We start from the raw sequence: 114,387 nt of genomic DNA, 5'->3' as shown, positions 1-114,387 counted from the left end.
GACATCTGGCACGCGCCCTGGCGCCATAAGCTCGGCTATCTCTGGCGCGAACCCGGCTGGAGCCACGACGGCAGCCGCGAAACTAGCGCGACCATCCGCGCCCGCTGGGAGGATGCACGCGCGAAGAAGGCGGTCGACCAAGCGCCGGAGAGCCGGTAGCCTTCATCAACACGGACCGGGCGCACTAAGCGCCGGCGGAGAGGATCGGAAAGCTCATGCAGGAATTTGATGTCATCGTGGTCGGCGGCGGATCGGCCGGAAGCGCCGTTGCGGGACGCCTCAGCGAAGACCCCGCGCGCAGCGTCTGCCTGATCGAGGCGGGCGGCACCAATGACGATTGGCGCGTGAAGACACCGGGCATGATGCCCTTCCTGCCCGACAACACCAATTGGCATTATTCGACGATCCCGCAAAAGGGCCTCAATGGCCGCATGGGCCATCAGCCGCGCGGACGCGGGATGGGCGGCTCCTCCGCGATCAACGCCATGCTCTATATCCGCGGCAATTCCTGGGATTATGACAATTGGGCCGCCATGGGCTGCACCGGCTGGGCCTATGAAGACGTGCTGCCCTATTTCAAACGCAGCGAATCGAACGAGCGCGGCGGCAATGCCTTCCATGGCGGCGACGGGCCGCTGTCGGTTTCCGATCAGCATTCGGTGAACCCTGGCAGCAAGGCGTTCGTGGAAAGCGCGGCCCGGCTTCAGATGCCGCTGAACGAGGATTTCAATGGCGCGCGCCAGGCCGGCTTCGGCATCTACCAGACCACTACCAAGGGCGGCGAACGCTGGACGGCCTCCCGCGCCTATATCGATCCGGTGCGTTCGCGCGAAAACCTCCACGTCCTGACCGGAGCGCTAACCGAAAAACTGATCGTGGAGAACGGCCGCGTTACCGGCGTGCGCATCCAGCGCGGCGGCGAGACGCAAACCTTGCGCGCGCGCGGCGCGGTCGTGCTGTCCGCAGGCGCGTTCGGCAGCCCGCATATTTTGCAGCTGTCGGGCATCGGACCCGCAGAGCACCTGCGCTATCACAGCATCGATGTGGTGCTCGACAAGCCGTCGGTGGGCGAAAATCTGCAGGACCATATCGATTATGTGGCAAGCTTCGAGACGCGCTCGCGCGATTTCATCGGCGATTCGCTGACAGGGACGCTGAAGATGGCCCGCGCCATGGTGGAGCATCGCCTGCGCCGCACCGGCATCATGACCACGCCCTATGCCGAGGCCGGCGGCTTCTGGTCCGCCGATTCGGATGCCCCTGCCCCGCAGATCCAATATCATTTCGTCCCGGCGATGCTGGAAGATCACGGGCGTGAAAAGGTGAAGGGCCACGGATTTTCCTGCCATGCCTGCGTGCTGCGGCCTGAGAGCAAAGGCTCGGTTCGCCTCAAATCGAACGAGCCGGGCGATATGCCCGCCATCGATCCCGCTTTCCTTGAGGACGATCGCGACATCGCATTGCTGCGCGCAGGCGTGCGGCAAATGTACCGCATTTTCGAGACCACGCCGCTGGCCGAATATCAGATGCGCGATCGCCATCCGGTCGATCTCGATGACGACGACGCGCTGGACGAAATGCTGCGCGACCGCTCCGATACCGTCTACCACCCCGTCGGCAGCTGCGCGATGGGGCCGGACGACGCCGATGTGCTGACCCCACGCCTGAAGTTTCGCGGCCTCGAAGGGCTCTACATCGCCGACGCGTCGGTGATGCCGAAGATCGTCAGCGGCAACACCAACGCCCCCTCGATCATGATCGGTGAGCGCTGCGCGGACTTCCTGCGCGAGGATCTGCGCGGCTGAACCGATCAGACCTTGGCCCCTTCGATCGGCTGCGGCCTGCCCTCCCGGTCCACCGCGACCATGGTGAAGCGAGACGTGGCGGCGTGGCGGCGCTCGCCCGTAAGCAGGTTCTCGGCGAGCAGATCGACCCCGATCAGAATGGAACTGCGGCCGACCTCAAGGGGACGCGCCGCCAGCTCTACCATCTCGCCGGACCGGATTTGCGACGCGAAATCGATCCGGTCCGACGATGCCATGACGATGCTGGCCCGCGCACGGCGCGTCGCGGCGACGAAGGCCGCCTTGCCCATCATCTTGAGCGCATCGCCGCCATAGAGCGTGCCGTAATGGCTGGTCTGCTGCGGGAAGACGATGTCGACCATTCGCAGCGTCCCCTCGTCGACCGGGGCTGGGTCCTCGGGCAACGGCGGCAGGGGGAGCCTGCTATCCTCGCCTTTCATCGCCACCAGCGTGAAATGCCCGCGCGTGCACAGCCGCCGCTCGGCCGAGATCGGATCTTCGGCCACCAGCTCGACCGTTACGCCGAGCGAGCTTGTCCCGACGCGAACCACCCGGGCGCTCGCTTCGATCAGTTCGCCGATCCGCGCGGGAGCGGCGAAATCGATCTTTTCCGACGACGCGGTGACGAAAGGGGCCCGCCCGTGACGCGAGGCGGCGAGGAACGCGACCTTGTCCATATGCGCCAGTGCCACGCCGCCGAACAGCGTGCCGTGATGGTTGGCATCGGACGGAAAGATGGTGTCGATCAAGCGGATGACGTCGCCGCCGGTGTGTTCGCGATCGGCCATCGGCGGACAGCCGGGCGTTGTGGTGGTAAGGGTCATTCTTTCTTCATCCCCGAAGATGGCGGGCGGGGATGGGCCGGGCACCGGGCGCCGACGCGGCCATCGGCCAAAGGACCGAGGCTCGCACATGACGCACAAGCGACCAGACCGGACACCCCGCCGGTGGACGTTATGGCGTCGAAGGCAGGTCTCCTGGCTCACGGGTCGACACGGACGGTCCGTCTTCCCGGCGGACGATACCGCCAGTGACATCAATGGACCGCCGCTAACCGCTTACAGTTGCGGGGGCAGCGCCGGTTTTGCACCGGCTTCCCGTCTTAGCTCCGGCGCGACCACAGGGCCGACCGAAGAACCTTGACCATTTCGCTGTCGGCCATGCGGCCCGTCGCCGTCAAGGCTATGGAGATATGTTCCGCCGACGCCCCTTGCACCCGATCCGACTGCGCAAACGCGCGTTCGGTCAGAGCAACCGGATCAGCTTGTTCCGGCTCGTCGTGCCGCGGACCAGTTCCAGCGTCGAAGCGGAGCGCCCGAGCGCTTTGGCGAGCAATTTCAGAACGGCCCGATTGGCTTTGCCGTCCTCGGGCGGCGCGGTGGTTCGCACGGCCAAAACGCCGCCTTCCGCAGGCAATATGATCGCGTCGGCAGAAGCCCCGGGCGAGACGCGTATTTCCAATCCACCCTCGGCGTCGACCAGTGCGAGGATATCCCCCTTCGGCGGCATGGAGGGTTTCGGGCGGGCCATCAGCTTTTGCAAATGAATGCGAAGGGGATAAGCTCCTCGGCGCCTTCGTGGCGGCCGCATGTCCCGCCCGGACTCCGCGAATCGCGAGCCCGGGCGAGCATGACTACATTGCCATCGTTCGGCTGGTTAGAATTCGGACCAGTCGTCCTCATCGACCGCCAGCGCGGTGTTGCCCACGACCTGCGGCGCGGCAGCGGCGGGACGACGCGTCTGAAACTGCTGCTGAGGCTGAGACTGAGCCTTGTTTGCCGCCACCGGCAGGGCCCGCACATTGGCACCGTTCTTCTGCACCCGGAAGCGGCCGATCTGCTGCGACATATTCTGCACTTCTTCGGCAAGGCTGCGTGCCGCCGCCGTGGCCTGCTCCACCATGGCCGCGTTCTGCTGGGTGACGCCGTCCATTTCGCCGACGGCGGTGTTGATCTGCCGCAGACCGGTGGACTGCTGATCGGCGGCATCCGCGATTTCGGAGACGAGCCCGTCGACCTCGGCAATGCGCGCGATGATCGTTTCGAGCGCCTTGCCGGTCTCGCCGACCAGTTCCACGCCGTTTTCGACCTGGCTCGAGGACGCCGTGATCCGCGCCTTCACATCGGTCGCGGCCGCGGCCGACCGCTGGGCGAGCGCGCGCACTTCCGAGGCGACAACCGCAAAGCCCTGTCCGGCATCGCCCGCCCGCGCCGCTTCCACGCCCGCATTGAGCGCCAGCAAATTGGTCTGGAACGCGATGCCGTCGATCACCGAGATGATTTCGACGATCTCGTTCGATGTGCGTTCGATGCTGCCCATCGCCTCCACTGCACTGCGCACCGTCTCGCCGGAGCGTTCCGCTTCGTCTCGCGCGGTGCGCACGGCGCTGTTCGCGCTTTTCGATTTGGCCGCCGTGCTCGCGACGGTGCCGGTGATTTGCTCCAACGCCGCGGCGGTTTCTTCGAGCGATGCGGCCTGCTGCTCCGTCCGCAGCGAAAGATCGTCCGACGCCTGACGGATATCGCTGGCTCCGTCATTGATGCCGGTGGCTGCAAGCGTCAATTGAGACAAGGTGGTCCGCAGCGCTTCCGCCGTTTCGTTGAAGTCGGTCTTCAACTTTTCATAGGCTTCGGGAAAGTCGCCTTCCAGCTGATAGGTCAGATCGCCGCTCGCCAAGGCGGAAAGCCCCTCGCCAAGTGTTTCGGTGGCGTGTGACGCGGCAAGAGCTTTCTCCTGTTCTGCGTGGACCACTGCTTGACGGAAGGTTTCCACCGATCGTGCGATATCGCCGATCTCGTCCTGCTGATCGAGATGCGGAACCTGTGCGCTGCCCTTTTGCGCGGCCAGTCCGCGGATCGTATCGGCGAGCGCACGAACGGGAGCGATAACCTTGGAGGAGACGATCGAGAGCGAGATGACGAAAACGAGCAGCGCCAGCGCCACCAGGCCGATCGTCACATTCCGGCTCAGCAGAGCCGTCGCCGACGCGCCAGCGGCTGTCTTTTCTGCGTTTGCGATCTGCAGCGTAACCAGATCGCCCACCGTGCCGGACACCGGATCGATGCTCTGATACAATTTGTTTTCAACAAAGGAATCCAGCGCCTCCCTGTCTCCGCGCCGCAAGATCTGTTCGAGCTCCGCCACATTTGCGTCGGCCACGCGCATTTCGGCTTCGGCCTCTTCTGCGAGAAGCGCTTCTTCCCCTTCGATCTTGGTGGCCTTGTATCGGCGCCAGTTCGCATCGATCGCCTTGGCGCCAGCGCTTACGGTTTGGGCGGCTTCGGCAAAGCTGATCGTGCCGGCGTGGGCCTTGTGCGACGCATCGACGATATCGACCGCATATTTGTCGCCCACAATCTTCAGGTCGCTCATCGGTTCAACCTGATCCTTGAGGATCGATTGAAGCGCCACGCGTCCGTGGTTCATCTGCCAAAGCGACAGCACCGAAACGAACGTCGTAGCCATCGCCAGCGCAGCAAGACATGCGAAAAGCTTCTTCTTTAAAGTCATGGGATCTCCCTGAGAATCCGGGGGCTGATTCTTCAATTCGATCCGCATAGTTGCGCGGGCGTTAAGGTTATCCTTACAGGCCTGCTTCGCCATCCCGCCCATGCGCGCCGGACAGAGACTGCGCACTATAAGACGCGTCGCCCGGCGAATGCGGCCACGAGCAAGGTAGACGCAGAAGCGCCACGTACCAACGATGTTCGGAAAAACTGGAGCGGGCGAAGGGATTCGAACCCTCGACCCCAACCTTGGCAAGGTTGTGCTCTACCCCTGAGCTACGCCCGCTCTGGCGGCCGGAAGCGATACTTTCCGGCGGGTGGAGGCGGGCTGTTAGCAGCGCTTCGGACAGCCTGCAAGCCCTTTAGCCGTGAAATCGAACATCGGTTGCACTCAGACCCCGGGGGCTTGGCAAGCGCCCGTCGGTTCCCACATGATGCAGGAAGCACGCACCGCCATGCCGGTGCCCTGGAAATGAGCTGAAGAGGAAAGAGCGATTATGGCGAGCGCCGCGCTGACCACCGAAGAACAGAAGGCCGTGGACCAGTTCAGGAACGATGTGGTCGAGCCGTCGATGACGAAGCTCGTCATCCTCGATTTCTGGGCGGAATGGTGCGGACCGTGCAAGCAGCTGGGCCCCGTTCTGGAAAAGGTTGCCGCCGATTATGCGGATCGCGGCGTGAAGCTCGTGAAGATCGATGTCGATGCAAACAACTTCATTGCCTCGCAATTCCAGGTCCGCTCCATCCCCACCGTCTACGCCATCTTTCAAGGGCAGCCGGTCGCAAACCTCACCAATGCTCGCACCGAGGCGCAGCTTGCGCAGACGCTCGACCAGTTGCTCGAGCAATTGCCGATCGAGGGCGGTGCGGAGGATGGGGCCGAAGCGGCGAAGCCCGATTTCGCGCCGGTTCTTGAGGAAGCAGAGCGCCTGCTCGCGGCGGACGAGGCCGAGCAGGCCTATGGCACCTTCGCGTCTATCCTGCAGCAGGATCCCGAGCATGTGGAGGCGATCGGCGGCATGATCCGCGCGCTCGCCGCCGCCGAACGGACCGATGAGGCGCAGGGCCTGTTGTCCCAGCTGCCCGATGAGATGCAGGCCGATCCCGCGATCGAACGCGCCCGCGCTGCGCTGGCCATTGCCGCGGAAAAGCGTGATCCGGCCGAGCTGGAGGCGCTGCGCGCCAAGGTGGAGGCAGCGCCGGACGATCATGACGCGCGTCTCGAACTCGCCAATGCGGAAATGGCCGCGGGCAACCGCGATGCAGCAGCCGATCACCTGCTCCACATCATCCGCGTGGATCGTGAATGGAACGAGGGTGCCGCGCGCACCCGGCTGCTTGCCTTGTTCGAAACCGTGGGGCTGGAAGACCCTTGGACCGCGCAGACCCGCCGCCGTCTCTCGCAGATCCTGTTCAGCTGATGGCCCCTGCCCTTCCGCTTTCCGGCGAGACGCTGCGCTTTGCCATCTTCCCCCTGCCCGGGGCGCTTCTGTTTCCGGGCATGCACCTGCCGCTGCATATTTTTGAGGATCGCTACCGCGCGATGATCAGCGATGCGATGGCGCGGGACCGGCGCATCGGCATGATCCAGCCGCGCGGACCGGGTGAACCGGCACCGCTCTACGAAGTGGGCTGCCTGGGCCGGATCGAGCAGATCGAGGCGCATGATGATGGCCGCTACGATATCCTGCTGGGCGGGCTGAAGCGCTTCACCCTGATCGGGGAGGTGGAGAGCCCCACCCCCTTCCGCCGTGTCGAGGCGCAGCTGTGGGAAGAAAGCGAAGAGGAAGAAGTGCTCAGCAGCATCGAGCGCGCCTCGCTGGAAGGCGAAGCAAAGCGCTTCGCCGAATCGATGGATTACCAGGTCGATTGGGAATCGATCAGCCGTCTGGACGACTATTCGCTCGTCAACGGAGCGGCGCAGGTGGTGCCGTTCGATTCGGCGGCCAAGCAGGCGCTGCTGGAGGCCCGCGGCCTGTCAGAGCGCGCCAGCCTGATCGTGCAACTTCTGCAGTTCTTCGGCGCGCGCGACGGACCGACCGATCCCGCGACGCTGCAATAAACCTGAATAAGCCGCTGCGGTTTAGGCGAAGCTCGCCTTCAGCCCATCCACCACGAACTGCGTCGCCAGCGCGGCGAGGAGCACACCGAGAAGGCGGGTGATCACCGCCTCGATCTTGGCACCGAGGATGCGCATCAACGGTCCCGCCAGCAGCAAAGCGACAAGCGTCAGCAGCAGCACGGACGTCATCGCGACAAGGACGACCGCGGTCTCTTCGAAACCGTTGGAGCGCGCCATCAGCAGCATGATCGTGGCGATCGAGCCCGGCCCGGCGATCATCGGCAGCGCCATCGGGAAGACCGAGACGTCCTCCACCTCCGGCGTTTCCAGAATTTTCTCGGCGCGGTCTTCACGCCGTGTCTGGCGCTTCTCGAACACCATTTCGAGTGCGATGAGGAACAGCATGATGCCGCCCGCGACGCGAAATGCATCGAGGCTGATGCCGAGCGCGCCTAGCAGCTTTTCCCCGAACATGGCGAAGACCAGCAGGATCGCGAGCGAGACGACGATTGCGCGGATCGCCATCGCGCGGCGCTGCGCCGCGCTCGCGGCGCTGGTCAGGCTCGCGTAGATCGGTGCGCAGCCGGGCGGATCGATCACCACGAAAAAGGTGATGAAGGCGGAGACAAACAGTTCGACCATATCAGGCTCCATTCCCCTGCGGCGCGGCGACGCGGTCGTCGATCACCGTCTCGTACCCCGAACCCTGCCACAGATCGACGATGACCTGACGGCTGCCATCGGGCTGCACCATAGCGCGCCAGACGATCGTCCGGTCATCCGACCGGCCTTCGATGCTGTTTGCAGTCGGCGCGGCATTCTGTGTCACAGTGGGCACATCGCCGCGGCAATCACCGATGCGGGTGCGCACGAAATCGGGCTCGGGTCGCGGCGTGGTTAGCGTCGCCTCATGGGTCAGCACCCAGCCCCATTTACCGCTGCGCGTATAGGGACGGTGCCAGATGGTCGTATAATAACCGAAGCTGCCATCCAGACGCTGCATCGCGCCGGTGGTGGCGCCGGTGCGCCCGTCGCAGGACATGACGACTTCATGCGGCTGCCAGCGCATGGCCGCTGCCGGATCGGCGCGCCCGTTCAGCCAGTCCTGCGCCCGCACCAGCTGCGGCACGAACATGACCGCGTCGGCGGCGGCAAAATCGCGCAGCGCAGTCCACTGCCCGTCCTCCCGCGCGGCCTGGCTCAGCGCGATCTGCTCGGCGACGAGCGCGCTGGGACTGGCGGTGCGTTCGAGCTGTGAGCCGTCATAGCCGCGCAGCACGCGCTGGCCGTCCGGTGCCCGCTCGCCGCGCCGCGAACCGGGGCCGCTCGCGCAGGCGGCAAGCCCGGCCAGCAGCATCAGGGTCAGCGCGCGTTTCACAGCCCTTCGGGATCGCCCAGGCCGGCGCGGCGGTGCGCGGCCACCAGGGTGTTGCGGAGCAGACAGGCGATCGTCATCGGCCCGACGCCGCCGGGAACCGGCGTGATCGCGCCGACATGGTCCAGCGCCTCGGCGGTGGCAACATCGCCCACCAGCCGCGTCTTTCCCTCTTCGCTGCCGGGTACGCGGTTGATGCCGACATCGATCACGGTCGCGCCCGGCTTCAGCCAATTCCCGCGCACCATCTCCGCCCGGCCCACGCCGGCGACGACGATGTCTGCGCGGCGCACCACCGCCTCCAGATCGCGCGTGCGGCTATGCGCCATGGTAACGGTGCAATTTTCGCGCAGCAGCAGCTGGGCCATTGGCTTGCCGACGATGTTGGAGCGGCCGATGACCACGGCATCGAGTCCCGAAAGATCGCCCAGCCGGTCTCGCAGCAGCATCAGGCAACCGAGCGGGGTGCACGGCACCATCGCATCTTCGCCCACCGCCAGGCGGCCTGCGTTGACGACATGGAAGCCGTCGACATCCTTGTCCGGATCGATCGCGGCAATCACGGCCTTGTCATCGATATGATCGGGCAGGGGCAGCTGTACGAGGATACCGTCCACCGTCTCGTCCGCGTTAAGCCGCTGAACCAGGCCGATCAGCTCTTCCTGCGATACGTCGTCGTTCAGGCGGTGCTCGAAGCTTTCCATGCCCGCCTCGCGCGTCGCCTTGCCCTTGGAGCGGACATAGACGGCGCTGGCCGGGTCTTCCCCCACCAATACCACGGCGAGACCGGGCGCGCGGCCCGCATGGTCCCGAAACGCGGGCACGAGCGCGCCCACGCGCGCGCGCAGGTCAGCGGCAAAAGCCTTGCCGTCGATCAGGCGATCGGATGTCATGCGTCAAGCTCCGCTGGCAATGGAACTGGCGATGCCTTCGAGGATGATCATCAGCACGCGCAGTCCGAAGATCAGCACGATCGGCGAGAAGTCGATCATGCCCGTATCCGGCATGATCCGGCGGATCGGGCGCAGCACGGGGTCGAGGATCATATTCAGCGATTGATAGATCGCGGACACGAACTGGTTGGACATGCTGACCACGTTGAACGCGATCAGCAGGCTGAGGACGAACTGAACGATGACGACCGTGATCAGGATGCTGGAAAGCAGCCCGAGGATCTGGATTAGGATTCCCAAGAAGGTAAGCATGGCGACTCCGCTGGATTGCGCCCGCCACTAGGCGAGGCCCGCGGCGGCATCAACTGTTTTAGCGAGGTAAGACGCCTTGACGCGCCGTCAAGGCTGCGTCCGCAAACTCCGCGTTCGCAGGAGGCTCAATCGACGCGCTTCAGGTCTGCCGAATAGATATGCCAACGGAGCTGCTCGGCCGTCGCGCCCGGCACATCGTCCACGCGGCGCAAAATAACGGGTCCTTGCAGCTTGTAATTTCCGCCTGATTTCAGTGTGCCGGTGATGGTCGTCGGCGCGGTGTAATAGAGGCTGCCAGCCGCGCCCTCCATCCGGCCGTTCGGCATTGCGACGGTGATGGTGTCATAGGGCGCGAAGCTCTCGGCATATTGCTGCTGGCTCATGCCGCTGCGTTTTCCGTCCTCACCGAACTGCGCCCACGCCTTGGCGAACTGCTTCTGCTCCAGCGCGGTGCCCCAGAACAGCAGCACATTGCGCGCGCCTTTTTCGCCCTTTTCGGCTGCCGGTCCCAGCTCAGCGGGCGCCATATCGGCCGGACTGCTCGCCTCTTCGGCGGAGGATGCGGGCTGAGGCGTCGCTGCCGGTGAAGGTTGCGGGGTGGGCAGGGTTGCTGACGTCGGCATCTCCGCCGTCTGCGGCGTTTCCGAGGCATCCTTTGCGGGCTGCTCGACCGTCCCGGAATTGCACGCTGCGAGCATAAGGGGGGCAAGGAGGAAAATGGCGCGCACGGAAAAACTCCACATCAGAACATGCTTGCGCCATCAACCCATGCGCAGCGCACGATGTTCCCTCAGCCCGCCGCCTCGCTTAGCCGGATCAGCGTACCGGCACCGCGGCGGGTGAACATTTCGATCAGCATCGCATGCGGCACCCGACCGTCCAGGATGACAGCGGCGTCCACTCCGCCTTCGACTGCCTGCACGCAGGTTTCGAGCTTCGGAATCATGCCGCCCGAGATCACGCCCTGATCGGTCAGCTTTCCGATCTGCGACGGATTTAGATCGGTGAGCAACTGCTTATCCGCATCGAGAACGCCGGCAACATCCGTCAGAAGGAACAATCGCGCCGCCTCCAGCGCGCCGGCGATGGCGCCCGCCATGGTGTCCGCGTTGATATTGTAGCTATGGCCGTCTTCGCCCGCACCGATCGGCGCGATCACCGGGATCATGCCGGCACCGGTCAGTGTATCGACGATGGTACGATCGATCTTCGAAGGTTCACCCACGAAACCGAGATCGACCACCCGTTCGATATTGCTGTCGGGATCGCGCGTGGTGCGGGACAGCTTGGTTGCGGTAACGAGGTTTGCGTCTTTGCCGGACAGGCCCACCGCCTTGCCGCCCGCCGCGTTGATCCAGCCGACCAACTGCTTGTTGATCGCGCCGGACAGCACCATTTCGGCAATCTCCGCGGTCGCGGCATCGGTGACGCGCAAGCCATCGACGAACTCGCTCTCCACGCCGGTGCGTTTCAGCATCGCGCCGATCTGAGGGCCGCCGCCATGCACCACCACCGGATTGATGCCGACCGCCTTCAGCAGCACCACATCCTCGGCAAAGGCGCGCGCCAGATCGGCATCGCCCATCGCGTGGCCGCCATATTTCACCACGAAGGTACGGCCGGCATAGGCCTGCAAATAGGGCAGCGCCTCGGCCAGCGTTTCGGCCTTTTGCAGCATCGCGCGATCGTGCGTCATAGAAGAGGCTTTCCATCGAGCCAGCGGCCCAGCTTCACCGCGCCGACAATCAGAAACGGCACCACGACGATCGACAACGTCACCTTGGCCAGCATCTGGCCGAGCAGCAGCTCCCAGATGGGAAACACGCCGTAGAAAGCGATCGTGATGAATAGCAATGTGTCCACGATCTGGCTGAGCGCGCTGCCCACCGCGCCGCGGAAGGCCAGAAAGCGGCTGCCCTCTCGCCCTCGCAGGGCGCTGAAGATAGTGACGTTCAGGAATTGCGAGATGCCGTAGGCGATAATGCCGGCCACCATCAGCCGCGGGCTTTGCCCCAGGATCAGCTGAAAGCCTTCCAGCCGCGCCGGGTCCATATCCTTCGCAGCCGGGAGGCCGAGGACGAGCAGGATCAGCAGCATCGATCCGACGAGCGGCGCAAAGCCGATCAGGACGAGGCGGTTCGCCGCCTTGCGCCCGTGCAGTTCGGCCACCGCGCTGGACAGGACGACCAGCAGCAAAAAGCCGAAGATGCCCGCCTCCACGGCAAGCGGCCCCAGGGCCACCTGCTTGTTGCCCAGCACGCCGGACAGCACGGTCATGCCGCCGTAGAACAGCGCGAAGACGAACAGTGACAGCGGCATCAGCCGCGAACCGGCGGGTGTTTCCATGAAGCCGCTGCTAGCGGCAGAATGGCCGCGCCCGCAAGCGCGTCCTTGCGTTTATGTCACGAAACCGCAAAGACGGCGCACGGAGCGAAGCGGCGAAGGGGCCCCTCGAATCGATGCGCATATTCTATAGCCTGTGCGGGATCGCGCTGATCCTGCTCATCGCCTTTGCGCTGTCGTCCAACCGCCGCGCGATCCGTCTGCGCGTCGTGGGCGCCGCATTCGCATTGCAGGCCGGCTTTGCCGCGCTGGTGCTGTACGTACCGTGGGGCAATGACGTGCTGCAGTTCCTGGCGCGCGGCGTTTCCAACCTGCTGGGCTATGCGGAGGCGGGCACACAGTTCCTGTTCGGCCCGCTCGCCGCGCCGGAAATCGGCGGCAACAGCTTCGCCATCGCGGCGCTTCCGGTGATCATCTTCTTCGCCTCGCTGATTTCCGTGCTCTATTATCTGAAAGTGATGCAGTTCGTGATCCGCTGGATCGGCGGCGCGCTGGAACGCGTTACCGGCATCAGTAAGGTGGAAAGCCTGTGCGCGGCGGCGAACATCTTCGTCGGGCAGAGCGAATCGCCGCTCGTCATCCGCCCCTATCTCGCCAATCTTAGTCCGCAGCAGCTGTTCACGGTGATGAGCGTCGGCATGGCGGGCGTCGCCGGCACGATCCTCGCTGCTTACGCCGCCATGGGCATTCGCATCGACTATCTGCTCGCCGCCGCCTTTATGAGCGCGCCGGGCGGCATCTTGATGGCCAAGATGATGATGCCGGACGAGCTGAAGCCCAGCCACAAGCCGATGACGCTGCGCGATCCGCATCGCGAGAAATCGGAGCTGACCGACGGCACCGATCTGCCCCGCGGGCACCCCGATGCGGTCGCCACCACCACCGAAGTGGAAGCCGCGCCGATCGAGGAGGAGCGTGCGGAAAACATCATCATGGCCGCCAGCCAAGGCGCGCAGACGGGTGTGAAGCTGGCCGTGGCCGTGGGTGCCATGGTGCTTGCCTTCGTTGCACTCGTGGCGCTGGCGAACGGCATCCTCGGCGGAATCGGCGACTGGTTCGGCATTGCCGACCTCACCTTCCAGCGTATTATCGGCTATATCTTTTCGCCCATCATGTTCCTGATCGGCGTGCCGTGGGACGAGGCGATCCGCGCCGGCGGGCTGTTCGGCGAGAAAATCGTGCTGAACGAATTCGTCGCCTTCATCAGCCTGGGGAACGAGAGCGGGCTTTCCGCCCCCACCGTCGCCATCGTCACCTTCGCGCTGTGCGGCTTTGCCAATTTCAGCTCGATCGCGATCCAGATGGCGGTGACCGGCAGCCTTGCGCCGAACCAGCGACCTGTCATCGCGCGGCTGGGCATCAAGGCGCTGCTCGCCGGATCACTCAGCAATCTGATGAGCGCGGCGCTGGCAGGACTTTTCCTCGGCCTCGGCTAACCCATTTCGATGATATGATCGGCAAGGCGCTCGACCTCGCTGCGATCATGGCTGACGTAGAGGACCGGCAGTTTCAGATCGTCGCGTATGCGCTCGATCACCCGCATGATCTCCTCCCTGCGCGCGCCGTCCAGACTGGCGAGCGGTTCGTCCATCAGCAGGAAGCGCGGCGCGGACAACAGTGCCCGGCCGATCGCGACGCGCTGCGCCTCTCCGCCCGAAAGGCTGCGCGGCCAGCGGCCCAGCAGATGTTCGATCCCTAGAAATTCAATAGTCCGCTCGAAACTGATCCAGCGTTCGGGAACCGCGGTGAGTTTTTCGCCGTAACGCAGATTGGCCGCCACGCGCTTATGCGGAAACAGCCGCGCATCCTGAAAGACGTATCCGGCGCGCCGGCGCTCGGGCGGCAGATCGGTCGCCTCATCGAACAAGGTCTCACCCGCCACGACGATCCTCCCGTGCGACGGCTTCAGCAACCCGGCGACCATGTTCAGAACGCTCGATTTGCCCGCGCCGGAAGGGCCGAACAGTGCGGTGAGGCCGGGTCCGGTGGCGAAGCGCGCGGCCACGGTCCGGCCTTCGAACCGGCATGTGGCATCAACGTCAAAAGACATGGCCGCTCCGCTGTCCGCGTCGCGCAAGCGCTTCGGATGCGATCAGAGCGCCGAGCGACAGCGCGATCGAGATAAGCGCGAGCCGTAGTACCTCCGCCTCCGCGCCGGGCACCTGCAGCGCCGAATAGATGGCGAGCGGCAGCGTGCGCGTTTCGCCCGGAATATTGGAGACGAAGGTGATGGTCGCGCCAAACTCGCCGATCGAGCGGGCGAAACCGAGGATCGTGCCCGCCAAGATGCCTGGAAAGCACAGCGGCAGGCTGATCGTGAAAAAGGCGTGGATGCGTGAGGCACCCAGCGTGCGCGCGGCCCCCTCCAGCCGCCGGTCGATCTGTTCGATCGAGAGGCGAATCGCGCGGACCATCAGCGGCAGCGCCATCACGGCGGCGGCGATGGCCGCGCCCGTCCAACGGAAGATGACGGTGACGCCGAACCAGCTTTCCAGCCAGCGGCCCACCGGCCCATCCGCTCCGAATGCGATAAGCAGCAACCAGCCGATCACCACCGGCGGCAGTACCAGCGGCAGATGCACCAGCGCATCGAGCAGGAAACGGCCCGGAAATCGCCCGCGGGCGAGAACCCAGGCCAGCGCGAAGGCGGCCGGCAGCGTCGCGGCCATCGCGGTCAGGCTGACCTTGAGCGACAGCGCCACCACGCCCCATTCGGCTGCGCTCAGCATCAGGGCGCGGTAAAGCCGTAGCGGCGGAAGATTGCCTGCCCCTCTGGCGAAAGCAGAAAGCCGCGAAACGCAGCAGCATCTTTCGATCGAGAGCTGTTCAATTGCGCCAGCGGGTAGACGATCGGCGGATGCGAGGCGGCGGGAAAAGTTGCGACGACACGCACCTTGTCCGACGCGGCGGCATCGGTGCCGTAGACCACGCCCGCCGCCGCAGCCCCGCGCTCCACAAATGCCAGGGCAGCGCGCACATTCTCGGCGCGCACGATATCAGGGGAAACCGCATTCCACTGCCCGAGGCTCTCCAGCGCGGCCTTGCCATATTTCCCCGCGGGCACTGCGTCGGGATCTGCCATGGCGAGCTTGCCGTCCCCCAGCGCCAGCGACAGATCGCCGCCCGGACTCCAGGTAAGATCGCTGCTACGCGGGACGACCAGCACGATGCTGTTACCGACGAAATTCGCTCGGCTTGTCGGATCGATCAGGCCGCGTGCTTCGACATGGTTCATCCAGTCCCGATCGGCGGATAGGAACAGGTCCGCCGGTGCGCGCGCATCGATCTGCCGCGCGAGCGCGGACGTTGCGGCAAAGGAGAGCGTCGGCCTTGCATGCCCTTCAGCCGCCCACGCATCTGCCGCGGCCTCCAGCGATTCCTGAAGGCTTGAGGCGGCGAGGACGAGGGGCGGGCCGTCATCGATAGGGGCGCGCTCATTCGCTTCCTGTGGCGTGGGTTGCCCGCAAGCCGTGAGCAGGCCCAGCATCAGCAGCAGGCAAAAGGCCGCCACGGCGTATTTCCACGACGTGGCCATCATCACTCGACCTGCTGCCAACCGTCCGGCCCCTTCTCGCTATATATCGCCAGATACAGCAACACGGTGCGATGGAAAGGGTTCAATCCTCTTTGGCCAGCAGCGCTTGCAGGCGCGCGGCGGCTGCACCTTCGCCCAGCGCGGCCAGTTCCGTTTCAAGCGCACGGTAATGGGCCAGCACCTGCCGCCCCAGATCGGTAAGGCGCGCGCCCGAACGCCCACCGACCACCGTTTCGACCAGCGGCTCCTTCCAGCTTCGATTCATCACATCCACCAGCAGCCATCCGCGCCGATAGCTCATGCCAAGCTTGCGCGCGGCAGCGGAGATCGAGCCGGTTTCGGCGATCGCGTCCAGCAGATCCGCCTTGCCCGGCCCGATCGCGATCTCCTCGCCAAGATAAAGCTGCGCCTTGAGCTTGAGCTTCCGGGTCATGGGGGAAGCTTAGGACACCCAGCGCCCCCGCGCACCCCTCACCGTGCGACAGAACCCGTCAGCGCTTTGCCAACTTCCTCCGTGAAGCGATCGGGTTGATCGAACATGATAAAGTGGCGACTGTCGGCGACGGGCACAAACCGGGTATCCGGCAGGCTGGCATAGGCGCCTTCGAACAACACCTTCGCACGCGCCTCGGGCACATAGTCGTTCACAGCATAGAGCACCGTGACGGGAATGGTGATCCTGGCAATGTCGCCGCGCAGATCGCTCGTCATCAGGCGGTGCACCGCATCTGCCATCGCATCGCGATCGCTTTGCCTTGACCATTCCACGATCCGCTTCTGCCCCTCTTCCGATGCGGAAAGCATCGCCGCGGTGCGTGCTTGACCAGCCGCGAAGGTAGCCGCGTCCATGGCGCGCATCTGCGCCGCGAGCGCGTCTGCGGCGGGTTTCATTGCCGTGGGCGTGGCATTCGCGTTCATGATGAGCGAATAGAAGGGCAGTGCATCGACGACAATCAGCCGCGATAGAAGCGCCGAATGGCCGGACGCCACCTTCATTCCCACGAAACCACCGAGCGAATGGCCGATCAGCGCGGGTCGCTCCAGCCCCGCGCACGAAATATAGCGGACGATCTCATCCTCGGCCGTATCGATAGCGCCTGCCTGTTCGGCAGGCCGTCCCGCGAAACCCGCAAGCGTGATGCGATGAAAGCGAAACCGGTCTTTCAGTGCTTCGACCAACCCGTCGTAAGTTGCGGGTGAGGACGCCAGACCAGGCACGAGAATCACATCCGGTCCCGTACCTTCCACCGCGAAGCTCGGACAATTTTCCGCCGCTACCGGGGTGGCAAATAGAAGCGTCGCGACGACGGCGAGCGCACGATACATCATTTTCATTGTTCAGTTTCCTGTCGAGAAAATCTCTTCGATCGCCAGCTCAAACAGAGCCGCAATCTTGAAGGCCAGCGGGAGGGAGGGGTCGTAGCGGCCGGTTTCGATGGCGTTCACGCTCTGGCGTGAAATTTCCAGCCGCTCGGCCAGATCGCTCTGGGTCCAGTCCCGCTCGGCGCGCAGGACCTTGAGGCGGTTTTTCATTTCACATTGCCCCACGCACCGTGTGTCAGCCGGTTTACGCACGCGCCAAGGCCGAAGCCGCCGAACCAGAGGATCGCGACCCAGTACGCATCGACATGCGGTACCAGCTCGAAATTCTCGAGAAAGCCCCAGATCGTTGCGATCGACAGCGCGAAGCCGGTGCCGATCATCACCTGACGCACCATCAGCATGCGGATGAATTCGTCCTCGGTCTCGACGATCAGCATAGCGATCGCCCAGAAAGCGCCGATGATGGCAAGGCCGGGCAGAAGCGCCAACACCCAGGTGACCGGACCGCTGACCAGATCGCGTTCGATCAAATATTCCCCAGCAAACAGCGAGAGAAGGTAGATCGCCATCGCAGTCGATAGACGCCGCAGATAGCGGCGTGCCGGGGCTTTCGACGCGGCCACCGCTCAGGCGCCTCGGCGCAGAAGGCCGCAGCGCCGCGCGCGCGCCAACGAGGTGACCGCAAGTGCCGCGAAGGCGATGATCAGGGTTCGCCCCGCATCGCCGTCGATCCAGTTCATGCGCGCGAAGAAAGCGATGACAAGGATGGCGAGGCCCCAAGGCAAGGCAGATTTCCAGTTCGTCATGCGTAAAGCTCCATATCCATAAGGTATGGCTTGCTTTACATTCTGATCCGATGCCGTGTCAAGCGTCCTTTTCATTTTGACAAGGTCTCTTAGTCCCCGCTGAGCATTCGCGTCTCTGCGCTACCCGTAGACGACTTCCCATGTTGCGCCCGCCTCTCTATCTAGGCCGCAGTTTTCACCAGCGAGACGAGCCCCTTTTCCATGTCCGAGATGATCAAGATCACCCTGCCCGACGGTTCCGCGCGCGAAGTAGAGCGCGGGACTACGCCGGCGGACGTGGCCGCGGCAATCGGACCGGGGCTCGCCAAGGCGGCGATTGCGGCCAAGGTGAACGGAGAAATGCGCGACATCGGCCGTCCGATCGAGGAAGATGCGGAGCTCGCGCTCGTCACCAGCCGCGATGTCGATGAGGCGCTGGAGCTGGCGCGTCACGATTACGCGCATGTGCTGGCCGAGGCGGTGCAGAACCTGTTCCCCGGCACGCAGATCACCTTTGGTCCGGCGACCGACGACGGCTTTTATTACGACTTCGCCCCGCCTGCCGATCACGGCCAGTTCACCGAAGAGGATCTGCCGCGAATCGAAGAGGAGATGCGCCGCCTGATCGCCGCGGATACCCCGCTGGTGCGCGAAGTCTGGACCCGCCAGCAGTTGATCCAGTGGTTCGAGGATCATGGGGAGACGTTCAAGGCCGAGTGGGCCGGCGAGCTGCCCGAGGGCGAGGAACTGACGGTTTACCGGGCGGGCGACTGGCTCGATATGTGCCGCGGTCCGCATCTGGCGAGCACCGGCAAACTGGCGCCGGACGCGTTCAAGCTTACCCGCGTTTCGGGCGCCTATTGGCGCGGCGACCAGAAGAACGCCATGCTGAGCCGCATCTACGGCACGGGCTGGCTCGACCGGAAGCAGCTGAAACAGCATCTCATCCGCCTCGAGGAAGCGGCCAAGCGCGACCACCGCAAGCTGGGCCGCGAGATGGACCTGTTCCATCTGCAGGAAGAGGCGCATGGCAGCGTCTTCTGGCACCCCAAGGGCTATCGCATCTGGCGCGAGCTGGAGGCCTATATGCGCCGCGCCATGGACGGTGCGGGCTACCGCGAGATCAAGACCCCGCAGCTGATGGACGCGCGCCAGTGGGAGCAGTCCGGCCATTGGGGTAAATATCGCGAGAACATGTTCGTGATCCCCGATGAAGTGCCGAACACCGAGGACGAAGGCTCGCTGGTCAGCGACGATGCGCAGTGGATGGCATTGAAGCCCATGAACTGCCCGGCCCATGTGCTGGTCTTCAAGCAGGGCATCAAATCCTATCGCGATCTTCCGCTGCGCCTGGGCGAAATGGGCTGCTGCCATCGCAATGAGCCGCATGGCGCACTGCACGGCCTGATGCGCGTGCGCCAGTTCACGCAGGACGATGCGCACATCTTCTGCACCGAAGACCAGATCGTCGGCGAGGTCCGAAAATTCTGCGAGCTGGCCGACCGCGTCTACCGTGATTTCGGCTTCACCTATTCGATCAAGCTGGCGCTGCGCCCCGAACAGCGCTTCGGTTCGGACGCCGATTGGGACAAGGCCGAAGACGAGCTGCGCAACGCGGTTGTCGAGGCAGGCCTCGCCACCGAAGACTATGGCTGGGAAGAGCTGCCTGGCGAAGGCGCTTTCTATGCGCCCAAGCTGGAATGGCATCTGACCGATGCGATCGGGCGGACCTGGCAGGTCGGCACGATCCAGTCCGACCGCGTGCTGCCCGATCGTCTGGACGCCAGCTATATCGGCGAGGACGGCGAGAAGCATCGCCCGGTGATGCTCCACCGCGCCATCTTCGGCTCCTACGAGCGCTTCATCGGCATCCTGATCGAGCATTTTGCGGGCAAGCTGCCGACCTGGCTTGCCCCGGTGCAGGCGGTGGTCGCCACCATCGTGTCCGACGCGGACGATTATGCGAAAGATGTTGCCGAGAAACTGCGCGCTGCGGGACTGCGCGTGGAGACGGACCTGCGTAACGAAAAGATCAACTACAAGGTGCGCGAGCATTCGCTGGCAAAGGTTCCGAACCTGCTCGTCGTCGGCAAACGCGAGGCGGAGGAGGGCACGGTAGCCCTGCGCGTTCTGGGCAGCGACGAACATCAGAAGGTGCTGAGCCTGGACGATGTCATCGCGCGGCTCTCTGGCGAGGCGAAGGCACCAGATCTTAACTGACGAGTTGGATAGAGCGCGTCCTTGAAGGGCGCGCTCACCCGCCCCCTTTCGCAATCGCGCGAAGACCACTATATTAAACTGACCAACAGAATCTCAGGAGACCTTGCTATAGCTGCCCCCATGTCCCGGCGTTCGATGACGCCCCCGCCCAAGAGCGGACCGCGCTTCAACCAGTTTATCCAGTCGGACACCGTTCGCGTGATCGATGGCGAGGGCGAAAACCTCGGCGTCATGGATACGCGCGACGCAATCCGGGAAGCAGCCGCAGTAGGTCTCGATCTGGTCGAGGTCTCGCCCAATGCCGATCCGCCGGTCGCGAAGTTCCTGGACGTGGGCAAGTACAAGTACGAGGCCCAGAAAAAGGCCAACGCCCAGCGCAAGACGCAGAAGACGCAGGACATCAAAGAGATCAAGATGCGTCCGAACATCGATGAGCACGATTATCAGGTGAAGCTGAAGAACGTCGTCAAGTTCATCGACAATGGCGACAAGGTGAAGGTAACCATCCGCTTCCGCGGGCGCGAAATGGCCCATCAGGAACTCGGCATGGAGCTGCTCCAGAAATTGTCCGAGGACATGAAGGAAGCCGCCAAGATCGAGGCGATGCCCCGCATGGAAGGCCGTCAGATGCTCATGGTGATGAGCCCCAAATGAGCGATCGGCGCGGTTCAGAGGACCGCGCCGCCTTAGGGCGCTTCCGCCTTTATCTAAGCCTGCTCAGTGTGGCCGGGCTTATAAGCCTGGTTGGTTTGCCCGTCGAGACACTGGTGGGCGGCGAGCTGCCTGCGCCCATATGGGCGGTGCGGCTACTGATCCTGATCCAGCCGGCGGTCCTGCTCGCCGGCGCGCTTCTGCTGGGTTTCTGGCTTACCCCCAAACTCGGTCTAGACGCCCCGGCCATTCGGGCCGCTGCCGAGCGGCGACCGGTATTGCCGATCCTTTTGCGCCAGATCGGCCCGGCCGTTCTCGCCGCGCTCATCGTGGCGGCTATTCTTATTCTCTATCAAAATCTCGTCATGCCGCGCCTCGCTGGCGGCGAATTTGAAGGCTTGGCCGATTTCGCACCCCCGGCCTACACGCGCCTGCTTTATGGCGGCATTGCCGAGGAAGTGCTGACCCGATGGGGCCTCGTCAGCCTGTTCGCTTTTATCGGCCTGAAATTGACGCGGCGCGCCGGACCGCCCGGCAGGGCCGTCTTGTCCAGCGCCGTCCTGATCGCGGCACTGCTGTTTGCTCTCGGCCATCTTCCGATCTTGCTGGGCATGACAGGCGCGCCCCCCGCCTGGCTGGTCGCGACGGTCATAGCGGGCAATCTGGTGCCCGGACTGTTATTTGGATGGCTGTTCGTTTCGCGGGGGCTGGAAGCCGCCATGATGGCGCATGCCGGGGCTCACGCTCTGGCGATGCTGGGCGGCGCCTGACGAATCAAGCCGACGGCTTGGCCGAATAGACGCCCGGCCAGATCCTCTTCAGCGCGCTTACCTTCGGCGCATCCCAGCGAACGATGTAGGGGTGACCTGGGTTCTTCTTCGCGAAGTTCTGATGATATTCCTCAGCCATGTAAAATGGCTGAGCAGTCTCGATCTCGGTTGCGATCGGTCTGGAATAGACACCCGCCTTGTCGAGCTGCGCGATATAGGTCTTGGCCACGCGAAGCTGCTCGTTCGACTGGGGCACGATCATACTGCGATATTGCGTGCCATGATCGGGTAACTGCTGATTGACCTGCGTCGGATCGTGCGCAACCGAAAAGAAGATGCGCAGCAACTGGTCGTAACGGATTTTAGCCGGATCATAAGTAATCTTCACCGATTCGGCATGGCCTGTATCTCCGCGGCCGATGCGCTCGTAATTCGCGGTAGCCTTGCTGCCACCGGCATATCCGTCGACAACCTTTTTAACGCCCGCGACATGCTCAAAAACGGCTTCAAGCCCCCAGAAACAACCGCCAGCGAACACCGCCGTTTTCAATCCCGACTCGCTGGAACGCAAGGCCGCCTGGGGAATGTGCTGACCTTCGGCCGCATGCGCGACGCTGATCAGTCCGCCATTACCGGGCGAAAAGCTCAGCGCGGCGCCCGCGAGCGCGGCGGATCCGGCGATCAAGACGAGTGTTTTTTTCATGACTGCTCCAAAGCCGTTGACGGTGCATGCTGTGCGTAGCTGGAAATTTCCGCATCCGGTGTCGGCAAGGTAACCATGGCAACCGCGCCGAGCGCAAACCCGCCGCTGAGGCTCCAGAAAAGATCGGATCGAAAGATTTTTTTCAGCTTGAGCATGGGAGCTGCCCTTATCCTTGGCTTTCTTGTTATATTTTATCGCTGACCGGACGGACAGACATGTCCGCCAAGTGCTACGCCACTGTAGACGGCACTGCTTAGCGCATCGTGAATGTGGTTGTTGTCGCTTGTTAATTTGTGGGGATCAGCCGCGCGGAAACAAGACCGCGAAGACTATTGCCGCACAAAAATCCATGGGCCAGATCGTCCGGCCTCAGGTCCGCCTCAATCGCCTGCCCGGTCTCGATTAGCTCGGCACGCAGGACGCCAGGCAGCAGACCCCGTGCAAGTGGCGGGGTATGGTAGACACCGTCTTTCTCTACGAAGACATTGCTGTAGCTGCCTTCGGTGAGAAATCCCGCCGCATCGGTAAACAAAATCTCGTCGCAACCGCCATGGGCCTTTCGCGGCGCATCATAGAACGCCCGGTCACTGGTCTTGTGGGACAGGCGAAAATCCTCCGGCCCCACCGGAAGAGGGGCAAGTGCTACCATCCAGCCTGCTTCCGGATGCAACGGCGCGGGCCGCACCTCGATCGCGCTCGCGCCCGACCGTGCGAGCATCAGCCGCACTTTTGAAGGTTGGGTCAGATGGAAGGTCGCCGCGTGCAAATCGTTGCGCACAGCATGGCGATCGCATTCGAAGCCGAGCTGCCGCGCGCTCTCCTTCAGCCGCTCCAGATGCCGCTCGATCCGGATCAGCCCCGCACGCGGATCGAAGGCCATGGTCTCGATCAAATCGAATTGCCGGTCCACGCGCGCAAATTCCCCCTTGGCCAGACATTCGGCCCATTCCTTACCGGCGACGCTGTCCGCCACCACCCCTGATCCAAGGCCGAGTGAAACCGACCCACTGCCCGCTTGCAAGTGCAAAGTCCGGATGGCGACGTTGAACGCCGCATCGCCATTGGCATCGATCCTGCCGATTGCGCCGCAATAAGGCCCGCGCGGGCTTTTCTCCAGACCGTCTATCACTTCCATCGCCCGGATTTTCGGCGCGCCGGTGATCGAGCCGCAGGGGAACAGCTTTTCGATAAGGTCCACCGCATCGCTGTCCGGCGCGATTTGACCGTGCACCCCGGACACCATTTGATGGACGGTCGGATAGCTTTCCACGGCAAATAGCGGACCGGCCAGGACGCTACCAGGCATGCAAACGCGCGATAGATCGTTGCGCAGCAGATCGACGATCATCAGATTTTCCGCGCGCTGCTTGGGATCGGCGGCAAGATCGCGCGCTGCCGCAGCGTCGGCGCGGGCATCCACCTGCCGGGCGGCGGTGCCTTTCATCGGCTTGGCCCGCACCTTGTCGCCCTTCAGCGAAAAGAACAGCTCGGGCGAGAAGCTCAGCAGCCAGTCCGCGCCGTCATGCACCAGCGCGCCATAACCGGCAGCACCCCGGCTCCTCAGCGCCGCGAACAAGGCGCGCGGATCGCCGGAAAAAGCCGCCTTGCTGCGGAAGGTCAGGTTTACCTGATACACATCGCCCGCCCGGATGAGGTCGAGCGCCGCACCGAAGGCCGCATCATATTCTGCGCGGCTCCATTCGGGCGTCCAATCGCCAAGCCATGCGCCGCCGGGATCGGCATGATGCGCCGAATCGAAATGCTCCCAATTATCGAACAGTCCGAACCAGGCCAGCGGACTCGGCCTGCGGGAGGGCATGCGTACGGCAAGCGCGGGTTCCATCGCGAGGCCCGCCTCATAGGCCAGATAACCCGCCACATGCAGGCCATCGGCCCGCGCACCGCGCAATGTCTTCATTAGCGTCGGCAGCTCATGGGGCTCATCCGCCCGGATGATCCGCACCGGATTGCGATAGAGCCGTGCAGGCGTCCCATCCGGCCGCGCATCGTCCAACAGGACGAAGGGCTGGCCGGACGGCGGCAGCATGGTCAGTTTCCGGCCGAGCCTTGGGTAAGGCGGGCGATCAGATCGTGGAAGCCGAGCGAGACCGTTTCGCCGCTGGCGCGGTTCTTCAGCTCCAGCTCACCACTGGCGACGGAACGTGGGCCGATCACCACCTGCCAAGGCAGGCCGATCAGGTCCATGTCGGCAAACTTGCCGCCGGCGCGGATCTTGCGATCGTCCAGCAGGCACTGCCGCCCTGCCCCTTCCAGTGCGTTGTAAACCTTGTTAGCAAGCGCGCTGACCTCCTCCTTGTCGGGCGCCAGATTGACGATGCCGACATGAAAAGGGGCCACCGCTTCGGGCCAGATGATGCCTTTTTCGTCATGGCTCGCCTCGATGATGGCGGCGACGAGGCGCGATACGCCGACGCCGTAGCTGCCGCTCTGCAACGCGATCGGCTGACCATCCGGCCCGTCGAGTTTCACATCCATCGAACGCGAATATTTATCGCCGAAGAAGAAGATATGGCCCACTTCCACGCCGCGGGCTTCCATCCGGTGGCCCTCTTCCACGCGCGCTTCATATTCGGACGCGTCGTGCAGTTCGTCGCTGGCCGCATAGGGCGCAAGCCGCTCATCGACCAACGCCTGCAATTCAGCGCGATCCTCCGGCGGGACACCGGGCGCGGGCAGGCCCAGCGCACGATCATCTGCGTAAACCATCGATTCGCCGGTCTTGGCGAGCAGCATGAACTCATGCGACAGATCGCCGCCGATCGGGCCGGGATCGGCGCGCACCGGCAGGACAGAGAGGCCAAGCCGCGCAAAAATGTTGAGATAGGCCACGAACATGCGGTTGTAGCTTTCGCGCGCGCCGGCCTCGTCCAGATCGTAGCTGTAGGCGTCCTTCATCAGGAATTCGCGGCTGCGCAGCACGCCGAAGCGCGGGCGCACCTCATCGCGGAACTTCCACTGAATGTTGTAGAGAATGACAGGCAGCTGCTGATAGCTGTTCACATGCGCGCCGACGATCTCGGTCATCACCTCTTCGGCGGTGGGGCCGAACAGAAAGTCGCGATCATGCCGGTCCTTGATGCGCAGCATCTCCGCGCCGTAATCATCATAGCGGCCGGATTTGCGCCACAGATCGGCCTTCTGGATCGTCGGCAGTAGAACCTCGACCGCGCCGGCGCGGTCCATTTCCTCGCGCACGATCTGCTCGATTTTCTTGAGCACGCGGATGCCGAGCGGCAACCAGCTGAAGATGCCGGCGGCTTCCTGATGGATCAGCCCGGCGCGCAGCGCCAGCTTGTGCGAGACCGCGACCGCATCGGAAGGCGCTTCCTTGAGGGTCGGCACGAGAAATCGGGACATTTTCATGGACGCCGCTCTCACCCGAAAGCGAGGGCGGGATCAACCGATTTCGCGCTTGAACCGATGCGCGGGACCGCCCACCTGCCGATCATGGACCAAAACCAAACCGATCCGGCGCGCTGGCGCGACGATGCCGCCCTGCGCGCAGCGGCGACGCCCGGCGCGGCACTGGCCACCGTCACGCAGATCGACGGCAGCTTTTCCCGGCGCACCGGCGCGCAGCTGGCGATCCGCGCGGATGGCTGTTTCGCAGGCGATCTGGCGGACGGATGCCTGGAGGCGGCGCTCGCCGAAGATGCCCGGCGGCTTGGTGGCAGCGACGTTCCGCGCGAAAAGCTGCGCTATGGTGCGGGTTCGCCCAATATCGATTTCCGCCTGCCCTGCGGCGGTGGGCTCGACGTGCTGGTCGACGCCGCGCCTGATGCGGGCCTGTGCGCCGACGCGGTACGCGCGCTCGATGCGCGCCGCCCCGCTGCCTTGGCTTGGTCGCTGGAGGGCGGCGCAATGGAGCCGGGCGACGTCGATCGGCCAACCGGGCGCAACGGCGCGCATTTCAATCGACGCTACGCCCCGCCGCTGCGGCTGCTGCTATGTGGCGCCGGTCCGGAAATGGACGCCGCGCGGCAATTGGGCGCGTCCATGAGCGTGCTGGTCGAGACCCTTTGGCCACAGGGGAGCAAAGGCGGCAGCCTGTCGCTCGGCCGCGCGCCGGAGGGCGTGACGGTCGATCCTTGGACGGCAATCCTGCTTCTGTTCCACGATCATGAGTGGGAGCGCGGGCTGCTCCCGTGGGCGCTGGAGACGGACGCTTATTTCATCGGCGCGCAAGGAGGCGCGCAGGCGCGGGCAGCACGCGCGGCAATGCTGAACGAGCTTGGTTTCGGGGCAGAAGCCATCGCCCGCGTTCGCAGCCCGGTGGGCCTGATCGAGCGGGCACGCGATCCGATGGTTCTGGCGATGAGCGCGCTGTCGCAGATCGTCGCCGCCTATGAGAGCTTCGCCTATGAAGGCTGACCGGGTTGCAGCCGTTTTGCTCGCCGCCGGTGCGGGAAGTCGCTTCGGCGGCGGCAAGCTGGATGCGATGCTGGACGGACGGAGGATCGGCGCGTGGAGCTGGGCCGTGCTGGGAGAATTCGACTGGCTCGCCAGCGCCATGGTGGTGCCGGACGACGTGCCACTGTTCGCGAAGGAAGCGGGTGCAAGGCTGATCAACAATCCGCTGGCTGCCAGCGGAATGGCGAGTTCGCTACATTGCGCAGTCGGTTTTGCGCGCGAGCAAGGCGCCGATGCACTGCTCCTGGGACTCGCCGATATGCCCTATCTTTCGCACGCGACGATTGCGAATCTGCTCGTTACGCATGACGGGCTTCCAACCAGTGCCTGCGCCGTTCGTCATGTCGATCGCGCGGCGGGAGCCCCGGCGCTGATCGGCAACAGCTGTTTCGACGCCTTGCTAGAGATCGAAGGGGACCGGGGGGCCGGAAGCTATCTCGCGTCACGGGAAACCGTGACTATCGCAGTCGAACTTGGTGAATTGCGCGATATCGACCGGCCGAGCGATCTGCCAGCCTGATCTGCGCCGGGCCCCGGTTCGCACCGAAGCCCGGCACGATCGTCCTACATCTCCGGCAGTTGATCGAGCAGCTTGTCCAGCGTCACCGGATAGTCGCGCACGCGCACGCCGGTGGCGTTGTAGATCGCGTTCGTCACCGCCGCCGCGCCGCCGCACAGGCCCAGTTCGCCGATGCCCTTGGCCTGGATCGGGCTGGCCCAATCGTCGCGCTCTTCCAGCAGATGCACATCGATCTGCGGCACATCGAGGTTTGTCGGAACATGATATTCGGCAAGGTCGCGGTTCACGAGGTGACCGTCGCGATTGTCGAACAGCAGCTCCTCGTGCAGCGCCATGCCGATGCCCCAGATGCAGCCGCCGTAGCATTGGCTCGTGGCGGTCTTTTCATTCAGAATCCGGCCGGCACCGAATACCGCGGTAAGGCGGCGAACGCGCGTTTCGCCCGTGACGCCGTTGACTGCGACTTCGGCAAAATAGCTACCATAGGTCGCCTGGCGCACCTCTTCGGACGTTTTGCCCGGCTCGATATGCCCTTCGCCGGTCAATGGGTCCCCGTTCAGGACCTCCGACAGGCCCTTGTCGCCTGCCCTGCCGTCTTCCAGCACAAGCCCGTCTTCCTCGACGCCCAGTTTCGCCGCGATCTGGTCGCGCAAATCCTGACAGGCGAGGAACACCGCGCTGCCCGCGGAAGACGCACCGAAGCTGCCACCGGAGCCGGAACCCCTCGGAAAATCGCTGTCGCCCAACCGCGTCTCGACCTGCTCGGCGGTCAGACCCAGCATATCTGCCGCGATCTGCGTCAGGATGGCATAAGTACCGGTGCCGATATCCGTCATATCGGTCTCGACTGTGGCCGTCCCGTCCGCATTCAAGATGACGCGCGCCTTGGCTTCCTTCAGCATATTCACACGCGCGGCAGAGGCCATGCCCATGCCAATCCACCATTCGCCCTCACGCGTCTGCGCGGGCTTGGGGTTGCGCTTGTCCCAACCGAAGCGGCGTGCACCCTCATCCAGCGCCTCCGCGAATGGGCGCGAGCTATAGCCTTGGTCCTTTTCAGGATGTCTTTCAGGGATGTTGCGCTTGCGCAGTTCGACGGGATCGATGTCGCTGGCTTCGGCCAGCTCGTCCATCGCATTTTCCAGCGCGACCATGCCGATCGCCTCGCCCGGCGCGCGGACGGACCCGGCACAGGTGCGGTTCACCCGGGCCACCTCCATCTGCATCCGGCGGTTCTCTCCGGTGTAGATGAAATGCGTTGCCTGCATGACCGGCTCGTAGAAATCCTCGCCCGGCAGATTGGAGACAAGGCTATCGTGGCCAAGGCCGATCAGCTTGCCACTTTCATCCGCGGCGAGCCGGATATGCTGGCGCGATTCGGACCGGCGCATGACCGATTCGAACACCTGCTGGCGGCTCAGGGCCACGACCACTGGCTTGCCCAGATCCTTCGATGCGATTGCGGCGGCAATCGCCTCCGGCGCGATGCCCAGCTTCGAGCCGAACCCGCCACCGACATAGGGGCTGAGAATGCGGACATTCTCGACATCCACGTTCAGCGAGTCGGCCAGCTCGTTGATGTTGTAGTTCAGCATTTGGTAGCTGCCGCGCAGCGTCAGCTTGTCGCCTTCCCAACTGGCAACCGAGCAATGCGGCTCCATCGCCGCGCTGTTGTGGCCGGGCGTGCGATAGATTTGGTCAACGCTAAACTTGGCATCGCGCATCGCTTGATCGAGATCGCCCTGATCGAGCTGATCATCCTCGGGCCGTTCGTGCGGCGCATTGGTGGCTTCGGGATCGAATACGCCGTCCGCTGCGCCGTCATATTTCAGCTGCAACTGATGCGCGCCATGACGCGCCTGCTCAAAGCTTGCCGCCACGACCAGCGCCACTGGCTGGCCGAGATAAGCCACTTCATCCGGCCCCTGGATCGGCGCCTCGTCGGCGGTACCCTGGGCAGGATTGCGCAAAAAGCGCTCATCGTTGAACACGCCCAGAACGCCGGGCAGCGCCATGATGGCATCCTTGCCGATATCGGTCACCTTGCCCTTCGGCACGGTCGCACGCACCAGCACGCCGTAGACAGTGCCGGGCAGGTTCCATTCATGTGCATAGGTTGCGGTGCCTGTGACCTTCTTGGGGCCATCGGGACGGTCCATCGGCTTGCCGGTGAGTGACTGCGGCAGTTCATCGAGCACGCGCTTGGTGGCGGGCTCGTCCATTACGAGATGGCGGGTCATGCGGTCTCTCCGGTCTGGGTGGCTTCGCGCAGCACGGCTTTCAGCGTGCGGCGGGCGAGCGGAATCTTGAAATCATTGCCGCCCTGGCCCTTCGCCTCGGCGAGAAGGATGTCGGCGGCCTTGTCGAAAAGCGCATCGGATGGCGTTTCGCCCTTCAGCAGATCGTCAATCGCGGGATCGTGCCACGGTTTATGCGCAATGCCACCGAAGGCGAGCGCGGCATGGTCGATTTTCCCACCGTCCATGCGGACATCGGCAGCGACCGAAACCATCGCAAAGGCATAGGACGCGCGGTCGCGCACCTTGCGGTAAATTTGCGTGCCGCCCGTCGGCGCGGGCAAGGTAACCGCGGTGATCAGCTCACCCTGCTCCAGCACATTGTCCTTTTCCGGGTGATCGCCCGGCAGTCGATGGAAATCGCGCACCGGCACATGGCGGCGCGCGCCTTCCTTGCCCTCGATCTCCACGGTAGCGTCGAGCGCGCTCATCGCGACGGCCATATCGCCGGGATAGGTGGCGATGCACTGGTCCGACGCACCGAGAATCGCGTGCAGCCGCGTCGCGCCACCGATCGCCTGACAGCCCGAACCGGGCTCACGCTTGTTGCACGGCATCGCGGTATCGTAGAAATAATAGCAGCGGGTGCGCTGGCAGAGATTGCCGCCGGTTGTCGCCTTGTTGCGCAGCTGTCCGCTGGCACCGGCCAGGATCGCGCGTGACAGGACGCCGTAATGCTTCCGAATATCCGGATGCGCCGCGCAATCGCTGTTGGTGACGAGCGCGCCGATACGAAGGCCATCGTCGGTCTCTTCGATCGATTTCAGATCGAGCCGATTGATGTCGACCAGCTTGTCCGGCGCCATCACTTCCAGCTTCATCAGATCGAGAAGGTTGGTGCCCCCGGCGATGTAGCGCGCCTGCGGCTCGGCCGCAGCCTTCACCGCCATATCGGTGCCTTCGGCCCGCGCATATTCGAACAGCTTCATGCGTCCTCTCCCGTCGTCGCAACTTCGCGGATGGCATCGACAATGTTGGGATAGGCAGCGCAGCGACAGATATTGCCGCTCATGCGCTCGGAAATTTCCTCATCGGTCAGTTCGAACCGGCCCTCCAGCGTTTCGGAGACATTGCTCGGCCAATTATCCTTGGCTTCCTGCAGCATCGCGGTGGCGGAGCAGATCTGGCCCGGGGTGCAATAACCGCATTGGTATCCGTCCTGCGCCACAAAGGCTGCCTGAAGATCGGAGAGATTGCCGGGCTGGCCCAGCCCCTCGATGGTCGTGACCTCGTCTCCGTCATGCATGCAGGCGAGCGTCAGGCAGCTATTGATCCGCCGTCCGTTGACGATGACGGTGCAGGCACCGCACTGTCCGTGATCGCACCCCTTCTTGCTGCCGGTAAGGCCGAGATGATTGCGCAGCGCATCGAGCAGGGTCGTGCGCGGATCGGCTTCGAGCGTTCTGCTCTCGCCATTGATGGTGAGCTGGGTGCTTTGCATGAGACGGCTTTCGGTGGAGGTGACGTACAGAGCCTCAATGCGCGAGCGGCGAGAAGGGTTCGTTCGTCCCGCCCGGCGGCCGAAGCGCATCCGCGCGGGGAGGGGTTGCGCCGACTAAGAAAGATTATGCAGATCGTCGGGCCGGTTAATATTTGCGATCGGCCCCGGTGCGTCGACCGGACGAGCGCCGACATGCTGCGCGAAACCCCGAACCGAGCGCTTCGCGTCATGTTCGATGAAGGCCAACAGACCGGTCAAAAGCCCTTGCGGCCACAGACCGATGGTCGGTTGATTGACAAGAAATGCCGGGCCCGGCGCCAGCAGTCCGCGCAGATCGGTCGGCGGCTTCGGCACATCGACGGGACAGGTCAGCACCGCATCGAAACCGCGTTCGCCAGCGGCGGCAAGCGCCCCTGCCACGCCGCCCAACGGTCCCAGCCCGGGCACGGGCCGATCGGGAACGCAGGCATAAGCAGCGTCCTCTCGGCCAACGACGATCAACCCATCGGTTTCGGCGTCGAGCGCTGCGGCAACATGATCGATCAGCCTGCGTCCCTCCAACAGCGCCTCGGCCTTGTCCGAGCCGAAACGGCTGGAGCGTCCCCCGGCCAGCACCGCGCCGAGCAGCCTCATCCGATCCGCCCGAACGGATCGTTCAGCACCAGCATTGAATCGCTGCGCGCCAGCGCGACCAGCGTCAGCCGCGCGAGCATGGCGCGCTCCACCGCCAGGCTCGTCGGCGCGCTGATCGTCACCAGCAACCCCGCCCCGGCGCGCGCGCATTTCTCCACGATTTCGTAGCTGCAGCGCGATGACAGCAGCACCATGCCGCCCGCCGGATCGATTTCGGCCAAAGCCAGCCACCCGATCAGCTTATCGAGCGCATTGTGGCGGCCCACATCCTCAAAAGCATGGCTGATTGCGCCATCGATACCGGCGAAGGCGGCGGCGTGCGCCGCGCCAGTTTCCCGATTGAGCGGCTGCCAATCGCGCAAGCTCTGCAACGCGCGCTCGATCGCGCCCCGCTCGACCGGCGGCCCGGCGGTGAGTTCGGGCAATGCGCGATGCACCGCCGCGATATTCTCCACACCGCACAGGCCGCAGCTGCTTTCCGACATGCGCGCGCGCTGGCGCTCCGCAACGCGTTCGGCCCCGGCGGCGGGAACCTTGAGCCGCGCGATCCAGCCGCCCTCGACCTCGGCGATATCGCTGCGAACCTCATCGGCGCGTTCGGCCAGACCCTCCGACAACGCGAAACCGGTCGCGAACTCGGCAAGGTCGGACGGCGTCGCCATCATCACAGCATAGCCGAGGCCGTTGACCTCGATCGCCACCGGCGTCTCGACAGGCACCGCACGGTCGCGCTCCGCATCGGGGCTCCCATCGAACCGACGTTCCAATGCGGCGAAGGTCCGGCTGCGGCCCATCGCGGTCAGGATCCTGTTTTCGGGGGCCAGATCAGACCAGCGCCTCCAGCTCGGCGGCGGTCGGCTCGTGCATCGGGCATTGGTTCACCCGGGCGCGGAAGCGCGCCGACAAATCGTAGCTGTCGCGGCGGATGCGATTGATGCGGCCCATCGGTCGGTGCGCCTCCAGCCCATTCCAGGGGCTGAAATGCATGCAATCGTCCACCCTCGCGGCCTTCGCCTCGCTCCACCCCGTCTGTGCGGGAACGGTGAGCCGCGCCACGGCGACGAAGGGGCTGAGCTCCTCATGCCACACCACCGTAGCATCCTCGATCGGCATGCTGTCCTTGTCGCGCAGCAGCTGCACGCGCAACTCCCAGACGCCGTCCGCCGTCTTCATCGCTTCGGCCACCTCTTCACGCAAAGCGTCGTGACGATCCGACGCATCGATTATCTCCCCGGTCAGCGATGTGAGATTATCGGAAACGGGCACGATCTGCAGCTTCGCGACATAATCGCCGTAGCGATAGGGCGTCATCGTATAGTAGGTCTCGCCCAGCGGATGGACATTCGGCGCGCCGCCCATCGACTGCAGCGTGCCGCTTTCCAGACCCACCGTTTCCAACAGCTTCTCCGCGCCGCGCAAGACGGTGGAAAGCCCCTTCTTCGCCCATTCCGCGCGGTCGGTAGTCTTGGCGAGCAGCTTCAGATTGCGCAGGAAATCCTTCCCGTTTTCCGCGGTAAAGGCGGGTGCGTTGATCATGGTGAAGTCCTGCACGCTACCGTCCGATCCGGGCAGGCGCGTGCCTTCCACGTCCAGCACCTTCAGCGCGAAGCCGCGCGGCAGACCGATCTTGTCGTGCAGGATGTCGCCGGGATTGGTCGATATCCGCGCCAGCGCCGCATGCCGGCCGGGCTGTGCGAACATGCCTTGCGCATATTCGATTGGCAGATCGGGCAGGATTTCGAGCGTGCCGGACAGGATGCCGTGGCTCTTGGCGTGGACCGATCGGATCGCCCTGCCCTCATCTTCCGCGGTAATGTTCAGGATATCCTGAAAGGTTTCCTGCATCTCCTCATTCGTCTTCGCTTCCTCATCCTCTCGCGTTTCGAGCGCCGGCGAGTAGAGAATGGGATCGTTTTGCGGCATCTTCGCGTTCCTTGGATCAGAGACTTACCGCTCTGAAAGATTTATGGCAGACCGCTGGTTCCGCCAGATTTACAATCCCCGTTGTCACGGGCGGACGACAGAAGCACCGAAGGAGCCCCCGTATGAGCGACCCCCGTGATCCGGCCAACCGCGACAATCACGATATGCCGCACTATGACGGGCCCGCTGGCGGCTGGGGCAGTGTGCGCGGCATGGCGGCAATCGCGGGCACGGAAAAACCGACGCCAGCGATGCTCGAAACCCTCGCCCGGCAGAACAAGTCCGGCGGCCATATGTGCACCAGCTGCGCGTGGGCCAAGCCGAAAGACCCGCACCATTTCGAGTTCTGCGAGAACGGTGCAAAGGCAACGATGTGGGAGCTGACCACCAAGCGCTGCACGCCCGAATTCTTCGCGCGCCACAGCGTGACCGAGCTGCGCAGCTGGAAGGATTTCGACCTGGAGGATCAGGGCCGCCTGACCCACCCCATGCGCTACGATGCCGAGACGGACCATTATGTGCCGGTGGAATGGGACGAGGCATTCCGCGAAATTGGCGCGCATCTGAAGCGGCTCGATCCCAAATCGGCCATTTTCTACGCCTCCGGTCGCGCGAGCCTGGAGACGAGCTATCTCTACGCGCTGTTCGCCCGCGCCTATGGTCACAACAATCTGCCCGACAGCTCCAATATGTGCCACGAAACCACTTCGGTGGCGCTCAGCAAGGTGATCGGATCGCCGGTGGGCACCTGCACGCTCGACGATTTCGACGAGTGCGACGCGATCTTCTTCTTCGGCCAGAACACCGGCACCAACAGTCCGCGTTTCCTCCACCCGCTGCGCGACGCCGTAAAACGCGGCTGCAAGATCGTGACCTTCAATCCGCTGAAGGAAAAGGGCCTCGAGGAGTTCATCTCCCCTCAGAACCCGGTCGAAATGCTGACGGGCCGGGCCACGAAGATCAGCTATCAATATCATCAGGTGAAGGCGGGCGGAGACATCGCCGCCATCCTGGGCATGTGCAAGTTCATCCTGGAGTGCGATGCAAAACGCCGCCAGGCGACGGGCCGCGGCGTGATCGACGAGGATTTCATCGCCGAACACACGCACGGGTTCGAGGAGTTCAAGGCGAAATGCGCCGCCACGGGCTGGGAAGAAATCGAGACCAATAGCGGCCTGCCCCGCACCGCGCTGATGGACGCCGCGCGCGTCTATATGGATGCCGAAAAGGTGATCGGCATCTATGGCATGGGCCTGACGCAGCATGTCCACGGTTTCGAGAATATTGCGCTGCTCACCAATTTCCTGCTGCTGCGCGGCAATATCGGACGCCCTGGCGCGGGCATGAGCCCCGTGCGCGGCCACAGCAATGTGCAGGGCCAGCGCACCGTGGGCATTGCGGAAAAGACCGCGCTCGTCCCGCTCGACCTGATTGCCGAGCAGTTCGGTTTCGATCCGCCGCGTGAGGACGGCATGAACACCGTGGAAGCCTGCGAAGGCATCGAGGACGGGACGGTCAAGGCATTCATCTCGCTGGGCGGCAATTTCGTGCGCGCCATTCCGGACATCGTGCGGATGGAAGAAGCGTGGCAGAAAATGGAGCTGACGGTGCAGATCGCCACCAAGCTCAACCGCAGCCATCTGATCAACGGCAAGAGCGCCTGGCTGCTGCCCTGCCTCGCCCGATCCGAACGAGATATGCAGGCGAGCGGCATGCAGAAGGTGTCGATGGAGGACAGCCTGAGCCATGTCCACGCCTCCTTCGGCAAGCGTACGCCGGCTAGCGAGCATCTGCTGAGCGAACTCGCGATCGTCGCAGGCCTCGCCAAGGAAACCTGCGCGCCCAATCCCAAGCTGCGTTGGGACGACTGGACCGGCGACTATTCGATCGTGCGCGATCTGATTGCCGAGACCTATCACGAGCAGTTCTACGACATGAACGAGCGGATGCTGCAGGCAGGCGGCTTCTACCGCGGCAACAGCGCGCGCGAGCGAATCTGGAAGACCGAGAGCGGCAAGGCGGAGTTCACGACGCCCGCCATGCTCTCCTCCACCGGCCTCGCCGACAAGGAAGGCCGCTATAGGCTCATCACGCTGCGGTCCAACGACCAATTCAACACCACCATTTACGGCTATTCGGACCGTTTCCGCGGGATCGAAGGTACGCGCCACGTGATCCTGATCAACCCGAAGGAAATGGAAAAGGCAGGTCTGAAAGCGGGCCAGCGCGTCACCCTGATCGGCGACGCCGAAGATGGCGCGGATCGGCGCGTACCGGGCCTGACGGTGACACCTTATGAAGTGCCCGACGGCTGCCTTGCCGGCTATTTTCCGGAGCTCAATCCGCTCGTCCCGCTATGGTATCATGACGAGAAATCGAAGACGCCCGCTTCAAAAGGCGTACCGGTGCGCATAGTTACCGACTGATGGCTTGCGGAAAATTGATCGACGAGTTCGGACGCACGATCCGGTACCTGCGCCTTTCGGTGACGGACCGGTGCGATTTGCGCTGCAATTATTGCATGGGTGAGGCGATGCAGTTCCTGCCCCGGCGGGAGCTGCTCGATCTCGACGAGCTGGTGCGTCTGGCGGACGGATTCATCACCCGCGGCGTCAACAAGATCCGCCTGACGGGCGGCGAGCCGCTGGTGCGCGCCGTGACGCTGCCGCTGATCGACGAACTGGGCAAGCGGCTGGGCCACGGCCTCGACGAGCTGACGATGACCACCAACGCCACCAACCTTGCCCGCCATGCGCAGCGCATCGCCGATGCCGGGGTGAAGCGGCTAAACGTTTCGCTCGACACGCGCGATCCGGCAGCGTTCGCTGCGCTGACCAACCGGGACATGTTGAACCGCGTCCTCGACGGCATCGATGCCGCCCTTGATGCAGGCATCAAGATCAAGCTCAACACCGTGGCTTTGGCCGACACCAACCGTGAAGAAATTCCGGATCTTGCTGCTTGGGCGCATGGCAAGGGCATGGACATCACCTTTATCGAGGTGATGCCGCTCGGCGATATCGCGGCCGAACGATCGGACCAGTTCCTTTCGCTGGAAACCGTGCGCCGCGATCTGGAGCAGCGCTTCACGCTAGAGCCGTCCAGCCATGTCAGCGGCGGCCCGGCGCGTTACTGGAATGTCGCGGAAACGGGTGGACGCATCGGCTTCATCAGCCCGATCAGCCACAATTTCTGCGCCAGCTGCAACCGCGTGCGCGTGACCGCAAAGGGAGAGCTGTTCCCCTGCCTCGGCCATGGCGAGATGACCCATCTGCGCGCCGCCCTGCGCGGACCGGAGCCGGAACAGGCCCTCGATGCCGCGTTGGACCGGGCCATGAAGACCAAACCGGAGCGCCACCATTTCCGCATCGCCAAGGGCGCCGATCCGGCGCTGGCGCGGCACATGTCCGTCACCGGCGGCTGAACTTCGGCACAGCCGGGTCCGGCAGAAACCCAAATTTGCACACGCCTATAAAAGGTTTCGGTAAAAAACTGAGTTAGTTCGTTCGAACGACTTGCGAGGCAAGCGGATCGGCCCTATGCCTTATGCTGCAACTGCTAAGGAATGGCCGCCGCATGGTCTCGACAACCAACATGCGTACATGGATGATTGCCGCCGCGATGGCGCTCGGCGCCTGCTCCGGCGGGGACGAGGACAAGGCAGGTCCGCCGCCGGCGACGCCGGTCAAGGTCGCGGCCGTGCAGACGCAGTCCGTGCCGAACATCATCGAGCTTCCGGGCCGGGTTGAGCCGATCCGGACCGCCGAAGTACGCGCCCGCGTCACCGGCATCGTGCAGGCCCGCGTCTATGATGAGGGCACCGAAATTCGAAAAGGCGCACCGCTGTTCCGGATCGATCCGCGCGAGGTGCAGGCCACGGTCAATCAGGCGCGCGCGAATCTGCAGCGGCTTCAGGCTACCGCCGCCAATGCCAGCGCAGTGGTTCAGCGTTACCAGCCGCTGGTGAGCGAACAGGCCATTAGCCAGCAGGAATATGACGCCGCCGTCGCGGCGCAGCGTGAAGCCCGCGCGCAGGTCGCCGCCGCACGCGCACAGCTGGACGCGGCGCAGTTGCAACTCAGCTACACCACCGTCCGCGCGCCGATTTCCGGCCGCGTGGGCCGCGCGCTGGTGACCGAAGGCGCGCTCGTCAGCCAGAGCGAAGGCACGCTCATGACGCGGATCGAGCAGCTCAACCCGATCTTCGTGACGCTGACGCAGGCCTCGTCCGAGGTGCTCGACATCCGCCGCGCCATCGCATCGGGGGAGCTGGAGCTCGACCCAAATGGCCGCATCGAGTTCGAGGTGCAGTTTGAGGACGGCACGCCTTATCCCATCAAGGGGCGCCTGAATTTCCTCGATTATTCGGTCGATCAGAGCACCGGCGCGGTCGTCCTGCGCGGTGAGATCCCCAACCCGCAGCAATTGCTGCTTCCCGGTGATTTCGTGCGCGCACGTATTCTTGCCGGCCAGCGCGAGGGCGGCATCATCGTACCTCAGCGCGCCGTGCAGGTGGGCGAGAACGGTTCAACAGTATTCGTGGTCGGCCCGGACGGAAAGGCACGCAGCCAGAATGTCGAGCTGGGTTCGCTGGTGGACAATGGCTGGGTCATCAAGAGCGGACTGAAACCGGGCGACAAGGTGATCGTCAGCAATCTGCAGAAGATCCGCCCCGGCGCGCCTGTAAAGGTTCAGGACAGTCGCTCCGTTCTGGGCAGCACGGCCCGTCCGCAGCCAAGCGGCGGCCAGCCTTCGGGCGCTGCGGCCAAAACCCAGTAAGGGCGGAGCGCGCGCGTGCCACGTTTCTTCATCGACCGACCGGTTTTTGCCTGGGTGATTGCGCTCGGCGTGCTCTTGGGCGGCATCATCGCCCTGCGCGCCCTGCCGATCGAGCAATATCCGCAGGTCGCCCCGCCCTCGCTTACCATTTCGGTCGCTTATCCCGGTGCCGACGCCCAGACGCTGGAGCAGAACGTCACCCAGGTGATCGAGCAGCAGCTGAACGGCGTTGAAGGCTATCTTTACATGGCCTCGACCAGCCAGTCGAACGGCACCGCCTCTATCACGCTGACCTTCGAGGCCGGCACCGATATCGATATTGCGCAGACCGAGGTGCAGAACCGTCTTTCCACGGTGGAGGCGCGCCTGCCCGAATCGGTGCGGCGGCAGGGCATTACGGTGCGTCAGGCCAATACCGGCTTCCTCTTGATCGTCGCGCTGACCAGCCAGGGCGAACAATATGATGCCGTGGACCTTGGCAATATCGCCTCCACCCGCATCGTCGATGAACTGCGCCGCGTGCAGGGCGTGGGTGATATCCGGCTGTTCGGTTCCGAATATGCCATGCGCATCTGGCTCGATCCGCAAAAACTGGCGAGCTACAATCTCACGCCGTCCGACGTGGTTGCGGCCATCAGCGCGCAGAACAGCCAGACCGCAGGCGGCTCGCTCGGCGCGCTGCCGACCGTGGATGACCAGCAGATCAACGCGACTATCGTAACGCAGGATCGTTTCTCCACGATCAAGGAATTTGAGCAGGTCATCCTGCGCGCGGCGCAAAGCGGCGCGACGGTGCGCGTCGCAGACGTGGGCCGCGTCGAACTGGGCGCGCAAAGCTACGACACCACCACCACGCTGAACGGCAAGCCGATGGCCGGCATGGCCGTACAGCTTGCCACCGGCGCCAATGCGCTTGCCGCGGCCGAGGGCGTGAAGGCCCGGATGGAAGAGCTGCAGCGTCAGCTGCCGCCGGGCGTCAGCTATTCGATTCCCTATGACACCACCCCGTTTGTTCAGACCTCGGTCGACGAAGTGGTGAAGACATTGATCGAGGCGATGGTGCTCGTCTTCCTCGTCATGTTCCTGTTCCTGCAGAACTGGCGCGCCACCGTGATCCCGGCGCTAGTCGTGCCGATCGCACTGGCGGGCGCGGCGCTCGGCCTCTGGCTGTTCGGTTTCTCGATCAACGTGCTGACGCTGTTCGGCATGGTGCTGGCCATCGGCATCCTGGTGGACGACGCGATCGTGGTGATCGAGAATGTCGAGCGGATCATGCGCGAGGAAGGCCTTCCCCCGCTGGAGGCCACGCGCAAGGCGATGGACCAGATCACCGGCGCCATCATAGGCATCACGCTGGTGCTGATCGCGGTGTTCATCCCGATGGCGTTCTTCCCCGGATCGACGGGCGGCATCTACCGCCAGTTCTCCGTAACGCTGGCGATTTCGATCGCCTTCTCCGCGCTGATGGCGCTCACGCTGACGCCTGCTTTGTGCGCCGCCTTCCTGAAGCCGATCGAAGAAGGCGGGACGGGCAGCGCCCCGTCGCTTGACGAAGAGGAGGAGGAGGAAGAAGAAAGCGCACATGCGCGCGCCCAGGACGGCGACGACAAGCAAGGCGATCGGGATCGCGGCTTTTTCGCCAGCTTGTGGGACAAGGTCAGCGGGTTCTTCGCCGCGTTCAACCGCTGGTTCGCCCGGATGACCGAGCGCTATGCGAAGGTAAACAGCCGCGTTCTCTCCAAACCGATGCGCGGGCTGGCCGTTTTCACGCTGCTCGCCGCGATCACCGTGTTCCTGTTCATGCGTCTTCCCACGGCCTTCCTGCCGACCGAGGATCAGGGCTATGTCATCACCGTCGTACAAAGCCCGCCCGGATCGACCCGCAATGTGCTGAACGAGGCGATCGCCCCGGTCCAGGAGTTCTGGCTGGATCAGCCCGAGGTGCAGAACCTGGTGATCGTGCGCGGCTTCAGCTTCTTCGGCCAGGGCCAGAATAATGCGCTGATGTTCGCCAGCCTGAAGCCCTGGAGCGAGCGGACCGGCGATGGCAGTTCCGCCGGCGCGCTGGTGAAAAAGGCCACCGGTGTGTTCAGCCAGATCCAGTCGGCCATCGCCTTCGTGATCCAGCCGCCGCCGATCCAGTCGCTCGGCAATGCCAGCGGCTTCTCCTTCAAGCTGGAGGACCGCGCCGGGCTGGGCCGCGATGCGCTGCGCCAGGCGCAGCAGCAACTGCTCGGCATGGCTAGCCAGAACGACGTGATCACCAATATTCGTCCCGAGGACCAGCCTGCCGGACCCGTCCTGCGCGTCGATATCGATCGCACGCTGGCGACCGCGCTCGGCCTCTCGATATCGGACGTCAACAATGCGCTCGGGATCAATTTCGGCTCGACCTATATCAATGACTTCAACCGCAATGGCCGGGTGCTGCGCGTGATCGCGCAGGCCGAAGCTGCCGACCGGATGACGCCGCAGGACGTGATGGATCTGCGCGTGCCGAACGATCAGGGGCAGCTCGTCCCCTTCAGCACTTTTGCCACCGCCGAATGGACCGCCGAGCCGCCCAGCCTGGCACGTTACAACGGCTATCCCGCCATGACGATTTCCGGCGAGGCGGCGAGCGGCCGCTCGTCCGGCGCCGCAATCGCGGCGATGGAGCAGATGGCCGACAAGCTGCCCGATGGTATCGGCTATGAATGGACCGGCATCAGCTATGAAGAAAAGCAGTCCGCCGGCCAGGTCGGCGCGCTGCTGGGCCTGTCGGCGCTGGTCGTGTTCCTGCTGCTCGCCGCGCTGTATGAAAGCTGGGCGGTGCCGCTTTCGGTGCTGCTGATCGTGCCGATGGGCGTCTTGGGCGCGGTCTTGTTCTCGATGCTGCGCGGTCTCTCGGCAGATGTGTATTTCAACGTCGGCCTCATCACGATCATCGGCCTCGCCGCCAAGAACGCTATCCTGATCGTCGAGTTCGCGATCGAAGAGGAAGAGCGCGGCCTCAAACCGATCGAAGCCGTCAAGGAAGCGGCCAAGCTGCGCCTCAGGCCCATCATCATGACCTCGCTCGCCTTTATCCTGGGCATGGTGCCGCTGGTGCTGGCAAGCGGGGCGGGCGCGGCCAGCCGCATCGCGGTGGGCACCGGCGTGATGGGCGGCATGATCACAGCCACCGGCATCGGCGTGTTCATCATTCCGCTCCTCTATCTGCTGGTCCGTCGCCATCTCAGCCGCAAGCAGCCGCACGCCGCCGGCACGATGGAAACCGACGGCGAGGAAGCGGACGGAAGCGAACCGGACGGCGACGGCGCGGGCGGCCGCGACGAAGGAAAGGCACAGCCTGCATGACGATCCGCCAAGCCCTCCGCCCCGCTGCCCGGCTGTCCCTGGCCTCGGCCTCCGCGCTGGCTTTGTCCGCCTGCGTCAATTTCGCGCCCGATCACGCGCGGCCCCTGCAGCCCAGCGATCTGGCCTATGATCCCGACTATCGCCCGGACGGCGGCGCCGTTGCAAGCAGCCTGGCCTGGCAGAATTATTTTGCCGATCCGCGGCTGGAAGCGCTGATTGCCGAGGCGCTGGCCAACAATCGCGATCTGCTCGCCGCCACCGCGCGGATCGAACAGGCCGCGGCGCAATATCGAATCCAGCGCTCCCAGCAGCTCCCCAATGTCGGCCTCAACGCCAGCGCGGTCCGCACCCGTATCGGCAGCGGTGGCTTCGGTGGCGGCGGCTTAGGTGGTGCAGGCGGGGGGACCGGTGCAGGCGCGGGCAATGGCGGCAGCGGTAATGGCGGCGCGGGCGGTGGCGGTACCGGCGGGGGCGGCGCAGGTGGCGGCGGTGCGCTTGTCGGCGGATCGGGCGGCACGACCTTCAACCGTTTCAATGTCGGCGTCGGCGTATCCTCGTTCGAGCTCGATTTCTGGGGCCGCGTCGCCAATCTTACCGAGGCGGCACGCGCGCAATATCTCGCCAGCGTCGCTGCCCAGCGCGCCTTTTATCTCTCGCTGATCGGCGACGTCGCTTCGGCATATTTCGATCTGGTCGAGACGCAGGAACAGCTGGAACTGGCCCGCAACACGGTGGAAAGCCGTCAGGAGGGCCTGCGCATTGCCAAGTTGCGGCTCGATGCCGGCGTCACCAGCGCGCTCGATTATTATCAGGCCGAAACGCTGCTGACGCAGGCCGAACAGCAGGTCGCCGTTGAGCAGCAGAATCTCGCCACCGCCACCAATCAGCTCACCGTCCTCGTCGGCGGCCGCATTCCCGGCGATCTGCCCCCCGGCCTGTCGCTGGCCGACGAAACCGTGACCGCGCGGCTCGATGCCGGACTGCCGTCCCGCCTTCTTCTCGTGCGGCCCGACATCGTGCAGGCCGAAGAGCAGCTGCGCGCGGACGAGGCCAATATTGGCGCGGCGCGCGCGGCCTTTTTCCCGAACATCTCTCTGACCGGCAATGCGGGCTTCGCCTCCACGAGCCTCGGCGGCTTGTTCGACGGCGACGCCTTCACCTGGAGCTTCGGCCCCAGCCTGAACCTGCCGATCTTCGACTGGGGCGCGCGCGAAGCGGACCTTGGACTCGCCAAAGCGCGGCGGCTCGAATCGGTCGCGAATTACGACAAGGCGGTGCAGACCGCGTTCCAGGAAGTGTCCAACGCCCTCGCCGGGCGCCGCTACATTGCCGATCAGGTAGCGGTCCTGCGCCGCGCGGTGGAAGCGAACGACCGCCTCTCCTATCTCGCGCGCCTGCGATACCGCGAAGGCGCCGCCAATTATCTGGAAGTGCTGGATGCCGAGCGCAATCTCTTCGCCGCGCAGCAGGCTTTGCTGACGGCGCAGCGGCAGGAACTCCAGAACTTCGCCTCGCTCTATGTGGCGCTGGGCGGCGGCACTGAAGTGCGCACGCCGGAGGTTTCGCTGGAGCCACTCAAGCGAGAAATCGAGACGGCGGTTCCCGCGGCGCAGGAAAACGAAGCGCGCTGATCGCTCGGCTGTCGCCGAGCGTCGCCGGGTCTGCTAGGCAGATGGGCGATGACCAGCCCTTATCCCTTTTCCGCCATCGTCGGACAGGAACCCTTGAAACGCGGCCTGCTGCTTCTCGCCATCGACGCGAGTATCGGCGGCCTTCTCATCCTCGGCGATCGCGGCACCGGCAAATCCACCGCGGTGCGCGCATTGGCCAAATTGCTTCCGGACATGAGCGTGATGAAAGGCTGCCGCTATGGTTGCGCGCCCGAGCCTGCCGCCGCGCGATGCGCCGAGTGCCGCGAAACGGATCGGAGTAAAACCGCCAAGGCGCCGGTGCCGATGGTCGATCTTCCGCTGGGTGTGAGCGAGGATCGCTTGGTCGGTGCGCTCGATCTCGAACGCGCGCTCGGCGAGGGTGTAAAGGCATTCGAACCTGGCCTGCTAGCCCGGGCCAATCGTGGCTTCCTTTATATCGACGAGGTCAATCTGCTCGAAGACCATCTCGTCGATCTGCTGCTCGACGTGGCCGCCAGCGGCGAGAATCTGGTCGAGCGCGACGGGCTTTCGGTGCGTCACCCTGCGCGCATTCGGCTTGTCGGCAGCGGCAATCCCGAAGAGGGCGAACTGCGTCCGCAATTTCTCGATCGCTTCGGCCTCGCCGTCTCGGTCACGACGCCAACGTCCATTGCCGAGCGCATCGAGATTGTGAAGCGGCGCGACGCCTATGAGCAGGATCCCGAAGGCTTCGTCGCCCAATGGAAGCGGCAGGACGGCAAGCTGCGCCGCGCCGTCGAACGCGCGCGCGAGGCGCTGCCCACCATCGAAACGCCCGACGCCGCGATCAAACAGGCCGCACGTATCTGCATGGCGCTGGGCACCGACGGCCTGCGCGGCGAACTGGTGACCATCCGTGCAGCGCGCGCGCTTGCAGCGCTGGAAGGCGAGACGGAGGTGACCGCGGAGCATGTCCGCACCATCGCGCCGATGGCGCTCGCCCATCGCCTGCGCCGCGATCCCCTCGACGGCGGCGACGGCGAAGCCCGCGTCGGACGGGCGCTGGAAGAGATCGCAGCGTGAGTGCGGCCGCGCGCCGGATGGAGGACGCGCGGGCGGCGATCGATCTGGTGAGCGACGCCGGACTGTCGCTGGTTCTGCGCGCCCGCGAAGGCCCAGTGCGCGCGCATCTTCTGGAGCGGTTGGCTCTCGGGGAGCGCAGTGTGCTGCGCATTACGGCCGAGGCCGATGTCGAAGCGCTGACGGGCGGCATCGACGTCATGGCGAGCGTTGCCGCCGGGCAGACCGTGCGCACCCGCTCGCTCGCCCAGAGACTGGAAGGCCGCATGCTGCTGGTGGCAGGCGCGGAGCGGATCGGCGAGCGGTTTGCCGCGCTGATTGCGCGCGGGCTCGACGAAGGGGCCTTTCCGGGCGGGGTGGTGCTGATCGACGAAAGCGAGCCGGATGATGCGATGGGCGCGATGCTCGCCGACCGCATGGCGATGTGGGTCGATTGCGACGGCCTGTCGCTGCGCGATCTCGAAGCCTTTCCGCCGATCGACGAGGATGGCGAACCAACCGGGGATCTGGTCGCGCCCTTCTGCGAACTGGCGGCCGTGCTCGGCATCGCATCATTGCGTGCGCCGAGCCATGCCATCGCCGTAGCGCGGGCGCTGGCCGCGCGCCGGGGAGCAGACGAAACGACACGCAGCGACGCGGAGGGGGCGGTGCGGCTCGCGCTCGGCCCGCGCGCGCGGCGGATGCCGGAAGAGCCTTCCGAACCGCCGCCGCCGGAACCGGACGAAACGCCCCCTTCCGACGAAACCGACACCCCCGAACAGAAGGAAGGCGACGATCTGGGGGAGCGGCTGGTGGATGCAGCGCAGGCCGCGCTTCCCGCCGGTTTGCTGGAAATCGGCGGCGGCGCCATGGCCGGCGCGGGTCTGCACGGCAGCGCGACAAGCCGCAGCGGCGGATCGCCGCGTGGGCGGCGGGGTCGGCTTCGCAAGGGCCTTCCCCAAGCTGGCGCCCGGCTCGATCTGGCCGCCACGCTGATCGCCGCCGCGCCGATGCAGCGGCTGCGCGGACGGGGGCCGGGAGACCGCCCTGCCATCCGCACCGACGATATTCGCGTGCGCCGCCCGGTGCCGCAACGCCGCCGCGCCACCATCTTCGCCGTCGATGCCTCCGGTTCCGCCGCGCTGGCGCGCCTTGCCGAGGTGAAGGGCGCGGTCGAACACTTGCTCGCCGAAAGCTATGTGCGGCGGGACGAAGTGGGGCTGATCGCCTTTCGCGGCTCGGCTGCCGAAACGCTGTTGCCGCCCACCCGCTCGCTCGCCCGCGCCAAGCGCGAGCTGCAGGCGCTGCCGGGCGGGGGCGGAACGCCGCTCGCCGCCGGGATCGCCGCGGGCCTCGAGCAGGCCGCGCGCAGCCGATCGGCGGGCCGCGCGCCGCTGCTGGTGGTGCTGACCGACGGCGGCGCCAATATCGCGCGCGACGGCACACCGGGCCGCGCCCAGGCGCAGCAGGATGCGGAAGCCATCGCCGCGCTCGTTGCCGCCGCCCGTATTCCGGCGATCCTGATCGACAGCTCCGCGCGCGGGGACCGCCGGGTGGAGGCCCTCGCCCGCTCCATGGCCGCGCGCTATGTTCGCCTGCCGCGCGTCGAGGACGGCGCGCTCGCCGCGATCGTGGCCTCATGAGCCGCCCGGATTGGGACCGCGACGGGGCCGATTGGCCGAACCGCGAGGCGAGTGCGTTCGTCACCGCCGCCGGCCACCGCTGGCATGTGCAGCGCGGCGGGAGCGGCCCCACGCTGCTGCTGCTGCACGGCACCGGCGCGGCAACGCATAGCTGGGGGCCGATCTGGCCGCTGCTGGCGCCACATTTCCGGCTGATCGCGCCGGACCTGCCCGGCCACGGCTTCACCTCCCCGCGCGCGAGCGGCATGCTTTCGCTGCCCTATGTCGCCCGTGCGGTGGGCGGACTGCTGGAGGCACTGGACGAGACCCCGGCCTATGTCACCGGGCACTCCGCCGGAGCAGCGGTGGCCCTGCGCATGGCACTCGACGGACGAATCGCGCCGCAGCGGATCGTCTCGCTGAACGGGGCGCTGCTGCCTTTCAAGGGCCCGGCGCATCGCCTGTTCCCGGCCATCGCCAAGATGCTGTTCCTCAACCCGCTGGTGCCCAGCTTCATGGCCTGGCGCGCGCAGGACGACGGCGCGGTGGACCGCGTTCTGGGCCAGACCGGTTCGACCATCGATGCGCGCCAGCGGGATTATTATGCGCGGCTGTACAGCATCCACAGCGCCATCGCCACCATCATCACATTTTCGGTGAGCGAGACGAAGCCCAGCGGCACGTTGGAGCCGCCGCCCACGCAGGCACATTTCAGCTCCCGCTTTTGCACATAGACCGCGTAGAACACCGAAACCGCTCCTACGCCGCCGATGAACAGTGCCACGGGGATCGAAACGATATCGAGAATACGGCCCGCCATCAGAATGCCCGCCAGTGCCTCGGCAAAGGGGTAAATCGTGGCATAAGGCACCCAGCGCTGCGCCAGCAGATCATAGCCCAGAAACATGGTGGCGAAGCTGCGCACGTCCTGCAGCTTCTGCACGGCAAGGAAGCACATCGAGATGGCGATGAACAGTTCGGCCGCGCGTACGGAAACGAACGCGCCGGTCAGCGCGTAACCGATCGACAGGGCCAGGAGCGCGGCCACCGAGAAAATCGCGATAACCGGCTTGTAGCTGGTGGCATCGGGATCGGCGACGGACTTGCCGAAAAAGCGCCGGAGATCGTCATTCCCGCCGATCCGCTTTCCATCGATAAAGGTCTGAGGCGTCGTCTTGACGTCATGCTTCGCCTTGAACGCGTCGGTTTCCTCACGCGTCGTCAGATGATGGTCTTCCACCGTATAGCCGTGGCTCTCCAACAGATGCTTAGATCGCAGACCATAGGGGCAGACATGCTTGTCCATCACCATGCGGTAGAGGGTGGCGGTCTTCGTGCTCATCGCTTCACCTTTTCGAACAGTTCGACCAGCTCGCCGAACTTCGCCTTCTGGTCTTCGGCATCGCCGGAACGGATGGCGTCGGCCACGCAATGCGCGGCGTGATTTTTTAGAACCTGGCTCTCCACCTTGGCGAGCGCGGATTTCACCGCCTGCAGCTGATGCAGGATGTCGATGCAATAGCGATCGTCCTCAATCATCTGCGCAAGACCGCGCACCTGCCCCTCGATCCGGCGCAGGCGGTTGATGCTGGACTGACGAAGATCGGCCATCACGGTTCCTGTTGATACCCTATGGGGGTATTATATCAGACAGGTAGAAGCCGCTTTCAAGGGGCGGGGGAGGTCAGGCCGGTGTCATGGCGCGAAGCGCTGCGGTGTCGCTTCGGCGAGGATTAGCGAGAACCAGCCCTTTTCGTCGGTCCATTCGCGGATCGGCTCCCACCCGGCGGCGCGCAGCAGAAGGCGCTGGTCGCGCGGTGCGAATTTGTGGCTGTTCTCGGTATGGATGGTTTCGCCCGCTTCCATATGAAAGCGCTCACCGCCGACGGTGAAGTCGACCGGCTCCAGCGCCTCGATATGCATTTCGATGCGCGAATGGCTGGCATTCCAGACAGCGCGGTGGCGGAATTTCTCGCGTGGTATATCGCCGCCGATTTCCCGGTTGATCCGATCGATCAAATTGAGGTTAAAATCCGCCGTTACCCCTGCGCTGTCGTCATAAGCGGGCACCAGGATTTCCTCATCCTTCACCCGGTCCATGCCGATCAACAGCAGCGCGCCTTCACCCAGATTTTCGCGCATCCGGCGTAGCAGATCCACGCCCGTTCGCGGCACCATATTGCCGATGGTGGAGCCGGGGAAAAAGCCGATGCGCGGCAGCTTCTGCGCTGCTTCCGGCATCTCCACTGGGTGCATGAAGTCCGCCTCTACCGGCGCGATGTCGAGATCGGGAAAGTCCTTGGCTAGCTCGGCGTTGCTTTCGCGCAGAAATTCGCCGCTGATGTCGATCGGCACATAGACCGCCGGTTTTACGGCGCGCAGCAGGATCGGCGTCTTGACCGAACTGCCCGATCCGAATTCGACCACCGCATGGCCGGTGCCCGCAATCTCGGCCACTTCGGGGCAATGCGCATCCAGCAGCCCGCGTTCGGTACGGGTGGGGTAATATTCCGGCAGGTCGGTGATATCTTCGAACAATCCGGAGCCGGCATGATCGTACAGCCAGCGCGCGGGGATGGCGCGCGGATGGGACTGGAGGCCGCGCAGAACGTCCGCGCGAAAGGCGCTGTCGAGGGCGCCGGTAGTGCCGGCGTCGAAATCGGTCATGAAGTGCCCCTCACTGAAAATCTTAGTCTGGAAATCTTAGAGATCTTTGGCCAGCCGCAGCCCGGTGAACTGCCAGCGCTGGTGCGGATAGAAGAAGTTGCGATAGCAGGCGCGCACATGGCCGCGCGGGCTGGCGCAGCTGCCGCCCTTCAGGACGAACTGCCCGCTCATGAACTTGCCGTTGTATTCGCCTACCGCGCCCTTGGCCGGTTTGAAGCCGGGATAGGGGCGAAAGGCGCTGCCCGTCCATTCCCAGACATCGCCAAACATCTGGGACGGCCCATCGCCGCCTTTGGCCGGGGCGGGGCGGATGCCGCCCGCCTCATCGAGCTGGTTGCCGCCGCTCGCATCGAGCTGCTGCGCGGCGCTTTCCCATTCCGCTTCGGTCGGCAAGCGCGCGCCTGCCCAGCTGGCATAGGCGTCCGCCTCATACAGGCTGATATGGCAGACCGGCGCGGCATCATCGACCGGCTGCAGCCCGTCGAGACCGAACTGGTGCCAGCGCTCCTCATCGTCCTGGCGCCAGTAAAGCGGCGCGGCAATGCCCTCCGCCTGCACCCAGGCCCAGCCGTCCGAAAGCCACAGCATCGGATCGGAATAGCCGCCGTCGGCGATGAACGCCTTCCACTCGCCATTGGTGACACAGCGGCTGGCGAGTGCATGGGGGGTGAGCAGCGCCTGATGGCGCGGCCCTTCGCAATCATAGCCAAAGCTCTCGCCGTCATGGCCCAGATCGACCACGCCGCTGCGCCCCTCGATCCAGCGCAGCTCGGGCGCCGGCGCTTCGTGCAGCCGCCGCGGCGCGGGCCAAAGCGCAGGCGCGGTGGGGTTGCGCGAAAACAGGTGCAGAATGTCCGTCTGGAACAGCTCCTGATGCTGCTGCTCATGATGGATACCAAGCTCCACCAAGGTCAGCGCATCGTCCGGCAACGCATCGAAATGCTCGCCGATTGCCGAGTCCACATGCGCGCGGTAATCGCGCACCTGATCCAGCGAAGGCCGCGTGATCATGCCGCGGTGGCAACGCTCATGCCGCTCCCCTTCGGCTTCATAATAGCTGTTGAAAAGGAACGCGAATTGCTCGTCGAACGGCTCATAGCCGTCCACGAAATCGCGCAGCACGAAGGTTTCGAAAAACCAGCTGGTGTGCGCCATGTGCCATTTAGAGGGTGAGGCGTCTTCCATCGACTGGACGGTAGCGTCGGCATCCGAAAGCGGCGCGGCCAACGCCAGCGTCAGCTCTCGCGTCGCGCGGAAATCGCGCAGCAAAGCATCGTCGTGCGGAACGGAGATCGGCTGGGTCGACATGGCTGGGCCTTTCTTCTGGCCGTGATCGGAAGAGACGTCCTCAACACAGATCAACCTTGCCGGGGTTTCTAGCGCGACGCTCCGGGTTTCCAAAGCACATCGCCCGCTCCGGTTCCGCCATCGCCCACCGCATTCGCGCGGCGCGCGGCGGTGAAGAGATAGTCCGACAGGCGGTTGATGTAGCGTAGCGCTTCCGGGTTGAGGCCGTGGATACGGTGCGCGCCGACCATCGCCCGTTCGGCGCGGCGGGTGATCGCGCGAGCCAGATGCAGCCCGGCGGCAAACGCGCTGCCGCCCGGCAGGATGAAGCTCGCCAACGGCTCGAGCGCTTCGTTCAGCCGGTCGATCTCATCTTCCAGCCAGGCGGTCTGCGACGCCACAACGCGCAGTTCCATCTCGGACGGCTCGAAATCCGTGCCCGGCGTCGCAATGTCGGCGCCCAAATCGAACAGATCGTTCTGGATGCGCGAAAGACCGGCCATAAGCCCCGCGGTGTCCGCACCATCGAAGGCGGCGATCGCTACGCCGATGGCGCTGTTCGCCTCATCGACATCGCCGATCGCCTCCATGCGCGGATCGCTTTTGGACAGACGCGAGCCATCGACAAGGCCGGTGCTGCCGTCATCGCCCGTGCGAGTGTAGATCTTGTTGAGCTTGACCAAGGGGGCTTATTTGGCCTGGCTGAAAATCAGCAGCAGCGCGACCAGCACGATCGCGATAGCCTGCCACTTCACGCGGGCGAACATCATCCTGTTCTGCATGTTCGCCGATTTGGGCGTGCCGTCCAGGTCGCGGTCTTCCGGCCGTACATTGGCAAACGCGCCGAGCCCGCGCACGAGCGCCGCCAAGACGAGGCAGGCGGCGATGATGATTCCGATGACGAGGATGGCACCCATGTACCCAACCTAGGAATTGCTGAGCGAAATGCCAGCGGGAAAGCAGCCGCGTCGCAATTCATCCGCCAATGCGCGCCCGTTCTCACCCGCCGCGCGCCGATCGGCCAGCGCCGGGGCGGCCTTCGATTTCGCCAGCTTCTCGCCGTCCGGCCCCAGCAGCAACTCGTGATGCCAGTAGAGCGGCTGCGGCAGGCCGAGCAGCGCCTGCAGCAGCACATGGATGTCCGTATAATCGAACAGGTCCATGCCGCGCACCACGGGCCCGATGCCTTGCGCGGCGTCGTCCACCGTCGCGGCGAGATGATAGCTCGCGGGCGCATCCTTGCGCCACAAGACGATATCACCGAAGCGCCCCGGATCCGCCGCCACCTCGCCGCGCATCAGATCGCGCCAGCCGAGCGGCCCTGCCGCTTCCACCGCCGCCGCCATGTCGAGCCGCCAGCTGTGCGGAATTTCGACGTCGTGCTCCCCGCGCGCGGCATGGCGGCAGGTGCCGGGATAAGCGGGACCGTCCGGGCCGTGCCGCACCGGGCTATGGCGCAGCGCCTCGGCAATTTCCTTTCGCGTGCACCAGCAGCGATAGGCGAGGCCCCGCTCGCGCAATTTCTCGAACGCCGCGCGGTAGGCCAGAATATGTGCCGACTGCCGCAGCGGCAGCTCGTCCGGCTCCAGCCCCAGCCAGGCCAGATCGGCCAGCGCGCCGTCGATATGTTCGGCGCGGCTGCGCGTGCCGTCGATATCTTCGATCCGCACCAGAAAGCGCCCGCCGCTCGCCCGCCCCAGATCGTGGCAGGCGAGCGCGGACCATGCATGGCCAAGGTGAAGCGGGCCGTTGGGGCTCGGCGCGAAGCGGGTTATCGCCGGACTGTCCACAGCTTTTTCCACGCGCGGGGGCACGATTATGCAGGAAGTTTCGCGCAAGGTCATTGGCCTGTCACTTTTTTGCGCTTATCACGGCTCTCAGGAAATGGAGGAGCGGGAGTTCGGGCATGTATCATCCCGACATTCTGGATAATCCGGCCAGTTTGCGCCACCCGGAAAGCTGTCCGGCGCTGATCCTCAACGCCGACTACACGCCGCTCAGCTATTATCCGCTCAGCCTCTGGCCGTGGCAGACCGCAATCAAGGCGGTGTTCCTCGACAAGGTGGACATCGTCGCCAGTTACGACCGGGCGGTGCACAGCCCCAGCTTCCAGATGCAGATCCCATCGGTGATCGCGCTGCGCCAATATGTGAAGCCCAGCGAATATCCGGCCTTCACCCGCTTCAACCTGTTCCTGCGCGACAAGTTCGCCTGCCAATATTGCGGCAGCGAGGACAATCTGACCTTCGATCATGTCGTGCCGCGCCGTCAGGGCGGCGGCACCAGCTGGGAAAATGTCACCACCGCCTGCCTGCCGTGCAACCTGAAGAAGGGCGGCCGCACCCCGCGCGAGGCGCATATGCAGCTGTTCATGAAGCCGCATAAGCCCACCAGCTGGCAGCTGCAGGAGCGCGGCCGCGGTTTCCCGCCCAATTATCTGCACGAAAGCTGGCACGACTGGCTGTATTGGGACATCGAGCTGGAGGATTAGTCCACTCCGCCTTGACGCCCCCGGTGCTGCAACGCACAACATACATCATGGCTGACCTACCCCCGATCTCGCAAAACCCCGACATCCGCTTCCTGGGCCGCATCCTCGGCGATGTGATCCGCAGCTATGGCGGGGAAGAACTGTACGCGAAGACCGAGGCGATCCGCCGCGCCAGTGTTGAGCGCCACCGGAGCGCCACGCCCGGTGCCGCAGCGGTGCCCGAACTGGATGCGCTCGATCTGGACGGCACGCTGGATTTCGTGCGCGGCTTCATGCTGTTCTCTCTGCTCGCCAACCTCGCCGAAGACCGGCAGGGCGTGGCGCGCGAGGAAGGCGCGAGCGTCGCCGAAGCGCTCGTCGCGCTGGAGGAACAGGGCGTCACCCGCGCCTCGGTCGCCGATATGCTGGAGGGCGCGGCGGTCGTCCCCGTGCTTACCGCCCACCCCACTGAGGTGCGCCGCAAGAGCGTGATCGACCACAAGACGCGCATCGCCACGCTGATGCGCCTGCGCGACAAGGGCAACGAGACGACGCCGGAGGGCGACAATGTCGAGGATGCGATCCGCCGCCAGGTCGCGCTGCTCTGGCAGACGCGCCCGCTTCGCGAACGCCGCCTGTTCGTCGCCGACGAGATCGACAATGCCCGCGCCTATATGCGCGACGTGTTCCTGCCGGCGCTGCCGCTGCTCTATGCGCGCTGGGACAAGGAGCTGGGCACGCGCCTGCCCGCATTCCTGAAGCTCGGAAGCTGGATCGGCGGGGACCGTGACGGCAACCCCTATGTCGATGCGGCGACCATGCGCTTGGCCTTCAAGGGCGCAGCGGAGGCCGCGCTCGGCCATTATCTGGAGATGGTGCACGCGCTGGGCGGAGAGCTTTCGCTCTCCAGCAAATATTCGGACGTGCCGCAGGCCGTGCTCGATCTGGCCGAAGCGAGCGGCGACGATGCGCCCAGCCGGGAGGACGAGCCCTATCGCCGCGTCATTTCCGGCATCTATGCGCGCCTCGCCGCCACCTATCGCAAGCTGATCGGAGAGGCGCCCGCGCGCCCTTCCCCGCTGCCCGGCGTTCCCTATGACGCGCCTGCCGACCTGCGCGCGGAACTCGCCGTTCTCGCTAATGCGCTGTCCACGGACGGCGACGGCGCGCTGGCGACGGGCGGCGCGCTCGGCCGGCTGATCCGCACGGTGGAGGTGTTCGGCTTCCACCTCGCCACGCTCGACATGCGCCAGGACAGCGGCGTGCACGAACGCGTGGTGGCCGAGCTTCTGAAGGCCGGCGGCGTGACCGACGATTATGCCGCGATGGACGAACAGGCGCGCATCGACCTGCTCGTGGCCGAACTGGCGCACAACCGCCCGCTCGCCTCCATCACCGCCGAGCATTCGGAGGAGACCGCGAAGGAACTCGCGATCCTGCACACTGCAGCGGACATGCTTGCCTCCTACGGCCCTGCGGCGATGGACAATTACGTCATCAGCCATGGCGAGACCGCTTCGGACATGCTCGAGGTCTATCTGCTCCTCAAGGAAGCCGGGCTCTACCGCGTGGATGAGGACGGCACCCCGCATTGTCCGCTGCGCGCCGTGCCGCTGTTCGAGACGGTCGCGGACCTTGAAAACGCACCGGATGTCATGCGCACCGCCTTCGCGCTGCCGCCGATCAAGAATCTGTTGGGCGCGGGCGGCGTGCAGGAAGTGATGATCGGCTATTCCGATTCTAACAAGGATGGCGGCTATCTGACCTCCACCTGGCAGCTCAACATGGCGAGCCGCGCGCTGGCCCCGGTGTTCGAGGAGGCAGGCTACGGCATGCGGCTGTTCCACGGCCGTGGCGGCGCGGTGGGCCGCGGCGGCGGCAGCGCCTTCCACGCGATCCGCGCGCAGCCGCGCGGCACTGTGCAGGGCCGCATCCGCATCACCGAACAGGGCGAGGTGATCGCCGCCAAATATGGCACGGTGGACAATGCCGCCGTCGCGCTGGAGGCGATGGTTTCCGCCACCATGCTGGCGACGATGGGCGATCGGCGCGTGAAGCTGGACGATCGCGCGCGCTATTCCGATGGGATGCAGGCGCTGTCGGACAGCGCCTTCGCCGCCTATCGCGATCTCGTCTACGGCACCGACAATTTCTCCGATTTCTTCTTTCAAGCAACGCCGATCACCGAAATCAGCGGCCTGAAGATCGGATCGCGCCCCGCCAGCCGCAAGAAAGGCCAGCGGATTCAGGATCTGCGCGCCATCCCCTGGGTGTTCAGCTGGGCGCAGGCGCGCATCATGCTGCCGGGCTGGTACGGCGTGGGCACCGCGCTCGAGGCGTTCGAGGACAAGGCGCTCCTGAAGGAAATGGCCGCCGAATGGCCGTTCTTCCGCGCCACGCTCGCCAATATGGAGCAGGTGCTGGCGAAATCCGACATGGCGCTGGCCCGCCGCTATGCCGATCTGGTGCCGGACAAGGATTTCGCCGACGCGATCTTTGCCCGCATCGAAAGCGAATGGCACCGCGCGCATGACGGCCTTCTGGAAGCCAAGGGCGAGAGCTATCTCTTGGAATCCAACCCCTCGCTGTTGGAATCCATCCGCCTGCGCCTGCCCTATATCGAGCCGCTCAACCAGCTTCAGATCGAACTCATGAAGCGCCACCGTGCGGGCGAGGACGATCCACGCATCAGCGAAGGCATCCAGCTAACGATCAACGCGATCGCGACGGCGCTGAGGAACAGCGGCTGACGGGGCGACCCAGCGCTCCGTCATTGCGAGGAGCCATCAGGCGACGCGGCAATCCAGGGCGAATATAGCGCTGCGAACGCCCTGGATTGGTTGACCTGCGGTCGCCTTCGGCCTCGGCCTGCGGCCTCGCAATCACGGTGAAACCGGCGCACTGAACCATCCTGCAAGGGGCGCGTTCACCGCCCTATGACCAAGATCGCCATCGTCACCGGGGGCGCGCAGGGTATCGGGCGCGCTATCGTTCACCATTTCCTTGAAAAGGGCTGGCGCGCCGTTGCGCTGGATAAGGACTCCGAAGCCGTCGAGGATTTGCGCGGCGCCTATCCGGGCAAACCGCTACTCGCGATCGCCTGCGATGTCGGCAAGGAAGATGCGGTGGGCCGCGCGTTCGAGGATATCGCCGAGTGGCAGGAGGGCGAGCCTGCGGGCATCGATCTGCTCGTCAACAATGCCGGGATCGCAACGCCCTATGCCGGGCCGATCGAGGAGCTATCCTTTGCCGATTGGCAGGCGTGGATCGATGCCAGCCTCACCAGCGCCTTTCTGTGCGCGCGCGCCTTCGTGCCGGGCCTGAAGCGCCGCAAGGGTGCGATCGTGAACATCGCCTCCACCCGCGCGGTGATGAGCGAACCGAACAGCGAGCCTTATGCCTCGGCCAAGGGCGGCCTTCTCGCGCTCACTCATGCGCTGGCGATCAGCCTGGGGCCGGACGTGCGCGTCAACGCCGTCCTGCCCGGCTGGATCGAGACCGGCCCATGGCAGAAAGCGAGCGAGCGGAACGAGAATCCCGAGCATCGCGATGTCGACCGGCAGCAGCATCCGGTGGGCCGCATCGGCAAACCGGAAGATATCGCCGCGGCGGTCGATTATCTGTCGGGCGAGCAATCCGGTTTCGTCACCGGACAGCATTTCGCGGTCGACGGCGGGATGACCGTGAAGATGATCTACGAACATTAGAAAACCCCCCGCTCCGAAGGAGCAGGGGGACCACGCGCCGATGCGCGCCGAAGCAAATCGTCATTGCGAGCCGCAGGCGAAGCAATCCAGAGCCGTTGCAGTGCTGCATCCGCTCTGGATTGCCGCGTCGCCTAGCGGCTTCTCGCAATGACGACGCGCCGCTCGTCAGCCCGCAGTATGCCCCGCGTCACTCGTCGGTGCCTGTGCCGGGCCGTCCGCGGTGGGCGGGGCGGTGCCGTCACCTATAGCGGCGGTGGTCAGACCGCGCGATTCCAGCATCGGGCCGATCTCCGGATCCTTGCCGTAGAAGGCGCGGAACATGGGGCCATAATCCATGGTGTGGCCCTTGGACAGGATCAGGTCGCGGAAGCGCTGGCCGTTTTCCGCCGTCAGCCCGCCATGGTCCATGAACCAGCTATAGGCGTCGTCGTCGAGCATCTCGGTCCAGAGATAGGCGTAATAGCCCGAGGCATAGCCGTTCGCCCAGATGTGGCGGAAATAGCTGGAGCGATAGCGCGGCGGCACGTCCGCCGTATCCAGTCCCATATCGGCCAGCGTCTTCGCCTCGAACGCGTCGACATTCTGCTTCGGCGCGCTGGCGGGAAGCGCATGCCATTTCAGATCGAGCTGCGCGGCGGCCAGCACCTCGCCCAGCGAATAACCCTGATTGAACGTCGCCGCTTTCTTGATCTTGGCGACCAGTTCGGGCGGCATCGCCTCACCCGTTTTGTAGTTCACCGCATAATGCGAGAGCACTTTCGGATCGAGCGCCCAATGCTCGTTGAACTGCGACGGGAATTCCACGAAATCGCGCGCCACATTGGTGCCCGACAGCGTGGGATAGGTCTGATCCGCGAACAGGCCGTGCAGCGCGTGGCCGAATTCGTGGAACATGGTGGTGACGTCGTCGAAGCTGATCAGCGCAGGCTCGTCCGGCGCGGGCTTCTGGAAATTGGCGACATTGTAGATCACCGGCTTCGTGCCAAGCAGCTTGGACTGGCCGACGAAGTTCGACATCCAGGCGCCGCCCGCCTTGTTGTCGCGCTTCCAGTAATCGAAATACATGAGGCCGAGTTCGGAGCCGTCCTTGTCGTAGACGGTGTAGACCTTCACGTCCGGCTGATAGACCGGCAGATCGGTACGCTCCTTGAAGGTCAGGCCGTAAAGCTGGTTCGCGGCGTAGAACACGCCGTCTTCCAGCACCTTGTTGATCTCGAAATAGGGCTTCACCTGCGCCTCATCGAGATCATATTTGGCCTTGCGCACTTCCTCGGAATATTTGTCCCAATCCCAGGGCTTCAGCTGAAAATCGGCGCCGTCGGCCTGGATCTGCTGCTGCAGCACCGCAGCCTCGCGCCGTTCCTGCGCGGCGGTGGCGGGGACCAGCTTGGCCATGAAATCGGCGACCGCCTCGGGCGTTTCGGCCATCTGGTCGCTCAGCACATAGGCCGAATAGCTATCATAACCGAGCAGCTTGGCCTTGTCCGCGCGCAGCTTGGCGATGGTGGCGATGCTGGCGCGCGTGTCGTTCTTTCCGCCCTTTTCGGCGCGGGTCCAGCTGGCATTGAACAACGCCTCGCGCGTGGCGCGGTCGTTGAGGTCCTGCAGCAGCGGTTGCTGCGTCGTGTTCTGCAGGCCCAGCAGATATTTGCCCTGCATTCCGCGCTCCGCCGCGGCATCTGCGGCGTTCTGGATCTCCGCATCGCTAAGCCCCGCCAGCTTCGCCTTGTCATCGACCACCAGCGCGCCGTCCGCGGTGGCTGCGAGCAGATCCTGCGAAAACTGGGTGGAAAGCGTGGAGAGCTCCTTGTTGATCTCCTTCAGCTTGGCCTGATCCGCGGGGTTTAGCTGCGCACCGGCTTGGATGAAGTTCTGATGATAGACTTTCAGGAGCTGCGCCTGCTCGGGATCGAGGCCCAGCGTATCGCGCGCGTTCCACAGCGTCTCGACCCGGTCGAACAGCTTCTTGTTCAAATAGATCGCATCGCTATGCGCGGCGAGCTTCGGCGCGATCTCGGTCTCTACCGCCTGCAGCGCCGGATTGCTGTTCGCCTGACTGACCGCGAAGAACACCTGGCTCACGCGGTCCAGCAGGCGGCCGGACTTTTCCATAGCGACGATGGTGTTGTCGAAAGTCGGCGCGGATTTGCTGTTTGCGATCCGGTTCACTTCGGCCAGATGCTGCGCCATGCCCATTTGGAAGGCGGGCGCATAGTCGCTGTCTTTGATCGCGCTGAAATCGGGCGCCTGGAAGGGCAGCGGGCTGGGCTTGGCAAAGGGGTTCGCCGCCGCTGCAGGCGCGGATTTGGCAGGCTTGGCCGGCGGCGCATCTGCCATAGCCGGCATGGCAATGCCCGCGAGCGCGAGGCCCGAGCTGGCAAGGAGGGTTTTGAAGAGAAATTTGCGGGAAAGCATGGGTGGCCTTTCTGTCTTGGGCGGATCACGGAAGAGCCGAGAACCGGCCGCGCAGACCGCCTGATAGCTATATGGGTAGCACCGCGCGGCTGACTACAGGCTGAAGGCGCCGGACGCGGGAAAAACCTAAGGGGCGCGCCGCAGATTTACTCCGCCGCCTGCTGCGTCTCGCGCTCCTCGGCCTGACGCCGCCACATTTCGGCATAGAGCCCGTCCTGCGCCAACAGCGCGGCATGGTTGCCCCGTTCCGCGATGCGGCCGTGATCGAGCACGATGATCTCATCTGCATGCGTCACGGTCGACAGGCGATGCGCCACGATCAGCGTGGTGCGGCGCCGCGCGATCCGGTCCAGCGTCTCCTGGATCGCATCCTCTGTCCGGCTATCGAGCGCGCTGGTCGCTTCGTCCAGGATCAGGATCGGCGGGTTTTTGAGGAGCGTTCGCGCAATTGCCACGCGCTGCTTCTCCCCGCCCGAAAGCTTCAGGCCCCGCTCGCCGACCTGCGTATCGTAACCCTGCGGCAGCTGCGCGATGAAGCCGTCGATGGCGGCGCCGCGCGCGGCCTCTTCCACCTCGTCCCCGGTCGCGCCATGTTTGCCATAGGCGATGTTGTAGCCGATCGTATCGTTGAACAGCACGGTGTCCTGCGGCACGATGCCGATCTGATCGCGCAAGCTCGCCTGCTGCACCTGCGCGATGTCCTGCCCGTCGATCAGGATGCGCCCGCTTTGCGGATCGTAAAAGCGGAACAATAGCCGCCCGATGGTGGACTTGCCCGCGCCCGACGGCCCCACCAGCGCCAACGTGTGGCCCGCGGGCACGGCGAAGCTGATGCCGTGCAGGATCGTGCGATCCTCATGATAGGCAAAGCGCACGTCCTGAAATTCGACGCGGCCATGCTCCACCGCCAGCGGCAGCGCACCCGGCGCATCGACGATCTCCGGCTCGGTATCCATCAAATCGAACATCGCGGCCATATCGATCAACCCCTGCCGGATCATGCGATAGACCATGCCGAGCAGATCGAGCGGACGGAAAAGCTGCATCAGCAGGCCGTTCACCAGCACAAGGTCGCCCACCGTCAGATCGCCGCTGTCCCAAAGCCACACCGTGTAGAGCATGGCGCCAAGCATCATCGCATTGGTGATGAAGGCCTGGCCGATATTGAGGAAGCCGAGCGAATTTTCCGATTTTTCGGCCGCGCGCGCATAGGTCTGCACCGCATGGCTGTACCGCGCGGTCTCACGGTCCTCGGCGCCGAAATATTTTACCGTCTCGTAATTCAAGAGCGAATCCACGCTGCGCCCGATCGCGCGGGTATCGAGGTCGTTCATCTCCTGCCGCAGATGGTTGCGCCAGTCCGTCACCTTGCGGGTGAAGAAGATGTAGAGCCACACCATGAAGACGGTGGCGAGGACCGAGCCGATCCCCAGCTTCATGTAGAACACCACCAGCACCACCACGAGCTCGACCACCGTGGGCGCGATGTTGAAGAGCAGGAAATAGATCATCGTGTCGATGGTCTTGGTGCCGCGCTCCACCACCTTGGTCACCTCGCCCGTGCGGCGGGAGAGATGATAGCGCAGCGAGAGCTTGTGGAGATGTTCGAAGGTGCGGCTGGCAAGGCGATGCGTGGCCGTTTGCCCCACCCGCTCGAACGCCACGCGCCGCAGCGAATCGAACGCCACGCCGGCAAAGCGCGCTAGGATATAGGCGCCCACCAGAAGGAGGATGATTGCCAGCGCGCCCGGCGTATCGCCCGACATCCGGTCCACCACCGCCTTATAAGCGAAGGGGACGAGCAGCGCCCCGCCCTTGGCAAGCAGCACGAGCAGGCCGGACAGCGTCAGCCGCCCGCGAAGGCCCGGCGAATCCTTCGGCCAGAGATAAGGCAGGAAGCGCTTCAGCGTGGGGAGGATGGCCGGCTCCGCGCCGGAATGATGAACCTCGGGTGGCACGCGGGCCGATATAGGGGCCCGGGGCGCCGGGGGAAAGGATGGGCGCTTGGGCGCCCGTTCACATCCCTGCGTCAGCGCTGGTAGCAATGACGACAGAGTGTACCGGTGCGTCCGCTTGTGCATCCGCGGAAAAATTTTTTCACCCCTCGTTCCGGCCTTTCCCTGAACCAAAACCACCCTCACTCCACGAGTCGCGAAGGCATCCGTTGGCAAACGGATCACGGAAGTCACTGAGCGCGAAGTGAAAAGCCGGTTAACCCTCTTGCAGTTTCGTCCGGTCAAAGCCTATCTGGTAGGTGGTTGGTCTCCAAACATACAACATCTTGTGTTTGCGCTGTGAGGGCTGCGCGTCGAGCGAGGAAATACCTAATGAAGACATTTCGTGAACAACCATACCAAAGGCGATCCTTCACACTGGCGAAGGTATGGGTTCGAGATACCCGGGGCGATCCTGATATTCCCGTCAGTGATTCGTTCGAGCTCACGTTCGTTCCGAGCGAACTAGGACCGCGCCGCTATCCGAACTTCGACACCTGAAGGCGCGGCAGCTCCGACGCCGAGCAAATAAGCTTTTGACATTCGTTCAGCCAAGCGCTGCTGGCAGTGAACGGATTTGTTCTGGAAATGATTTCCATCCGCCCGCATCATCAGCGCAGAGAAATTTTTGCTCAACAAATCGTTAGCTTTTTCGCGGCTTTTAGCTGGCTGCTCACATTGCAAGCTGTTTTCGGCGTTGCACGAGAGGCGCTAGCAATTTACACCACAAAATGTAGCGACGCGGCACAAGCCACACCATATCTTGCGGGTATCTCCAGGATACCCATGGTAGAAATTGCAACCGGAAGGCACTGCTTTTCCGGCATAAACGATTCGTACCCTAGACCGGCCTGCCGTTAGCAAGTTGTGAATAACTTTGGAGGGCGGGGCGTTGGATTTCAGGGAAACGGAAGCGATGAACAAGGCGAGCGTCATGGAAGAGCGGACCACGGTGGACCAGGAAGCCGAAACCACCACGACCGGTGCGGGCGGCAGCAAGTCGATCGACGCGCGCCGGTTCGATGTCGTCACCGATCCCTCCCGCGATGCGCTCCTCACCGATTTCGGCAAGGAAACGCTGGAAGACCGTTATCTGCTGCCGAACGAGGGCTATCAGGATCTCTTCGCCCGCGTCGCATCCGCTTATGCGGACGATCAGGAGCATGCGCAGCGTCTCTATGATGCCATTTCCAAGCTCTGGTTCATGCCGGCAACGCCCGTGCTGTCCAATGGCGGCACCGGCCGGGGCCTTCCGATCAGCTGCTACCTGAACTCGGTCGACGATTCGCTGGAAGGCATCGTCAACACCTGGAACGAGAATGTGTGGCTGGCGAGCCGCGGCGGCGGCATCGGCACCTATTGGGGCAGCGTGCGCGGCATCGGTGAGCCCGTCGGCCTCAACGGCAAGACCAGCGGCATCATCCCCTTCGTACGGGTGATGGATTCGCTCACCCTCGCCATCTCGCAAGGCTCGCTGCGCCGCGGTTCGGCCGCCTGCTATCTCGACATCTCGCACCCGGAAATCGAGGAATTCCTCGAAATTCGCAAACCCAGCGGAGACTTCAACCGCAAGGCGCTGAACCTGCACCATGGCGTGCTGATATCGGACGAGTTTATGGAGGCGGTGCGCGCCGGCGACGATTTCGATCTGAAATCGCCCAAGGACGGCAGCGTGCGGGCGACAGTGAACGCACGCGCGCTGTTCCAGAAGCTGGTCGAAACCCGCCTAGCCACGGGTGAGCCCTATATCGTGTTCTCCGACACGGTGAACAACAGCATGCCCAAGCATCATCGCGATCTGGGCCTGAAGGTTTCCACGTCCAATCTGTGCAGCGAAATCACGCTGCCCACGGGCACCGACCATCTGGGTAACGATCGCACCGCGGTCTGCTGCCTGTCCTCGCTCAACCTCGAAAAATGGGATGAGTGGAGCACGGACAAGATGTTCATCGAGGACGTGATGCGCTTCCTCGACAATGTCCTGACCGATTTCATCGAGCGGGCGCCCGACGAAATGGCGCGCGCCAAATATAGCGCGGCGCGCGAGCGTTCCGTGGGCCTTGGCGTGATGGGCTATCACAGCTTCCTCCAGGCGCGCGGCCTTGGCTTCGAGAGCGCGCTCGCCAAGAGCTGGAACCTCAAGATCTTCAAGCATGTCCGCGCGCAGGTGGACACCGCATCGATGATGCTGGCCAAGGAACGCGGCCCGTGCCCCGATGCCGAAGATATGGGCGTGATGGAGCGCTTCAGCTGCAAGATGGCCATCGCGCCGACCGCGTCGATCTCGATCATCTGCGGCGGCACCAGCGCCTGCATCGAGCCGATCCCGGCCAATATCTACACGCACAAAACGCTGTCGGGCAGTTTCGTCGTGAAGAACCCGCATCTCGAGGCGCTGCTGCGCGAGAAGAGCAAGGACAGCAACAATGTCTGGAACTCGATCCTGGAGAAGGGCGGCAGCGTCCAACATCTCGACTTCCTGACGCCGGAAGAGAAAGACAGCTTCAAGACCAGCTTCGAGATCGACCAGCGCTGGCTCCTCGAACTGGCTGCGGACCGCGCGCCCTATATCGATCAGGCGCAGTCGCTGAACCTGTTCATCCCGGCCGATGTGGAAAAGTGGGATCTGCTGATGCTCCACTTCCGCGCGTGGGAGCTGGGCGTGAAGTCGCTTTATTATCTGCGTTCCAAGAGCGTCCAGCGCGCCGGGTTCGCGGGCAGCAAGGAGCCCGAGGACGTGCGCGGCGGCGTGGAGGCGGACAACACGCTCGATCCCAAGAAGGTCGAGCTGATGACCACCGCCGGCACCACCGATTACGACGAATGCCTGGCCTGCCAGTGAAGGCGGCCGGGGTCGATCGGTCGTCCTGAACGCATCTAAGACGGACGTCCGGGCAAGCCGGCGACGGGGGATAGGATATTGACCTTTTCGGACTGGATCCTGCTGACGGCCGGTATCGCCTTTGTCGCTGTCGGCCTCTATATCCGGGCGGAGCCTCAGCGCCTGTTCGTTCGTGAGGACGAGCCTACGCAATACCGTTCTGGCACCGTCGAATATGAGTCCGCGCAAGGGCGTTTTTTGCGCCGCATGGTGCCGGTCTACATCGCGGCCGGCGTCATAATGGCCATCGCGGCGTTCCTGTGAGACGCGTGCCTTCCCCACAAAGGTCGACCCCGAAAAGCGCGAGGCTTTCCGGGGCCGCTTTTGCACGCCCGGTCGCCCGGGCGCGAAACTCTTGTTCGGTACACTTAGACTTTGACGTCTTCCGCGGTCGGCTGATCAACCTTCAGATAGACACGGTTGTCCTCCACACGGTCGACCATGTCTTCGTCGATGAAGTGGTGGCGGTTGTCGTCACTGTCGCTCTTGGTGAGCTTGATGCGATCGCCTTCCTTCTCGTCGACGGTGCCGACATGCTGGCCGTTCTTGCCGACCACTTCCATATGTTCCTTGATCCGAAACTTATCGAACATAAACCTCTTCCTTCCTGCGAACTGCTTGATTTTATACCGGTCTTTTCCGCCGGTCTCTCAAAGGTTCAATGCACGGGGGCGCCCGATCGTTCCGCGGCCTCCGCGCTTTCCACCGCTGTCCGCATGTCGTTCGCCGCAGGTCAGCGCGCGTACAGCCGCATTGTGCTAAGGGAGGGTCATGACGCTCATCATCCTGATCATCGCGGTGTTCATCGGCGCCGCCGCTCTATCCACCTTCGCGCGCAATGTGGACGATGGGCAGAAGCGCGCCGCCATGTTCGCCACGTCGGGACTGCTGCTGATCGGCGCGATGGTCTCGCTCATCGTCATGCTGTTCCGCTATCATATCGTCTGACGCACACCGCGCGAAGGGCCAGCCTGTGAACTGGCTGTTCTTCATCCCCGGCCTGGTGCTGCTGATCGGCGCGATCCTGATCGGCACCGGCTATTACAGCCAGCGCAAGGCGGGTGAGAGCCCGCCCCGCGTGGTCCGCACCGCCGGTCTCGTCATCGCCGCCCTCGGCGTCCTTTTCATCATACTCGCCATTACTTTTTAGCCCGCCATAAGGAGGCAAACCGCCATGTCCCTCACCGAAGCCCGCAAGACCTACAAGCCCTTCGAATATCCCTGGGCCTATGACTTCTGGAAACGCCAGCAGCAGATCCACTGGATGCCCGAAGAGGTGCCGCTGGGCGAGGATTGCCGCGATTGGGCGCAGAAGCTGTCCGAGCATGAGCGTAACCTGCTGACGCAGATCTTCCGCTTCTTCACCCAGGCCGATGTCGAGGTGCAGGATTGCTATCACGACAAATATGGCCGCGTGTTCAAGCCCACCGAGGTGAAGATGATGCTCACCGCCTTCTCCAATATGGAGACGGTGCACATCGCCGCTTATTCGCACCTGCTCGACACCATCGGCATGCCCGAAAGCGAATATGGCATGTTCCTGGAATATCAGGAGATGCGCGACAAGCATGACTATCTGCAGCAGTTCGGCGTGGATTCGGACGAGGATATCGCCCGCACGCTCGCCATGTTCGGCGGCTTCACCGAAGGGCTGCAGCTGTTCGCCAGCTTCGCGATGCTGATGAACTTCCCGCGCTTCAACAAGATGAAGGGCATGGGCCAGATCGTGTCCTGGTCCGTGCGCGACGAAAGCCTGCACTGCGAGGGTATCACCAAGCTGTTCCACGCCTTCTGCGCGGAGCGCGACTGCCTCACCAAGGCGGTGAAGGAAGACATCACCGATGCCTGCCAGAAGACCGTGCGGCTGGAAGATGCGTTCATCGATCTTGCCTTCGAAATGGGCCCAGTGCCCGGCATGACGGCGAACGAGATCAAGAAATATATCCGCTACATCGCCGACTGGCGTCTTGGACAGTTGGGCCTGAAGCCGGTCTACATGATCGACGAACATCCCCTCCCCTGGCTCGCCCCGCTGCTGAACGGCGTGGAGCACGCCAACTTCTTCGAAACCCGCGCCACCGAATATTCCAAGGCGGCCACCCGCGGAAACTGGAACGAGGTCTGGGACAGTTTCGACCGGCGCAAGAAGAAGGTCGCGAATGAGGACGTTGTGGCGGACGAGGGCGAGGACATGTTCGCGCAGGCCGGGGTTGCGGCAGAGTAACTCTTGGACCTAAAAATGTTCGAGTGGAAGGGACCTCATTTCGATTTCCACTCGAACAAACCTCTCGCGCTTAGCATGGCGCGCTTATAAAAACGGGCGCGCCTTCGGCCTCTGTAATCCGAAAACAAAAGTAGCGGTTATTCGCTCCGCTACTCATCTATTGCTTCGGGCTATTTCGCTTTGGACCCCTGACACCGACATAGGTGCAGATATCACCGCGAACGATCCGTTTCTTGGATGACGTGGTCAGCAGGGAATGCGAGTGAGTAGTTCGCAAGCTCGCCGCCTTCACCCCTTGCTGCGCAGACTTTCTGCAGAGGAAAGTCGTTCTTTCAGGCGACCTGAACCAACTGCAACCGAAATGGAGTGGAGTTCCTCCATAATGACCCCGTCTCCGCGCGCGAATAGCATGTCGGAACGCTAAGCCACGCCTCCAATCCGGAGGTAATGATGAGCACCGTCGAAAGTCTATTGGCCCGAATGAAGGGCTCTCACAATTCCTGTTTCTATCACTTTACTGATCTGCAGAATCTACCTTCCATCCGTGAGCACGGACTCCTTTCCTTAGTCAAGATGGAGGAGATGGGGCTGCGCCCGCCCAAACCAGGCGGAACACAGCTCAGCAGAGATCTCGATGCGCATTATCGCCTGAACCGCTATGTTCACCTTTGCTTCTGGAATCAGCATCCGATGGAATATGTCCAGAAGCAGAATGGGCATATAGGAGAGACGAAGTTTCTGGAGATCAATCCAGCCATCGTAAGGGCCGAAGGCGCAATCGCTACCAAGGAGGTCTCTATCAAAACTGGGGCCGTGCCACTCCCGGTGGAAGAGATGCTACCGAATCTTGATCTGGAAGTTTGTTACGACAAAACAGATTGGAAAGATAAGGGCGTTCAGGCCCGCAAACAGCTGGCTTACAAATACGAACTTCTTATTCCTGACCAGGTGCCGCTCGACATGATCTTAAACCTTTAAGTCCGATGGCAAAGCGCCCCGTTTTTGTCCCAAACCGTACCGGCTCCAAACTAGTGACCGAAGTGCCGGTGGAGTTCACTTGGCACCCGGGCATGGCAGCTTCGCAAAAGAAAAAAAATGTAAGCGCGTTGCATGAAGCTGCCGCGCGGAACCGAGGCCTTCCCTATATTCTTGAGATATCGAGCAAATCGGAGCGTAAAGCGGGCACCAGGCTGAGCGCATTTCATCTACCACTCTGCAACGATGGGTATGAAGCGCCGCTCGAATGCTGGTTTCAAGGTAGCAAGGTCTTTCAGGACGGCGGCCCTTACACGGATCTTTATCACGTTTCGCCGCGCGAGGCCAAACGTGACCCGCGACTGCGCGAAAGCGGCAATCTGATCGCTTTCCGCTTCGAGGGCCGTGACTATCCGCTAAGCCCTGCCACCGCCTTCTATGACTGGATCTATATTCGCGCGATCGCGCCCCATAGCGAATGGGCGCAAAAACTAGGACGCTTCGATGCCTTCAGCGACATCGAGTTCAACCCCGCCAAGTCGATCAACTGCCAAGCACGGTCTTGCGCCACCTTCGTTGCGCTGTGCTGGCGGGACGAGGTTCGAGCCTGTGCGGAGGATTTCGACCATTTCGTCAGCCTCCAGAGCCAATCGGTCTAAACGCCTGCAGAACTAAAGAGCACTTCGGACACGCGAGAAGACGTTTGGTTACTCACATCAATCCCGCTGCCCTCAGTGCCTTTTCGATGACCGCCTGGACGCCGGTTGTTTCGGGCTCCGGCTTGGGCTCGGCTTTGGGGGGGAGGTGCACCACTTTGGCGGTGGCTTTGCGCGACGTCGAAGCTTTTGATTTCGCGGCGCTAGCTTTAGCCCCTTTAACTTCGGTCAGGCCGAAGAAGGCGGCGATACGGCCGGTGGAATCCAGTCCTACGTCCAGCATGTGCGCGCCCGCCGTTCCGGCCTCTCCGTCGCCCGTGCCGGGACGCAGAGGTACGCCGTGGCCCATGCCGGCAATTGCGTAGAGTTCGACCAGTTCGCGCCCCTCGGCATCGGTCCACGCGCTGCGGCGGTGGGGGCCGATGCTTTCGGTGAGCGCGGGCGGGCCTTCCAGTCCGTGGACGCTGCGCCATTGGGCGGCCACTGCATCGCCATTGGCCGCCACCACGGTGTGATCGGCATTGCCCTGCCACACGGATACGCGCGGCCAGGGGCCTTGGTGCTCCGATGCGGCGCGGACATGATCGCCCAGCGAACCGGCATCGGCGGTGCTTCGCCCGGCCATCGCGTCCAGCGCCTGCGGCACATTGCGCGCAATACCGTGCGGCAGTCCGGCGATGATCGCGCCGCTCGCGAACAGATCCGGATAGGCGGCGAGCATGGAGGCGGTCATCGCGCCGCCCGCCGAAAGGCCGGTGATGTGCACGCGGGCGGGATCGAGCCCGTGGCGCGTCACCGTCGCCTCGATCATGGATGCGATCGAGGCCACTTCGCCTTCCCCACGCGCGGTGTCCTTGGGCTGAAACCAGTTGAAGCAGAGATTGGGGTTGTTGCCGCGCGTCTGCTCCGGAACCAGCAACGCAAAGCCGTAACGGTCCGCCAGATGGGACCATCCGCTGCCGCGATCGAAGCCCTGCGCGTGCTGCGTGCAGCCGTGCAGCACCACCACCAGCGGCGCGCAGGGCGCCAGATCGGCCGGGATGTAGCGATAGGCCGAAAGCGCGCCGGGATTGGACGCGAAGTCGTCGAACCGCTCCAGCCGCCCGGCGGTGGGCTGCGGGCCGCCGCGCAATCCGGCAAACGCCTCCGTAAGGGCATCGGAAATACCGGCAGGCAAACCGTTCGGCAGATTGGTGTCACGCATGAGCTCAAACCTTAAACGCGGGCGGCTCTATCATATAGGAAGCATTTGCTGCGGTGCAGCATGAAATGCGTCGAGATGAGTTGCACAGCATGCATCCGCACGGCAAAACCGCTCAGCACCAAGGCCTGCGCCCATTCCCATAGGGCCGCGCCAGCCCCTCGGCGATCAGGCGATCGCCCACCGGGGCGCCATCGACATAGACCCGGGCGAGGGTGCGGCCGTAGCGGTCTGTGCCGTCGCGCGAGACGCTCACGGCGCCGCCGTTCAGCAGCGCGTGGAGGCGGTTGGTGGCCGCATGGCCCAACTCTGCCTCTCGGGCGCAGCGCGGGGGGTGGGTTTCGGGAGTGTCGATGTCCAGCAGCCGGATTTTCTCACCGTGCATCCAGATGGTGTCGCCATCGACGACACAGTTGATACCGCCGCCGCGATGGCATTTTGAGAAGGCCAGCCGCTCGCCCGGTCCGGACGGTGCCGCCGCCGACAGGCCCGGCACTGCGATCCCTTCTCCGGCGAGCCACTCCGGCCCCCAGAGAATGGCCGCGAACAGAAGCACCGGCGCGGCCATCAGCCAGCGATCGAAAGATGTACGGCGATCGGCGCGTGCACCACGGCCCGGCCGGTAACTACGCGGCGCTTTGCGATAGCCGCCATCGATCACGCGGAAATGCTTGCTCATACATGAGCGTCATGCCGCGCCGTGCTGAACAGATCCCTAACCCCTACCGTGCAATCGGCACCGAAGCGGACCGATGATCGTACCGAATCGGACCAAGCAAAACTGGAAGTTGATTCGCGCTGACACGCTTGCGCCAGTCATGCCGTAGACAAAACGGCGTAGTCCGACTTTGCCCTGAAAAGTCCTGAACCCCGCATTACTCACCACTTATTTCGGCGACTGATAACAGTGCTTCCCATACTTTACGCTGCGTTAACCACCGCGTGCCACTTACGATCAAATCGCTGTATCCAGGGGGCGGCATCTTGATCTCATCCGAAGTCAGTACCAGTCGTACGTCCGTTGCGCTCGAATACGCAACCATCACCAATATCGAAGAGTGGCGCGCCGCCATCGATCACGCTCTTGCCGACGAAGGCGAGGTGCGCATCGATATTGGCGAACTGCAGACCGTCGATCTCAGCTTCCTGCAACTTGTCGAAGCGGCGCGGATCGATGCGTCAGGCCGCGGCAAGCCAATACATCTTTCCCATCCCGCAACCGGCCCGCTGGCTGATCTGCTCCAACGTTCGGGGCGGCTCACCCATGCGGATGCCGAAGATCACGCATTCTGGTTTCACGGAGAACTCAGCCAATGACCGCTTCCATTCTGACGGTGGATGATTCCCCCTCCATCCGCATGGCGATCCGCATCGCGCTGACCGGTGCTGGTTACACTGTAACGGAGGCCGGTGACGGTGAAGAAGGCCTTGCCGCAGCCAATGCGAACAAATTCGACATGATCGTGACCGATCTCAACATGCCGAAGATGGACGGGCTCTCCATGATCCGCGAGTTACGCAAGCAGCCCGCGCAGGCCGGTGTGCCCATCATTTTCCTCACCACGGAATCCGACGCCGATATGAAGGCGCAGGCCAAGGCGGCGGGCGCGACCGGCTGGCTGGTGAAGCCCTTCGTGCCTGAGCAGCTGACCAAGGTTGCACGCAAAGTGCTCGGCCGGTGAGCGGTCAGGACCATTCCGATCCGATCGAAACCTTCCGGATCGAAGCGGCCGACGTTCTGAACGAAGTCGAGCAGGCACTGCTGGACCTGGCCGAGAACCCTGGCGACAAGGACCTTGTCAACGCGGTGTTCCGCGGGCTGCACACGCTCAAGGGATCGGGCGCGATGTTCGGCTTTGACGATCTGGCGGGCTTTACGCATCACTGCGAGAGCGCGTTCGATCAGGTACGCAAAGGCGCGGTTGCGACGACGCCGGAACTTATCTCCATTGTGCTGAGCGCGCAGGATCGCATGCGGGCGCTGGTCGATGGAGAGGTGGACGAAGAAAAACAGGCGCTGATCCTTGGCAAGTTGAGCGAAGCCGTTGCGGCGGCTTCTGGCCAGGCACCGCCCGCCTCCGCTCCGGCGGAAGGCGAGGAGGCCGAAGGCTGGCGCGTTCGCTTTCGCCTGCCTGCCGACTGCATGGCGAACGGCACCAATCCGCTCTTCCTGCTCGACGAACTGCGCGAGCTGGGGGAATGCGAGATTGCCCTCCTCACCGATCAGATTCCTGCATGGGCCGATCTTGACCCGCGCGAATGCCATTTGGGCTGGGATGTCACGCTGAAAGGCGCGATCGACCGGCACGATATCGAAGATGTGTTCATCTTTGTGATGGACGACATGGAGCTATCGATAGAGCCGCTGGCCGATGCGCCCGCCGAAACCCAGAGCACGTCAGCTCCGCCTTCGCGCGAGGCAGCGGCGACGCCCACACAAGAAAAAGCAGCTGTAGGCAATGCGTCCGCGGCGGACGGCAAGGCACAAGGCGGCAAGACCGCCGGCGATACGCTGCGCGTGCCCGCGGAGCGGCTCGATGAATTGATGGACCGGGTGGGCCAGCTGGTCATCGCCCAGAGCCGTCTTTCGCAGATCGCCCACGGCAATATCGATCTCGCCTTGCGGTCCGTCTCGGAGGAGATCGAACGGCTTTCGGGTGAACTGCGCGACACCATGATGGTGATGCGCATGGTGCCTGTATCATCTCTCTTCGGTCGGTTCCGCCGCCTGATCCACGATCTGTCCGAGGAGACCGGCAAGGCCATCACGCTGACGACCGAGGGCGAAGGCACCGAAGTCGACAAGACGGTGATCGAGCGATTGTTCGATCCGATCGTCCATCTTGTCCGCAATTCCTGCGATCACGGGCTGGAAACGCCTGAGGAACGCAGCGCGGCGGGCAAGCCCGAAGAAGGCAATGTCACCCTGTCGGCGCATCAGGCGGGCGGCGAGGTGGTGATCACCATCCGCGACGATGGCCGCGGGATCAACCGGGACCGCGTGCGCGCCAAGGCTGAAGAGAACAGTCTGATCAAGCCCGATCAGGTGCTGAGCGACCAGGATCTGTTCCAGCTCATCTTCCATCCCGGCTTTTCCACTGCCGCCACCATCAGCAATCTGTCGGGCCGCGGCGTGGGTATGGACGTGGTCAAGCGCACGATCGAAAGCCTGCGCGGCACCATCGAGGTGACCAGCGAACCGGGCCAAGGCTCGACCATCGCGCTGCGCATTCCGCTGACGCTCGCGATCATCGAAGGCTTGCTGGTCCGCGTAGGCGAGCAGCGCTACGTCATTCCGCTGTCCAGCGTGGAAGAGTGCATCGAGCTGTCGCTGGAAGACGATATGCGCCATCGCGGACGCAGCCTGATCTCGCTGCGCGGTGCGCTGGTGCCGTTCCTGCGCCTGCGCGAGCTGTTTACCAGCGGTACGAAACCCGATCCTTATCAGAAGATCATCGTCGTCTCGACCGGCGCCGAACGGGTCGGCCTGGTGGTGGATCAGATCATTGGGAACCATCAGACGGTCATCAAGTCGATGTCCGCCTTCCACCGGAGCGCGGCTTCCTTCTCCGGCGCGACTATCCTGGGCGACGGCGCCGTCGCGCTGATCCTGGATGTGCCGCAACTCGTCTCCCTCGCCCAGCAACAGGAGGAGCGGCTGCAGGCCGCGGGATAGAATGACGACCAATCCAACATCCGAAAAATCCGAAGATGGCGAGGAATTCCTGCACTTCGAACTTCAGGGCGAGGTGTTTGCGCTGGAGGCGATGATCGTGCGCGAAATTCTCGACGTGGTCACCTCCACCACGGTGCCGGGTGCCCCCGCAATGGTGAGCGACGTGATCAATTTCCGCGGAAAGATCATCCCGCTCGCCGACTTGCGTCTCGCCTTCGACATGGAGCCTGCAGAGGCCACCATCGACAGCCGGATCGTGGTGATCGAGACCGAACTGGACGAAGAGCAGCACTGGCTCGGCTTCCGGGCCGACAAGGTGCTCGAAGTCGCCGGCATCGCTGAGTCTTCCTGCGAGGAACCACCGATGGTGGGGATGCGGTGGAACCGCAAGCATGTCCGCTGCCTCGCGCGCCGGGGTGACGGCGTAATCGTCATTCCCGATCTTCCCGCGATCTTCGAGCCCACCTTGCGGTCGCCCCCCTCCGGCATGGCCGCGGCGGCTTAACGCATTTCAGTTTTCTCGAAATTTCCCGCTTATTCTTTTTGAACCAGGTGAACAGCCATGAACATGACACTTAAAGCGAAGCTGGCGGCTGCCTTTTCGGCCATCCTGCTCCTGACCGGAGCGCTCGGCTGGCTCGGCATCACGCAAATGAGTTCCATCAACGATCAATCGACGGTCATCACCGAAAACTGGTTACCCAGCATCGACACGATCCACCGCATGAACACTTTGACGGCCGAAGTCCGTACCCAGCAATACAGCAACGTGCTGGCGCAAACGCCCCAGGGCAAGAAGCGTGCGCAGGACAATTTCGAGGCTGCAAACGCTAAGCTGGATCAGCAAGAGAAGGAATATGAGAAGCTGATTTCTTCTCCCAAAGAGCGCGCAGTCTATGACAGATATCTCATCGAGACGAAGGCCTATGATGCGGACAGTGCGCGCATCCTCGAATTGTCTACGGCCGGTCAGAATGCTGAAGCAGAGCAGGCTCTTATTGCTTCGCGCGAAAACTTCTACGCCCTGCAGGATACACTGAGCGAACTGGTCAAGATGAACGTCGAGGGTGGCGACGCCGCCAGCCTCGAAGGAGACGCGATCTTTGAAAGCGCTCGCATGATCTTCATGATCCTGATCGCCATCGCGCTGGTGATCGGCGTGGGTGCCGCCCTTCTGGTGACGCGCTCGGTGCTCAAGCAGCTTGGCGGCGAACCCGCTTTCGTAAGCGGCGTGGTACGTAAGGTTGCCGAAGGCGACCTGACCGTCAGAGTCGACGTCAAGCCGAACGACCTCGACAGCGTGCTTGCTTCGGTGGCGATGATGGTCGAGCGTCTGCGCAAAGTCATCGGCGACACCACTTCGGCTTCCGATGCCGTTGCCTCGGGCAGCCAGCAGATGTCGGCCAGCGCGGAACAGGTTTCGCAGGGTGCGACCGAACAGGCCGCTTCCGCCGAAGAGGCCTCCGCCTCGATGGAACAGATGGCCTCCAACATCAAACAGAACGCCGACAACGCCGCGCAGACGGAGAAGATCGCTCGCCAGTCCTCCACCGATGCCCAGGAAAGCGGTGTCGCGGTGGAAAAGGCGGTCGGCGCGATGCGCACCATCGTCGAGAAAATCGAGATCGTGCAGGAAATCGCACGTCAGACCGATCTTCTGGCGCTCAACGCCGCGGTCGAAGCGGCGCGGGCGGGCGAACATGGCCGCGGCTTCGCAGTGGTTGCCTCCGAAGTGCGTAAGCTGGCCGAACGCAGCCAGGCTGCCGCGGCGGAAATCGGCTCGATGTCGACCGAAACCGTCACCGCCGCTACGCAGGCCGGCGACATGCTGACCAAGCTGGTCCCCGATATCCGTCGTACCGCCGAGTTGGTGACCGAGATCAGCGCCGCGTGCCGCGAGCAGGACATCGGTGCCAGCCAGATCAACGAAGCGATCCAGCAGCTCGATACGGTGACCCAGCAAAACGCCACGGCGTCGGAGCAGATCTCCAACACGTCCGAGGAACTGGCGAGCCGCGCCGAGAATCTGCAGTCGGCCATCGCCTTCTTCCGGGTGGCTGCCGACGATGCGGTCCAGTCGGTCAATGCGTCGAAAGCGAAGAAGGCGGCCTCCAGGGCTGCCGCGCCCAAAGCCAAGAAGGCCGCTCCCAAGTTCAAGCCGAACAGCGTGGGCGACCAGCAGGAACGCGCCCGCGGCTTCGCGCTCGACCTCTCGAGCGGCGGCCCGGACGCGGACGACGCCGACTTCGGTCAGGCGGCATGACGGGCGGCACCGAAACCCAGGCCGTAACATTCGGCTTGGGGGACGAGATCTTCGCGGTTCCGGTCGGCATGGTGCGCGAGATACTGGATTATGCTCCGGTATTTCGCGTCCCCCAGGCGCCGGACTGGCTCCTGGGCCTCACCGATGTGCGCGGCGCAGGCGTACCGACTGTGGACCTGCGCACCCGCATGGGCCTGCCGATGCAGGAACCGACACTTACCACGCGCATCCTGATCGTGGACCTTGCCCTCGCCGACCGTAACGTCGCGCTGGGCCTGGTTGTCGACCGGGTGCTCAACGTCACCGCGTTCTCGGCGGATCAGATCGAACCGGCACCCGATATCGGCATGCGCTGGCGGTCCGATTATATCGACGGCGTCGTGCGGCAGGACGACGGCTTCGTCATCTTGGTGGACCTGGCGACATTCTTTTCCAGCGAGGAAGCGGCAATGCTTCCCGGCCTGCAGGCGGCTTGAGCGGCTTTCCGCTCCGGCGCATCGTCTCGATCGTCTTCGAGCCGGTGGCCCTTCCGGGCCGCCGTCAGCCCCTTCCGGATTTTGTGACATGGCCTCAGCAGCTCTTGCCGCCTCCCCGATTACCGAAGACCACATATCCCAGCGCAACTTCGCGCGGCTTGCAGCCCATATTCACGAACTTTCGGGGATCAAGATACCGCTGACCAAGCGAACCATGCTCGAAGGGCGCTTGCGCAGGCGCGTGCGAGCCACCGGCACGGCCGATCTCGATGAATATTGCGAGGCGCTGTTCGACGGCGATTTCGGTGAGGGCGAGACGGAGCATCTGCTGAACGCGGTCACCACCAACAAGACCGATTTCTTCCGTGAGCCCAAGCATTTCGACTATATGGAGAGCACCATCCTGCCCGCGATCATGGCGGCGGGCACGCGCCGGCTCAGGGCCTGGAGCGCGGGCTGCTCGACGGGCGCGGAATCCTATACCATGGCGATGCTGTTCGACGATTTCGCGCAGCGGCACGGCGGCCCGGAATATGGCATTCTGGCCACCGATCTCGACAGCGAAGTGCTCGATGTGGCCCGGCGCGGCATCTATCCCCGCACGCTGCTGGATCCGGTGCCGCCGGTTCTGCGCAAGCGCTATGTGATGGAACCGATCGACCCCGCCAGCGAGAATGTCCGCATCGTCCCCGCCCTGCGCTCGGCGGTCGGCTATGCGCAGCTGAACTTCATGGACGCGCGCTATCCGGTGGGCAGCCCGATGGACATCATCATGTGCCGCAACGTCCTGATCTATTTCGATCGGCCGACGCAGGAGGCGGTAATCGGCCGGCTGTGCAGTAATTTGAAACCCGGCGGGTGGATCATGCTGGGCCATTCGGAATCCATCACCGAAATGAACCTGCCGCTTCGCCAGGTGGGCCACACCATCTTCCAGAAGGACTAGGACGATGCCGAAGAAAACTATCCGCGTCCTGGTGATCGACGATTCCGCCAGCGTCCGGCAGGCGATGACCGCCATTCTTTCGGCGGACCCGGAGATCGAGGTGATCGCTGCGGCGTCCGATCCCTTCGCTGCGGCGCGCTATATCCAGGCCGAAATGCCCGATGTGGTCACGCTCGACGTCGAAATGCCGCGCATGGACGGCATCACCTTTCTGCGCAAATTGATGAGCCAGTGCCCGGTGCCCGTGGTGATGTGTTCCTCGCTGGTGGAAGAAGGGTCCGAAACGCTGCTTCAGGCGATGGAGGCTGGCGCAGTCGATGTGATCCTGAAGCCGCGCATGGGTGTCGCCGATCATCTGAACGAAGCGCATATGCGCATTCGCGAAACGGTGAAGGGCGCGGCGCAGGCGCGTCTCGGCAGGCGGTCCGCGGCCCGCAAGGATGAGGGCCCGCAGCAAAAGCTCACCGCCGACGCGATGATGCCGCCGCCCAGCGCCGGCGCCATGCGCCGCACCACCGAAATGGTGGTATGCATCGGCGCCTCCACCGGCGGCACCGAAGCGCTGCGCGAAGTGCTGGAGGCGCTGCCGGCCAATTCGCCCGGTATCGTGGTGGTCCAGCACATGCCCGAAAGCTTCACCAAAGCCTTTGCCAAACGGCTCAACGGCCTGTGCAAGGTGGATGTGAAAGAGGCCGAAAACGGGGATACCGTGATGCGCGGTCATGTGCTGATCGCGCCCGGCGGTCTGCGCCACACCATGCTGGAGCGGCAGGGCGCGCGCTATTATGTCTCGGTCCGCGAAGGGCCGCTGGTGTCGCGGCACCGGCCCTCGGTCGACGTGCTGTTCCGCTCGGCCGCGCGCACCGCCGGGTCGAACGCGGTGGGGATCATCATGACCGGCATGGGCGACGACGGCGCGCGCGGGCTTCTGGAAATGAAGGAGGCGGGCGCACGCACCATGGCCCAGGACGAGGCGACCTCGATCGTCTTCGGCATGCCCAAGGAAGCGATCGCGCGCGGTGCGACAGACCGCATTCTGCCCTTGGGGCAAATTGCTAACGAATTACTGCGAGCATCCCAACGATGAGCATGCACTTCTCCGATCTGTCCGCAGAGCTTGCCGAAGCGCTCGATACGCAGAACGGTGGGCCGCTCCCGACGGACGGCGCTGCGGGTTCGCCCCCCGCCGGCGGCGGTCAGGACAGCCGTAGTATCGCCGCCGGTCTCTCCAGCCTTGCCGCCGGAATGGATCGGCGGTTTGTCGAGGCCGGCACAATGCTGATGACCGCGATCGAGACAATCGACCGCCTCATGGCGGTGCTGAAGGACATCAGCTCCGCCCTCGACGATACCTCCGCGCGCGATGCGATCGCAACCCTGACGGACATGGCCGAAAGGCTCGGCAGCCTGCCCGATACGCTTCAGGCCAGGGAACTCACTCTGGATGCGGCGCGATCGCATTCGGAGACGCTGGAAAAGCACCTCGTCGAAATGCGCAGGCTCCTCGATGTCCTTCGCATCTATGGGCTCAACATCAAGATCGCCGCTGGCGGAGGCGAAGGCTTCATCAAGTTCGTCGACGACCTCAATCTGCGCCTGGACGGCGGGCTGGTTGAGCTGGACGGCATTGGCGCCATGCTGGACCGGCTTGCCCCTGATCTGAAAGAGGCAGGCAGCGCCATCGACCCGCTGCGGCGGGAATGCGAGCGTGTTGTCCCCGCCGTGCCGCAGCAGCTTGCCGCCGACGCCGCCTCGCTTCAACAGCACATGCAATCGATGAGCGAACTGGCGCGCGATATCTTCTCCATTGCCGGCGATATCCAGCGAGAGGTGGCCACCGTCCTGGGGGCTCTGCAGGTTGGCGACAGCACCCGCCAGCGGGTGGAACATGTGGTCGAGACGCTGGAAATTCTGGATGGCTGGTCCGCGGATGCCGCGCCAGCACCGGAAGTGGAGCAGGCGGTTCGATCGAGCATCTACGCGCTTCTCGCAGGACAGCTTGTCGGCGCCGCCGAGGACTTCTCAGCAGGCGCAAATACGCTTCTGCGATCCTTGCAGGACATCGGGCCGCACACCACGCGCCTTCTCTCCGTCATCGAGACGGACGGCGGATCGAACGGTCCGCAGATCTTGCAGGAAGTCGAGCGCAGCATCATCCAGATGGACGATCTGACGGACCGCCTGCAGACCACCGAGGAGCAATCGGGGCGGCTTGTCGAAATGGTGGCGTCCACGCTGGCGGGGCTCGATGCGAAGCTGCAGGTGCTTCACTGGCTACGGGTCGATCTTCGCAACATAGCGATGAACACCTCCCTCCTCTGCCGCCGGTCAGGCGACACGGGCCGCGCGGTGCTGGTGGTTGCCAAGGAAATCGACGTGCTGTGCAACCAGCTGGGCGAGGAACTGGACGAAACGATCCATACGATCAGGCGTCTTTCCTCGGAAAGCTCTTCGATCCAGGAAGAGCGCCCCCGGGATCTGGACGATGGCGGTCTTGGCGGCGCGTTGGAGATTGTGCAAAAAGGATGCAGCACCAACGACGCCGGCCTCGAACAGGGCCGGGCGGATGCCAGCCATCTGATCGAACTGCTCAACCGCACCGGAACCGACCTCGCCGATGAACTGGCGCTGGAAGAAGCGATGTTAAGCGCGGGCGACGGCCTCTCGGCTTTGGCGCGGGGGGCAGCGGAACCGTGCGAAGCGGCTCTGGACCATCTAGCCGTCCTGTTGCCGCAGATCGCCAAGCTCTATTCGATGGCCCAGGAACGCGACATCCACCGCGCTTTCTCTCCCATACCAGAACCGGTTGTCGACAATTCGGACGCGGACGATCTCGGTCTATTTGGCGATGACGACGATGATGAGGACGACGGACTGTTCTGACATCTGCTGATAACGCAGCGCGCGTGTTGCTCTTGCCAACAGGAAATGCGCGGACGGCGCGGGGCCTTCGCGAACCATTTTCAGCAATGGCCTGACATTTCCCCGAAAGTTTACCATGGGAATCCTGGAGTGACCCGGATTCGGCATGATGGACTTCTGCCCGTGTCCGCTCCACGCATCTGCAGATGAAGGACAGCCGTTCGGCAGGGACCTTGGGAGAGGAAATGACCATGCGCCACGTTCAGCATTCCGCCGAACCCGCCATGCCGCCGAAATCGCGCGCCTGGTGGCAACATCTCTACGCACAGGTGCTTATCGCGATCATCGCGGGCGTCCTGCTTGGGCATTTCGCGCCGCAGACCGGCGAGGCGATGAAGCCACTCGGCGATGCTTTCATAAAGCTGGTCAAGATGATCATCGCGCCGGTGATTTTCCTCACCATCGTCACCGGTATCGCCGGGATGCGCGATCTGGCGAAGATCGGGCGCGTCGCAGGCAAAGCCTTTGCCTATTTCATCTTCTTCTCCACGCTGGCGCTGATTATCGGCATGATCATCGGCAATGTCGTGCAGCCCGGCGCGGGACTGAACATCGATCCGGCCACGCTCGATTCCAGCGCCGTCGCCGATTACGCCGCCAAAGCGCATGAAAGCTCCATCAGCGGCTTCCTGCTCGGCATCATCCCCGACACGATGGTGTCCGCGCTCACCAGCGGCTCGATCCTTCAGGTGCTGTTCGTTTCGGTGCTGTTCGGCATCAGCCTAGCACTTGTGGGTGAGCGCGGTGACCGCATCCTGAGCGTGCTGGAAGATATTTCCACGATCGTCTTCAAGTTCGTATCGCTGATCATGCGCGCAGCCCCCATCGGCGCGTTCGGCGCGATCGCCTTCACCATCGGTGCCTATGGCATCGGTACGCTGGCCAATCTCGCCGAGCTGGTAGCGACCTTTTACCTCACCGCCTTGGTGTTCGTGCTGGGCGTGCTCGGCATCGTCGCGCGGCTCTGCGGGTTCTCAATCTTCCGGCTGATCTCCTATTTGAAGGCGGAGCTGCTGCTGGTGCTCGGCACGTCGAGCTCGGAAAGTGCCCTGCCCTCGCTGATCGAGAAGATGGAGCGCGCCGGTTGCCCCAAGACAGTCGTCGGACTCGTCGTGCCCACCGGCTATTCGTTCAATCTGGACGGCACCAACATCTATATGACGCTCGCCGCACTGTTCATCGCGCAGGCGACAGGTATCGAGCTAACGCTGGGCGAGCAGATCGCTCTGCTTTCGGTCGCCATGATTTCTTCAAAAGGCGCAGCGGGTGTCACGGGTGCCGGGTTCATCACCTTGGCCGCCACCCTCTCCATCGTGCCGAGCGTCCCGGTGGCGGGCATGGCGCTGATCCTGGGCATCGACCGGTTCATGTCCGAATGCCGCAGCCTGACCAATTTCATCGGCAACGCGGTTGCCACCATCGTCGTCAGCCGCTGGGAGGGAAATTTCGACCTCGCCCAGTTCCAGGCTGCCACGTCGGGCGAGCTGCCCCGTATCGATCAGGACCCCGATCTGACCGTTCCGGAAAAATAGCCGCGCAGCCGCCGTTTTCGCCTCTATACGGGCGCAGCGAGATTGTAGCAGTTGGACGGCGACAGGGGGCAGGATGCAGGACACCCACAAGAAGGCGGAGGACGATCGCGCCGCCGATGCCGAGGGCCCCGATGCCCGGCAGGCCCCGCCGCCACGTTCAAAGATGTGGCGGCATCTGGGCCCCGGTATCGTCGTGGCGGCGACGGGGGTGGGCGCAGGCGATCTCGTCGCCACGCTGATCGCCGGATCGCGGTTCGGCTATGCGCTGCTCTGGGCCGCGGTGGTCGGCTGCATCGTCAAGATTGCCTTGTCCGAAGGTTCGGCCCGCTATCATCTCGCTACCGGCTCCACCATCTTGGCCGGCTGGCGATCGCTCGGCCGATGGACCAGCTGGTATTTCGGCATCTACGTCATTATCTGGGGCTTCATCTACGGCGCCACCGCGATGAGCGCGACGGCGCTGCCCCTTACCGCGCTCTTCCCAGGTCTATCGCTACGCGCATGGGCAATTATTGCCGGCATCTTCGGTTTCGTGTTCGTCTGGTTCAACAATTACGAGACATTCGAAGTGGTGATGAAAGCGCTGGTCGGCACGATGTTTGTCATCATGGTTGGCCTTGCCATACTGGTTGCCCCCTCTCTGCCAGATCTGGCCCGCGGCATGGCGTTCTCGTTGCCCGAGGACTCTCTCTTCTACACACTAGGCCTGATCGGCGGCGTCGGCGGCACAATCACCACCGCCGCTTACGGATACTGGACACAAGCGAAGGGATGGCGCGGCACGCCGTGGCTGCCGATGATGCGCGTCGACAATTCGGTCGCATATATCGTCACGGGCATTTTTGTGATCGCGATGCTGGTCGTCGGCGCGGAGCTTCTTTATTCCGCCGGCATCGCGCTACAGGATAGCGATCAGGGCCTGCTCGGCCTCTCCGGCGTATTGGAGGAGCGCTTCGGACGGACCATCGCAATGCTTTTCCTCATAGGCTTTGCCGCCACGTCCGTCTCCTCGCTCCTCGGCGTTTGGCAGGGCATGAGCCTGTTTTTTTCCGATTGGTGGTATCAGCTGAAAGGCCGCAACGAGGGCGGGCATGAGGGCAGCGGTGCCTATCGCTTCTACCTCCTCTGGCTCACTTTCCCGCCGATGCTGCTGCTATTCGCAGACAGGCCCTTCCTGCTCGTCATCATTTATGGCGCGTTCGGCGCGCTGTTCATGCCGTTTCTGGCGGTGACGCTGCTGATACTCAACAATTCGGAGCGACTGCCCGCTGAAGCGCGCAATGGCGTCCTTGCCAACATAACCCTGGCGGGCTCTGCCATTCTCTTCGTCGTGCTGGCAGTGCAGCAAATCGTAAAGCTCATCGGCTGATGACGGGTGCAGTTAAAGCACCAATCTAAAAGTTCGAGAGCGTAACCTTCGGGATCATTCAGCACAAAATAAGGGCGCGCCAGGTGACTGGCGCGCCCTCTTTTGTGTCCCTGATGGTTTGGATCAGGCAGCCATCGCCATGTTGGTGAGATAGAGATCGTCAAAGCTCTGGCCGCCGTTGAACAGGGCACCAACGGCGTTTCCTGACACCTTGGCGGCTGCGCTGAGAGCCTCCACATCGCCGGTAGTTGCCGAAACATCGAAAATCTTGCCCAGCAAATCGTCGATGCCCTGTTCAGCAAACAGGGGAGACTGCGCCGACGCCGCAGCAGCAAGACCGGATACGCCGCCGCTGGAGGCCAGCACATTGGCGAGCGCCGCAGAAATCGTGCCGCCGTCAGCGGCGTCTCCGGCAAGATTGACGAAATCGGCTGCCGAAACCTTGGACGTACCAATTAGGAAGAATGCGAAATCCGCACCGCCACCGTCCACGTCACCGAATACCACGGTGACCTTGCCAAGATTGACATTAGGACCGCTCAGGCCCGGAATATCGATACCAAGCGACTTTTCAGCAGCATTGATATTGCCGAAAGTCTTCGTCCAGAGCTGACCGGCCTCTCCGGTGGAATTCTTGACCAAGACGAAGCCTTGCTGACCATCGATAGAGGTGTTCGCATCAATCAGCCCAAGATCGATCATGTCGATGCCGGTTTCGAAATCGGTGATGACATCGACCGAAATCGATCCCGACTTGGCAGCTACCTTCGTGGCGTTGATTTCGGCAAAGAACGTATCCTTGCCAGCACCGCCGGTGAAGAAGTCGACCGAATCGCCGCCGACGAAGGTATCGTCGCCATCGTTGCCGATCAGCACGTTCGACGCCTTGTTGCCAACCAGCAGATCGTGGCCGCTGCCGCCGATACCGTTTTCGATCACCGCGCCATAAGCGATGCCGACATTGTCGGTAAGCGCGCCCACTGCCGGATTGGCCTCCAGCGCAGCCATGTTCGCATCATAGGTTGCTTGGCTTACTGGCGGAAGTCCGACGGCGGCACGATTGGCATTGACCTCTTCGAACGATGGCGCGGTTTCAAAGGTTACTCCGCCGATGCTCGACAGTGCGCCTTCGCGCAAATCGATAATCTGATTGGTGGCGTAGCCCGAAGCATCGAGCGTATCGATGCCTCCGGCGTCCCAAATTGCCATGACAGGTGCAGGAGTCAGATCGAAATCGAACGCATCGCGGCCAGCATTGCTGTTGAAGCCGTAGGTGGTGTCCCCGGTGCGGGTCGTCATATCCGCCCCATAGATCGCCTGAGCGGCTGCGATGTCATGGATCAAAGGCACGCCTGCATAGGCCAGTGTCGATACATGAAAATCGAAATGGCGGATGCCAACCGAACTCGCGTTGAAGTACGACATCACCGTGTAAGCGCGTACGTCCTGATAATATTCAGCGTTCGCATTATAGGTGATCGAAACGCCAGGCGCCGCATTATAACCACCAGGATGCGACAAACCCAGTGCGTGACCGATCTCATGCGTCAGAGTCTGGAGACCATAACCTCCCTCATCGAGCCAGAAATTACTCGCCTGGCTGGCCGAGATCCAGACATCTCCCGCGATCGGCTGCACCTGCGCGTTGACCGCGGCATTGCTGGAAAGCGTGCCAAAGGGGAGCCGGGCATAGGCCTGCGTGGTGGGCGCATTTGCCAGATTACCGAAGTTGATATCGGCGTCGCCGGCCGCCGTCTCGTGAAACGATAGGCTAATGACATCGTCCCAGCTCTGGATCGATTCGCGGGTGGCGGCGCGCTGGGCCTCGCTGAACGAAGCGAAATTGAAATATTCGCTCAGGCCGTAACCGTTGTTGCCGACGAAATAGACATAGCCATTTTCGAACAGCTCACCCTGGTTTTCGAAGAAACCGAAATTAATTGTCGTCGGATCGTCGTCGCCGCGCTGCGGAGCGGGGTCGGGGCCGCCCGTCCAGCTGGCCCCCGAACGGTTAAGATGCGCGGCAATTTCCTGAACCGACCAGATCGGCTTGCCATTGGCAGCTGTGGTACCTGCGAGATAGTCCACCGACGCATCCACGGCATCGGAAGGATTGATATGCGGCTCCAACACATCCGGATCGAAGGCCGGCCCGTCCCCTTCGTGCAAGAGCAAGCCCTGTGAGCTGCTTGAGATATTATCCGACATCCGTGCATTCCCTCCATTAAGACAACAGATTAATCGATCCGGCGAGCCCCTGAATTCCTTACTCGCCAGGGTAAAATTTCATCGAGCGACGCGCTGACCGCCGCATCGAGTGAAGAATCGTCCGCTAATTCGGCAAGGCGCGGCATCGCGCCAAACAGAACGTCCGATCCAGCAACTGCGGGCCGATACGGCCTCATCGTGAGAATGACGCGGCGATTGAAACCTGTCCCCGAAACCGCTGCATGCACCAGAATTGTAAGACGGCCTGGTGCCACGACACTAGGATCGCCAAGGGAAATGGCACTGACCGGAGTATGCGTCCCAGCACCCGCCAGACGGACAACCGTCTCGCAGAGCCGGGCGCGATCGGCATCGGAAGCCACGGCACCGCCGGTCTGAACCAGGCAAAGCACCTGTAACCGCTTGATATCCTTATAGGCCTGCGGCACGCTCATGAACGCGCGGTCAGACGGACGCTCAACGGCAGCGGCATTCTGGGCCGCGTGACCGGCCGGGGCGCAAGCAACGACAAACGCGGCAAAAGCGCCGAGGCCAATGCTTGTGGCAACTTTGTGGAAAGTGGCAAAGATACGCACCTCACAAACTCAGGTTTCGCGGGCAACGGTCGAAACCTGGTTAACTGCTAGTTACGATTTTGTGACTTGGCAATATGGTCTGAACAGATCGAGCTTGAGCTGTCGTAAAAATGTTACCAACTCGACAGAATGGCGATCAGAACCGAGGCGCATGGCCTTGCTCGAAATGTTGAGGGAGCAATTTGCGCGCGCCGTATTCGGCGCTGCCAGGCGTGACCAGACGGATCGTTCATCGCGCCCGAACATTTCAATCCACTGGGCCCGGCCTGCAGCTCCAAAGGGAAAAGAGCGATGTTCGAATGGATTACGCATCTCCTCGATCAGCTCGGCTATGTCGGCATTGCACTGTTGATGCTGCTGGAAAATGTTTTCCCGCCGATCCCGTCCGAACTCATCATGCCGCTCGCCGGCTTCGATGCGGCGCGCGGTGACATGAACGTCTATCTGGTCATCCTGTCAGGCAGCATCGGTTCAGTGGCAGGCGCACTCTTCTGGTATGTCATCGGGCGCTGGATCGGTGAGGATCGGCTCAAACGGTTTGCCAGCCGTCACGGAAGGCTGCTCACCTTGAGCGCCAGCGAGGTCGAACGGGTCAACCGCTGGTTCGACAAGCATAACGAGAAGGCGGTTCTGTTGGGTCGTCTCGTCCCCGCGGTCCGCACTCTCATTTCGGTCCCGGCCGGAATTTTCGAAATGTCGCTTGGCCGGTTTCTCATCTACTCCACCATCGGCACCGTGGGATGGACCGCGTTGCTCACCTTTGGAGGCTATATGCTGGGAGACCGCTATGAACTGGTCCAGACCTGGATCAATCCCGTCTCCAACGTCATCGTCGGCATAATCGTTCTGGCTTATCTCTACCGGGTAATGCGCTGGCGCGCCGATTGAGCGCGGCCGCCCTATGGCAATCGCCGCCGACAGGGCTTCTCTGCGAACCGGCCATCCTCCAGAGATGAAAAGGACATCCCAGCGTCGCGCCCGGGAAAACAAACGGGTTTTCATCCGTTTGCGGCTAAATATTTTCGGAGCCTGTCCTGTGCGCGTTACCCTTCCAGCCCTCGCCTCGCTATCGTTGCTCGCCGCGTGCAGCGGATCGCCCAAGAACGAAGCGCCGCCGCGGGTAACCACACCGATCACCGTCAAGTCCGCCCCTTCGCAGATCGCCGTTCCGGTAACCGCCAAGCTCGATTCGCTGGCCGCGGCACTAGAGCGCGATATTCCGCGCAAACTCTGGTCGATCGACAAGCCCGGGCAGACCTGCGTCGCATCCAAGGGCATCGATCTGGGCATTGCGACGGTCAAGACCCCTCGCATCAAGTGCCGCATTGTCGGAACGGTCACGCGCGGGAAGTTGCGGCTTTCTGGATCGGGACAGACCATCCGTGCCGCAATTCCCCTCCATGCGGTTCTCCACGCAGAGAATATCGGCGGGATTATCGCGCAGGAGACGGCAACCGCGGATGCGATGGCGCATGCGGTGATCCACCTGGATCTGGACAAGAACTGGACGCCGCACGGCACGGTCGATCTGAAATATGACTGGACCAATGCGCCCCATGCCGAAATTCTGGGTCAGCGCATCGATTTCACCAGCCAGGCCGATGCCAAGCTGAAGCCGGTAATCGCCCGGCTGGAGCGCGATTTACCGAAGGAACTTAAAAAGCTCGGTATCCGCCAGAAGGTTCAGGAAGGCTGGGCGTCTGCCTTTACCGTCCTGTCCCTGAACAGAGAGAATCCGCCGGTTTGGCTGCGCGTCAAGCCGACGGCGCTGCATTATGGCGGCTATGATGTTGATGGCCGCACGATGCGCCTGCGCCTGGGCATGGAAGCCGTCACCGAAAGCTTCGTGGGCAATAAGCCGGATGCACCTGAACCCACGCCGTTGCCATCCATGACGCCGATGCAGAACAAGGCCGGAAGGGTCGCCTTTGTGATCCCGGTGGTGGCCAGTTACAAGGAACTGGAACCGGTTCTGATGAAAGCGCTGACCAAGCGCGCCGCGCAACCGATCGCTGTGCCTGGTATCGGCCCGGTTATCGCAAGCTTCAAACGCGTCACGATCTACGGCACGAAAAACGGGCGAATGGCCGTGGGGGTCAATTTTGCCGCCCATCCGCAGGGCAAGCGTGGAGAGATCGCGAAAGGCACGGTCTGGCTCACGGCCAAACCGATGAACAAACAGAATTCGCGCGTTGTCCGGTTCCAGGATCTGTCGATCAGCGGAACCACCGACGTCACCGGCGGAGACCTTATCCTCGATCTCGCCAATGCGCCGGGCATTACGGAACTCATCGCGTCATCGCTGGAACAGAACTTCCAAGACGATTTCAACGATCTGCTGAAAAAAGTGGAGCGCGCCATCGCCGCAAAACGCGAGGGCCAGTTCACCATCCGGGCCGATATCGACAGCGTCCAGACCGGCACGATATCTGCAACCGGCCAAGGTCTGTTTCTGCCAACGCGCATCGAAGGCACGGCACGGATCAGTTTGCGATAGTTGCAACCGATCGCCGCTGTCACGAATGGACAACGGACTTCACCTGATCGTTTATCTCATCACAAGTGGTGACCTCAGCCGATCCATAATTCGCTCACAGCTCCGACAGTCGTTCGTTTGGCAGGGCAAACTTCAAGGTCAGGCAATTTTGTCACTTCTCGCTCAGCTCATATGTCTGCCAGTGGCCCCAGTTCTTCTCGGAGCGGACCCAACCATTGGGCATAAGGTTTCCAGACGGCGACACCATCTGCGTTGAGCGGTCGGCGAACCTGTTCGCTGCTGGGGGTTCGAACGACGCGGTCGAGCTTGTGAAATTCCAGAACTGCGTCCTCCCATTTCAGTCCCAGATAAGCCAGCGTCCGCTCTATCTGGTCGCGTGGTTCAGATACTAAGGCACGGTAATCCACATGCGCAATCAGGCCGGGTGCCACGCGGTCGAAGTGCTGCATCAGGCGCACATTATCTTTGTAGCTGCGCGCGACATCGCGCAATGTGAAGGACGAGGCATGAGCGCTGGTGAAGGACTGGCTATAGTTGGAGAAGCAACAGTCCATTGCCGGCCGGCGGATATCGATAAAACGCGCTTGCGGCAGAATACGCCGGATGAAGAGAACGTTGCTCCAGTTGTGCGGCAGCTTGTCGATAAAGAAGGGATTGCCTGTCTTGCGATGCAGTTTGGCCCGCCTCAAATAATCTTGGCCCATCGCCTTTGCCTGATCGTCAGATAGGCCGGAGATCGCACGGGGCACGCTTATTTTTCCGCGACGCGTAACGCCTTCCATGAAGCTGCGCAGGATTGCGGGGGCATAGGGCAACTCACCAAGCGGCTCGATGCGCGAATGGCTTCCCAGCATCTGTTCAAGCAAGGTAGAACCCGATCGCGGTAGCGAAATGATGAATATAGGGCGGTCGTCTGAGATCGGTTCGATCGGGAAGCGCGCGAGAAAGTCCTCGCTCACCAGATTTTCAATTTCGTCAATTTCCTCGCTCAGCTCGTCGGCCTGATATTGCAGTCTTTCTGCCCGCAACCGGTTGCCTTCACCATAATGCTCGAACGCAGATGCAAAATCGCCGCGGTCATGCAGCGCCTTAGCGAGAGCGAAATGCAGCGGAGCTTCGTTACCGACATCGACCGCGATAGCCAGAGCATCGCGCATTCGCGCAATGTCATCATCGTCCAACGTCACTCGCTTGATGCTGGCCAGCCCCCACCAAGCATCGCCCAAACCATCATCAGCTGCAATCACATGACGATAGGCCGCGATCGCCTGATCGACTTGTCCGCCGGCACGCAGACTGTGGCCGTAGCTTATCCAGATTGCCAGATTGGTTGGATTGTCATGCGCAAGTTTCGCGAAGATTTCCCGCGATTCTTGGTAGCGCCCGATCTTCTCGAGCAAACCGGCATGAATCCCGCGAAGCGTTGGATCCTCGCGCTCCTGCAAAAGTGCCTCGAACATCGGGATCGCCGCTTCCGGCCTGTCCTGCTGGTGCAGCACCGATGCGAGCTCGCGCCTGACTTCGAACTCCCGCACCCCGCCAGCGATAGCCTTGCGCAGGAAATGGCTGGCCTGCCCCAACGCACCCAGCCTGTTGGCGACATGACCCAGTCGTGCGTACGCCTGGGGGTGCTCAGGATGATCGCGCATGAAGCCGATGAGCGCTTTCGCCGCTGCATCGAAAGCATTCTTCTCAATCAGCGCGTCGATCCGAGAAAGCTCGGGATATGCGGTAATCGTTCCCGCTCGTCGGCCCGTCATCGCTCGCCCCTCATTCATAACCCAGGATAGCGCGGAGGCCCGGTGCCTGATAATCGACAAGCGCCCGGTGGCGATCACCAAGACGTTCCGGCAAATCCTCGATCTGTCCCGTCAATCGCTCGCGAGCGGTGGCGCTTTCCTTACGATCGGCGCCCAACCTTACCCGTTCGCGCCAGTCATCCGGCAGGGAGATGCCACAAGCGTCCAGAAGCGACGAAAAGAACAGTTTTGCCTCGGCATGCCCCAGATCGGCCAAGTGATGGACCAGTTTTTCATAGGTCACAACGAAGCAGTTCGTTCCCAGCCACGCTGCGGCGTTGAGTTCGTAGATGTCGTTGAGCGACGGCAGCGTGCGCGGAAGACCGAAAATCATCATCGTAAGGAGTTCATCGGTCGTAATCTTGTCGCTGCGCAGATGATCGAGATCGCCCTCAAACTGATCGGATAGAATGAAGCGAGCGCGAGCCAGGACCCAGTCATACGGGTCCCTGTAGAGCAGAATGCGGCGCGCTTCAGCGGTGGCGATGGCCGGGCCGTCAGCGAAGAACAAATGCCCCCAGCTGAGCATGGGGCTGACCGGATCGAACGCAGCCAGATGTTGGCGCAGATTTGGCCACTGGATGAAATCAGCAGAATATTGTTGTTCCACCGGCACAAACATTCGCAAGATGTTACGCAAGAGGTGGCTGCCGCTCTTTGGAACGGAGTTGAGAAACACCGGCCGATGTAACGGAGCCTGTGCAAAAGCCGCATTGGCTTCGTCGAGATTGTCCCGCTGAACGTAGATCTCGGGCATCTTTACTCCTTTGCGGCTACTTTAACACGAAGAGGCGGTGCGTCACCACACCGCCTCTTGCTGAGATATTTAATTAAACCGCCGGCCAGGCTGGGGCCGCGATCAGATCGATCTTAGAAATTTGCCGATACGTTCACAAACGCACGCCGTCCCACGAACGGATATTGCGACGTGCTGACGACCGGGCCGAGCAGACCGATCTGCCCGCCGTTCAGCACCGAAACGCGCGGCGGACGGGTATCGAACAGATTGCTGATGCCAGCGGTGATCGAGAAGTCGCCATCGGCAATATCCTGCGTAATTGAAATATTGTGATAGAACGTCGCCGGAATCGTCAGATCGGGGCAATAGGTACCGTAGATCGGAACCGGATTTCCGTCATTCGGATTAACCGAAGTGATGCAGGGGCCACCGTAGCGATCGTTGAAATCGCCTTGGTCGGAAGTCCCGCCGATCACGTTGATGCCATAGAAAATGCTGGTGCCCGAGGAGGGAGAACTCCAGTTGAGCCGGAAATCACCGACCCAGCGCGGAGATCCGGCCTCACCATTGTTGGAGACGACCGGCGACGTCGGCAGTAGCAAGACGTCGTCCTGAAACTGCCAAGTCATTTCCGCGCTGAGCGAGAACGTACCCAGATTTCCGGCATCGTGGCGCGCCCGGCCCGAGAGATCCAGACCCCTGTTCCGCTGCTGCGAGATATTGATATACGGATCGCGAACCCCAGTAATCTGGAATGCCGTCGAGGTATTTGCGTCGCGATTCCGGGTGATCAGATCGCACAAGGGCTCGCTGCCGAAATTCTGGGAATCATAGCACCCAAAAATGATATTGCCCGGCCCGAGCTGATCGATCTGCCCCTTCACGTCGATATCAAAATAATCGACAGCTAGGCTGAAGTCCGTTCCCAAAAACCGCGGCGGTGTCAGCACGACACCAACCGTTTTCGCTTTCGAGGTCTCGGACTTAACCGTCCCAAGGCCCCCAGACGAGAAAGTGGTAAAGGTGATAGCACCCGCCTGAAAATTAGCCGGAATGCCATCCGCGGCGCAGTTGTCCGCGATCCGCTGGGAGATTGCACCTGCCGCCAGAGCGCCGGTGTATCCTCCGCAGATGTCTGAACGCTGCGAAGAAAAGCTTGTCTGATCTGCAAGAAACAGCTCGTACAAGGCGGGAGCGCGGAACGATGTGCCGTAGCTGCCACGGAACCTCAGGAAATCGGTCAGCGCCCAGTTCAGCCCGACCTTGTAGGTGAAGTTACCGTTATCCGATGCTGACACCCCATCGGAATCGCGTGTCGCCTCCACATTGGTGAGACGGCCCGCAAGCGAGAGTGTAAGATCTTCGAAGAACGGCCGGTCCGCCAAGATGGGAACATTGAGCTCCCCAAAAGCCTCTGTGGTTACACTTTTGCCAGCGGTAATACCGCCCGAGGAGGCGCCCCACGCATTGGCGGCCAGAGTGATCTCACCGGGCTTGTCGTTAATCTTGTCTTGCCGCGCGGTGACGCCCACGGCGATTCCCAGCGGCCCGCCCGGTAGATCGAACAGCGTGCCGCTCAGCGTCGCTTCGCCTGTCAATTGGGTATAGACGGTACGGCCTTCTTCCCAGTCGAACAGGAAATCGACCTGCGCGGGGGTAAGTTCACCCCGAAGAAAATACGGGTCCGCCCACGGGATATCGATGCACTGCTTTCCAGATACCGGCAGCGTCGTTCCCACGCAGGAAGATGTCTGGAAATAGCCGCTGTCGTAAGCGTCCTGCAAAATTTGCTCGTTGCGGTAACGCCCGACGCTTTTGCTGTATTGGCCGTGCACCTCATAGTGCCACCGGTTACCCGAGCCGAAATCGCCGCGCAGTCCCCCCACACCGCGCCAGTAATCGACGCGCTGGCTGGAATCGGAATGATTGGTAATGGCCGTCGGGCTGATGAAATTGACGCCCTCGAAGCCGCCGCCCCAATAGTTGAAAGCGTTCCCGGCCCCGCTGCCGTACAGATCCCCAGTGTAACCGAAGTTCCAGAATTGCCGCCAGCCGTTCTGATAAGTCTCGCGCCTGTTGTAGAGGAACTCGCCAAACAGTTCGACTGCATCGCTGAACTCGTACGAAGCCTCGGCGTAACCGGTGTAGAGGTCCGTTTCAGGAATGATGGTCTGTTCTGCGACAAACGGATGATAGGCGTTCTGCACCGCCATCGAGGCCGCGTCGTAACCGGTGGGAAAGAAACCGGGAGGTGCGCTGAAATCGCCTGGGTAAGCCGGTGCACCATAAGCGGGTATCCCCAGCCTTCCCGCGCCGGGCCCGTTTTGATATTGATATTGAAGCAGCACAGCGCGACCGCCGATTGAGGTGTTGATCCCGGTATCCGGGCCGCCCGGCCCATCGAGACGCAAATTGTCAATCAGGTTGTAGGTCCAGACATGGCCCCAGCGCAGATCCTCACAGTGCGGTTTGCCGGTGCGCGGATCGATAAGATCTGCTCGGTTTCCGCTCTCGTCAAAAATATAGGCTTCAGGACATGCGAGATAATCGCGGTCGCCGCGCTTCAACTCGTTGGTATGCGAATAGTCACCCGCAATTAGAAAATGCCCGCGATCAAATGTCTTACCATAGGCACCGCTGATCCGATATTCTTCACCCCCGGAATCGAAAGGCACGGAAACGTTGAAGTTCATTTTCAGACCATCGACCCGGTCCTGCGTCAGGATGTTGACCACGCCCGCAACCGCGTCCGAACCATAGATTGAGGACGCGCCGGTCTTCAGGATCTGGATGTCCTTGATGATCGACAATGGCAGCACGTTAAGATCGAACGACGACACAGCACCGCGGGTGCCTGCCGGCCCCGCACGGCGACCGTTCAGCAAGACGAGAGTACGGTTGGCTCCCAGTCCGCGTAGGTTGATCGTCTGCGCGCCCGGACCACCATTGGTCACGAAGTTGGAAGAGAGTGCCGCCGTTATCTGGGTGGAGCCGGCCGCCACCGGAGAACTTTGCAATGCACTGGCGAGATCGAGCCGACCTTCTTTCAGGGCGATTTCCGGGCTTACGATCGAAATTGGGTCGGGACTGTTATAGGGCGTAACAGTGGCAATGCGAGAACCGGTGACCACGATCGCCTCGCCCTCTTCTGGCTGACCAGGCTCCTGAGGCTCGACCACACTCAGGTCGCCATCGGCCTGGACCTCCTGCGCTTGAGCCCCCGTGGCGATGACCAGAGCCGCGAAACCAGCACTGGCGAGAAGAGCGACCTTGCGGCCGCCGGATTGGATTTTCCTCATCAAGTATACCCCTGAAAGACATAATCATGCGTTGCCCCACGCATGTTCTGACTTTTTTGAAGCAAAATACGCTTTGTCGCACAAGTGTCATTGCCACTCACCGGGCGTAGCTACACAATCCAGCGATTACTGTTGCCGCGTTGCAACAAATTAATGCAGCCGCGGCAGCCCCTTCCCAAAGCGTTTAGCGTCAACCCTGTGCAATATGCGGTGCCGTTTCACATTCGCATCAACCGATCGCTAAGACCCCGAAAAAGCGCTTGCGCTGGACAATCATCCAGAGTTGTTTTCGCCCTTCGAGACAGAAGGCGGGGCGTGCGATATGAAGTATTTGAACATCTTGATGGCAGCGACGGCTTTGATTCCATGGTCTGCTCGTGCGCAGGAGGCGTCGCCGCCGACGGTCGCCAAGCAGCCCTATGTCGTTGAATCGCCCAATGGCAATCGAACGGACGATTACTACTGGCTGCGTGACGACGCGCGGGAGGACCCCGCCATGCTTTCCTATCTGGCCGCGGAGAACGCCTACGCTGATGCCATGATGGAGCGGTTGAAACCGTTGGAGGCGGAGCTGTATCAAGAGACGGTTTCCCACATCAGGCAAGACGACAGCTCGGTCCCTTATCGGAAAAACGGCTATTGGTACGCGACGCGCTTTGCGGACGGCGCGGACTATCCAGTGATCGAACGGCGAAGGGACAAGATCGATGCGCCTGCCGAGGTGCTTTTTGATGAGCCGGCAATGGCGCAAGGCAAGGCGTACTTCGCGCTATCGGACTGGGCGGTCAGTCCGGATGATGAACTGATCGGCTGGGCACAGGATACAGTCGGACGCCGACAATATGTCCTCAAGGTCAGAAATCTCGAAACGGGCGAGGAATTGGCCGACGAGGTGCAGGACATCGAACCTCAACTCATATGGGCCGACGACAATCGTACTTTGCTATATATTGCGAAAGACCCGGTGACACTGCGCGGTTACCGCGTGATGGCCCATACGCTCGGCAGCCCTGTTTCCGAGGATCGTCTGCTTTACGAGGAAGAGGACGATACCTTTCAGATGGGTATCGCCCGAACGACGGACGACGCATATATCTGCGTAATCCTGCAAAGCACGACCAGTGATGAGCAGCGCTGCGCGCCGGCCTCCGCGCCCTATAAGTTGGCAACGCTCGCACCACGCGAACGCGAATTCCGCTATCAGGCCGATCATCTAGGCAATCGATGGATCATCCGAACCAATCGCAGCGCGAAGAACTATAAACTGGCGACGGTGACCGACGCGAATATGCCCGACGGCCCATCCGCTTGGCGTGACCTTACTGATGCAAGCGATGATGTCTTTATCGAAGCCTTTAAACCCTTCGCCGGTTTCGTCGCGATAAATCAGCGCCAGGCCGGCAATCGCATGATCCGCTTGCTCGGCGACGATGGACGCTCGGTCACCGTGGATGCCGCCGAACCGGCTTACCAGATGAACCTTGGCGTGAATGAGGAGCCTGACACGCCATGGGTCCGCTACACCTATGCTTCGCTCGTAACCCCTACCACGACTTATGAAGTGAATGTGCAAACCGGCGAAAAGCGAGTGCTGAAGGTCGCCCCTGTGCCGAACTATGACCCTGACGATTATGTGACCGAGCGCGTCTGGGCGCCGGCCCGTGACGGGACGCGCGTGCCGGTATCACTGGTCTATCGCAAGGGCGTGCCGCGTGACGGCACGGCACCGCTGTTTCAATACGCTTATGGAAGCTACGGCTCTTCCACGGACCCATCGGTCGATCCCGGGCGGATCGGGATGCTCGATCGCGGCGTTGTCTATGCTATCGCCCATGTCCGCGGGGGACAGGAGATGGGCCGCAACTGGTATGATGACGGCCATTTGCTCAATAAGAAAAACACGTTCACCGACTTCATCGATGTGACGCGCTATCTCGTTAAGGAAAAATATGCGGCCAAAGACCGTGTCGCGGCTATGGGCGGCAGCGCTGGCGGATTACTGATGGGTGCCATCGCCAATATGGCTCCGCATGATTACAAGGTGATCGTTGCGCAGGTGCCTTTCGTCGACGTCGTCACCACGATGCTCGACCCCTCTATACCGTTGACCACTTTTGAATATGACGAGTGGGGCAACCCGGCCGAGAAGCGCTATTACGATTATATGCTAAGCTATTCGCCCTACGACAATGTAACTGCCAAAGATTATCCGGCACTCTATGTCGGCACCGGACTGTGGGACAGTCAGGTGCAATATTACGAGCCGTCCAAATGGGTTGCCAAGCTGCGGGATTTAAAAACGGACAACAACCCACTAATTTTTCGGGTCAATATGGAAGCAGGCCACGGCGGGAAATCCGGTCGTTTCGAACGCTTCAAACAGAGCGCCGAATGGCAAGCTTTCGTTCTCGATCAGCTCTGCGCGCACTAATTGGCACGCGATCGCGTCCGTGGGAGGCAACTGGACTTCCATCAAACCTCGCTTCCGAGCCACTACTGAACGCATTGCGGATTTGAGTTTCACGGTGTCACTTGCACTCATTGACAGGCTTGCTGTGCAAGCCTGTCTTAATCGCCTAGCAATGGGCCTTTCTCGGCGAAGGCACGCAATACGCCGTGCGTCGCCTCGCCAGCGCGTACGGCCTCGTCTCCATACAGGTTATTCAGTCCACAGCCGGCATGGAAGGAATGGCGATAGTTCATGCGCAATCCAAAATCCTGACGATGTCCCCAAAACCAGCAGTTTGGTGACGTGATTTTCGCAGTCAGCTTTCTAACCTTTTAGACCTATGGCGACGTTTCACATGAACTGGCCGCCGACGACGCAGCAGGAAACGCCAGATGCCGGTGACTACCAGAAACATGGTGCCGACACCCGTCAGTAACACCAGCAGACGACCAAAAAGGCCCAGGGCTTCACCTGCGTGGAGAGGGTGCAGCCAGTTCAGAACCTTGTCGCCCGAACTTTCGCGCAGCCCATCACGGATGGCAAGGATCTGGCCGGAATAAGGATCGAGCCAGACGGTGGTGCGTGGAAACCGCCTGCTCGGTTCGCCCGGGCGCGCAAGGCTGATGCGAACCGGCGCGGTGGCATCGGCCGGTGTCTCGATCCAAGCAAGCTTCCCGTCGGGAAAGCGTGCCTTGGCCTTCATCACGAGAGGGTCCAGAGGCAGGGCCGCTCTGCCTCTGGGTTCCAGATGAATTGCTGGCGACGCGAAGAGCGGTGAAGCGCGTTCCAGTAAGGGACGCGCATATTGCGGCAACTCCAGCATCACGCCCGTCGGCAAGACAACGAACAACAGAAGCAGGATACTGATCGCAGTCAGCTTGTGCAGATCGTACAGGCGGCGGACCGGCGCAGCGCTTCGTTTGAAGCGAAAGGCGTTGCGGATATGGCCGCGCCGCGGCCACCAGGCGACAAGACCGCTGATGAGCAGCACCAACATCGCGGTACCGGCGATGCCCATGGTGATGGTGCCAGTTGTTCCGGCCAGCAATTGCCAGTGCAGTTTGTACAGCCAGGTCGCGGGATACTGGCCCCAGAACCCGCTGCGGATGGTCGAGCCATCGCGCGGGTCCAGCCACAGCATCAACGGCGCGAACAGCTCGCCGCGCGTTTCCACAGGGTCATGATAGCGCACCGGGATAGGGCCGCCCTGTTCCCGAACTTCGATCCGCCAAGCGCCGGTTCGTTCCGGATGGTTGCGCTGCAAGGTCGTGTACACGCTCTGCCAGGACGCGGGCCGCGCTTCGGAGGGAACGTCCCGCAGCCCCGGCACCAGGGCTTCATCAATCTCGATGTAGAAGACCAGCGCCGCGCCGGTCAGGGCGGATAGGAAGACCAGTCCACCCAGGAACAAGCCCAGATAGAGATGGATACGTCGCATCATCACACGCCAATGACGTGGCGCTGCAGAAGCCTGGTGCGGTTCAGTCTCCACGGAAGCCCGTGAAGCAAGCCAGCATCAGTTTGTGATGATATAACATTGACTAGCGAGTCTCAGCAGTTAAGGGCGCGGGGAACACGAGACATTATCTCATCGCCCGCTCCCACTGCCTTCGAGTTAGCTGAATGACCACCCGTTTCTTCGCCACCTCCGCCCTTTCCTCGCTAGGACTGCTCTTCGCGCCGACGCCGGCGACCGCCCAGCAGGACGGAAATGAACGCGCCGCCGAATCCAATGACATTGCGGAAGAGGACGGCGCCCAGATCGTCGTCAACGGCGTACGCCAGGCCTATCGCGGCAATTTCGCGTTGCGGGAAATTCCCCAGTCCATCGACGTCATCGATACCGAGACGCTGGTGGAGAACAATATCGTCCGTCTTAACGATGCGCTGGACCTGAATGCGTCGGTTGCGCGCCAGAATACCCTCGGCGGCCTGTGGGATTCCTTCGCCATCCGGGGCTTTGCCGGCGATGAGAACATCCCGACGGGGTATCTCGTCAACGGCTTCAACGGCGGCCGCGGCTTTGGCGGTGAACGCGATACGGCGGGGATCGAGCGGATCGAGGTGCTGAAAGGCCCCGCCGCCGCCCTCCTCGGGCGCGGCGAACCGGGCGGCACGGTCAACCTGGTCACCAAGCAGGCGCGGATCGGCGACACATTCGGTACGTTCGGCGTGCAGTTCGGCAGTTTCGACCGGTTGCGGTCCGAAGCCGACCTGAACCTGGCCGTGACGTCAGGACTGAGCGTACGCCTGATCGGCTATATCGAAGGCGGCGACACCTTCCGGGACACGGTGGAGGAATATCGCTGGGGTTTTCTGCCGTCGGTCGGTCTTGCGATCGGGCCGGACACCCGGATCACCTATGACCTTGAAAAGACTCGCGTCGAAGTGCCCTTCGACCGGGGGATCGTGGTGCTGAACGGCGATTTCGAAACCGTTCCGCGCAACCGTTATCTGGGCGAACCGGGCGATGGGGACCATATCGCGCGCGCCGAAGGGCACTCGCTGCGGATCCAGCATGATTTCAACGGGTCGTGGAGCCTGCTGCTCGGCGGCAGCATCCGCGATACGCTGCTGACCGGCTTGTCTTCCGATCCGGACCTTAGCGGATCGCGTCAGAAACTGTTTCGCGATGGACGCTCGCTCGCCCGCGAACGACGCTCACGCCTGTACGATTCCGAACAGAAGGTTATTCGCGGTGAATTGAGCGGCCAGTTCGAGACCGGTCCCTTCAGCCACCGTATTCTGATCGGTGCGGATCACGACGTGTTCGACAATTATCAGCAATTCGGCCGCCGCCGTCCCCCTGCATTGTCGACCAATCCAAGCGACGCGGCATCCTACGTCATCGACATCTTCGATCCGGTCTATGGCCGCTTCGTCCCGCCGACGCCCCTGCCCAACAATGATCGTCTGGATCGCCAGACATCGACCGGCGTCTTCGTTCAGGACCAGATCGAACTGACCGATCGTCTGCAGATAAGGCTGGGCGCGCGCTATGACGACTTCACGCTGCGCACCGAAAACTACATCACCGGCATCAACAGCGAGCGCAAGGACAACCGCGTCAGCCCGCAATTCGGCGTGGTCTACGAGGTGGCGGATCCGGTTACGCTCTATGCCGCCTATAGCGAGGGCTTTCGCGCCAATATCGGCACCGACGTGACGGGACGCATCTTCGATCCCGAAGCCAGCCGGTCGATCGAAGCGGGCGCCAAGCTGGTGCTGCTGAACGGCGCGCTGACCGGCACCTTCACCGTCTACCAGCTCGACAAGGACAATGTCCTTGCCAGCGATATCAACAATCCTGGATTCTCGGTCGCGATCGGCGAAGCGCGCAGCCGCGGCGTGGAGCTGGATATGAACGGGCGTCTGCCGGGCGGCTTCGATCTGCTGCTGAGCTATGCTTATGTCGATGCCACATCCCGTTCCCGCGTGCTCGACCCCAATTTCTCCTTCGTAATCGAGCCGGGCGACCCGCTGATCAACATCCCCGATCACAGCTTCAATGCGCAAGTCTCCAAGACCTTCCAGCTTGGCACGCGCGAGGCGAAGCTTGGCGGCGGCGTGCAATATGTCAGCGATCGTCTGGGCGCGACGGGCACCGACTTCTACCTGCCGGCGCACACCCTGGTCCGCCTTTTCGGCGAGATCGAACTGCTGGAAGACGTGACCTTGTTCGGGACGGTCGCAAACCTTTTCGACGAACATTGGTACGCCAACAGCTATTCCCAGCTCTGGGTTCAGCCCGGCGCGCCGCGCACCGCAACCATCGGCTTCAGGGCGAATTTCTGATGAGCAACATGACCCAAACCGATCCGGCGATCGCGATCACCGGGCTGCATCACAGCTATGGCGCGAATGCGGTGCTCCACGGGCTGGACCTGACGGTGGGCCGCGGGGAAATCTACGCGCTTCTGGGCGGCAACGGCGCGGGCAAATCGACGACCCTTTCCGCGCTGCTGGGCTTCCTCACGCCCGAAGCGGGCACGGTGCGCGTATGCGGCATCGACCCGGTGGCCGATCCGCGCGCCGCGCGCGCAGCCATGGCTTATGTGCCGGAAAATGTGGCGCTCTACGATCACCTCACCGCGCGGGAGAATATCGGGTATTTCCTGGCCCTTGCCAAAGCCGACCGGGACCCCGCAGCAATCGATGACGCGCTGACATCCGTCGGCCTTGCCCCGGCGGCGTGGGACAAGCGGCTGTCCGGCTTCTCCAAGGGAATGCGCCAGAAGGTCGCGATCGCGCTGGCCTTGGCGCGCGATGTCCCCGTGCTGTTGCTAGACGAGCCGACTTCGGGCCTCGATCCGCGCGCCGTGCTGGAATTCAACCAGCTGCTCGATGCCGCACGCGAACGCGAGGTTGCCGTGCTGATGGTAACGCACGACATCGTCAGTGCCGTCGACATCGCGGACCGGATCGGTTTTCTGGGCAAGGGCCGTATCGAGGAAGAGCGTGCGGCCAGCACCAGCGGTGCGCGCTTCGATCTCAACGCTTTGCACGACCATTATACGCAGGCGGGAGCCGCAGCATGAACACCGCGATGCTGATCGCGCGTGAAGAGTGGCGTGTGCTGGCGCGCAACCGTGCCGGCCTGATCGCCAGCGCGCTTCTCGTCCTCCTTATCCTTGTTTCCAGCTTTACCAGTCTCGAACGGCGCAGCGCGATCGAAGCGGATCGCGAACGCTATCAGGCGAGCGTCGATACGGACTTCGATGCCCAGCCCAATCGCCATCCCCACCGCATGGTCCATTACGGCCAGTTCGTGTTCCGCCCGATCGCCCCGCTCGCCTTTTTCGATGCGGGCGTGGACAGTTTCACCGGCAATACGATCTTCCTCGAGGGACACCGCCAGAACAGTGCGAATTTCGCCGAGGCACGCCAATCCTCTCTATTGCTGCGCTTCGGCCAGCTGACCCCGGCCTTCGTGCTACAGACGCTGGCACCGCTGCTCCTCATCTTCCTCGCCTTTGCGAGCGTGGCGCGGGAGAAGGAACGCGCCACGCTCAGGCTCATGCTGGCGCAGGGCGTTAGCGGACGCAGCGTGATTGCCGGCAAACTGCTCGGCCATGGCGCCATAGCGCTGGCGGTGGGCCTGCCCGCCTTCGCCGTGCTCGTCGCCTTTGCCGCCAACGGCGCAGCGGATGGGGCCAGCGCGCTGCTGATGATCCTCGGCTATGGCGCGTGGCTGCTGCTGTGGGCGGCGCTCGGCGTCGTGGTTTCCGCTCTCGCCGCCCGGCCGCGCGATGCGCTCGCCATCCTCGTCGGCCTCTGGATGGTCACCGTCATCCTTCTGCCCCGCGCGCTGCCCGAAGCGGCCTCTGCGCAAAGCCAGCTTGCAACCAAGATCGAAACCGAAATCGCGCTCCACCGTGACCTTCTAAAAATCGGCGACAGCCATGATCCGGACGATCCCTATTTCAACGATTTCCGAGACCGCGTTCTCGCCCGCTATGGGGTGGCAACGGTCGAGGAACTGCCGGTGCAATATGCCGGGCTCGTCAGCATCGAAGGCGAGCGTCTGACCACACAGATCTATGCCGATGCGGCAGACCGCCAGATTGGCAGTGAGAACGAGCAGAACGCCTTCGTCCACGCCTTTTCGGCGCTCAGCCCCATGATCGCCATCCGCCAGTTATCAATGGCGCTGGCGGGCAGCGACCCGGCCGCGCATTACGACTTTCTCAATCAGGCGGAGAGCTTCCGCTACGATTTCGTTCAGCAGCTGAACCGGATGCAGGCCGAACTGCTTCCGAGCATCGAGGGCGACGACCCGCGCATCTCTGCCGCAAATTGGCAAAAGGTGCCGCGCTTCTCCTATGAACCGGCCAACCCGCTTGGGCGGCCAGCAGACATCATCTGGCCGTTCGCAGTCCTGCTCGGCTGGATTGCCGCGCTGGCCGGGCTTGCCGCCTTTGCTGCGCGGCGTATCGGGAGGAGCGCACGATGAGCGCTTCCATGTCGATCTTGACTGCCGAGCTGCGCCTGCTGCTGCGCTCCGGGCGAAACCTGCTGGCGCTGATCCTGCTGCTGCTTCTGTCCAGCGCTGCAGTCTGGGCCGGGATAGCAGAAATCCAGAACCAGCGCGCAACCATTGAGCGGGTGGCGGCCGAGCAGGCGCGCGATCTCGCCGCGGTCGAAAAAGCCAATGCCGGGCCGGAGGGCGAGGCCGGCTACAACGCCTATTACGCCTTCATGCTGACGCAGGACCCGCCGCCGCCGCTCTCCTTCGCGGCGATCGGCCAGCGCGATCTGCAGCCCTATGTGCTGCGCGTCCGTGTGCTCGGACTGCAGGCCCAGCTCTACGATTCGGAAACCTATAATCCCGAACTGGCGCTTCCCGGCGTGTTCGACTGGGCGTTTGTACTGATCTATCTGATGCCCCTGGTGATCATCGCTCTTGGACATGATCTGGTGACGGGCGAGCGGGAGACGGGACGGCTGCGCTTGCTGCTGTCGCTACCGGGCGGCGGATTATGGCGCCGCCGCGTCGGCCTGCGCTACGCTGCCGTGCTGATCGCGCTCGGCCTGCCGCTGGTGGTGGGCGGGCTTGTGATGGCGGCGCCGGCAACGGGGATCACCATCATGTTGCTGACTGCGGCGCTGTACGCGGCATTCTGGTTCGGCCTCAATATGCTGATCGGGGGGCGTCTGCGCACCTCCTCCACCGCAGCGGCGGTCATGATCGGCTGTTGGATCGTGCTCACCCTTATCCTGCCGACCCTGGCCAATGCGGCCATCGCGCGCGGCGTGCCGGTTGCCAAGGGGATCGACCTCACTTTGGCCCAGCGTGAAATCGTCCATAGCGGCTGGGACATTCCCAAGGAGCAGACCTTCGAGCGCTTCCTCGCGGGCCATCCCGAATGGCGCGGGAAGGAAGAGTTTGAGGGGCGTTTCCACTGGAAATGGTATTATGCCATGCATCAGGTCGGGGACGAGGCGGTGGCAGAACATGTCGCAGCTTATCGCGCCAGCCTGGCCAAGCGAGAGGATATGACGCGCTCGCTCGGTTTCGTCCTGCCCGGCGTAGGCACCATGAACGTGCTGCACCGGCTCGCCGACACCGACATCGCAGGGCAGCTCGCCTATCAGGACAGCATCGCTGCCTTCCACCAGCGATTGCGCCAATTCTATTACCCCTATCTGTTCAACGACCGCCCCTTCACCCGCGCCGATTTCTCGCAAATCCCACGCTACGCGCCGCGCGATCACGCCGGAACGCTGGAGGCCGGGGCCTTGCTGGCGCTCGCTATCATCGCCTTGCTGGCGCTGGCAGTCGGCATGGTCCAACTGAACCGCGTCAGCGGGCGATCACGAAATGCATGAGAGCAGCATGTCAGTGCATCGCCTCTCCCCGCCCACAGACAAGGGTTCCGGCACCGCGCTCTGACGCGCGCTTACTTCGGAACCGCGATGGAGCACGCGCTCGCCGGCAATATCAAGATCAGCCCCTGCTCAGCGTTCGAGGATGAACCGGTGCCGGCCTGCCGCGTCGGTATGATGCATGCGGGCCGCAGCCATCCGCACCCTCATGATTGCCATCAATTGAAGCAGAAGCGAAAGGGAGCAAACCAGACCGAAAACCGCGCGGGCTTGCGGAAGAGTACGAAACAGGCTGGAAAAGCAGCTGGCGGAGCGGGAGGGATTCGAACCCTCGATACGGTTTTGCCGTATACTCACTTTCCAGGCGAGCGCCTTCGACCACTCGGCCACCGCTCCGCATATCGCTGGAAGGCGCTGCCTCTAATCGTTCGCACACGCTTTCGCAAGGCGCGGGTTTGTGCCACGTTCATTGTCATGATTTTGTCAGCTCGCTGCGTCCGCCCCGCCCTTGCCGCTGCCCTGCTGGGTGCGATGCTGTTCGCGCCTGCTGTCTCCTCCGCACAGGACGAAGCGAAAACCTATCCCTCGCCCGGCGAGCTCGTGGGTCAGGCACAGTCGTCCGAATGGGTGACGATCGCGCCGGAGGACCTGCTGGTGATGGATCTTGCGCCGGCCCGCGACGGCAAGCCGCGCCGCGTCGTAATTCAGCTGATGCCACCGCCGTTTTCGCAAGGGTGGATCGGCAACATCCGCAAGCTAGCAGAGGCGCATTGGTGGGACGGCACCAGCGTGAACCGCGTGCAGGACAATTATGTCGTGCAATGGGGCGATGCGACCGAGAAGAAACCGCTGCCGGATGGGTTGGAGACCGTGCCGGAGAGCGAGTATGTGGCGCAACGTGTATTCGTTCCCGAAATAGCCAACCAACATGATTTGGCTTGGCAGTCACTCGCCTACTTCTTTTTAAGAAATGCGCTGAACGCCGCCGATCTCGAGCTACCAAATTCTCCAAATCTCGAACAAAAAATCGAAAGTGGCGATACCGCTGCGCTTTTCGAACCGATTTTGCCGGATTTCCCCGACCCCTATGCGGCGATTTCGGGTCACCTGCTAGGCTGGCCAATCGCCAGTGACGCAACAGGCGCCGAGGATGGGACAGTTCCGTCTTACTGGCCCGTCCATTGCTACGGCATGGTCGGCGTTGGCCGCAATCTCTCGCCGGACACGGGGACGGGCGCGGAACTCTACACCGTGATTGGACAGGCGCCGCGGCATCTGGACAGGAACATTGCGCTGGTCGGGCGGGTGATCGAGGGCATGGAAAATCTTTCCAGCCTGCCGCGCGGCACCGGGGATCTGGGTTTTTATGAGAACCCGGAAGAGCGCACGCCGATCGTTTCGGTCCGGCTGGCCTCCGAGCTGCCGGAAGCCCAGCGGCCTAATTTTCAGTATCTTTCCACTGAAAGCTCCACCTTTGCGCGCTATGCCGAGGCGCGCGCGAACCGGCGCGATCCGTTCTTCAACGTGCCCGCAGGGGGCGCGGATATCTGCAACATCCCGGTGCCGATCCGCGAAAGTCCTGCGCAATGAAAATTTCGGCAGGCTGAAACAAAGTAACAGCTTCGGAGTCGCATTCCGTTACGGCGCGCGCTACAGCGGCGATACCAATTCAGTCTGTTCGAGGAACACGTCATGCTCGTCGGAACCGTCCGCGAAATCAAGAATCACGAATATCGCGTCGGCCTGACGCCCGAAAGCGCGCGCGAACTGGTTGCGCACGGCCATGAGGTAATGGTGGAAACCGGGGCGGGCGAAGGCATTGGCTCGCACGACCGCGAGTATGAGGCCGCCGGCGCGCGCATCGTTGCCGACGCGAAGACCGTCTTCGCCGAAGCCGAGATGGTGGTGAAGGTGAAGGAACCGCAGGCCGGTGAACGCGCCATGCTGCGCGAAGGGCAGATCCTGTTCACCTATCTGCACCTCGCCCCCGATCCGGAACAGACGAAGGATCTGGTCGCCAGCGGCGCGACCTGCATCGCTTATGAAACCGTAACCGGCCCCGGCGGTCAGCTGCCGCTGCTAAAGCCCATGAGCCAGGTGGCGGGCCGCATGTCGGTGCAGGCCGGCGCAAGCGCGCTGGAGAAGGCGCATGGCGGGCGCGGAGTACTGCTGGGCGGCGTGCCCGGCGTGGCGCCGGCCAATGTCACCATCATCGGCGGCGGCGTGGTCGGCTTCAACGCGGCGCAGATGGCAGCGGGCCTCGGCGCGCAGGTGACGATCCTCGACCGCGATCCGGAAGTGCTCGAAAAGCTGGGCAATTATTTCGAGGCGCGCGCGGTCACGCGCTTCTCCAACAAGGCGAACCTCGCCGAATGCGTCGCCAATGCGGACCTCGTCGTCGGCGCGGTGCTGATCCCCGGCGGCACGGCGCCCAAGCTGGTGACCCGCGATATGCTGAAGACGATGCAGCCCGGCGCGGTGCTGGTCGACGTCGCGATCGACCAGGGCGGCTGTTTCGAGACGTCCAAGGCGACGACGCATGACGACCCCACCTATGTGATCGACGATGTGGTGCATTACTGCGTGGCCAATATGCCCGGGGCCGTGGCGCGCACCAGCACTTATGCGCTCAACAACGTGACCCTGCCGCATACGATGAAGATCGCGGAACTTGGCTGGAAGGAAGCGCTGCGGCGCAACGCGCATCTCGCCGAGGGCCTCAATGTGTGGGACGGCAAGGTGACCTACGAAGCCGTGGCCCACGATCTCGGCTATGAATATGTGCCCGTTACGCAGGCACTCGCCTGAGCGACCGGCTCGTCCTCACCGGCACGCTGAAGCGGGCGCCCGGCGGCTTCCTGCTGGTGGCCGACGACGGCGCGCGCTGGCAGCTGGAGCTTTCCCGCACGCCGGTCGATCTGGTCGAGAAGCGCGTGCGGGCCGAAGGCACAGCTATTGACGAGGGCGTCATGCAGGTCGCCGGGCTGCGGGAAGACGCGGAATGAAGGTGGTCGAGGAAAGCGCCGCCGGAAGCCGCCCCGTTCGCCGCAGCGCGATGCGCACGATCAGCGGGGTGCTGCGGGGCAATGGCACATTGGGACTGCTGTTCGCGGTTGCGGCGTTCGCGCTCGCTTTGATCGTGCGGTTCGAGGTGGGCAGAATATTGCCCAGCGGCTTTCCCTATATCACCTTCTTTCCGGCGATCATCCTGACCACCTTCCTGGCCGGAACGCGGCCCGGCGTGCTGTGCGCGGCGCTATCGGGTATCGCCAGCTGGTACTTCTTCATCGCGCCGATGCGCAGCTTCGCGCTGGACGGCCCGGCGGCCACCGCGCTCTGCTTTTTCCTGTTCATCGCGGCGGTCGATATCGCGCTGATCCATTATATGGAGCTGAGCCGCGAACGCCTGAGCGAGCAACGCTCCGTCAGCTCTTCGCTCTACGAGCAGCAGCGCGCCATGTTCGCGGAACTGCAGCACCGCGTCGCCAACAATATGAGCTTCGTCTCCTCGCTCCTTTCGCTCGAACAGCGGCGGGTTGCGGCCGATCCGGCATCTGCCGTGGCCGTGATGGAAGAGGCGCAGCGGCGCATCACCGTCATGTCGCGCGTCCATCGGCGGCTCTACCGCCCCGAAGCGGTAGAAATGTCCCTAGAGAAATATTTCTGCGATCTGTGCGAGGATTTGCGCGAAGGCAGCGGTGCCGGGAACGTCCATTTCGACGTGCAGATGGACCCGGTCCGGCTCGATATCGGCAAGATGATGACGCTGTCGCTGCTGGTGACCGAGATCGTCACCAACAGCCTGAAGCATGGGGTGGCGGAGCAGCCCTCCAGCCAGATCGGCGTCATGCTGCGCGATCTGGGCCCTGCCGGGCTCGAGCTGACGGTGCGCGACAGCGGCCCCGGTTTCCCTGATGATCATGAGGAGCGAGCGGGCCACGGTCTTGGATCGCGGATTGCGCGCGGCTTTGCAGCGCAGCTAGGCGGGCAGCTGGCCTATTCCAACGAAGACGGCGCGGTCACGCGGCTGGTGTTCCCTCGCCCGCAGCCGACAGCCGAGACTTAAGCGCAGGCAATCGATGCCGCCGCGGAACCGCATCGTGGCTCGCGGCTTTCAGCATCATGATCAAACTCGCTATTCTCTGCCTCATCATCGCGCTGGTCGCGGCCATCCTCGGCTTCGGGGGCGTGGCGGGCACCTTCGCCAATATCGCCATCTGGCTGTTCGTGATCGCGATCGTTCTTTTCGTGATTTTCCTGGTTCTCGGCTTCATCGCCGGGAAGAAGGTGACCGACAAGATCGACCGGCTCTAACAGACACGCGAAGCGAAGGGCGGGCCGCTTACAGCCCCGCCATTTTCTTCTGCCGCCGCCGCTGCACGGACGATCCGTGTCCCATTGCCTCGCGATATTTGGCAACGGTACGGCGGGCAATGTCGAAGCCTTTTTCCTTCAACAGCTCGCACAGCCGATCGTCGGACAGGATGTTCTTGGCATCCTCCGCATCGATCAGCTTGCCGATATGGCTCTTTACCGCTTCCGCGCTGGCCGCTTCACCCGCATCGCCTGACGCGACGCCGCTGGAGAAGAAATATTTAAGCTCGAACACGCCGCGTGTGCAGGCGAGATATTTGTTGCTGGTGACACGGCTGACCGTGCTTTCGTGCATCTCAATGTCTTCGGCCACCTCGCGAAGCGTGAGGGGGCGCAGAGCGGTGACGCCCTTGTGGAAGAAGGCTTCCTGCCGCTTCAGAATGGCACTCGACACCTTTACGATGGTGCGTTGCCGCTGATCGAGCGCTTTGATCAACCAATGCGCTTCGCTGAGGCATTCGCCGATCCAGCTCTTCGTCGCCTTGTCTGCACCGGCTTCCAGATCGGCCTGATACTGGCGGTCCACCAACAGGCGCGGCAGGTTCGCCTCGTTCAGTTCGACGCGCCAGCCGCCCGCATGCTGCCGGATGAAAATATCAGGCACCACCGGCGGCAGCGTCTCGCTGTCAAAGCGCGAACCGGGCTTGGGGTCATATTCGCGAAGCTCCGCCACCATTTCGGCGAAGTCCTCGTCATCCGCCCCGCACAAGCGCTTCAACCGCGTGAAATCACCCTTGGCGAGCAGATCGAGATGGCCGATCAGCATTGCCATGCAGGGATCGAAACGATCCGCCTCGCGCGCCTGGATGGCTAGGCATTCGGCCAGGTTGCGCGCGCCTACCCCAGTGGGATCGAACAATTGCACCTCGCCGAGCACCCGCTCGACCTCCTCCTCTTCGATCCCCAGCCGCGCGGCGATGACATCCACGCTTTCGCCGAGATATCCAGCGGCGTCGATCTGTTCGATCAGCGCGAGCGCGATGGCGCGGTCGACGGGGCCGAAATGGGCGTTGGCCTGCGCCTCGAGATGTTCGTGCAACGTCGGCTCGGGCGATGCCATCCGGTCGAAATCCGGGCCCTCGCCGGGCTCTGCCGATGGTAGCGAACCGCCGCTGCCGGGCGAACCGAAATGCTCTGCACGCTCGCCTCGCGCTTCCACCGGGTCCACGCCCTCGTCAGCGCGCGCTTCCGCCGGTGCATCGCGCACCGCCTGCTCCTGCTCGCCGCCGCGGCTTTCGCTGGCGAGCAGCGGATTGCGCTCCAGCGCATCGTTCAAATAGGCCTCGACCTCGAGATTGCTTAGCGCGAGCAGCTTGATCGCCTGCTGCAACTGCGGGGTCATCACCAGCGACTGGGACTGGCGTAGATCGAGCCTAGGTCCCAGGGAACTCATGTCTGGAAACGCACCTTACTCACACCGGCCCCCCTTTGCCTGTTCCTAAAGCGCGAAGCTCTCACCCAGATAGAGGCGGCGGACATTGGGATCCGCCACCAGATCTTCCGGAGAACCCGCGAACAGCACCTGGCCGTCATAGATGATACAGGCCCGGTCCACGATTTCCAGCGTCTCGCGGACATTGTGGTCGGTGATCAGGACGCCGATGTCGCGCTTCTTAAGATCGGCGACCAGATCGCGGATGTCCGCGATGGAGATCGGATCGATGCCCGCAAAGGGCTCATCCAGCAGCATGATCGACGGATCGGCCGCCAGAGCGCGCGCAATCTCGCAGCGCCGCCGCTCACCGCCGGACAGCGCCATCGCCGCGGAATCGCGCAGGCGGGTAAGGCCGAATTCGCTGAGCAGCCGTTCCAGCCGGTCCTGACGCGCCTGTTTGCTGGGCTCGACCATTTCCAGCACGGTGCCGATATTCTGTTCCACCGTCATGCCGCGAAAGATAGAGGTTTCCTGCGGCAGATAGCCAAGGCCCAGGACCGCGCGGCGATACATCGGCAGGCCTGTGATATTCTCCCCGTCGAGCACGATACGGCCGCTGTCGGGCTTCACCAGCCCCATGATCGAGTAGAAACAGGTGGTCTTGCCCGCGCCATTGGGCCCGAGCAGCCCGACCACCTCGCCCCGGCCGACCGACAGCGAGATGTCCGACAGCACCTGGCGCTTGTCATAACTTTTGGCGATCGAGACCACCGCCAGCCCGCGGTCGAGCGCATGATCGGTCATCGCCGCTTCGGGGCTGATCGCGGTGCTTATGTCATCCATGCGCTTCATGTTCCTGCCGGCCGCTCCCCCGGCGCGAGATAGGCGCGCGCGGCGATGCTTGCAAACACTCGGCGCTCAGAAAGGAAGGGCCGGAAGGGACAGTCCATAAGCCTTGCATGTGGGCTGCACCTGCAGGTTTCAAGCCGATCTCGACGAACGACGGCGAAACCGCGCGAGGGACGCGGCGCTAGCGGCTGTTTTGCGGGACGGTAAACGTGCCGGTGACGCGGCCCGGCCCGGCGCTTTCGATGCCGGGCGGCGGGGTGCCCCCACCACTGCCGTCGATCACGGCCTTGCCGCTGTCGAGATCGATCACCAGACGGCCGCCGTTCAGATCATTGCCGCTCTGGCGCAGCGTAACATCGCCCACCAGCGTGATCAGCCGCCGATCAAGATCGTAGATCGCGGCATTGCCGGTGGCGCGCTCGTCCCCGCGGGTGATCACCACATTGCCCGTCGCATCGATGCGGTTCACATTGATGTTCCGCCCGTTGGAATAAGCGATCGTCATGCGCGCCGAGCGTAGCGTGAGATTGCCCTGCGTTACCTGAACTCCGCCGGAGAGCACCACCCGGTCGGACCGGTCCTGGATCTCGATCCGGCCCGCGTTGAAATCCACCGGCGCGTTGCTGTTGTGCCCGGTGAGCACCTGCGCGCTGGCCGTCGGCAGCAGCATTGCCGATCCCAAAAGGCCGAGGGTGAGTATCGCGATCCGCTTCATATCCATGTCCTTAACGCAAGCGGCCCTGATTGACGTGAACTTTCGCACCGCCGGACAGCGCAATCGTTCCCTTGGCGAGATCTACCGTCAGGCGATCGGCGCGGAACGGGCCTACTTCGGTGCGGCCGGTGACATTGCCCGAAACCACCAGCGTGCGATTGGCAAGATCGGCCTCCAGCCGGTCTCCCTTGAAACTGCCCAGATCGGTGGTCCCGGTGACGCCCCCGGTGGAACTGAGCGTTTGCGGCCCGAAGGCCAGCACGGCGTTGCTGGTGGAAAGCCGGTAGCCCGGCTCCGCTTCGAATTCGAGCGGGCCCGGTACCCGCGCCGTTTGCGCCTCTATATCGTAGATAGCGCCGCCCGCCTGCACGGATGCCGGGCCGTCATCCAGCATGATGCGCGCCGACAGATCGTTCAGTTGCACCTGGCCCGGCGTGGCGTTGCGCTGCACCGCGCTGCCCGCTTTCAGCGCGAAGGGGCGGCCCTTGTCATCGACGCCGCGATACATTGCATTGTTCGACTGAAGCCGCTCGGGCGCGCGTTCGACACGGTTCTTGTCGAGCACAAAGCTCATTTCTCCACGGTCCGCCAGCGGCGCTAGCAGCAGGATGGCGATGACGACGCCCACCGCCACCGGCAGCGCAATGCGCAAAATGCGGATGGTGCGATCGAACGAGCCGCCTGGCGCAGCGAATTCCTTGCGCTGCGAGCGCTGATCATCGGCGCGCCGGCTCATGCAGACGCTTCCGTAAGGATGCGATCAGCTATGAGCGAAGATATCGTCATCCGCCCATCCGGCGATATCGAGGCGCGCGCGCATGGGCAGGAAATCGAAGCAGGCCTGCGCCATCTCCATCCGCCCCTCGCGCTCCAACCGCGTGATGAACTGCTCGCGCAGCCGATGGAGGAAGCGCACGTCCGATGCGGCATAGTCCTTCTGCGCGTCGCTCAGTTCCGGGCCGCCCCAATCGCTCGACTGCTGCTGCTTGGAGATATCGGCCCCCAGCATTTCGCGCACCAGTTCCTTCAACCCGTGGCGATCGGTGTAGGTGCGCACCAGCTTGCTGGCGATCTTGGTGCAGAACACAGGCCCGGCAGTGACGCCCAGATAATATTCGATCGCCGCGAGGTCGAACCGCCCGAAATGATAGAGCTTCACCCGTGCCGGATCGGCCAGGATGCGCTTCAGATTGGGTGCGTCGTAAGAAGAGCCCGGCGCAAACCGCACGAGATGTTCATCCCCATCGCCGTTGGAGATCTGCAGTAGGCAGAGCCGGTCGCGCGGCGTGCGCAGCCCCATGGTTTCGGTGTCGACGGCCAGGTCGCCCGTTTCCAGCACGCCGGCCGGCAGGTCTTCTTCATGAAAATGAACCGTCACTGGGGATGCATCCTGTTGCTGGTTGTTTCTCGATCGAACGAACGAATTGGCCAGCCCTTTGCCGCATGGGGGCTGTCAACGCAATGATCGGCCACGCTATCATGGGAAGCCCTGCCCCGCTGCGCAATCGGTCCGACTAGGCGCCTTAGCAGCGCGAGCCGTGCGCAGCGCGCGCCAGCCTGTGGAAAACAGATGTCGCAAGCGAGCGAATTTTCCGCTATGCCCTTAGGCTGATGCGATTCCACGCGAGGACGCATCGGCCGCGCAGTCAGTCGTCCTTCGCTGCAATCGGCCGAACCGGGGGGCGAAGCAAGGTGTTTACGACGATATGAGTTTTGACCGTAAGCGGCGCGGCAAGGGCCGTGATAAGCGCGACAGTTTCGGCGACGAGAATTTCGACGGATACAGGGACTCCGCTCCGTTCGACGGCGGCGGACGCGGCGGTTTTGGCGGTGGCCCGCGCGGCTATGATGATGATCGCGGTAGCGGCGGTGGCCCGCGCGGCGGATTCGGCGGCGGTGGAGGCGGCGGCTTCGGCGGCGGTGGCCCGCGTCGCGGCGGCGGCGGCGGCGGTATGCCGGCACAGGTCGTTGGATCGGGCGAAGGCGTGGTCAAGTTCTTCAACGCGCAGAAGGGCTTCGGCTTCATCCAGTGCGATGACCGTCCCGATGACGTGTTCGTTCACATCAGCGCAGTCGAGGCGGCCGGGCTATCCGGTCTGGCCGAAGGTCAGCCGCTGAAGTTCACCCTGGTGGATCGCGGCGGCAAGGTCTCGGCCAGTGATCTCGAGATCGAGGGTGAGCCGATGCCGGTACAGTCCTTCGATCGCGGCCCGCGTCCGGGTGGCAATGATCGCGGTCCGCGCCCCGGCGGCGGCGCTCCGCAGCGCGAGCTGACCGGCCAGAAGGCCAAGGGCACCGTGAAGTTCTTCAATGATGTGAAGGGCTTCGGCTTCATCGAGCGTGACGATGGCGAAGCAGATGCCTTCGTCCACATCAGCGCCGTGGAACGTTCCGGCATGTCCGCCCTGCAGCAGGGCGACCGCGTCGGCTTCGACATCGAAGTCGATCGCCGCGGCAAATATTCGGCGGTGAACCTGCACTCGACCGATTGATCGGCGTTTTCGTTTTACCCATAGAATAGAGAAGGGCGGTCCCGCGGGGCCGCCTTTTTTGTATATGTTTCGCGCGCCAAGCTTGGTTTTGCTTACGAGCGTCGCTTCGCATGCATCCGCCCCTTCGGCGGCACCATCCATCGCTTCTCTCAATCTTCTTTGCCAGCGCTTGGGCTAGGTCCAAACAGAAGGGGGAAGATTGATGGACCGACGATTTCGACTGGCCGCATGCGCCCTTGCGATGGCCACCGCGTCGGAAGGCGCGTTCGCAGCGCCCTCCGCTGCCGACCCAAGCACAGGTTATCACGTCGAAGCCTATGAGGTTGCGCTTCGCCCCGACGTCTCGACCACCGCGTTGACCGGTCGCGAGACTATCCGGGTTGTCGCGAACGTCGACCGGCTCGAAACGGTCGCCTTTTCGCCCAACGCGTTGGCGATCGTCGATGCGCGGGTGGACGGCACGCCGGTAATGGTCGAGAGCGACAGGGACAGGATTGTTTTCCATCTGCCCCGCCCGCTCGCGGCGGGAGAGACCGCCCTCCTGTCCTTCGACATTGCGGGTACGCCGATGCGGGGCGTGAGCACCAGCGATGCGGGCATATGGTCTGGATATTTCGCCTGCGACTGGATGGTCTGCCGGCAAGATTCCCCAGGCGACAAAGCCTCCATCGCGCTGGATCTTTACGTGCCCACCGGGCTCGACACCCAAGGCGTAGGCGTGAAGTGGGCGGAGCGGGAGCTTGGCGGTAGCCTTACTCTCCATCGGTGGCGCAGCGTCGATCCGGTCTCACCCTATCTGTTCGCCTTCGCCGCAGGTCGTTTCCCGCGAAAGACAATCGAGACGCCGCAAGGCACGCTGCATTACCGCAACGCAACGGGTGCGCCTGCCGACCTCGCTTCACTTTTCGCGGAAACGCCGGCGATGGTCGCTTTTTTCGCTGACCGAGCCGGCATGGACCTACCCCGCGGCGGCTACACGCAACTGCTCGTTCCGGGCCGCGAGGCGCAGGAGACGATGAGCTTCTCGTTGATCGGGAAGGGTGAACTGGACCGCGAAACGGATGAACCCGAAGCCGCCTGGGTGATCGCGCACGAGCTCGCACATCAATGGTGGGGCAACCGTGTCACCACCTTAACCTGGCGCGATTTCTGGCTGAACGAGGGCGTTGCTACTTTCATGACCGCGGCCTGGAAGCAGGAGCGGTTTGGCAACGCAGCCTATGCGAAGGAAATCGAGATCCTACGAGGTCGCCGCGCCCAACTGATTGAGCGCGGTTGGGACAAACCGCTGGCCTGGAGCGGCGACTACCCATCGCTCGGCTATCGGCGCGCCGTGCAATACAGTAAAGGTGCGCTTTTCCTAGCGGAACTTCGGGCCGCGATCGGCGAGGAAGCGTTCTGGAGCGGTCTACGCGCATACACCCGCAGCTTTGCCGGAAAGACTGTCGTCAGTCGCGATTTCCAGAAAGCTATGGAAAGGGCGAGCGGGAGCGATCTCAGCGCGATATTCGGCGAATGGGTGTACGGCCCGGCAAAAGCCTGAGGCCGTACATCCCGTCCGCTCAGTTCTTTTCGAGCGTGCTTGCCAGGAACCAGGCGCGTTCTTCTGCCATGTCGGTCCAATCGTCGATCAGGCCATCGGTGGCATTGTCTCCGGTTTCCTCGCACAGCGCCTTCGCTTCCTTCAGCTTGGCGATATAGGCCAAGTTGTCGGTACGCAGATCGTCCAGCATCTGTTCGGCGGAAAGCCCTGCATCGTCGCTATCCTTCAGCGACTGGTGGCGGGAGATCGAGCCGATCGAGGTGAGCGTGCGTAGGCCGATCTTGCGGACGCGCTCGGCAATGGCATCGGTGGTGCCGATGATTTCCGCCGCCTGCTCATCGAGCAGCAGGTGGTAGTCGCGAAAATGCGGTCCATGCATGTGCCAGTGGAAATTCTTGGTCTTCAGATACAGCGCATAGCTGTCTGCGAGGACACCGTTCAGCGATTCGGCCAGCGCCTTCTTGCTGTTGTCGTCGATTCCGGGATGCTTGTCGGTCAAGGTCGGTCCTTTCTGGGATCAGTTTTTCG

Annotated in this window: 104 protein-coding genes, 2 tRNA genes, 1 pseudogene and 1 riboswitch (1 of these 108 running past the window's edge); of the genes and pseudogenes, 53 read left to right on the top strand and 54 right to left on the bottom strand. The window is 63.0% G+C overall.

Annotated features, from left to right (window positions below):
* Together H7X45_RS12095 and H7X45_RS12090 are read left to right on the top strand one after the other, a co-directional pair.
* On the top strand, positions 1–159 hold the 3' portion of the coding sequence (locus tag H7X45_RS12095) for a sterol desaturase family protein (protein WP_187335104.1). It extends 771 nt beyond the left edge of the window; 159 of the gene's 930 nt are visible here — the last part of the coding sequence; the start codon falls outside the window, past its left edge; it ends in the stop codon at positions 157–159.
* A 56-nt stretch (positions 160–215) separates the two neighbouring features.
* A complete protein-coding gene (locus H7X45_RS12090; protein WP_187335103.1) occupies positions 216–1,805 on the top strand; it encodes a GMC family oxidoreductase in 1,590 nt (529 codons plus the stop codon).
* A 5-nt stretch (positions 1,806–1,810) separates the two neighbouring features.
* On the opposite strand, the gene H7X45_RS12085 is transcribed toward H7X45_RS12090, so the two are convergent.
* The 4 genes from H7X45_RS12085 to H7X45_RS12070 all read right to left on the bottom strand — a co-directional run bounded on the left by H7X45_RS12085 (position 1,811) and on the right by H7X45_RS12070 (position 5,597).
* On the bottom strand, positions 1,811–2,629 hold the full coding sequence (locus H7X45_RS12085; RefSeq protein ID WP_246449457.1) for an acyl-CoA thioesterase: 819 nt from the start codon (positions 2,627–2,629) through the stop codon (positions 1,811–1,813).
* A 126-nt stretch (positions 2,630–2,755) separates the two neighbouring features.
* A riboswitch (cobalamin riboswitch) is annotated at positions 2,756–2,959 on the bottom strand.
* Between the two features lie 91 nt (positions 2,960–3,050).
* On the bottom strand, positions 3,051–3,335 hold the full coding sequence (locus H7X45_RS12080) for a DUF167 domain-containing protein (RefSeq protein WP_187335102.1): 285 nt from the start codon (positions 3,333–3,335) through the stop codon (positions 3,051–3,053).
* A 126-nt stretch (positions 3,336–3,461) separates the two neighbouring features.
* Complete coding sequence (locus H7X45_RS12075; protein ID WP_187335101.1) at positions 3,462–5,315, bottom strand: methyl-accepting chemotaxis protein; 1,854 nt, start codon at positions 5,313–5,315, stop codon at positions 3,462–3,464.
* 207 nt (positions 5,316–5,522) lie between these two features.
* Positions 5,523–5,597 (bottom strand) — tRNA-Gly (locus H7X45_RS12070).
* Between the two features lie 211 nt (positions 5,598–5,808).
* Here H7X45_RS12070 and H7X45_RS12065 point away from each other — a divergent pair.
* Together H7X45_RS12065 and H7X45_RS12060 are read left to right on the top strand one after the other, a co-directional pair.
* Positions 5,809–6,732, top strand: coding sequence for a tetratricopeptide repeat protein (locus H7X45_RS12065; RefSeq protein WP_187335100.1), 924 nt, complete (start codon positions 5,809–5,811; stop codon positions 6,730–6,732).
* Complete coding sequence (locus tag H7X45_RS12060; protein WP_187335099.1) at positions 6,732–7,373, top strand: LON peptidase substrate-binding domain-containing protein; 642 nt, start codon at positions 6,732–6,734, stop codon at positions 7,371–7,373. Before H7X45_RS12065 ends, H7X45_RS12060 begins: the two co-directional genes overlap by 1 nt.
* Before the next feature lie 21 nt (positions 7,374–7,394).
* Here H7X45_RS12060 and H7X45_RS12055 read toward each other — a convergent pair whose 3' ends face one another.
* The 7 genes from H7X45_RS12055 to H7X45_RS12025 all read right to left on the bottom strand — a co-directional run bounded on the left by H7X45_RS12055 (position 7,395) and on the right by H7X45_RS12025 (position 12,299).
* Positions 7,395–8,015, bottom strand: a complete 621-nt coding sequence (locus H7X45_RS12055) for a MarC family protein (protein WP_187335098.1) — start codon at positions 8,013–8,015, stop codon at positions 7,395–7,397.
* A gap of 1 nt (position 8,016) precedes the next feature.
* The gene (locus tag H7X45_RS12050) at positions 8,017–8,751 is read right to left on the bottom strand and encodes a hypothetical protein (RefSeq protein WP_187335097.1); all 735 of its coding nucleotides are present in this window, start codon (positions 8,749–8,751) and stop codon (positions 8,017–8,019) included.
* Complete coding sequence (folD, locus tag H7X45_RS12045; RefSeq protein ID WP_187335096.1) at positions 8,748–9,641, bottom strand: bifunctional methylenetetrahydrofolate dehydrogenase/methenyltetrahydrofolate cyclohydrolase FolD; 894 nt, start codon at positions 9,639–9,641, stop codon at positions 8,748–8,750. Before folD ends, H7X45_RS12050 begins: the two co-directional genes overlap by 4 nt.
* A gap of 3 nt (positions 9,642–9,644) precedes the next feature.
* The gene (locus H7X45_RS12040) at positions 9,645–9,953 is read right to left on the bottom strand and encodes a YggT family protein (RefSeq protein WP_187335095.1); all 309 of its coding nucleotides are present in this window, start codon (positions 9,951–9,953) and stop codon (positions 9,645–9,647) included.
* Between the two features lie 125 nt (positions 9,954–10,078).
* Positions 10,079–10,696, bottom strand: coding sequence for a hypothetical protein (locus H7X45_RS12035; protein ID WP_187335094.1), 618 nt, complete (start codon positions 10,694–10,696; stop codon positions 10,079–10,081).
* A gap of 47 nt (positions 10,697–10,743) precedes the next feature.
* Positions 10,744–11,649, bottom strand: coding sequence for an acetylglutamate kinase (argB, locus tag H7X45_RS12030; protein WP_187335093.1), 906 nt, complete (start codon positions 11,647–11,649; stop codon positions 10,744–10,746).
* The gene (locus H7X45_RS12025; RefSeq protein ID WP_187335092.1) at positions 11,646–12,299 is read right to left on the bottom strand and encodes a queuosine precursor transporter; all 654 of its coding nucleotides are present in this window, start codon (positions 12,297–12,299) and stop codon (positions 11,646–11,648) included. The genes argB and H7X45_RS12025 overlap by 4 nt, the downstream gene beginning before the upstream one ends.
* Before the next feature lie 113 nt (positions 12,300–12,412).
* Here H7X45_RS12025 and H7X45_RS12020 point away from each other — a divergent pair, with 113 nt between their 5' ends.
* The gene (locus H7X45_RS12020; RefSeq protein ID WP_187335091.1) at positions 12,413–13,732 is read left to right on the top strand and encodes a NupC/NupG family nucleoside CNT transporter; all 1,320 of its coding nucleotides are present in this window, start codon (positions 12,413–12,415) and stop codon (positions 13,730–13,732) included.
* Here the strand turns inward: H7X45_RS12020 and H7X45_RS12015 are convergent.
* From H7X45_RS12015 to H7X45_RS11980, 8 genes are all read right to left on the bottom strand, one after another.
* On the bottom strand, positions 13,729–14,346 hold the full coding sequence (locus H7X45_RS12015; protein ID WP_187335090.1) for a molybdenum ABC transporter ATP-binding protein: 618 nt from the start codon (positions 14,344–14,346) through the stop codon (positions 13,729–13,731). The two genes, H7X45_RS12020 and H7X45_RS12015, sit on opposite strands and share 4 nt — an antisense overlap.
* Positions 14,336–15,025, bottom strand: coding sequence for a molybdate ABC transporter permease subunit (gene modB / locus H7X45_RS12010; protein WP_187335089.1), 690 nt, complete (start codon positions 15,023–15,025; stop codon positions 14,336–14,338). Before modB ends, H7X45_RS12015 begins: the two co-directional genes overlap by 11 nt.
* Positions 15,025–15,834, bottom strand: a complete 810-nt coding sequence (modA, locus tag H7X45_RS12005) for a molybdate ABC transporter substrate-binding protein (RefSeq protein WP_246449456.1) — start codon at positions 15,832–15,834, stop codon at positions 15,025–15,027. The genes modB and modA overlap by 1 nt, the downstream gene beginning before the upstream one ends.
* 79 nt (positions 15,835–15,913) lie before the next feature.
* A complete protein-coding gene (locus H7X45_RS12000; protein WP_187335088.1) occupies positions 15,914–16,264 on the bottom strand; it encodes a winged helix-turn-helix domain-containing protein in 351 nt (116 codons plus the stop codon).
* 38 nt (positions 16,265–16,302) lie between these two features.
* Positions 16,303–17,166, bottom strand: coding sequence for an alpha/beta fold hydrolase (locus H7X45_RS11995; RefSeq protein ID WP_187335087.1), 864 nt, complete (start codon positions 17,164–17,166; stop codon positions 16,303–16,305).
* 3 nt (positions 17,167–17,169) lie between these two features.
* A complete protein-coding gene (locus H7X45_RS11990; protein ID WP_187335086.1) occupies positions 17,170–17,364 on the bottom strand; it encodes a helix-turn-helix transcriptional regulator in 195 nt (64 codons plus the stop codon).
* Positions 17,361–17,777: a hypothetical protein gene (locus H7X45_RS11985; RefSeq protein ID WP_246449455.1), complete on the bottom strand. Its 417-nt coding sequence runs from the start codon at positions 17,775–17,777 to the stop codon at positions 17,361–17,363. The genes H7X45_RS11990 and H7X45_RS11985 overlap by 4 nt, the downstream gene beginning before the upstream one ends.
* A 3-nt stretch (positions 17,778–17,780) precedes the next feature.
* Positions 17,781–17,960 (bottom strand): hypothetical protein, encoded by a 180-nt coding sequence (locus H7X45_RS11980; RefSeq protein ID WP_187335085.1) that lies wholly within the window; start codon positions 17,958–17,960, stop codon positions 17,781–17,783.
* A gap of 201 nt (positions 17,961–18,161) precedes the next feature.
* Here H7X45_RS11980 and thrS point away from each other — a divergent pair, with 201 nt between their 5' ends.
* The 3 genes from thrS to H7X45_RS11965 all read left to right on the top strand — a co-directional run bounded on the left by thrS (position 18,162) and on the right by H7X45_RS11965 (position 21,580).
* Positions 18,162–20,159, top strand: a complete 1,998-nt coding sequence (thrS, locus tag H7X45_RS11975; RefSeq protein ID WP_187335084.1) for a threonine--tRNA ligase — start codon at positions 18,162–18,164, stop codon at positions 20,157–20,159.
* 120 nt (positions 20,160–20,279) lie between these two features.
* Positions 20,280–20,813 (top strand): translation initiation factor IF-3, encoded by a 534-nt coding sequence (gene infC / locus H7X45_RS11970; RefSeq protein ID WP_187335083.1) that lies wholly within the window; start codon positions 20,280–20,282, stop codon positions 20,811–20,813.
* Positions 20,810–21,580 (top strand): CPBP family glutamic-type intramembrane protease, encoded by a 771-nt coding sequence (locus H7X45_RS11965; protein ID WP_187335082.1) that lies wholly within the window; start codon positions 20,810–20,812, stop codon positions 21,578–21,580. The genes infC and H7X45_RS11965 overlap by 4 nt, the downstream gene beginning before the upstream one ends.
* 4 nt (positions 21,581–21,584) lie before the next feature.
* Here the strand turns inward: H7X45_RS11965 and msrA are convergent, their stop codons facing one another.
* The 4 genes from msrA to proS all read right to left on the bottom strand — a co-directional run bounded on the left by msrA (position 21,585) and on the right by proS (position 25,667).
* Entirely contained in the window at positions 21,585–22,283 is a 699-nt protein-coding gene (gene msrA / locus H7X45_RS11960; protein ID WP_187335081.1) for a peptide-methionine (S)-S-oxide reductase MsrA, read from the bottom strand.
* Positions 22,280–22,438: a hypothetical protein gene (locus H7X45_RS11955; protein ID WP_187335080.1), complete on the bottom strand. Its 159-nt coding sequence runs from the start codon at positions 22,436–22,438 to the stop codon at positions 22,280–22,282. Before H7X45_RS11955 ends, msrA begins: the two co-directional genes overlap by 4 nt.
* Positions 22,439–22,569: 131 nt before the next feature.
* Positions 22,570–24,330, bottom strand: coding sequence for an aminodeoxychorismate synthase component I (gene pabB / locus H7X45_RS11950; RefSeq protein ID WP_187335079.1), 1,761 nt, complete (start codon positions 24,328–24,330; stop codon positions 22,570–22,572).
* A gap of 2 nt (positions 24,331–24,332) precedes the next feature.
* Positions 24,333–25,667, bottom strand: coding sequence for a proline--tRNA ligase (gene proS, locus H7X45_RS11945; protein ID WP_187335078.1), 1,335 nt, complete (start codon positions 25,665–25,667; stop codon positions 24,333–24,335).
* An 84-nt stretch (positions 25,668–25,751) separates the two neighbouring features.
* Here proS and H7X45_RS11940 point away from each other — a divergent pair, with 84 nt between their 5' ends.
* Both H7X45_RS11940 and H7X45_RS11935 read left to right on the top strand, forming a co-directional pair.
* Entirely contained in the window at positions 25,752–26,675 is a 924-nt protein-coding gene (locus tag H7X45_RS11940) for an XdhC family protein (RefSeq protein WP_214645493.1), read from the top strand.
* On the top strand, positions 26,665–27,234 hold the full coding sequence (locus H7X45_RS11935) for a nucleotidyltransferase family protein (protein WP_187335076.1): 570 nt from the start codon (positions 26,665–26,667) through the stop codon (positions 27,232–27,234). The genes H7X45_RS11940 and H7X45_RS11935 overlap by 11 nt, the downstream gene beginning before the upstream one ends.
* 44 nt (positions 27,235–27,278) lie before the next feature.
* Here the strand turns inward: H7X45_RS11935 and H7X45_RS11930 are convergent, their stop codons facing one another.
* From H7X45_RS11930 to H7X45_RS11905, 6 genes are all read right to left on the bottom strand, one after another.
* On the bottom strand, positions 27,279–29,474 hold the full coding sequence (locus H7X45_RS11930) for a xanthine dehydrogenase family protein molybdopterin-binding subunit (RefSeq protein WP_187335075.1): 2,196 nt from the start codon (positions 29,472–29,474) through the stop codon (positions 27,279–27,281).
* Positions 29,471–30,460, bottom strand: a complete 990-nt coding sequence (locus H7X45_RS11925) for an FAD binding domain-containing protein (protein WP_187335074.1) — start codon at positions 30,458–30,460, stop codon at positions 29,471–29,473. Before H7X45_RS11925 ends, H7X45_RS11930 begins: the two co-directional genes overlap by 4 nt.
* Entirely contained in the window at positions 30,457–30,972 is a 516-nt protein-coding gene (locus tag H7X45_RS11920) for a 2Fe-2S iron-sulfur cluster-binding protein (RefSeq protein ID WP_187335073.1), read from the bottom strand. The genes H7X45_RS11925 and H7X45_RS11920 overlap by 4 nt, the downstream gene beginning before the upstream one ends.
* Before the next feature lie 114 nt (positions 30,973–31,086).
* Positions 31,087–31,605, bottom strand: coding sequence for a molybdenum cofactor guanylyltransferase (gene mobA / locus H7X45_RS11915; RefSeq protein WP_187335072.1), 519 nt, complete (start codon positions 31,603–31,605; stop codon positions 31,087–31,089).
* Entirely contained in the window at positions 31,602–32,399 is a 798-nt protein-coding gene (gene fdhD / locus H7X45_RS11910; protein ID WP_187335071.1) for a formate dehydrogenase accessory sulfurtransferase FdhD, read from the bottom strand. The genes mobA and fdhD overlap by 4 nt, the downstream gene beginning before the upstream one ends.
* A gap of 31 nt (positions 32,400–32,430) precedes the next feature.
* Positions 32,431–33,528, bottom strand: a complete 1,098-nt coding sequence (locus H7X45_RS11905) for a catalase family protein (RefSeq protein ID WP_187335070.1) — start codon at positions 33,526–33,528, stop codon at positions 32,431–32,433.
* A gap of 122 nt (positions 33,529–33,650) precedes the next feature.
* On the opposite strand from H7X45_RS11905, the gene H7X45_RS11900 reads away from it, so the two are divergent.
* The 8 genes and pseudogenes from H7X45_RS11900 to bchO form a co-directional block, all read left to right on the top strand.
* Positions 33,651–35,954 (top strand): FdhF/YdeP family oxidoreductase, encoded by a 2,304-nt coding sequence (locus tag H7X45_RS11900; protein WP_187335069.1) that lies wholly within the window; start codon positions 33,651–33,653, stop codon positions 35,952–35,954.
* Positions 35,954–36,952 (top strand): GTP 3',8-cyclase MoaA, encoded by a 999-nt coding sequence (gene moaA, locus H7X45_RS11895; RefSeq protein WP_187335068.1) that lies wholly within the window; start codon positions 35,954–35,956, stop codon positions 36,950–36,952. The genes H7X45_RS11900 and moaA overlap by 1 nt, the downstream gene beginning before the upstream one ends.
* 152 nt (positions 36,953–37,104) lie before the next feature.
* The gene (locus H7X45_RS11890; RefSeq protein WP_246449454.1) at positions 37,105–38,307 is read left to right on the top strand and encodes an efflux RND transporter periplasmic adaptor subunit; all 1,203 of its coding nucleotides are present in this window, start codon (positions 37,105–37,107) and stop codon (positions 38,305–38,307) included.
* Positions 38,308–38,322: 15 nt separating this feature from the next.
* The gene (locus H7X45_RS11885; protein ID WP_187335067.1) at positions 38,323–41,646 is read left to right on the top strand and encodes an efflux RND transporter permease subunit; all 3,324 of its coding nucleotides are present in this window, start codon (positions 38,323–38,325) and stop codon (positions 41,644–41,646) included.
* Positions 41,643–43,277, top strand: coding sequence for an efflux transporter outer membrane subunit (locus H7X45_RS11880; protein ID WP_187335066.1), 1,635 nt, complete (start codon positions 41,643–41,645; stop codon positions 43,275–43,277). Before H7X45_RS11885 ends, H7X45_RS11880 begins: the two co-directional genes overlap by 4 nt.
* 48 nt (positions 43,278–43,325) lie before the next feature.
* Positions 43,326–44,339 carry a magnesium chelatase ATPase subunit I gene (gene bchI / locus H7X45_RS11875; protein WP_187335065.1) on the top strand — a complete coding sequence of 338 codons (1,014 nt, stop codon included), beginning with the start codon at positions 43,326–43,328 and terminating at the stop codon, positions 44,337–44,339.
* Positions 44,336–45,958: a VWA domain-containing protein gene (locus H7X45_RS11870; protein WP_187335064.1), complete on the top strand. Its 1,623-nt coding sequence runs from the start codon at positions 44,336–44,338 to the stop codon at positions 45,956–45,958. Before bchI ends, H7X45_RS11870 begins: the two co-directional genes overlap by 4 nt.
* Positions 45,955–46,509 (top strand): annotated as a pseudogene (gene bchO, locus H7X45_RS11865) (alpha/beta fold hydrolase BchO); the annotation flags it as partial. The gene H7X45_RS11870 and the pseudogene bchO, both read left to right, overlap by 4 nt.
* A 29-nt stretch (positions 46,510–46,538) precedes the next feature.
* On the opposite strand, the gene H7X45_RS11860 reads toward bchO, so the two are convergent.
* The 7 genes from H7X45_RS11860 to gluQRS form a co-directional block, all read right to left on the bottom strand.
* A complete protein-coding gene (locus tag H7X45_RS11860; protein WP_246449453.1) occupies positions 46,539–47,279 on the bottom strand; it encodes a glutaredoxin in 741 nt (246 codons plus the stop codon).
* Positions 47,276–47,548, bottom strand: a complete 273-nt coding sequence (locus H7X45_RS11855) for a metal-sensitive transcriptional regulator (RefSeq protein ID WP_187335062.1) — start codon at positions 47,546–47,548, stop codon at positions 47,276–47,278. Before H7X45_RS11855 ends, H7X45_RS11860 begins: the two co-directional genes overlap by 4 nt.
* Before the next feature lie 84 nt (positions 47,549–47,632).
* Positions 47,633–48,604: an L-histidine N(alpha)-methyltransferase gene (gene egtD, locus H7X45_RS11850; protein ID WP_187335061.1), complete on the bottom strand. Its 972-nt coding sequence runs from the start codon at positions 48,602–48,604 to the stop codon at positions 47,633–47,635.
* 36 nt (positions 48,605–48,640) lie between these two features.
* Complete coding sequence (gene egtB, locus H7X45_RS11845) at positions 48,641–49,912, bottom strand: ergothioneine biosynthesis protein EgtB (RefSeq protein ID WP_187335060.1); 1,272 nt, start codon at positions 49,910–49,912, stop codon at positions 48,641–48,643.
* Between the two features lie 68 nt (positions 49,913–49,980).
* Positions 49,981–50,574, bottom strand: a complete 594-nt coding sequence (locus H7X45_RS11840; RefSeq protein WP_187335059.1) for a cob(I)yrinic acid a,c-diamide adenosyltransferase — start codon at positions 50,572–50,574, stop codon at positions 49,981–49,983.
* A gap of 6 nt (positions 50,575–50,580) precedes the next feature.
* Positions 50,581–50,808 carry an HIG1 domain-containing protein gene (locus H7X45_RS11835; protein ID WP_187335058.1) on the bottom strand — a complete coding sequence of 76 codons (228 nt, stop codon included), beginning with the start codon at positions 50,806–50,808 and terminating at the stop codon, positions 50,581–50,583.
* 9 nt (positions 50,809–50,817) lie between these two features.
* Positions 50,818–51,735: a tRNA glutamyl-Q(34) synthetase GluQRS gene (gluQRS, locus tag H7X45_RS11830; protein ID WP_187335057.1), complete on the bottom strand. Its 918-nt coding sequence runs from the start codon at positions 51,733–51,735 to the stop codon at positions 50,818–50,820.
* A 62-nt stretch (positions 51,736–51,797) separates the two neighbouring features.
* Between gluQRS and H7X45_RS11825 the strand changes: the two genes are divergently transcribed.
* The 3 genes from H7X45_RS11825 (at position 51,798) to H7X45_RS11815 (ending at position 56,068) form a co-directional block, all read left to right on the top strand.
* Positions 51,798–52,382 carry an HNH endonuclease gene (locus H7X45_RS11825; RefSeq protein ID WP_187335056.1) on the top strand — a complete coding sequence of 195 codons (585 nt, stop codon included), beginning with the start codon at positions 51,798–51,800 and terminating at the stop codon, positions 52,380–52,382.
* Between the two features lie 47 nt (positions 52,383–52,429).
* Positions 52,430–55,111, top strand: coding sequence for a phosphoenolpyruvate carboxylase (ppc, locus tag H7X45_RS11820; RefSeq protein ID WP_187335055.1), 2,682 nt, complete (start codon positions 52,430–52,432; stop codon positions 55,109–55,111).
* Positions 55,112–55,297: 186 nt separating this feature from the next.
* On the top strand, positions 55,298–56,068 hold the full coding sequence (locus tag H7X45_RS11815) for an SDR family NAD(P)-dependent oxidoreductase (protein WP_187335054.1): 771 nt from the start codon (positions 55,298–55,300) through the stop codon (positions 56,066–56,068).
* 165 nt (positions 56,069–56,233) lie between these two features.
* On the opposite strand, the gene H7X45_RS11810 is transcribed toward H7X45_RS11815, so the two are convergent.
* Complete coding sequence (locus tag H7X45_RS11810) at positions 56,234–58,483, bottom strand: M3 family metallopeptidase (RefSeq protein ID WP_187335053.1); 2,250 nt, start codon at positions 58,481–58,483, stop codon at positions 56,234–56,236.
* 146 nt (positions 58,484–58,629) lie between these two features.
* A complete protein-coding gene (locus H7X45_RS11805) occupies positions 58,630–60,441 on the bottom strand; it encodes an ABCB family ABC transporter ATP-binding protein/permease (RefSeq protein ID WP_246449452.1) in 1,812 nt (603 codons plus the stop codon).
* Positions 60,442–61,411: 970 nt separating this feature from the next.
* On the opposite strand from H7X45_RS11805, the gene H7X45_RS11800 reads away from it, so the two are divergent.
* Together H7X45_RS11800 and H7X45_RS11795 are read left to right on the top strand one after the other, a co-directional pair.
* Positions 61,412–63,319 carry a ribonucleoside-diphosphate reductase subunit alpha gene (locus H7X45_RS11800; protein WP_187337142.1) on the top strand — a complete coding sequence of 636 codons (1,908 nt, stop codon included), beginning with the start codon at positions 61,412–61,414 and terminating at the stop codon, positions 63,317–63,319.
* Between the two features lie 78 nt (positions 63,320–63,397).
* On the top strand, positions 63,398–63,622 hold the full coding sequence (locus tag H7X45_RS11795) for a hypothetical protein (RefSeq protein ID WP_187335051.1): 225 nt from the start codon (positions 63,398–63,400) through the stop codon (positions 63,620–63,622).
* Between the two features lie 104 nt (positions 63,623–63,726).
* Here the strand turns inward: H7X45_RS11795 and H7X45_RS11790 are convergent, their stop codons facing one another.
* Positions 63,727–63,951, bottom strand: coding sequence for a DUF2171 domain-containing protein (locus tag H7X45_RS11790; RefSeq protein ID WP_187335050.1), 225 nt, complete (start codon positions 63,949–63,951; stop codon positions 63,727–63,729).
* A 178-nt stretch (positions 63,952–64,129) separates the two neighbouring features.
* Here H7X45_RS11790 and H7X45_RS11785 point away from each other — a divergent pair, with 178 nt between their 5' ends.
* From H7X45_RS11785 to H7X45_RS11765, 5 genes are all read left to right on the top strand, one after another.
* On the top strand, positions 64,130–64,306 hold the full coding sequence (locus H7X45_RS11785) for a hypothetical protein (protein ID WP_187335049.1): 177 nt from the start codon (positions 64,130–64,132) through the stop codon (positions 64,304–64,306).
* Positions 64,307–64,331: 25 nt separating this feature from the next.
* A complete protein-coding gene (locus H7X45_RS11780; protein WP_187335048.1) occupies positions 64,332–64,508 on the top strand; it encodes a hypothetical protein in 177 nt (58 codons plus the stop codon).
* Between the two features lie 24 nt (positions 64,509–64,532).
* On the top strand, positions 64,533–65,582 hold the full coding sequence (locus H7X45_RS11775) for a ribonucleotide-diphosphate reductase subunit beta (protein ID WP_187335047.1): 1,050 nt from the start codon (positions 64,533–64,535) through the stop codon (positions 65,580–65,582).
* A gap of 447 nt (positions 65,583–66,029) precedes the next feature.
* The gene (locus H7X45_RS11770; RefSeq protein WP_214645492.1) at positions 66,030–66,560 is read left to right on the top strand and encodes a DarT ssDNA thymidine ADP-ribosyltransferase family protein; all 531 of its coding nucleotides are present in this window, start codon (positions 66,030–66,032) and stop codon (positions 66,558–66,560) included.
* A 5-nt stretch (positions 66,561–66,565) separates the two neighbouring features.
* Positions 66,566–67,216 carry a DarT1-associated NADAR antitoxin family protein gene (locus H7X45_RS11765; RefSeq protein WP_187335045.1) on the top strand — a complete coding sequence of 217 codons (651 nt, stop codon included), beginning with the start codon at positions 66,566–66,568 and terminating at the stop codon, positions 67,214–67,216.
* A gap of 52 nt (positions 67,217–67,268) precedes the next feature.
* Here H7X45_RS11765 and H7X45_RS11760 read toward each other — a convergent pair whose 3' ends face one another.
* Both H7X45_RS11760 and H7X45_RS11755 read right to left on the bottom strand, forming a co-directional pair.
* Positions 67,269–68,417, bottom strand: a complete 1,149-nt coding sequence (locus tag H7X45_RS11760) for an extracellular catalytic domain type 1 short-chain-length polyhydroxyalkanoate depolymerase (protein WP_187335044.1) — start codon at positions 68,415–68,417, stop codon at positions 67,269–67,271.
* Positions 68,418–68,529: 112 nt separating this feature from the next.
* Positions 68,530–69,093, bottom strand: a complete 564-nt coding sequence (locus H7X45_RS11755; RefSeq protein ID WP_246449451.1) for a thermonuclease family protein — start codon at positions 69,091–69,093, stop codon at positions 68,530–68,532.
* Positions 69,094–69,398: 305 nt separating this feature from the next.
* Here H7X45_RS11755 and H7X45_RS11750 point away from each other — a divergent pair, with 305 nt between their 5' ends.
* The 11 genes from H7X45_RS11750 to H7X45_RS11700 all read left to right on the top strand — a co-directional run bounded on the left by H7X45_RS11750 (position 69,399) and on the right by H7X45_RS11700 (position 81,598).
* Positions 69,399–69,731: an STAS domain-containing protein gene (locus H7X45_RS11750; RefSeq protein WP_187335043.1), complete on the top strand. Its 333-nt coding sequence runs from the start codon at positions 69,399–69,401 to the stop codon at positions 69,729–69,731.
* The gene (locus H7X45_RS11745) at positions 69,728–70,096 is read left to right on the top strand and encodes a response regulator (RefSeq protein ID WP_187335042.1); all 369 of its coding nucleotides are present in this window, start codon (positions 69,728–69,730) and stop codon (positions 70,094–70,096) included. Before H7X45_RS11750 ends, H7X45_RS11745 begins: the two co-directional genes overlap by 4 nt.
* Positions 70,093–72,090, top strand: a complete 1,998-nt coding sequence (locus H7X45_RS11740) for a chemotaxis protein CheA (RefSeq protein ID WP_187335041.1) — start codon at positions 70,093–70,095, stop codon at positions 72,088–72,090. The genes H7X45_RS11745 and H7X45_RS11740 overlap by 4 nt, the downstream gene beginning before the upstream one ends.
* A gap of 1 nt (position 72,091) precedes the next feature.
* Positions 72,092–72,595, top strand: a complete 504-nt coding sequence (locus H7X45_RS11735; protein WP_187335040.1) for a chemotaxis protein CheW — start codon at positions 72,092–72,094, stop codon at positions 72,593–72,595.
* A 57-nt stretch (positions 72,596–72,652) separates the two neighbouring features.
* Positions 72,653–74,353 (top strand): methyl-accepting chemotaxis protein, encoded by a 1,701-nt coding sequence (locus H7X45_RS11730; RefSeq protein ID WP_187335039.1) that lies wholly within the window; start codon positions 72,653–72,655, stop codon positions 74,351–74,353.
* Complete coding sequence (locus H7X45_RS11725) at positions 74,350–74,829, top strand: chemotaxis protein CheW (RefSeq protein WP_187335038.1); 480 nt, start codon at positions 74,350–74,352, stop codon at positions 74,827–74,829. Before H7X45_RS11730 ends, H7X45_RS11725 begins: the two co-directional genes overlap by 4 nt.
* 88 nt (positions 74,830–74,917) lie before the next feature.
* Complete coding sequence (locus tag H7X45_RS11720; protein WP_187335037.1) at positions 74,918–75,775, top strand: CheR family methyltransferase; 858 nt, start codon at positions 74,918–74,920, stop codon at positions 75,773–75,775.
* A 4-nt stretch (positions 75,776–75,779) separates the two neighbouring features.
* A complete protein-coding gene (locus H7X45_RS11715) occupies positions 75,780–76,862 on the top strand; it encodes a protein-glutamate methylesterase/protein-glutamine glutaminase (protein ID WP_187335036.1) in 1,083 nt (360 codons plus the stop codon).
* The gene (locus tag H7X45_RS11710; protein WP_187335035.1) at positions 76,859–78,658 is read left to right on the top strand and encodes a hypothetical protein; all 1,800 of its coding nucleotides are present in this window, start codon (positions 76,859–76,861) and stop codon (positions 78,656–78,658) included. The genes H7X45_RS11715 and H7X45_RS11710 overlap by 4 nt, the downstream gene beginning before the upstream one ends.
* A gap of 224 nt (positions 78,659–78,882) precedes the next feature.
* Complete coding sequence (locus H7X45_RS11705) at positions 78,883–80,229, top strand: dicarboxylate/amino acid:cation symporter (RefSeq protein WP_425498170.1); 1,347 nt, start codon at positions 78,883–78,885, stop codon at positions 80,227–80,229.
* Positions 80,230–80,302: 73 nt separating this feature from the next.
* Entirely contained in the window at positions 80,303–81,598 is a 1,296-nt protein-coding gene (locus H7X45_RS11700) for an Nramp family divalent metal transporter (protein ID WP_214645491.1), read from the top strand.
* A gap of 123 nt (positions 81,599–81,721) precedes the next feature.
* Here H7X45_RS11700 and H7X45_RS11695 read toward each other — a convergent pair whose 3' ends face one another.
* Both H7X45_RS11695 and H7X45_RS11690 read right to left on the bottom strand, forming a co-directional pair.
* Positions 81,722–83,806, bottom strand: coding sequence for a M10 family metallopeptidase C-terminal domain-containing protein (locus H7X45_RS11695; RefSeq protein WP_187335034.1), 2,085 nt, complete (start codon positions 83,804–83,806; stop codon positions 81,722–81,724).
* Positions 83,807–83,835: 29 nt separating this feature from the next.
* Positions 83,836–84,402, bottom strand: coding sequence for a hypothetical protein (locus H7X45_RS11690; RefSeq protein ID WP_187335033.1), 567 nt, complete (start codon positions 84,400–84,402; stop codon positions 83,836–83,838).
* Positions 84,403–84,693: 291 nt separating this feature from the next.
* Here H7X45_RS11690 and H7X45_RS11685 point away from each other — a divergent pair, with 291 nt between their 5' ends.
* Together H7X45_RS11685 and H7X45_RS11680 are read left to right on the top strand one after the other, a co-directional pair.
* Complete coding sequence (locus H7X45_RS11685; protein ID WP_187335032.1) at positions 84,694–85,290, top strand: DedA family protein; 597 nt, start codon at positions 84,694–84,696, stop codon at positions 85,288–85,290.
* Positions 85,291–85,438: 148 nt separating this feature from the next.
* The gene (locus tag H7X45_RS11680) at positions 85,439–86,899 is read left to right on the top strand and encodes a DUF4403 family protein (protein WP_246449450.1); all 1,461 of its coding nucleotides are present in this window, start codon (positions 85,439–85,441) and stop codon (positions 86,897–86,899) included.
* Between the two features lie 167 nt (positions 86,900–87,066).
* On the opposite strand, the gene H7X45_RS11675 is transcribed toward H7X45_RS11680, so the two are convergent.
* The 3 genes from H7X45_RS11675 to H7X45_RS11665 all read right to left on the bottom strand — a co-directional run bounded on the left by H7X45_RS11675 (position 87,067) and on the right by H7X45_RS11665 (position 92,736).
* Positions 87,067–88,737: a tetratricopeptide repeat-containing sulfotransferase family protein gene (locus tag H7X45_RS11675; protein WP_246449896.1), complete on the bottom strand. Its 1,671-nt coding sequence runs from the start codon at positions 88,735–88,737 to the stop codon at positions 87,067–87,069.
* A complete protein-coding gene (locus H7X45_RS11670; protein ID WP_187335029.1) occupies positions 88,670–89,455 on the bottom strand; it encodes a hypothetical protein in 786 nt (261 codons plus the stop codon). Before H7X45_RS11670 ends, H7X45_RS11675 begins: the two co-directional genes overlap by 68 nt.
* A 113-nt stretch (positions 89,456–89,568) precedes the next feature.
* Positions 89,569–92,736, bottom strand: a complete 3,168-nt coding sequence (locus H7X45_RS11665; RefSeq protein ID WP_187335028.1) for a TonB-dependent receptor domain-containing protein — start codon at positions 92,734–92,736, stop codon at positions 89,569–89,571.
* A gap of 322 nt (positions 92,737–93,058) precedes the next feature.
* Between H7X45_RS11665 and H7X45_RS11660 the strand changes: the two genes are divergently transcribed.
* Positions 93,059–95,167, top strand: coding sequence for a S9 family peptidase (locus H7X45_RS11660; protein WP_187335027.1), 2,109 nt, complete (start codon positions 93,059–93,061; stop codon positions 95,165–95,167).
* Positions 95,168–95,501: 334 nt separating this feature from the next.
* Here H7X45_RS11660 and H7X45_RS11655 read toward each other — a convergent pair whose 3' ends face one another.
* Positions 95,502–96,677 (bottom strand): PepSY-associated TM helix domain-containing protein, encoded by a 1,176-nt coding sequence (locus H7X45_RS11655; RefSeq protein ID WP_187335026.1) that lies wholly within the window; start codon positions 96,675–96,677, stop codon positions 95,502–95,504.
* A 131-nt stretch (positions 96,678–96,808) separates the two neighbouring features.
* Between H7X45_RS11655 and H7X45_RS11650 the strand changes: the two genes are divergently transcribed.
* Genes H7X45_RS11650 through H7X45_RS11635 form a run of 4 tightly spaced genes read left to right on the top strand, consistent with a single transcriptional unit; the run spans position 96,809 to position 102,514 of the window.
* Entirely contained in the window at positions 96,809–98,980 is a 2,172-nt protein-coding gene (locus H7X45_RS11650; protein ID WP_187335025.1) for a TonB-dependent siderophore receptor, read from the top strand.
* A gap of 8 nt (positions 98,981–98,988) precedes the next feature.
* Positions 98,989–99,723 carry an ABC transporter ATP-binding protein gene (locus H7X45_RS11645; RefSeq protein ID WP_187337138.1) on the top strand — a complete coding sequence of 245 codons (735 nt, stop codon included), beginning with the start codon at positions 98,989–98,991 and terminating at the stop codon, positions 99,721–99,723.
* The gene (locus H7X45_RS11640; RefSeq protein ID WP_187335024.1) at positions 99,720–101,138 is read left to right on the top strand and encodes an ABC transporter permease; all 1,419 of its coding nucleotides are present in this window, start codon (positions 99,720–99,722) and stop codon (positions 101,136–101,138) included. The genes H7X45_RS11645 and H7X45_RS11640 overlap by 4 nt, the downstream gene beginning before the upstream one ends.
* Positions 101,135–102,514, top strand: a complete 1,380-nt coding sequence (locus H7X45_RS11635) for an ABC transporter permease (RefSeq protein WP_246449449.1) — start codon at positions 101,135–101,137, stop codon at positions 102,512–102,514. The genes H7X45_RS11640 and H7X45_RS11635 overlap by 4 nt, the downstream gene beginning before the upstream one ends.
* A 302-nt stretch (positions 102,515–102,816) precedes the next feature.
* Here the strand turns inward: H7X45_RS11635 and H7X45_RS11630 are convergent.
* Positions 102,817–102,907: transfer RNA gene (locus H7X45_RS11630), tRNA-Ser, on the bottom strand.
* 78 nt (positions 102,908–102,985) lie between these two features.
* Between H7X45_RS11630 and H7X45_RS11625 the strand changes: the two genes are divergently transcribed.
* The 5 genes from H7X45_RS11625 (at position 102,986) to H7X45_RS11605 (ending at position 106,825) form a co-directional block, all read left to right on the top strand.
* Positions 102,986–104,101, top strand: coding sequence for a peptidylprolyl isomerase (locus H7X45_RS11625; RefSeq protein ID WP_425498169.1), 1,116 nt, complete (start codon positions 102,986–102,988; stop codon positions 104,099–104,101).
* A 102-nt stretch (positions 104,102–104,203) separates the two neighbouring features.
* Complete coding sequence (ald, locus tag H7X45_RS11620; RefSeq protein WP_187335023.1) at positions 104,204–105,319, top strand: alanine dehydrogenase; 1,116 nt, start codon at positions 104,204–104,206, stop codon at positions 105,317–105,319.
* A gap of 56 nt (positions 105,320–105,375) precedes the next feature.
* Complete coding sequence (locus H7X45_RS15355; RefSeq protein ID WP_246449448.1) at positions 105,376–105,516, top strand: DUF5818 domain-containing protein; 141 nt, start codon at positions 105,376–105,378, stop codon at positions 105,514–105,516.
* Complete coding sequence (locus H7X45_RS11610; protein WP_187335022.1) at positions 105,513–106,577, top strand: sensor histidine kinase; 1,065 nt, start codon at positions 105,513–105,515, stop codon at positions 106,575–106,577. The genes H7X45_RS15355 and H7X45_RS11610 overlap by 4 nt, the downstream gene beginning before the upstream one ends.
* Positions 106,578–106,633: 56 nt before the next feature.
* Positions 106,634–106,825, top strand: coding sequence for a DUF1328 domain-containing protein (locus tag H7X45_RS11605; RefSeq protein WP_187335021.1), 192 nt, complete (start codon positions 106,634–106,636; stop codon positions 106,823–106,825).
* A gap of 28 nt (positions 106,826–106,853) precedes the next feature.
* Here the strand turns inward: H7X45_RS11605 and rpoN are convergent, their stop codons facing one another.
* From rpoN to H7X45_RS11580, 5 genes are all read right to left on the bottom strand, one after another.
* The gene (rpoN, locus tag H7X45_RS11600; RefSeq protein WP_187335020.1) at positions 106,854–108,278 is read right to left on the bottom strand and encodes an RNA polymerase factor sigma-54; all 1,425 of its coding nucleotides are present in this window, start codon (positions 108,276–108,278) and stop codon (positions 106,854–106,856) included.
* Positions 108,279–108,323: 45 nt separating this feature from the next.
* On the bottom strand, positions 108,324–109,064 hold the full coding sequence (gene lptB / locus H7X45_RS11595) for an LPS export ABC transporter ATP-binding protein (RefSeq protein WP_246449892.1): 741 nt from the start codon (positions 109,062–109,064) through the stop codon (positions 108,324–108,326).
* Positions 109,065–109,290: 226 nt separating this feature from the next.
* Positions 109,291–109,824 carry an LptA/OstA family protein gene (locus tag H7X45_RS11590; protein WP_187335018.1) on the bottom strand — a complete coding sequence of 178 codons (534 nt, stop codon included), beginning with the start codon at positions 109,822–109,824 and terminating at the stop codon, positions 109,291–109,293.
* 10 nt (positions 109,825–109,834) lie between these two features.
* Complete coding sequence (locus H7X45_RS11585; protein WP_187335017.1) at positions 109,835–110,560, bottom strand: LPS export ABC transporter periplasmic protein LptC; 726 nt, start codon at positions 110,558–110,560, stop codon at positions 109,835–109,837.
* Between the two features lie 24 nt (positions 110,561–110,584).
* A complete protein-coding gene (locus tag H7X45_RS11580) occupies positions 110,585–111,202 on the bottom strand; it encodes a ribonuclease D (RefSeq protein WP_187335016.1) in 618 nt (205 codons plus the stop codon).
* A gap of 328 nt (positions 111,203–111,530) precedes the next feature.
* On the opposite strand from H7X45_RS11580, the gene H7X45_RS15280 reads away from it, so the two are divergent.
* Together H7X45_RS15280 and H7X45_RS11570 are read left to right on the top strand one after the other, a co-directional pair.
* Positions 111,531–112,316, top strand: coding sequence for a cold-shock protein (locus tag H7X45_RS15280; protein ID WP_187335015.1), 786 nt, complete (start codon positions 111,531–111,533; stop codon positions 112,314–112,316).
* A 241-nt stretch (positions 112,317–112,557) separates the two neighbouring features.
* Positions 112,558–113,859 (top strand): M1 family aminopeptidase, encoded by a 1,302-nt coding sequence (locus H7X45_RS11570; protein ID WP_214645490.1) that lies wholly within the window; start codon positions 112,558–112,560, stop codon positions 113,857–113,859.
* A gap of 19 nt (positions 113,860–113,878) precedes the next feature.
* Here H7X45_RS11570 and H7X45_RS11565 read toward each other — a convergent pair whose 3' ends face one another.
* Positions 113,879–114,358, bottom strand: a complete 480-nt coding sequence (locus H7X45_RS11565) for a Dps family protein (protein WP_187335013.1) — start codon at positions 114,356–114,358, stop codon at positions 113,879–113,881.
* Between the last annotated feature and the right edge of the window lie 29 nt (positions 114,359–114,387).

It is taken from the genome of Novosphingopyxis iocasae (assembly GCF_014334095.1).
Taxonomy (GTDB): Bacteria; Pseudomonadota; Alphaproteobacteria; order Sphingomonadales; family Sphingomonadaceae; genus Novosphingopyxis; species Novosphingopyxis iocasae.
Note: the sequence above shows the minus strand (reverse complement) of the source record. Positions and strands in the feature narration are given on the sequence as shown.

Excerpts from the sequence above, each read along its gene's own strand:
- H7X45_RS12090 (WP_187335103.1), top strand. The coding sequence starts at position 216 with ATGCAGGAATTTGATGTCATCGTGGTCGGCGGCGGATCGGCCGGAAGC.
- H7X45_RS12085 (WP_246449457.1), bottom strand. The coding sequence starts at position 2,629 with ATGACCCTTACCACCACAACGCCCGGCTGTCCGCCGATGGCCGATCGC.
- H7X45_RS12080 (WP_187335102.1), bottom strand. The coding sequence starts at position 3,335 with ATGGCCCGCCCGAAACCCTCCATGCCGCCGAAGGGGGATATCCTCGCA.
- H7X45_RS12075 (WP_187335101.1), bottom strand. The coding sequence starts at position 5,315 with ATGACTTTAAAGAAGAAGCTTTTCGCATGTCTTGCTGCGCTGGCGATG.
- H7X45_RS12065 (WP_187335100.1), top strand. The coding sequence starts at position 5,809 with ATGGCGAGCGCCGCGCTGACCACCGAAGAACAGAAGGCCGTGGACCAG.
- H7X45_RS12060 (WP_187335099.1), top strand. The coding sequence starts at position 6,732 with ATGGCCCCTGCCCTTCCGCTTTCCGGCGAGACGCTGCGCTTTGCCATC.
- H7X45_RS12055 (WP_187335098.1), bottom strand. The coding sequence starts at position 8,015 with ATGGTCGAACTGTTTGTCTCCGCCTTCATCACCTTTTTCGTGGTGATC.
- folD (WP_187335096.1), bottom strand. The coding sequence starts at position 9,641 with ATGACATCCGATCGCCTGATCGACGGCAAGGCTTTTGCCGCTGACCTG.
- H7X45_RS12040 (WP_187335095.1), bottom strand. The coding sequence starts at position 9,953 with ATGCTTACCTTCTTGGGAATCCTAATCCAGATCCTCGGGCTGCTTTCC.
- H7X45_RS12035 (WP_187335094.1), bottom strand. The coding sequence starts at position 10,696 with ATGTGGAGTTTTTCCGTGCGCGCCATTTTCCTCCTTGCCCCCCTTATG.
- argB (WP_187335093.1), bottom strand. The coding sequence starts at position 11,649 with ATGACGCACGATCGCGCGATGCTGCAAAAGGCCGAAACGCTGGCCGAG.
- H7X45_RS12025 (WP_187335092.1), bottom strand. The coding sequence starts at position 12,299 with ATGGAAACACCCGCCGGTTCGCGGCTGATGCCGCTGTCACTGTTCGTC.
- H7X45_RS12020 (WP_187335091.1), top strand. The coding sequence starts at position 12,413 with ATGCGCATATTCTATAGCCTGTGCGGGATCGCGCTGATCCTGCTCATC.
- H7X45_RS12015 (WP_187335090.1), bottom strand. The coding sequence starts at position 14,346 with ATGTCTTTTGACGTTGATGCCACATGCCGGTTCGAAGGCCGGACCGTG.
- modB (WP_187335089.1), bottom strand. The coding sequence starts at position 15,025 with ATGCTGAGCGCAGCCGAATGGGGCGTGGTGGCGCTGTCGCTCAAGGTC.
- modA (WP_246449456.1), bottom strand. The coding sequence starts at position 15,834 with ATGATGGCCACGTCGTGGAAATACGCCGTGGCGGCCTTTTGCCTGCTG.
- H7X45_RS12000 (WP_187335088.1), bottom strand. The coding sequence starts at position 16,264 with ATGACCCGGAAGCTCAAGCTCAAGGCGCAGCTTTATCTTGGCGAGGAG.
- H7X45_RS11995 (WP_187335087.1), bottom strand. The coding sequence starts at position 17,166 with ATGAAAATGATGTATCGTGCGCTCGCCGTCGTCGCGACGCTTCTATTT.
- H7X45_RS11990 (WP_187335086.1), bottom strand. The coding sequence starts at position 17,364 with ATGAAAAACCGCCTCAAGGTCCTGCGCGCCGAGCGGGACTGGACCCAG.
- H7X45_RS11980 (WP_187335085.1), bottom strand. The coding sequence starts at position 17,960 with ATGACGAACTGGAAATCTGCCTTGCCTTGGGGCCTCGCCATCCTTGTC.
- thrS (WP_187335084.1), top strand. The coding sequence starts at position 18,162 with ATGTCCGAGATGATCAAGATCACCCTGCCCGACGGTTCCGCGCGCGAA.
- infC (WP_187335083.1), top strand. The coding sequence starts at position 20,280 with ATGTCCCGGCGTTCGATGACGCCCCCGCCCAAGAGCGGACCGCGCTTC.
- H7X45_RS11965 (WP_187335082.1), top strand. The coding sequence starts at position 20,810 with ATGAGCGATCGGCGCGGTTCAGAGGACCGCGCCGCCTTAGGGCGCTTC.
- msrA (WP_187335081.1), bottom strand. The coding sequence starts at position 22,283 with ATGAAAAAAACACTCGTCTTGATCGCCGGATCCGCCGCGCTCGCGGGC.
- H7X45_RS11955 (WP_187335080.1), bottom strand. The coding sequence starts at position 22,438 with ATGCTCAAGCTGAAAAAAATCTTTCGATCCGATCTTTTCTGGAGCCTC.
- pabB (WP_187335079.1), bottom strand. The coding sequence starts at position 24,330 with ATGCTGCCGCCGTCCGGCCAGCCCTTCGTCCTGTTGGACGATGCGCGG.
- proS (WP_187335078.1), bottom strand. The coding sequence starts at position 25,667 with ATGAAAATGTCCCGATTTCTCGTGCCGACCCTCAAGGAAGCGCCTTCC.
- H7X45_RS11940 (WP_214645493.1), top strand. The coding sequence starts at position 25,752 with ATGGACCAAAACCAAACCGATCCGGCGCGCTGGCGCGACGATGCCGCC.
- H7X45_RS11935 (WP_187335076.1), top strand. The coding sequence starts at position 26,665 with ATGAAGGCTGACCGGGTTGCAGCCGTTTTGCTCGCCGCCGGTGCGGGA.
- H7X45_RS11930 (WP_187335075.1), bottom strand. The coding sequence starts at position 29,474 with ATGACCCGCCATCTCGTAATGGACGAGCCCGCCACCAAGCGCGTGCTC.
- H7X45_RS11925 (WP_187335074.1), bottom strand. The coding sequence starts at position 30,460 with ATGAAGCTGTTCGAATATGCGCGGGCCGAAGGCACCGATATGGCGGTG.
- H7X45_RS11920 (WP_187335073.1), bottom strand. The coding sequence starts at position 30,972 with ATGCAAAGCACCCAGCTCACCATCAATGGCGAGAGCAGAACGCTCGAA.
- mobA (WP_187335072.1), bottom strand. The coding sequence starts at position 31,605 with ATGAGGCTGCTCGGCGCGGTGCTGGCCGGGGGACGCTCCAGCCGTTTC.
- fdhD (WP_187335071.1), bottom strand. The coding sequence starts at position 32,399 with ATGGGCCGCAGCCGGACCTTCGCCGCATTGGAACGTCGGTTCGATGGG.
- H7X45_RS11905 (WP_187335070.1), bottom strand. The coding sequence starts at position 33,528 with ATGCCGCAAAACGATCCCATTCTCTACTCGCCGGCGCTCGAAACGCGA.
- H7X45_RS11900 (WP_187335069.1), top strand. The coding sequence starts at position 33,651 with ATGAGCGACCCCCGTGATCCGGCCAACCGCGACAATCACGATATGCCG.
- moaA (WP_187335068.1), top strand. The coding sequence starts at position 35,954 with ATGGCTTGCGGAAAATTGATCGACGAGTTCGGACGCACGATCCGGTAC.
- H7X45_RS11890 (WP_246449454.1), top strand. The coding sequence starts at position 37,105 with ATGGTCTCGACAACCAACATGCGTACATGGATGATTGCCGCCGCGATG.
- H7X45_RS11880 (WP_187335066.1), top strand. The coding sequence starts at position 41,643 with ATGACGATCCGCCAAGCCCTCCGCCCCGCTGCCCGGCTGTCCCTGGCC.
- bchI (WP_187335065.1), top strand. The coding sequence starts at position 43,326 with ATGACCAGCCCTTATCCCTTTTCCGCCATCGTCGGACAGGAACCCTTG.
- H7X45_RS11860 (WP_246449453.1), bottom strand. The coding sequence starts at position 47,279 with ATGAGCACGAAGACCGCCACCCTCTACCGCATGGTGATGGACAAGCAT.
- H7X45_RS11855 (WP_187335062.1), bottom strand. The coding sequence starts at position 47,548 with ATGGCCGATCTTCGTCAGTCCAGCATCAACCGCCTGCGCCGGATCGAG.
- egtD (WP_187335061.1), bottom strand. The coding sequence starts at position 48,604 with ATGACCGATTTCGACGCCGGCACTACCGGCGCCCTCGACAGCGCCTTT.
- egtB (WP_187335060.1), bottom strand. The coding sequence starts at position 49,912 with ATGTCGACCCAGCCGATCTCCGTTCCGCACGACGATGCTTTGCTGCGC.
- H7X45_RS11835 (WP_187335058.1), bottom strand. The coding sequence starts at position 50,808 with ATGGGTGCCATCCTCGTCATCGGAATCATCATCGCCGCCTGCCTCGTC.
- gluQRS (WP_187335057.1), bottom strand. The coding sequence starts at position 51,735 with ATGACCTTGCGCGAAACTTCCTGCATAATCGTGCCCCCGCGCGTGGAA.
- H7X45_RS11825 (WP_187335056.1), top strand. The coding sequence starts at position 51,798 with ATGTATCATCCCGACATTCTGGATAATCCGGCCAGTTTGCGCCACCCG.
- ppc (WP_187335055.1), top strand. The coding sequence starts at position 52,430 with ATGGCTGACCTACCCCCGATCTCGCAAAACCCCGACATCCGCTTCCTG.
- H7X45_RS11815 (WP_187335054.1), top strand. The coding sequence starts at position 55,298 with ATGACCAAGATCGCCATCGTCACCGGGGGCGCGCAGGGTATCGGGCGC.
- H7X45_RS11810 (WP_187335053.1), bottom strand. The coding sequence starts at position 58,483 with ATGCTTTCCCGCAAATTTCTCTTCAAAACCCTCCTTGCCAGCTCGGGC.
- H7X45_RS11800 (WP_187337142.1), top strand. The coding sequence starts at position 61,412 with ATGGAAGAGCGGACCACGGTGGACCAGGAAGCCGAAACCACCACGACC.
- H7X45_RS11790 (WP_187335050.1), bottom strand. The coding sequence starts at position 63,951 with ATGTTCGATAAGTTTCGGATCAAGGAACATATGGAAGTGGTCGGCAAG.
- H7X45_RS11785 (WP_187335049.1), top strand. The coding sequence starts at position 64,130 with ATGACGCTCATCATCCTGATCATCGCGGTGTTCATCGGCGCCGCCGCT.
- H7X45_RS11775 (WP_187335047.1), top strand. The coding sequence starts at position 64,533 with ATGTCCCTCACCGAAGCCCGCAAGACCTACAAGCCCTTCGAATATCCC.
- H7X45_RS11770 (WP_214645492.1), top strand. The coding sequence starts at position 66,030 with ATGATGAGCACCGTCGAAAGTCTATTGGCCCGAATGAAGGGCTCTCAC.
- H7X45_RS11765 (WP_187335045.1), top strand. The coding sequence starts at position 66,566 with ATGGCAAAGCGCCCCGTTTTTGTCCCAAACCGTACCGGCTCCAAACTA.
- H7X45_RS11760 (WP_187335044.1), bottom strand. The coding sequence starts at position 68,417 with ATGCGTGACACCAATCTGCCGAACGGTTTGCCTGCCGGTATTTCCGAT.
- H7X45_RS11755 (WP_246449451.1), bottom strand. The coding sequence starts at position 69,093 with ATGAGCAAGCATTTCCGCGTGATCGATGGCGGCTATCGCAAAGCGCCG.
- H7X45_RS11745 (WP_187335042.1), top strand. The coding sequence starts at position 69,728 with ATGACCGCTTCCATTCTGACGGTGGATGATTCCCCCTCCATCCGCATG.
- H7X45_RS11735 (WP_187335040.1), top strand. The coding sequence starts at position 72,092 with ATGACGACCAATCCAACATCCGAAAAATCCGAAGATGGCGAGGAATTC.
- H7X45_RS11730 (WP_187335039.1), top strand. The coding sequence starts at position 72,653 with ATGAACATGACACTTAAAGCGAAGCTGGCGGCTGCCTTTTCGGCCATC.
- H7X45_RS11725 (WP_187335038.1), top strand. The coding sequence starts at position 74,350 with ATGACGGGCGGCACCGAAACCCAGGCCGTAACATTCGGCTTGGGGGAC.
- H7X45_RS11720 (WP_187335037.1), top strand. The coding sequence starts at position 74,918 with ATGGCCTCAGCAGCTCTTGCCGCCTCCCCGATTACCGAAGACCACATA.
- H7X45_RS11715 (WP_187335036.1), top strand. The coding sequence starts at position 75,780 with ATGCCGAAGAAAACTATCCGCGTCCTGGTGATCGACGATTCCGCCAGC.
- H7X45_RS11710 (WP_187335035.1), top strand. The coding sequence starts at position 76,859 with ATGAGCATGCACTTCTCCGATCTGTCCGCAGAGCTTGCCGAAGCGCTC.
- H7X45_RS11705 (WP_425498170.1), top strand. The coding sequence starts at position 78,883 with ATGACCATGCGCCACGTTCAGCATTCCGCCGAACCCGCCATGCCGCCG.
- H7X45_RS11700 (WP_214645491.1), top strand. The coding sequence starts at position 80,303 with ATGCAGGACACCCACAAGAAGGCGGAGGACGATCGCGCCGCCGATGCC.
- H7X45_RS11695 (WP_187335034.1), bottom strand. The coding sequence starts at position 83,806 with ATGTCGGATAATATCTCAAGCAGCTCACAGGGCTTGCTCTTGCACGAA.
- H7X45_RS11685 (WP_187335032.1), top strand. The coding sequence starts at position 84,694 with ATGTTCGAATGGATTACGCATCTCCTCGATCAGCTCGGCTATGTCGGC.
- H7X45_RS11670 (WP_187335029.1), bottom strand. The coding sequence starts at position 89,455 with ATGCCCGAGATCTACGTTCAGCGGGACAATCTCGACGAAGCCAATGCG.
- H7X45_RS11665 (WP_187335028.1), bottom strand. The coding sequence starts at position 92,736 with ATGAGGAAAATCCAATCCGGCGGCCGCAAGGTCGCTCTTCTCGCCAGT.
- H7X45_RS11660 (WP_187335027.1), top strand. The coding sequence starts at position 93,059 with ATGAAGTATTTGAACATCTTGATGGCAGCGACGGCTTTGATTCCATGG.
- H7X45_RS11650 (WP_187335025.1), top strand. The coding sequence starts at position 96,809 with ATGACCACCCGTTTCTTCGCCACCTCCGCCCTTTCCTCGCTAGGACTG.
- H7X45_RS11645 (WP_187337138.1), top strand. The coding sequence starts at position 98,989 with ATGACCCAAACCGATCCGGCGATCGCGATCACCGGGCTGCATCACAGC.
- H7X45_RS11640 (WP_187335024.1), top strand. The coding sequence starts at position 99,720 with ATGAACACCGCGATGCTGATCGCGCGTGAAGAGTGGCGTGTGCTGGCG.
- H7X45_RS11635 (WP_246449449.1), top strand. The coding sequence starts at position 101,135 with ATGAGCGCTTCCATGTCGATCTTGACTGCCGAGCTGCGCCTGCTGCTG.
- H7X45_RS11625 (WP_425498169.1), top strand. The coding sequence starts at position 102,986 with ATGATTTTGTCAGCTCGCTGCGTCCGCCCCGCCCTTGCCGCTGCCCTG.
- ald (WP_187335023.1), top strand. The coding sequence starts at position 104,204 with ATGCTCGTCGGAACCGTCCGCGAAATCAAGAATCACGAATATCGCGTC.
- H7X45_RS11610 (WP_187335022.1), top strand. The coding sequence starts at position 105,513 with ATGAAGGTGGTCGAGGAAAGCGCCGCCGGAAGCCGCCCCGTTCGCCGC.
- H7X45_RS11605 (WP_187335021.1), top strand. The coding sequence starts at position 106,634 with ATGATCAAACTCGCTATTCTCTGCCTCATCATCGCGCTGGTCGCGGCC.
- rpoN (WP_187335020.1), bottom strand. The coding sequence starts at position 108,278 with ATGAGTTCCCTGGGACCTAGGCTCGATCTACGCCAGTCCCAGTCGCTG.
- lptB (WP_246449892.1), bottom strand. The coding sequence starts at position 109,064 with ATGACCGATCATGCGCTCGACCGCGGGCTGGCGGTGGTCTCGATCGCC.
- H7X45_RS11590 (WP_187335018.1), bottom strand. The coding sequence starts at position 109,824 with ATGAAGCGGATCGCGATACTCACCCTCGGCCTTTTGGGATCGGCAATG.
- H7X45_RS11585 (WP_187335017.1), bottom strand. The coding sequence starts at position 110,560 with ATGAGCCGGCGCGCCGATGATCAGCGCTCGCAGCGCAAGGAATTCGCT.
- H7X45_RS15280 (WP_187335015.1), top strand. The coding sequence starts at position 111,531 with ATGAGTTTTGACCGTAAGCGGCGCGGCAAGGGCCGTGATAAGCGCGAC.
- H7X45_RS11570 (WP_214645490.1), top strand. The coding sequence starts at position 112,558 with ATGGCCACCGCGTCGGAAGGCGCGTTCGCAGCGCCCTCCGCTGCCGAC.